The organism is Mesorhizobium hawassense (assembly GCF_003289945.1).
In the GTDB taxonomy this organism is placed as follows: domain Bacteria; phylum Pseudomonadota; class Alphaproteobacteria; order Rhizobiales; family Rhizobiaceae; genus Mesorhizobium; species Mesorhizobium hawassense.
Window position 1 is genome coordinate 230,687 of sequence record NZ_QMBP01000002.1, and the last position, 113,933, is coordinate 344,619.

The 113,933-nt window shown below is 64.3% G+C and carries 109 protein-coding genes and 2 tRNA genes (2 of these 111 running past the window's edge); 75 read left to right on the forward strand and 36 right to left on the reverse strand.

Going from position 1 to position 113,933, the window contains the following annotated elements:
* The 28 genes from flgB to DPM33_RS05430 form a co-directional block, all read left to right on the forward strand.
* Positions 1-237, forward strand: the 3' portion of a protein-coding gene (gene flgB / locus DPM33_RS05295; RefSeq protein ID WP_112096312.1) for a flagellar basal body rod protein FlgB. The gene continues 144 nt to the left of window position 1, outside the view; the window shows 237 of its 381 coding nt (coding positions 145-381); its start codon lies beyond the left edge, outside the window; it ends in the stop codon at positions 235-237.
* 2 nt (positions 238-239) lie between these two features.
* Positions 240-656 carry a flagellar basal body rod protein FlgC gene (gene flgC / locus DPM33_RS05300; RefSeq protein ID WP_112096314.1) on the forward strand — a complete coding sequence of 139 codons (417 nt, stop codon included), beginning with the start codon at positions 240-242 and terminating at the stop codon, positions 654-656.
* Positions 656-985: a flagellar hook-basal body complex protein FliE gene (gene fliE / locus DPM33_RS05305; protein ID WP_112096316.1), complete on the forward strand. Its 330-nt coding sequence runs from the start codon at positions 656-658 to the stop codon at positions 983-985. The genes flgC and fliE overlap by 1 nt, the downstream gene beginning before the upstream one ends.
* A 10-nt stretch (positions 986-995) precedes the next feature.
* A complete protein-coding gene (gene flgG, locus DPM33_RS05310; protein ID WP_112096318.1) occupies positions 996-1,784 on the forward strand; it encodes a flagellar basal-body rod protein FlgG in 789 nt (262 codons plus the stop codon).
* 6 nt (positions 1,785-1,790) lie between these two features.
* On the forward strand, positions 1,791-2,312 hold the full coding sequence (flgA, locus tag DPM33_RS05315; protein WP_112096321.1) for a flagellar basal body P-ring formation chaperone FlgA: 522 nt from the start codon (positions 1,791-1,793) through the stop codon (positions 2,310-2,312).
* A 149-nt stretch (positions 2,313-2,461) separates the two neighbouring features.
* Positions 2,462-3,550: a flagellar basal body P-ring protein FlgI gene (locus DPM33_RS05320; RefSeq protein ID WP_245442033.1), complete on the forward strand. Its 1,089-nt coding sequence runs from the start codon at positions 2,462-2,464 to the stop codon at positions 3,548-3,550.
* Between the two features lie 2 nt (positions 3,551-3,552).
* On the forward strand, positions 3,553-4,164 hold the full coding sequence (locus DPM33_RS05325; RefSeq protein WP_112096325.1) for a MotE family protein: 612 nt from the start codon (positions 3,553-3,555) through the stop codon (positions 4,162-4,164).
* Entirely contained in the window at positions 4,161-4,865 is a 705-nt protein-coding gene (gene flgH / locus DPM33_RS05330) for a flagellar basal body L-ring protein FlgH (protein WP_112096326.1), read from the forward strand. The genes DPM33_RS05325 and flgH overlap by 4 nt, the downstream gene beginning before the upstream one ends.
* Positions 4,866-4,883: 18 nt before the next feature.
* Entirely contained in the window at positions 4,884-5,378 is a 495-nt protein-coding gene (locus tag DPM33_RS05335; RefSeq protein ID WP_112096328.1) for a flagellar basal body-associated FliL family protein, read from the forward strand.
* Entirely contained in the window at positions 5,375-6,106 is a 732-nt protein-coding gene (gene fliP / locus DPM33_RS05340; protein ID WP_112096330.1) for a flagellar type III secretion system pore protein FliP, read from the forward strand. Before DPM33_RS05335 ends, fliP begins: the two co-directional genes overlap by 4 nt.
* Positions 6,107-6,325: 219 nt before the next feature.
* Complete coding sequence (locus DPM33_RS05345) at positions 6,326-7,321, forward strand: flagellin N-terminal helical domain-containing protein (RefSeq protein ID WP_112096332.1); 996 nt, start codon at positions 6,326-6,328, stop codon at positions 7,319-7,321.
* Between the two features lie 357 nt (positions 7,322-7,678).
* Positions 7,679-8,749, forward strand: coding sequence for a flagellin N-terminal helical domain-containing protein (locus tag DPM33_RS05350; protein ID WP_112096333.1), 1,071 nt, complete (start codon positions 7,679-7,681; stop codon positions 8,747-8,749).
* A 173-nt stretch (positions 8,750-8,922) separates the two neighbouring features.
* Positions 8,923-10,581 (forward strand): flagellar basal-body MS-ring/collar protein FliF, encoded by a 1,659-nt coding sequence (gene fliF, locus DPM33_RS05355; RefSeq protein ID WP_112096335.1) that lies wholly within the window; start codon positions 8,923-8,925, stop codon positions 10,579-10,581.
* Between the two features lie 3 nt (positions 10,582-10,584).
* Positions 10,585-11,208, forward strand: coding sequence for a hypothetical protein (locus tag DPM33_RS05360; protein WP_112096337.1), 624 nt, complete (start codon positions 10,585-10,587; stop codon positions 11,206-11,208).
* Positions 11,205-12,623, forward strand: coding sequence for a MotB family protein (locus DPM33_RS05365; RefSeq protein ID WP_112096339.1), 1,419 nt, complete (start codon positions 11,205-11,207; stop codon positions 12,621-12,623). Before DPM33_RS05360 ends, DPM33_RS05365 begins: the two co-directional genes overlap by 4 nt.
* Positions 12,620-14,083: a chemotaxis protein MotC gene (locus DPM33_RS05370; protein ID WP_112096341.1), complete on the forward strand. Its 1,464-nt coding sequence runs from the start codon at positions 12,620-12,622 to the stop codon at positions 14,081-14,083. Before DPM33_RS05365 ends, DPM33_RS05370 begins: the two co-directional genes overlap by 4 nt.
* The gene (gene fliK / locus DPM33_RS05375; protein ID WP_112096343.1) at positions 14,080-15,447 is read left to right on the forward strand and encodes a flagellar hook-length control protein FliK; all 1,368 of its coding nucleotides are present in this window, start codon (positions 14,080-14,082) and stop codon (positions 15,445-15,447) included. The genes DPM33_RS05370 and fliK overlap by 4 nt, the downstream gene beginning before the upstream one ends.
* A complete protein-coding gene (locus DPM33_RS05380) occupies positions 15,377-15,967 on the forward strand; it encodes a transglycosylase SLT domain-containing protein (RefSeq protein ID WP_245442011.1) in 591 nt (196 codons plus the stop codon). Before fliK ends, DPM33_RS05380 begins: the two co-directional genes overlap by 71 nt.
* Before the next feature lie 221 nt (positions 15,968-16,188).
* The gene (locus DPM33_RS05385) at positions 16,189-16,857 is read left to right on the forward strand and encodes a response regulator transcription factor (protein ID WP_112096345.1); all 669 of its coding nucleotides are present in this window, start codon (positions 16,189-16,191) and stop codon (positions 16,855-16,857) included.
* 91 nt (positions 16,858-16,948) lie between these two features.
* Entirely contained in the window at positions 16,949-18,202 is a 1,254-nt protein-coding gene (locus DPM33_RS05390) for a flagellar hook protein FlgE (protein WP_112096347.1), read from the forward strand.
* 29 nt (positions 18,203-18,231) lie between these two features.
* The gene (gene flgK, locus DPM33_RS05395) at positions 18,232-19,686 is read left to right on the forward strand and encodes a flagellar hook-associated protein FlgK (RefSeq protein WP_112096349.1); all 1,455 of its coding nucleotides are present in this window, start codon (positions 18,232-18,234) and stop codon (positions 19,684-19,686) included.
* Positions 19,687-19,689: 3 nt separating this feature from the next.
* The gene (locus DPM33_RS05400; RefSeq protein ID WP_112096351.1) at positions 19,690-20,739 is read left to right on the forward strand and encodes a flagellar hook-associated family protein; all 1,050 of its coding nucleotides are present in this window, start codon (positions 19,690-19,692) and stop codon (positions 20,737-20,739) included.
* A 31-nt stretch (positions 20,740-20,770) separates the two neighbouring features.
* Entirely contained in the window at positions 20,771-21,118 is a 348-nt protein-coding gene (gene flaF, locus DPM33_RS05405) for a flagellar biosynthesis regulator FlaF (protein ID WP_112096353.1), read from the forward strand.
* Positions 21,115-21,552: a flagellar biosynthesis repressor FlbT gene (gene flbT, locus DPM33_RS05410; RefSeq protein ID WP_112096354.1), complete on the forward strand. Its 438-nt coding sequence runs from the start codon at positions 21,115-21,117 to the stop codon at positions 21,550-21,552. Before flaF ends, flbT begins: the two co-directional genes overlap by 4 nt.
* Before the next feature lie 13 nt (positions 21,553-21,565).
* The gene (gene flgD, locus DPM33_RS05415; RefSeq protein WP_281004785.1) at positions 21,566-21,961 is read left to right on the forward strand and encodes a flagellar hook assembly protein FlgD; all 396 of its coding nucleotides are present in this window, start codon (positions 21,566-21,568) and stop codon (positions 21,959-21,961) included.
* A gap of 23 nt (positions 21,962-21,984) precedes the next feature.
* On the forward strand, positions 21,985-22,251 hold the full coding sequence (gene fliQ, locus DPM33_RS05420) for a flagellar biosynthesis protein FliQ (protein WP_040989996.1): 267 nt from the start codon (positions 21,985-21,987) through the stop codon (positions 22,249-22,251).
* 163 nt (positions 22,252-22,414) lie between these two features.
* Positions 22,415-24,280, forward strand: coding sequence for an asparagine synthase (glutamine-hydrolyzing) (asnB, locus tag DPM33_RS05425; protein ID WP_112096357.1), 1,866 nt, complete (start codon positions 22,415-22,417; stop codon positions 24,278-24,280).
* A gap of 150 nt (positions 24,281-24,430) precedes the next feature.
* Positions 24,431-26,074, forward strand: a complete 1,644-nt coding sequence (locus DPM33_RS05430; RefSeq protein WP_112096358.1) for an MFS transporter — start codon at positions 24,431-24,433, stop codon at positions 26,072-26,074.
* 5 nt (positions 26,075-26,079) lie between these two features.
* Here DPM33_RS05430 and DPM33_RS05435 read toward each other — a convergent pair whose 3' ends face one another.
* The 7 genes from DPM33_RS05435 to DPM33_RS05465 all read right to left on the reverse strand — a co-directional run bounded on the left by DPM33_RS05435 (position 26,080) and on the right by DPM33_RS05465 (position 32,397).
* The gene (locus DPM33_RS05435; RefSeq protein WP_112096360.1) at positions 26,080-26,448 is read right to left on the reverse strand and encodes a cupin domain-containing protein; all 369 of its coding nucleotides are present in this window, start codon (positions 26,446-26,448) and stop codon (positions 26,080-26,082) included.
* Positions 26,449-26,543: 95 nt separating this feature from the next.
* Positions 26,544-27,929, reverse strand: coding sequence for an NAD(P)/FAD-dependent oxidoreductase (locus DPM33_RS05440; RefSeq protein ID WP_112096361.1), 1,386 nt, complete (start codon positions 27,927-27,929; stop codon positions 26,544-26,546).
* A gap of 79 nt (positions 27,930-28,008) precedes the next feature.
* Complete coding sequence (locus DPM33_RS05445) at positions 28,009-28,272, reverse strand: TOBE domain-containing protein (RefSeq protein ID WP_245442012.1); 264 nt, start codon at positions 28,270-28,272, stop codon at positions 28,009-28,011.
* A gap of 82 nt (positions 28,273-28,354) precedes the next feature.
* The gene (locus DPM33_RS05450) at positions 28,355-29,029 is read right to left on the reverse strand and encodes a helix-turn-helix domain-containing protein (RefSeq protein WP_112096363.1); all 675 of its coding nucleotides are present in this window, start codon (positions 29,027-29,029) and stop codon (positions 28,355-28,357) included.
* Between the two features lie 119 nt (positions 29,030-29,148).
* Complete coding sequence (locus tag DPM33_RS05455; RefSeq protein WP_425373474.1) at positions 29,149-30,828, reverse strand: chloride channel protein; 1,680 nt, start codon at positions 30,826-30,828, stop codon at positions 29,149-29,151.
* Between the two features lie 316 nt (positions 30,829-31,144).
* Complete coding sequence (locus DPM33_RS05460) at positions 31,145-31,651, reverse strand: cupin domain-containing protein (RefSeq protein WP_112096367.1); 507 nt, start codon at positions 31,649-31,651, stop codon at positions 31,145-31,147.
* Positions 31,652-31,668: 17 nt separating this feature from the next.
* Complete coding sequence (locus tag DPM33_RS05465) at positions 31,669-32,397, reverse strand: NAD-dependent epimerase/dehydratase family protein (protein WP_112096369.1); 729 nt, start codon at positions 32,395-32,397, stop codon at positions 31,669-31,671.
* 62 nt (positions 32,398-32,459) lie between these two features.
* Here DPM33_RS05465 and DPM33_RS05470 point away from each other — a divergent pair, with 62 nt between their 5' ends.
* Positions 32,460-32,933, forward strand: a complete 474-nt coding sequence (locus tag DPM33_RS05470; RefSeq protein ID WP_112096370.1) for a MarR family winged helix-turn-helix transcriptional regulator — start codon at positions 32,460-32,462, stop codon at positions 32,931-32,933.
* A gap of 12 nt (positions 32,934-32,945) precedes the next feature.
* Here the strand turns inward: DPM33_RS05470 and DPM33_RS05475 are convergent, their stop codons facing one another.
* Positions 32,946-33,245 carry a putative quinol monooxygenase gene (locus tag DPM33_RS05475; RefSeq protein ID WP_112096372.1) on the reverse strand — a complete coding sequence of 100 codons (300 nt, stop codon included), beginning with the start codon at positions 33,243-33,245 and terminating at the stop codon, positions 32,946-32,948.
* A 122-nt stretch (positions 33,246-33,367) separates the two neighbouring features.
* On the opposite strand from DPM33_RS05475, the gene flhA reads away from it, so the two are divergent.
* The 7 genes from flhA (at position 33,368) to DPM33_RS05515 (ending at position 39,289) form a co-directional block, all read left to right on the forward strand.
* Positions 33,368-35,455, forward strand: a complete 2,088-nt coding sequence (gene flhA / locus DPM33_RS05480; RefSeq protein ID WP_112096374.1) for a flagellar biosynthesis protein FlhA — start codon at positions 33,368-33,370, stop codon at positions 35,453-35,455.
* 71 nt (positions 35,456-35,526) lie between these two features.
* Positions 35,527-36,210: a flagellar biosynthetic protein FliR gene (gene fliR, locus DPM33_RS05485; protein ID WP_281004786.1), complete on the forward strand. Its 684-nt coding sequence runs from the start codon at positions 35,527-35,529 to the stop codon at positions 36,208-36,210.
* A 5-nt stretch (positions 36,211-36,215) separates the two neighbouring features.
* Positions 36,216-36,605, forward strand: a complete 390-nt coding sequence (locus DPM33_RS05490; protein ID WP_112096377.1) for a hypothetical protein — start codon at positions 36,216-36,218, stop codon at positions 36,603-36,605.
* A 59-nt stretch (positions 36,606-36,664) separates the two neighbouring features.
* Positions 36,665-37,021: a hypothetical protein gene (locus DPM33_RS36115; RefSeq protein ID WP_167448964.1), complete on the forward strand. Its 357-nt coding sequence runs from the start codon at positions 36,665-36,667 to the stop codon at positions 37,019-37,021.
* Between the two features lie 517 nt (positions 37,022-37,538).
* Positions 37,539-38,198, forward strand: coding sequence for a L,D-transpeptidase (locus tag DPM33_RS05505; RefSeq protein WP_112096382.1), 660 nt, complete (start codon positions 37,539-37,541; stop codon positions 38,196-38,198).
* Positions 38,199-38,207: 9 nt separating this feature from the next.
* On the forward strand, positions 38,208-38,720 hold the full coding sequence (locus tag DPM33_RS05510) for an OmpA family protein (RefSeq protein WP_112096383.1): 513 nt from the start codon (positions 38,208-38,210) through the stop codon (positions 38,718-38,720).
* A gap of 251 nt (positions 38,721-38,971) precedes the next feature.
* Positions 38,972-39,289 (forward strand): GYD domain-containing protein, encoded by a 318-nt coding sequence (locus DPM33_RS05515; protein ID WP_112096385.1) that lies wholly within the window; start codon positions 38,972-38,974, stop codon positions 39,287-39,289.
* Between the two features lie 74 nt (positions 39,290-39,363).
* Here DPM33_RS05515 and DPM33_RS36120 read toward each other — a convergent pair whose 3' ends face one another.
* Complete coding sequence (locus DPM33_RS36120; protein WP_167448949.1) at positions 39,364-39,564, reverse strand: hypothetical protein; 201 nt, start codon at positions 39,562-39,564, stop codon at positions 39,364-39,366.
* 107 nt (positions 39,565-39,671) lie between these two features.
* Positions 39,672-41,489: a patatin-like phospholipase family protein gene (locus DPM33_RS05525; RefSeq protein ID WP_167448965.1), complete on the reverse strand. Its 1,818-nt coding sequence runs from the start codon at positions 41,487-41,489 to the stop codon at positions 39,672-39,674.
* A 449-nt stretch (positions 41,490-41,938) separates the two neighbouring features.
* Here DPM33_RS05525 and DPM33_RS36845 point away from each other — a divergent pair, with 449 nt between their 5' ends.
* The 4 genes from DPM33_RS36845 to DPM33_RS05545 all read left to right on the forward strand — a co-directional run bounded on the left by DPM33_RS36845 (position 41,939) and on the right by DPM33_RS05545 (position 43,977).
* On the forward strand, positions 41,939-42,508 hold the full coding sequence (locus tag DPM33_RS36845) for a rod-binding protein (RefSeq protein ID WP_245442013.1): 570 nt from the start codon (positions 41,939-41,941) through the stop codon (positions 42,506-42,508).
* Positions 42,509-42,516: 8 nt separating this feature from the next.
* Complete coding sequence (locus tag DPM33_RS05535; protein WP_112096388.1) at positions 42,517-42,936, forward strand: hypothetical protein; 420 nt, start codon at positions 42,517-42,519, stop codon at positions 42,934-42,936.
* Between the two features lie 31 nt (positions 42,937-42,967).
* A complete protein-coding gene (locus tag DPM33_RS05540) occupies positions 42,968-43,498 on the forward strand; it encodes a hypothetical protein (RefSeq protein WP_112096390.1) in 531 nt (176 codons plus the stop codon).
* Positions 43,499-43,692: 194 nt separating this feature from the next.
* On the forward strand, positions 43,693-43,977 hold the full coding sequence (locus DPM33_RS05545) for an SCP2 sterol-binding domain-containing protein (protein ID WP_112096391.1): 285 nt from the start codon (positions 43,693-43,695) through the stop codon (positions 43,975-43,977).
* A 64-nt stretch (positions 43,978-44,041) separates the two neighbouring features.
* Here DPM33_RS05545 and DPM33_RS05550 read toward each other — a convergent pair whose 3' ends face one another.
* Positions 44,042-44,635 carry a GNAT family N-acetyltransferase gene (locus DPM33_RS05550; RefSeq protein ID WP_112096726.1) on the reverse strand — a complete coding sequence of 198 codons (594 nt, stop codon included), beginning with the start codon at positions 44,633-44,635 and terminating at the stop codon, positions 44,042-44,044.
* 268 nt (positions 44,636-44,903) lie between these two features.
* Positions 44,904-46,037 carry an ornithine/lysine decarboxylase gene (odc2, locus tag DPM33_RS05555; protein ID WP_112096393.1) on the reverse strand — a complete coding sequence of 378 codons (1,134 nt, stop codon included), beginning with the start codon at positions 46,035-46,037 and terminating at the stop codon, positions 44,904-44,906.
* Positions 46,038-46,577: 540 nt separating this feature from the next.
* Between odc2 and DPM33_RS05560 the strand changes: the two genes are divergently transcribed.
* From DPM33_RS05560 to DPM33_RS05575, 4 genes are all read left to right on the forward strand, one after another.
* Positions 46,578-47,774 carry an amidase gene (locus tag DPM33_RS05560; protein WP_112096394.1) on the forward strand — a complete coding sequence of 399 codons (1,197 nt, stop codon included), beginning with the start codon at positions 46,578-46,580 and terminating at the stop codon, positions 47,772-47,774.
* A gap of 2 nt (positions 47,775-47,776) precedes the next feature.
* Positions 47,777-48,676 carry a LysR family transcriptional regulator gene (locus DPM33_RS05565; protein ID WP_112096396.1) on the forward strand — a complete coding sequence of 300 codons (900 nt, stop codon included), beginning with the start codon at positions 47,777-47,779 and terminating at the stop codon, positions 48,674-48,676.
* Between the two features lie 124 nt (positions 48,677-48,800).
* Positions 48,801-49,469 carry a DUF1007 family protein gene (locus tag DPM33_RS05570; protein WP_112096397.1) on the forward strand — a complete coding sequence of 223 codons (669 nt, stop codon included), beginning with the start codon at positions 48,801-48,803 and terminating at the stop codon, positions 49,467-49,469.
* A gap of 103 nt (positions 49,470-49,572) precedes the next feature.
* Positions 49,573-50,778 carry a nickel/cobalt transporter gene (locus DPM33_RS05575; RefSeq protein ID WP_245442014.1) on the forward strand — a complete coding sequence of 402 codons (1,206 nt, stop codon included), beginning with the start codon at positions 49,573-49,575 and terminating at the stop codon, positions 50,776-50,778.
* 15 nt (positions 50,779-50,793) lie between these two features.
* On the opposite strand, the gene denD is transcribed toward DPM33_RS05575, so the two are convergent.
* The 4 genes from denD to DPM33_RS05595 all read right to left on the reverse strand — a co-directional run bounded on the left by denD (position 50,794) and on the right by DPM33_RS05595 (position 53,817).
* Positions 50,794-51,768, reverse strand: a complete 975-nt coding sequence (gene denD / locus DPM33_RS05580; protein WP_112096399.1) for a D-erythronate dehydrogenase — start codon at positions 51,766-51,768, stop codon at positions 50,794-50,796.
* Between the two features lie 2 nt (positions 51,769-51,770).
* Positions 51,771-51,977, reverse strand: a complete 207-nt coding sequence (locus DPM33_RS05585; protein WP_112096401.1) for a hypothetical protein — start codon at positions 51,975-51,977, stop codon at positions 51,771-51,773.
* A gap of 51 nt (positions 51,978-52,028) precedes the next feature.
* Positions 52,029-53,030, reverse strand: coding sequence for a cation diffusion facilitator family transporter (locus tag DPM33_RS05590; RefSeq protein WP_112096403.1), 1,002 nt, complete (start codon positions 53,028-53,030; stop codon positions 52,029-52,031).
* 64 nt (positions 53,031-53,094) lie between these two features.
* Complete coding sequence (locus tag DPM33_RS05595; protein WP_245442015.1) at positions 53,095-53,817, reverse strand: GNAT family N-acetyltransferase; 723 nt, start codon at positions 53,815-53,817, stop codon at positions 53,095-53,097.
* 83 nt (positions 53,818-53,900) lie between these two features.
* On the opposite strand from DPM33_RS05595, the gene DPM33_RS05600 reads away from it, so the two are divergent.
* Complete coding sequence (locus DPM33_RS05600) at positions 53,901-55,085, forward strand: pyridoxal phosphate-dependent aminotransferase (RefSeq protein WP_112096406.1); 1,185 nt, start codon at positions 53,901-53,903, stop codon at positions 55,083-55,085.
* A gap of 9 nt (positions 55,086-55,094) precedes the next feature.
* Here the strand turns inward: DPM33_RS05600 and DPM33_RS05605 are convergent, their stop codons facing one another.
* Together DPM33_RS05605 and DPM33_RS05610 are read right to left on the reverse strand one after the other, a co-directional pair.
* The gene (locus DPM33_RS05605) at positions 55,095-55,856 is read right to left on the reverse strand and encodes an SDR family oxidoreductase (protein WP_112096408.1); all 762 of its coding nucleotides are present in this window, start codon (positions 55,854-55,856) and stop codon (positions 55,095-55,097) included.
* 241 nt (positions 55,857-56,097) lie between these two features.
* Entirely contained in the window at positions 56,098-56,829 is a 732-nt protein-coding gene (locus DPM33_RS05610) for a tellurite resistance TerB family protein (protein WP_112096410.1), read from the reverse strand.
* Positions 56,830-57,026: 197 nt separating this feature from the next.
* Here DPM33_RS05610 and DPM33_RS05615 point away from each other — a divergent pair, with 197 nt between their 5' ends.
* Positions 57,027-57,389: a YybH family protein gene (locus DPM33_RS05615; RefSeq protein WP_112096412.1), complete on the forward strand. Its 363-nt coding sequence runs from the start codon at positions 57,027-57,029 to the stop codon at positions 57,387-57,389.
* Here DPM33_RS05615 and trhO read toward each other — a convergent pair.
* Positions 57,386-58,312 (reverse strand): oxygen-dependent tRNA uridine(34) hydroxylase TrhO, encoded by a 927-nt coding sequence (gene trhO, locus DPM33_RS05620; protein WP_112096728.1) that lies wholly within the window; start codon positions 58,310-58,312, stop codon positions 57,386-57,388. The genes DPM33_RS05615 and trhO overlap by 4 nt on opposite strands.
* Positions 58,313-58,558: 246 nt before the next feature.
* Between trhO and DPM33_RS05625 the strand changes: the two genes are divergently transcribed.
* Positions 58,559-59,197, forward strand: a complete 639-nt coding sequence (locus tag DPM33_RS05625; protein WP_112096414.1) for a 2-dehydro-3-deoxy-phosphogluconate aldolase — start codon at positions 58,559-58,561, stop codon at positions 59,195-59,197.
* A gap of 12 nt (positions 59,198-59,209) precedes the next feature.
* Here DPM33_RS05625 and DPM33_RS05630 read toward each other — a convergent pair whose 3' ends face one another.
* Positions 59,210-59,959, reverse strand: coding sequence for an SDR family NAD(P)-dependent oxidoreductase (locus tag DPM33_RS05630; RefSeq protein ID WP_112096416.1), 750 nt, complete (start codon positions 59,957-59,959; stop codon positions 59,210-59,212).
* Between the two features lie 203 nt (positions 59,960-60,162).
* On the opposite strand from DPM33_RS05630, the gene DPM33_RS05635 reads away from it, so the two are divergent.
* Positions 60,163-61,026: an AraC family transcriptional regulator gene (locus DPM33_RS05635; protein WP_245442035.1), complete on the forward strand. Its 864-nt coding sequence runs from the start codon at positions 60,163-60,165 to the stop codon at positions 61,024-61,026.
* A 363-nt stretch (positions 61,027-61,389) separates the two neighbouring features.
* On the opposite strand, the gene DPM33_RS05645 is transcribed toward DPM33_RS05635, so the two are convergent.
* From DPM33_RS05645 to DPM33_RS05655, 3 genes are all read right to left on the reverse strand, one after another.
* Positions 61,390-61,463, reverse strand: a tRNA-Gln gene (locus DPM33_RS05645).
* Between the two features lie 89 nt (positions 61,464-61,552).
* On the reverse strand, positions 61,553-63,406 hold the full coding sequence (locus DPM33_RS05650) for a peptidoglycan L,D-endopeptidase MepK (protein ID WP_112096420.1): 1,854 nt from the start codon (positions 63,404-63,406) through the stop codon (positions 61,553-61,555).
* 379 nt (positions 63,407-63,785) lie between these two features.
* Positions 63,786-65,333 carry a sigma-54-dependent transcriptional regulator gene (locus DPM33_RS05655; RefSeq protein ID WP_112096422.1) on the reverse strand — a complete coding sequence of 516 codons (1,548 nt, stop codon included), beginning with the start codon at positions 65,331-65,333 and terminating at the stop codon, positions 63,786-63,788.
* 159 nt (positions 65,334-65,492) lie between these two features.
* On the opposite strand from DPM33_RS05655, the gene DPM33_RS05660 reads away from it, so the two are divergent.
* From DPM33_RS05660 to DPM33_RS05715, 12 genes are all read left to right on the forward strand, one after another.
* Positions 65,493-67,331 carry a M3 family oligoendopeptidase gene (locus tag DPM33_RS05660; RefSeq protein WP_167448966.1) on the forward strand — a complete coding sequence of 613 codons (1,839 nt, stop codon included), beginning with the start codon at positions 65,493-65,495 and terminating at the stop codon, positions 67,329-67,331.
* Positions 67,332-67,682: 351 nt separating this feature from the next.
* Positions 67,683-68,378, forward strand: a complete 696-nt coding sequence (locus DPM33_RS36125; protein WP_167448950.1) for a proton-conducting membrane transporter — start codon at positions 67,683-67,685, stop codon at positions 68,376-68,378.
* A 152-nt stretch (positions 68,379-68,530) separates the two neighbouring features.
* On the forward strand, positions 68,531-69,676 hold the full coding sequence (locus DPM33_RS05670) for an aminodeoxychorismate synthase component I (protein WP_112096424.1): 1,146 nt from the start codon (positions 68,531-68,533) through the stop codon (positions 69,674-69,676).
* Positions 69,625-70,287 (forward strand): aminotransferase class IV family protein, encoded by a 663-nt coding sequence (locus DPM33_RS05675; protein ID WP_112096730.1) that lies wholly within the window; start codon positions 69,625-69,627, stop codon positions 70,285-70,287. The genes DPM33_RS05670 and DPM33_RS05675 overlap by 52 nt, the downstream gene beginning before the upstream one ends.
* Before the next feature lie 39 nt (positions 70,288-70,326).
* Positions 70,327-71,256 carry a heme-dependent oxidative N-demethylase family protein gene (locus tag DPM33_RS05680; RefSeq protein WP_112096425.1) on the forward strand — a complete coding sequence of 310 codons (930 nt, stop codon included), beginning with the start codon at positions 70,327-70,329 and terminating at the stop codon, positions 71,254-71,256.
* A gap of 132 nt (positions 71,257-71,388) precedes the next feature.
* The gene (locus tag DPM33_RS05685) at positions 71,389-72,834 is read left to right on the forward strand and encodes a homospermidine synthase (RefSeq protein ID WP_112096426.1); all 1,446 of its coding nucleotides are present in this window, start codon (positions 71,389-71,391) and stop codon (positions 72,832-72,834) included.
* Between the two features lie 186 nt (positions 72,835-73,020).
* Complete coding sequence (locus tag DPM33_RS05690; RefSeq protein WP_112096427.1) at positions 73,021-73,395, forward strand: Omp10 family outer membrane lipoprotein; 375 nt, start codon at positions 73,021-73,023, stop codon at positions 73,393-73,395.
* Positions 73,396-73,586: 191 nt separating this feature from the next.
* Positions 73,587-75,644, forward strand: a complete 2,058-nt coding sequence (locus tag DPM33_RS05695) for a bifunctional metallophosphatase/5'-nucleotidase (RefSeq protein ID WP_112096428.1) — start codon at positions 73,587-73,589, stop codon at positions 75,642-75,644.
* A gap of 73 nt (positions 75,645-75,717) precedes the next feature.
* Positions 75,718-76,026, forward strand: a complete 309-nt coding sequence (locus tag DPM33_RS05700; RefSeq protein ID WP_146770208.1) for a hypothetical protein — start codon at positions 75,718-75,720, stop codon at positions 76,024-76,026.
* Between the two features lie 149 nt (positions 76,027-76,175).
* Entirely contained in the window at positions 76,176-77,240 is a 1,065-nt protein-coding gene (hemH, locus tag DPM33_RS05705; protein ID WP_112096430.1) for a ferrochelatase, read from the forward strand.
* A gap of 135 nt (positions 77,241-77,375) precedes the next feature.
* The gene (locus DPM33_RS05710) at positions 77,376-78,326 is read left to right on the forward strand and encodes an SPFH domain-containing protein (protein WP_112096431.1); all 951 of its coding nucleotides are present in this window, start codon (positions 77,376-77,378) and stop codon (positions 78,324-78,326) included.
* Between the two features lie 125 nt (positions 78,327-78,451).
* A complete protein-coding gene (locus DPM33_RS05715; protein WP_112096432.1) occupies positions 78,452-78,916 on the forward strand; it encodes an NfeD family protein in 465 nt (154 codons plus the stop codon).
* A 117-nt stretch (positions 78,917-79,033) separates the two neighbouring features.
* Here DPM33_RS05715 and DPM33_RS05720 read toward each other — a convergent pair whose 3' ends face one another.
* A complete protein-coding gene (locus DPM33_RS05720; RefSeq protein WP_112096731.1) occupies positions 79,034-80,035 on the reverse strand; it encodes a KpsF/GutQ family sugar-phosphate isomerase in 1,002 nt (333 codons plus the stop codon).
* Positions 80,036-80,195: 160 nt separating this feature from the next.
* Between DPM33_RS05720 and DPM33_RS05725 the strand changes: the two genes are divergently transcribed.
* A complete protein-coding gene (locus DPM33_RS05725) occupies positions 80,196-81,995 on the forward strand; it encodes an outer membrane beta-barrel protein (RefSeq protein WP_112096433.1) in 1,800 nt (599 codons plus the stop codon).
* Positions 81,996-82,013: 18 nt separating this feature from the next.
* Here the strand turns inward: DPM33_RS05725 and galU are convergent, their stop codons facing one another.
* Positions 82,014-82,919 (reverse strand): UTP--glucose-1-phosphate uridylyltransferase GalU, encoded by a 906-nt coding sequence (gene galU / locus DPM33_RS05730; protein ID WP_112096434.1) that lies wholly within the window; start codon positions 82,917-82,919, stop codon positions 82,014-82,016.
* 224 nt (positions 82,920-83,143) lie between these two features.
* Between galU and DPM33_RS05735 the strand changes: the two genes are divergently transcribed.
* Positions 83,144-84,364 carry a lytic murein transglycosylase gene (locus DPM33_RS05735; RefSeq protein WP_112096732.1) on the forward strand — a complete coding sequence of 407 codons (1,221 nt, stop codon included), beginning with the start codon at positions 83,144-83,146 and terminating at the stop codon, positions 84,362-84,364.
* Between the two features lie 113 nt (positions 84,365-84,477).
* Positions 84,478-85,698, forward strand: coding sequence for an SGNH/GDSL hydrolase family protein (locus DPM33_RS05740; RefSeq protein WP_112096435.1), 1,221 nt, complete (start codon positions 84,478-84,480; stop codon positions 85,696-85,698).
* Positions 85,699-85,852: 154 nt separating this feature from the next.
* Here DPM33_RS05740 and DPM33_RS05745 read toward each other — a convergent pair whose 3' ends face one another.
* Both DPM33_RS05745 and gltB read right to left on the reverse strand, forming a co-directional pair.
* Positions 85,853-87,307, reverse strand: a complete 1,455-nt coding sequence (locus DPM33_RS05745) for a glutamate synthase subunit beta (RefSeq protein WP_112096436.1) — start codon at positions 87,305-87,307, stop codon at positions 85,853-85,855.
* Positions 87,308-87,449: 142 nt separating this feature from the next.
* Entirely contained in the window at positions 87,450-92,186 is a 4,737-nt protein-coding gene (gene gltB / locus DPM33_RS05750) for a glutamate synthase large subunit (RefSeq protein WP_112096437.1), read from the reverse strand.
* A 493-nt stretch (positions 92,187-92,679) separates the two neighbouring features.
* Here gltB and DPM33_RS05755 point away from each other — a divergent pair, with 493 nt between their 5' ends.
* Positions 92,680-93,729, forward strand: coding sequence for a threonine aldolase family protein (locus DPM33_RS05755; RefSeq protein ID WP_112096733.1), 1,050 nt, complete (start codon positions 92,680-92,682; stop codon positions 93,727-93,729).
* A gap of 24 nt (positions 93,730-93,753) precedes the next feature.
* Positions 93,754-94,647 (forward strand): MBL fold metallo-hydrolase, encoded by an 894-nt coding sequence (locus tag DPM33_RS05760; protein WP_112096438.1) that lies wholly within the window; start codon positions 93,754-93,756, stop codon positions 94,645-94,647.
* Positions 94,648-94,659: 12 nt separating this feature from the next.
* Here the strand turns inward: DPM33_RS05760 and DPM33_RS05765 are convergent, their stop codons facing one another.
* Together DPM33_RS05765 and DPM33_RS05770 are read right to left on the reverse strand one after the other, a co-directional pair.
* Complete coding sequence (locus DPM33_RS05765) at positions 94,660-95,412, reverse strand: sulfite exporter TauE/SafE family protein (protein WP_112096439.1); 753 nt, start codon at positions 95,410-95,412, stop codon at positions 94,660-94,662.
* A gap of 135 nt (positions 95,413-95,547) precedes the next feature.
* Positions 95,548-96,015, reverse strand: a complete 468-nt coding sequence (locus DPM33_RS05770) for an Hsp20 family protein (RefSeq protein WP_112096440.1) — start codon at positions 96,013-96,015, stop codon at positions 95,548-95,550.
* A 454-nt stretch (positions 96,016-96,469) separates the two neighbouring features.
* Between DPM33_RS05770 and DPM33_RS05775 the strand changes: the two genes are divergently transcribed.
* Positions 96,470-97,423 (forward strand): alpha/beta fold hydrolase, encoded by a 954-nt coding sequence (locus DPM33_RS05775; protein ID WP_112096441.1) that lies wholly within the window; start codon positions 96,470-96,472, stop codon positions 97,421-97,423.
* A gap of 18 nt (positions 97,424-97,441) precedes the next feature.
* Here the strand turns inward: DPM33_RS05775 and hisN are convergent, their stop codons facing one another.
* Positions 97,442-98,215 (reverse strand): histidinol-phosphatase, encoded by a 774-nt coding sequence (hisN, locus tag DPM33_RS05780; RefSeq protein ID WP_112096442.1) that lies wholly within the window; start codon positions 98,213-98,215, stop codon positions 97,442-97,444.
* Here hisN and DPM33_RS35765 point away from each other — a divergent pair.
* Positions 98,177-98,380 (forward strand): hypothetical protein, encoded by a 204-nt coding sequence (locus tag DPM33_RS35765; protein ID WP_146770209.1) that lies wholly within the window; start codon positions 98,177-98,179, stop codon positions 98,378-98,380. The two genes, hisN and DPM33_RS35765, sit on opposite strands and share 39 nt — an antisense overlap.
* Before the next feature lie 195 nt (positions 98,381-98,575).
* Here the strand turns inward: DPM33_RS35765 and DPM33_RS05785 are convergent, their stop codons facing one another.
* On the reverse strand, positions 98,576-99,532 hold the full coding sequence (locus DPM33_RS05785; RefSeq protein WP_112096443.1) for an N-formylglutamate amidohydrolase: 957 nt from the start codon (positions 99,530-99,532) through the stop codon (positions 98,576-98,578).
* Positions 99,533-99,681: 149 nt separating this feature from the next.
* Here DPM33_RS05785 and cpdR point away from each other — a divergent pair, with 149 nt between their 5' ends.
* Together cpdR and DPM33_RS05795 are read left to right on the forward strand one after the other, a co-directional pair.
* Positions 99,682-100,044, forward strand: coding sequence for a cell cycle two-component system response regulator CpdR (cpdR, locus tag DPM33_RS05790; RefSeq protein WP_006199474.1), 363 nt, complete (start codon positions 99,682-99,684; stop codon positions 100,042-100,044).
* Positions 100,045-100,171: 127 nt separating this feature from the next.
* Positions 100,172-100,246 (forward strand) — tRNA-Val (locus DPM33_RS05795).
* Between the two features lie 62 nt (positions 100,247-100,308).
* Here the strand turns inward: DPM33_RS05795 and DPM33_RS05800 are convergent.
* Positions 100,309-100,602, reverse strand: coding sequence for a DUF1330 domain-containing protein (locus DPM33_RS05800; protein WP_112096444.1), 294 nt, complete (start codon positions 100,600-100,602; stop codon positions 100,309-100,311).
* A 281-nt stretch (positions 100,603-100,883) separates the two neighbouring features.
* On the opposite strand from DPM33_RS05800, the gene DPM33_RS05805 reads away from it, so the two are divergent.
* A complete protein-coding gene (locus DPM33_RS05805; RefSeq protein ID WP_112096445.1) occupies positions 100,884-103,157 on the forward strand; it encodes an alginate lyase family protein in 2,274 nt (757 codons plus the stop codon).
* Here the strand turns inward: DPM33_RS05805 and DPM33_RS05810 are convergent, their stop codons facing one another.
* From DPM33_RS05810 to DPM33_RS05825, 4 genes are all read right to left on the reverse strand, one after another.
* On the reverse strand, positions 103,158-104,618 hold the full coding sequence (locus DPM33_RS05810; protein WP_245442016.1) for a hypothetical protein: 1,461 nt from the start codon (positions 104,616-104,618) through the stop codon (positions 103,158-103,160). It abuts the gene before it with no gap.
* Positions 104,581-105,549, reverse strand: a complete 969-nt coding sequence (gene fcl, locus DPM33_RS05815) for a GDP-L-fucose synthase (RefSeq protein ID WP_112096446.1) — start codon at positions 105,547-105,549, stop codon at positions 104,581-104,583. Before fcl ends, DPM33_RS05810 begins: the two co-directional genes overlap by 38 nt.
* A gap of 112 nt (positions 105,550-105,661) precedes the next feature.
* Positions 105,662-106,750, reverse strand: a complete 1,089-nt coding sequence (gene gmd, locus DPM33_RS05820; RefSeq protein ID WP_112096447.1) for a GDP-mannose 4,6-dehydratase — start codon at positions 106,748-106,750, stop codon at positions 105,662-105,664.
* 81 nt (positions 106,751-106,831) lie between these two features.
* Positions 106,832-107,986, reverse strand: a complete 1,155-nt coding sequence (locus tag DPM33_RS05825) for a dihydrodipicolinate synthase family protein (RefSeq protein WP_112096448.1) — start codon at positions 107,984-107,986, stop codon at positions 106,832-106,834.
* A gap of 243 nt (positions 107,987-108,229) precedes the next feature.
* On the opposite strand from DPM33_RS05825, the gene DPM33_RS05830 reads away from it, so the two are divergent.
* The 5 genes in view from DPM33_RS05830 to DPM33_RS05850 are tightly spaced (at most 10 nt apart) and all read left to right on the forward strand, a layout consistent with a single transcriptional unit that may run on beyond the window.
* Positions 108,230-109,273: a LacI family DNA-binding transcriptional regulator gene (locus DPM33_RS05830; protein ID WP_112096449.1), complete on the forward strand. Its 1,044-nt coding sequence runs from the start codon at positions 108,230-108,232 to the stop codon at positions 109,271-109,273.
* Positions 109,270-110,286 carry a Gfo/Idh/MocA family protein gene (locus DPM33_RS05835; RefSeq protein ID WP_112096450.1) on the forward strand — a complete coding sequence of 339 codons (1,017 nt, stop codon included), beginning with the start codon at positions 109,270-109,272 and terminating at the stop codon, positions 110,284-110,286. The genes DPM33_RS05830 and DPM33_RS05835 overlap by 4 nt, the downstream gene beginning before the upstream one ends.
* Entirely contained in the window at positions 110,283-111,884 is a 1,602-nt protein-coding gene (locus DPM33_RS05840) for an acyl CoA:acetate/3-ketoacid CoA transferase (RefSeq protein ID WP_112096451.1), read from the forward strand. The genes DPM33_RS05835 and DPM33_RS05840 overlap by 4 nt, the downstream gene beginning before the upstream one ends.
* On the forward strand, positions 111,877-112,653 hold the full coding sequence (locus DPM33_RS05845; protein ID WP_112096452.1) for an enoyl-CoA hydratase/isomerase family protein: 777 nt from the start codon (positions 111,877-111,879) through the stop codon (positions 112,651-112,653). Before DPM33_RS05840 ends, DPM33_RS05845 begins: the two co-directional genes overlap by 8 nt.
* 10 nt (positions 112,654-112,663) lie before the next feature.
* On the forward strand, positions 112,664-113,933 hold the 5' portion of the coding sequence (locus tag DPM33_RS05850) for an aldehyde dehydrogenase family protein (RefSeq protein WP_112096453.1). It continues 242 nt past the right edge of the window; the window shows 1,270 of its 1,512 coding nt (coding positions 1-1,270); the start codon lies at positions 112,664-112,666; its stop codon lies beyond the right edge, outside the window.

A 113,933-nucleotide genomic window follows, 5' to 3' on the forward strand; every position in this document is an offset into this window, starting at 1 on the left:
GACCGGACCGCGGTGACGCTCGCCGCCACGCAGGCGGGCCATCTTGGCGCCAAAACGGCCAATGCCGGCTTCAACGTCAAGCCGGAGGATGCCAACGGCGCGATCATGCCGTCGAAGAACACGGTGGTCCTCGAGCAGGAGTTGATGAAGGCCGGCGAGGTCCGCCGCTCCTTCGAGCTCAACACGGCGATCGTCAAGGCCTTCCATTCGATGATGACGATGGTGGTGAAGAGCTGACCATGGATGCCCTCACTGCAGCCCTCAAAGTCGCGGCATCCGGCCTTGGCGCCCAGTCGGAGCGCCTGCGCGTGGTCTCGGAAAACCTCGCCAACGCCCAGTCGACGGGCAGCACACCCGGCTCCGATCCCTATCGTCGCAAGACCATCACCTTCCAGTCCGAGGTCGACCGCGCAACCGGCGGGTCGCTGGTGGAAGTCAGCGCCATCAATCGCGATCCATCGGACTTCCCGGTCGAATTCCAACCCGGCAACGAAGCCGCCGACGCCAAAGGGTACGTCAAGATGCCCAACGTCAACACGTTGGTCGAAATGGCCGACATGAGTGAGGCGAACCGCTCCTATGAAGCCAACCTGCAGGTCATCAAGCAGGCTCGCGATCTGATTTCCATGACCATCGACCTGATGAGGAACCAGTAATGATCGGCGGTATCGGGGCAATACAATTCAAGACGGCGGTTGACGGCGCCGAGTCGGCCTCACCCAACCTGCTGCAGGGCGGCATCGGAACGCAGGCCAGCGAAAGCGGCGGCAGCACCTTCGCCGAAGTCCTCGGCCAGGCCGCGACGAAAACCGTCAACACGCTGCAGGGCGCCGAGCAGATGTCGATGCAGGCGCTCAAGGGCGATGCCGATACGCGCCAGGTTGTCGATGCCGTGCTGAGCGCCCAGCAGGCGCTGCAGACCACCATCGCCATCCGCGACAAGGTCGTCTCGGCCTACCTCGAAATCAGTCGCATGAGTATCTAGGACCCGCGTCATGAAAGCACTTTCCATCGCCGCCACCGGCATGAATGCCCAGCAGACCAACCTGGAAGTCATCGCCAACAACATCGCCAACATCAACACCACCGGCTACAAGCGGGCGCGGGCCGAATTCTCCGACCTGCTCTACCAGGTCGACCGCACGCAGGGCGTGCCCAACCGCTCCAACACCTCGCTGGTGCCGGAAGGCGTCTCGATCGGTCTCGGCGTCAAGACGACGGCGGTGCGCAACGTCCACACGCAGGGCGAGCTGGCCAGCACCGGCAACAGCTTCGACCTGGCCCTGACCGGCAGGGGCTGGTTCCAGATCGAGGGCGCCGATGGCGGCACGCTCTACAGCCGCGCCGGTGCCTTCAACACCAATGCCTCCGGACAACTCGTGACGGTGGACGGCGCCAACGTCATCCCGGCCATCACCGTGCCGACCGACGCCATCGAGGTCATCGTCAACAAGACCGGCCAGGTCTTTGCCCGCCTGGACGGTCAGACCAACCTCCAGCTTCTCGGCCAGCTCCAGATCGCCAACTTCGCCAACGAGGCGGGCCTGGCGCCGCTCGGCGACAACCTCTTCCAGGAAACGGCCGCCTCGGGTCCGGCCAATGTCGGCGTCCCCGGGGACCCTGGTTTCGCCACGATCCAACAGGGTTACCTCGAATCCTCCAACGTCGATCCGGTCAAGGAAATCACCGAGCTGATCTCGGCGCAGCGCGCCTATGAAATGAACTCCAAGGTCATCCAGGCCGCCGACGACATGGCCTCGGTGGTCTCCAAGAACATCAGGTAACGGACGATGGCCGAGCCGATCTCCTCCGCACTCCGTCGCGCCGCGCTGGCCACCTTTCTGGTGGCCGCCGGCATGCCGGCTTTCGCGCAGGACACGACCGGCCAGTCGGCCACCCAGATCGCCGCCGGCCAGGCCGTCGGCGAGGCCGTGCTGATCCCCAACCGGGTCATCTATCCCGGCGAGACGATCGAGTCCGCCTCCCTCAAGCAGGTGACGCTCATCCCCGGCAAGCATAAGCCGGACGGCATGGCGACGCGTACCGAGGAGCTTCAGGGCAAGGTCGCCAAGCGCACGCTTCTGCCTGGACGCTACATACCGGTTACCGCTATCCGCGACGCCTGGCTGGTCGAGCAGGGCGCTTCCGTGCAAGTTTATTTCACCGCCGGCGCGCTGACCATTTCGGCGGCCGGCGTCACGCTGGAGCCTGGAGCCGCCGGCGACCAGATCAAGATTCGCAACACTGACAGCGGTAAGATCATCTCCGGCACGGTGATGGCCGACGGCACCATCAAGGTCGGCGCTTCGTGATGCGCGCTTTTGTCCTTCTGCTGAGTACGGCCATCGGCCTTCAGCCGGCATTGGCGGACGGGCTGACGCCCAAGGCCAAGCGCGAGCTGGCGCAGCGGAATGGCGGCGTCTATGACGATCCGCAATACGATCCCGCGACCACCCAGCGCATGTTTCGGGTCTCGACCGGGCCAAGCACGCTGCCGCCCGGCCAGGTCGCCGCGCGCATCAAGGACATCGCGCAGCTGCAGAGCGCCCGCGACAACCAGCTCGTCGGCTATGGCTTGGTCATCGGCCTTGCCGGAACAGGCGACAGCCTGCGCAACTCGCCCTTCACCGAACAGTCGATCCGCGCCATGCTGGAGAATCTCGGCATCGCCACCGAAGGCGGCAGCGCGCGCGCCAAGAACGTCGCCGCCGTCATCGTCACCGCCAACATGCCGCCCTTCGTCCAGTCGGGCAGCCGCATCGACATCGACGTCTCCTCGATGGGCGACGCCACCTCGCTCGCCGGCGGCACGCTGGTGATGACGCCGCTGAAGGCGGCCGATGGCGAGATCTATGCCGTCGGGCAAGGCTCGGTCATCGTCGGCGGCTTCACCGCCCAGGGTCAGGCCGAACAGTTGACTCAAGGCGTGCCGACCGCCGGCCGCGTGCCGAACGGCGCCATCGTCGAACGCTCGGTGCCGGCCGAATTCGACGACCAGGGCGTGTTGACCCTGCAATTGCGCAATCCCGATTTCTCGACCGCCATCCGCATTGCCGACGCCATCAACGACTACACATCGCAGCGCTTCGGCATGCGGGTCGCCGCCGAGCGCGATGCCCGCACCGTGCAGATCAGGCGGCCGAAGAACGTCTCGGCCGCGCGCTTCTATGCCGAGATCGAAAACCTCGTCGTCGAGTCGGATGCCCCTGCCCGCGTCGTCATCGACGAGCGCACCGGAACCATCGTCATCGGCAGCAATGTCAGGATCTCGCGCGTGGCGATCAGCCACGGCACGCTGACCGTGCGCATCACCGAAGCGCCGAAAGTAGTCCAACCTGAACCTTTCTCCAGGGGCCAGACCGCGGTCGAGCCATTCACCGCCATCGAGGCGAGCCGGCCCGACGCGCGCGTTGCCGTGCTCGACGGCCCCGATCTCGAAACGCTGGTCTCCGGCCTCAACCGCCTCGGCGTGAAGCCCGACGGCATCATCGCCATCCTGCAAGGCATCAAATCGGCCGGCGCCCTGCAGGCCGACCTGGTTCTCCAATAGGCATGCCGATGATCGCGCTCCTCTCCTCGAAGATGAACCGCCCTCTGACGATGATCGCCGCCGCGGCAGCGGCAGCGCTTCTTGGCAGCGCTTCGGTCGGCGCGGAGGAAGTTCGGCAGGTTCTGCCCGGCGGTCAGGCACCGGCTCAACCGGCTGACGTCACGCGCGAGAAGGAGCCGGTTCAACCGGCCGCGCTCGCGGCCGGGAAGGCGCCGGACGAAAGCGAGGTCCAGCGCTTCTGCTCTAACATCGCCGACGCCGCGCGCGATCGCCGCTATGCGCTTCAGGCCGAGGAATTGAAGCAGCTGCAGGCCGGCATCGACGAGCGCATGAAGGCGCTGGAGGCAAAAAAGGCCGAGTATGAGGAATGGCTGAAGCGCCGCGAAGTGTTCCTGGCGCGCGCCGAGGACGGCGTCGTCAAGATCTATGCCGGCATGAAACCGGACGCCGCCGCCGAACGGCTGGCGATGGTCAATGCCGAGCTCGCCGCGGCCATCCTGATGAAGCTCGATTCGCGCAAGGCCGGCGTGATCTTGAACGAAATGGACCAGAAGGCGGCGGCGACGCTCACCGGCATCATGGCCAGCGCGGCGCGAAGGGTTGATCCGTCATGAAGTTGAAGTTCTTCGTCCTCGTCGCTGTCGCGGCGCTATCCGGCTGCGGCACCAATTTCAAGGAGATCGGCAGGGAACCCGCCCTCTCGCCGGTCGGCTCCGGCATCGGCGAGGGCGCCTCCGGTCCCTACAGCTATCCCGAGCCACCGGCGTCGCGGCCGAAGAAATTCTCGTTGTGGGACGATCGCCAGAGCCGGCTCTTCACCGATCCCCGCGCCTTGCGCGCCGGCGACATCCTGACGGTCAACATCAAGCTCAACGACAAGGCCAATTTCAAGAACCAGAACGATCGCAGCCGCACCGCCGCGCGCAAGCTCGGCTATGACGTCAATCTTGGCTGGGAAAAGGCGAGCACTAGCGGCAAGGGCGACGCCGGCCTGAGTTCCAGCACTGAGACCAACGCCGATGGTGAGATCAAGCGCTCGGAAGACATCGAGCTCAACGTCGCCGCTGTCGTCACCGAGGTGCTGCCCAACGGCAATCTGATGATCAGGGGCTCGCAGGAGGTCCGAGTCAACTATGAGCTTCGGGTCCTCACCATCGCCGGCATGGTGCGCCCGTCCGACATCGGCGCGGAAAACACCATCCCCTACGAGCGTATCGCCGAGGCGCGCATCTCCTATGGCGGCCGCGGCCGTGTGAGCGAGGTCCAGCAGCCGGCCTATGGCCAGCAGGTGGTCGACCAGGTTCTTCCTTTCTAGGGCCGGGAGATCGCTGCCGTGGCCAATGTCGAGCAGGTCCAGCCCAAGAAGGGACCCTCCCTGGTGATCCAGCTCGCCATGCTGCTGGTCATGACGGGCGCGGCTGTCGGCATGGGCTGGGTCTCCGGCGGCTATCTCAAGCAGGGCGAAACGCCGGCACCGGTGCCCGCGGCGCCGGAAAACGCCGGCACGGCCGAGAAGCCCGCCGAAGGCGCCAAGCCGGCCACCGGGCCGACGCTGGTTCAGATCGCGCCGATCACCACCAATCTCGCCTCGCCGTCGGATGTCTGGATCCGGCTGGAGGCATCGCTGCTCTACGATGCCCCGCAGCCACTCGAGATGACCGAGCAGATTCACCAGGACCTGCTGGCTTTCCTGCGCACCATCAAGCTGCATCAGATCGAAGGCGCCAGCGGCTACCAGCATCTCAAGGCCGATCTCGAAGAGCGCGCTGCGCTGCGCAGCGGCGGCCATGTCAAACAGGTTCTCGTCAGGACGATGCTGCTCGAATGAGAAAGTTCCTCATAGCCACGGCGCTCATCGTCGTCACCACTTCCGTCGCCGCGGCCCAGCAGCTCGATCTCGGCGGCATCGGCAAGGCCGACGGCACCACCGTCGGCTATCTGATCCAGATGTTTGGCTTGCTCACCGTGCTTTCGGTGGCGCCGGGCCTGCTCATCATGGTGACGAGCTTCACCCGCTTCGTCATCGCCTTCTCGATCCTGCGCGCCGGCATCGGCCTGCAGTCGACGCCGGCAAATCTGATCCTGATCTCGCTGTCGCTGTTCATGACCTTCTATGTCATGGCGCCGACCTTCGATCAGGCCTGGAACACCGGCGTGAAGCCGCTGATGGACAACCAGATCACCCAGGCCGAGGCGTTCGAGAAGATTTCTGGCCCGTTCCGCGATTTCATGCTGCACAATGTGCGTGACAAGGATTTCGACCTCTTCGCCGACCTCGCCCGCGAGCGCGGCCAGGTCGTTGCAAAGGAGACCGTCGACCTGCGCATTCTGGTGCCGGCCTTCATGATCTCGGAAATCCGGCGCGGCTTCGAGATCGGCTTCCTCATCGTCCTGCCGTTCCTCGTCATCGACCTCATCGTCGCCACCGTTACCATGGCGATGGGCATGATGATGCTGCCGCCCACGGTGGTATCGCTGCCGTTCAAGATCCTGTTCTTCGTGCTGATCGACGGCTGGAACCTGCTGGTCGGCAGCCTGGTGCGGTCCTTTACTTGACGTAACGGCACCGGCGTTGATCAAACGCCCGATCGCACAGATCTACGCAATATATTTTCGATTAACCCTGCGATTTAGCTCTTTGGTAGGGACTGATCCGCATATTGCCCGCAGATGGCGGGTGATCGGGTTTCTGAGATCATTGGCATGATGCCGCACCGTCATACCGGACATGCCGGTATGTCAAAAAAATCCGTGTAAAAATAGGGTACGAGTACCATGGCCAGTATCATGACCAACGCCTCGGCGTTGACCGCTCTGCAGAGCTTGAACGCCACCCAGAAGAACCTCGACACCACCCAGGCCCGCATCTCGACGGGTTATCGCGTTTCCCAGGCTTCCGACAACGCCGCTTACTGGTCGATCGCCACCACCATGCGCTCCGACAACCAGGCAATGTCCACCGTTTCGGACGCCCTCGGCCTCGGCGCCTCGAAGGTCGACACCGCCTACACCGGCATGGACAGCGCGATCAAAACCATCAACCAGATCCAGCAGAAGCTGACCGCGTCCTACGGCCAGACGGATGCTTCGAAGGAAAAGACCCAGGTCGAAATCAAGGCTCTTCAGGACCAGTTGAAGGCCTATGCCGACGGCGCCACCTTCTCCGGCACCAACATGCTGTCGGTCAACAGCGGCGCCACCGCCACGAGCGCGGCCGACGTCAAGATCGTTTCGGCCTTCAACCGCGACGCCTCGGGCGCGGTTTCGATCTCGACGATCGATGTCAACGTCGACAGCATCAAGCTGTATGAAGCCGGCACCGCGGCAGGCGTGTCGAAGGGTATCCTGGACGCCAACCGTCTCGGCCTCGACGGCAGCGTCACGGCCACCGCCTCGGCCCCGACCCTGGGTGCTGCCGCTGCGGCCACCGACACCTACACGGTCTCCAGCCTGGCGATCTTCTCCGGCACCACCGCTGCCAGCGACACCCAGATCCAGCAGATGATGAACGTCGTCGATGCCGCGCTGAAGGGCATGACGACTGCAGCCACCAAGCTCGGCGCCGCCAAGAGCTCCATCGACCTGCAGAAGACCTTCACCTCGAGCCTGATGGACTCCATCGATCGCGGCGTCGGCCAGCTCGTCGATGCCGACATGAATAAGGAATCGACCCGCCTCCAGGCGCTGCAGGTTCAGCAGCAGCTCGGCGTCCAGGCGCTGTCGATCGCCAACGGCTCGTCGCAGTCGATCCTGTCGCTCTTCCGCGGCTGATCACGCTCGAGCGGTAACATCGAACAATCGGGCCGCGCCAAAAGCGCGGCCCGATTTGCGTTGAGCGGTTCGCTTTTTCCCGCAAATGGCAAAGGCCCCACACATTTGCCCTGAAGCAACTCCGGACGGAAAATCCGTTTCAAGGTTTCTTGGAACTGCTCTCCATCAAGGCTCGCGCAACTCTCGTTCCTTAACATCTCGAAAGCCTACTTTTAACAGGCCATTAACCATATCGGGCTAGGTATGGTTAACCAATGACTTAGGTTGTCGAATCGGCCCGACCGGCACGATCGCGACCGATGGCAGGTCGAGACCCCGGCCTGTGTGGCATGCCGGCTTTGAGAAGGAGCGAGTTTCTTGGCGAGCATCATGACGAACGCCGCGGCGTTGACTGCACTTCAAAGCCTCAACGCCACCAACAAATCGCTCGAGCAGACGCAGGCCCGGATCTCGACCGGCTATCGTGTCTCCCAGGCCTCCGACAACGCCGCCTACTGGTCGATCGCCACGACGATGCGCTCCGACAACCAGGCGCTCTCGACCGTGCAGGACGCGCTCGGTCTCGGCGCCTCGAAGGTCGACACCGCCTATACCGGCATGAACAACGTCCTTTCGACGGTCGGCCAGATCAAGACCAAGCTGCTGTCGGCCGTCGGCCAGTCGGATGCCAACAAGGCGAAGACGCAGACCGAAATCACCGCGCTGCAGGCGCAGATGAAATCTTTTGCCGATGCCGCCACCTTCTCCGGCTCGAACTTCCTTTCGGTCACGTCCACGCAGGTCGCGGCTCCTAACGACGGCGTCCAGCCCGACGCCAAGATCGTCTCCTCGTTCAACCGCTCGTCGTCCGGTGCCATCTCGCTCGGAACCATCGACATCAATGTCGAGAGCACCAAGCTGTTCGATTCCGGTCTTGCCACCGCCGTCAAGAACCAGGGCATTCTCGACCGTCAGACCTCGATCTATTCCACGGCCGCGGACCAGTCCGCCTACGATGCGGCCTATGCGACCGCAATCGCGGGCGGCTCCACCGACATCGCCGCCAACACCGCCGGCCAGGCCGCGGTGTCGGGCACGCCGGTCAAGATCGACAACGTCTCCGCCTTCAATCTCGACATCACGGCAGCGGGCGTGACCGACGACATCATCACGCAGATGGTCACCAAGATCGACCACGTCATGAGTCAGCTCACAGACTCCGCCACCATCCTCGGTTCGGCCAAGAGCAGCATCGACCTGCAGAAGACCTTCACGCAGAGCCTGATGGACTCCATCGACCGCGGCGTCGGCCAGCTCGTCGATGCCGACATGAACAAGGAATCGACCCGCCTCCAGGCCCTGCAGGTGCAGCAGCAGCTCGGCATCCAGTCGCTGTCGATTGCCAACAGCTCCTCGCAGTCGATCCTGCAGCTGTTCAAGAACGGCTAAGCCGCCCGATAACCTCGATCAACGAAAGAGGCCGCGCCTGAAGCACGGCCTTTTTCGTTATCCGGGAAGAAATCGCAGGATAGGCATTCTGCCGTTCTTCAGCGGCTATCATCCTCGCACAAGCTTCGCGGTCTAGTCTTCCGGCGGACAGTCATGCTGGGAGCGGTTGAATCGTGCCGGAACAGATCCAGAGCGTCATCGCGAATTTGAAAAGCTTCGGCGTGAGGCGTCTGGCGCTCATGGGCGGCATCGCGGCCCTGGTAATGGCCGTTATCGGCATTGGCTCCGTCTATCTCAACCGTCCGGCCTATGAAACGCTGTATGTTGGGCTCGATCGCTCCGACGTGAACCAGATCGGCCTGGTGCTGGCCGATGCCGGCATCGGCTTCGATGTCGGCTCGGACGGCACCTCCGTGCTGGTGCCGGCCGGCACCACCGCGCAGGCGCGCATGCTGCTTGCCGAGAAGGGCCTGCCGACCAGCGCCAATGCCGGCTACGAGCTGTTCGACAATGTCGGCTCGCTCGGCCTGACCTCCTTCATGCAGCAGATCACCCGCGTGCGCGCGCTCGAAGGCGAGATCGCGCGCACCATCCAGTCGATTTCCGGCGTCAAGGCTGCGCGCGTCCACATCGTCATGTCCGAGCGCGCCAATTTCCGCCGCGACGAGCAGCAACCTTCCGCCTCGGTGGTCATTCGCTATGCCGGCAACGACGCCGAGAAGAGCGCTATGTCGATCCGCCACCTCGTCGCCGCGGCCGTTCCCGGCCTCTCGGCCGACAAGGTCACCGTGCTCGATTCCAACGGCAACCTTTTGGCCGCCGGCGACGACCCGTCCAACACGAGCGCGGCCCGCACGCTCGGCGTCGAGCAGACGGTGGAGGCGCAGATCGGCGACAACATCCGCCGCGCCCTTACGCCCTATCTCGGTCCCGATAATTTCCGTGCCAGCGTCAAGGCCGACGTCAACACCGACAGCCGCCAGACCGAGGAGACGATCTTCGATCCGAACTCGCGCGTCGAGCGTTCGGTGCAGTCGGTGAAGACCAACGAGGCCAGCAACCAGAAGCAGGCCTCGACCCCGACGAGCGTCGAGCAGAACCTGCCCGAGACGCAGACCACCAGCACGGAGGGACCTCAATCCTCCTCGCAGAACGACCGCAAGGAAGAGATCACCAACTACGAGATCAACTCCAAGAAGATCGCCACCGTCTCCAACGGCTACACGGTCAACAAGATGTCGATCGCGGTCGTCGTCAACCAGGATCGGCTGAAGACCATCCTTGGTAAGGATGCTACCCCGGACCAGATCGCCAAGCGCGTCGCCGACATCCAGAAGATGGTGGCCTCGGCGACCGGCTTCGACGACAAGCGCGGCGATATCATCGACGTGTCGGCCGTCGAGTTCATCAACGGCCTCGACGGCGAGCCGGTCGATCAGCCTGGCATCCTCGCCTCGATCGGCACCTATACCGGCACCCTGATCAATGCCGGCGCCTTCATTGTCGTCGTGTTCCTGGTGGCCTTCTTCGGCCTCAAGCCGATGGCAGCCGCGCTGACGGCATCGGCGAAGCCCGCGGCCATCGCCGGCCCAAGCTTCGACGATGTGCAGCGCTCGCTGCCGACGCCCGATGCGCCGGTCGCCGCGATCACCGCCGAGACCCCGGCCGGCGCGCTTCCCGGCGCGCGCGCCGGCGCGACGCCGCTCGACGATCTGCGCCAGAAAATCCGCCCGGCGCCGCAGGAGCGGCTCGCCCGCATGGTCGATCTCAACGAAGAGCGCACCGCGCAGATCCTGCGCAAATGGGCCGCCGCCCCGGAAGCCGTGGGTTAGGCCATGGCCTCGGCACTCTTCGATCTCCTGCCCGATTTTGGTTCGCGGACCCCGCGCGCCAACCAGGCGCCGACGGCCCGCGACACCGAGCATATGCCGGCCGCGCCGGCGCCGCAGGCCGATATTGGCGCGCTGATCGCCGAGGCGGTGGCCGACGCGGAAGTAGCGCTCGAGGCGCGTCTTGCGCTCGCCCATCAGGCGGCGCTCGACGCCGAGCGCCAGGCCAACGACGACGCGGCCAAGGCATTTCTTGAAAGCTTCGGCGGCGATCTCGGCGCGGCCGTCGCCGCCCGGATCGACGCCATGGAGCAGCGCGTGGCCGAGCTTGCTGGCGCAACCGTTGCCCGCATCGTCGGCGGCCTGCTCAGCGACGACCTGCAGCAACGTTCGCTGCAAGCCCTTTCCAACGCCATCGACGCCGCGGTCGCCGACAGCGAGGCCGTGCGCATCGGCGTGCGGGGACCGCTGTCGCTGTTCGAGCCGCTGCAGGCCGCGCTCGGACCCCGCGCCGCCAATCTCGACTTCACCGAGGCGGCGGGCTTCGACCTGACCGTCACCATTGACGAAACGGTGTTCGAGACGCGTATCGCCGAGTGGTCGGCGTCCTTGTCGGAGGTCCTGTCATGAGCGCCGTCGACCATGCCGAACCGCGGCATGAGATCATCATCGTCAAGCGCAATCACGACGGCCATGACGAGGGCCATCATGGCGGCGTGTGGAAGATCGCCTTCGCCGACTTCATGACGGCGATGATGTGCTTCTTCCTCGTCATGTGGCTGATCAACGCCGCCAACGAGCAGACCAAGGCAGCCGTCGCCAGCTATTTCAACCCGGTCGAGCTGATCGATCGCAATTCCAGCCGCAAGGGCCTGGAAGATCTCGGCGACGGCCCGAGCAAGGTCGGACTGACCGCTGACAACCCGCAGGACGGCGCGACCAAGGCGGGCGACGACGGCAAGGGCGGCGCCGGCTCGTCCGACCGCCGGCAGACCAAGCAAGGAACGCAGGACGCCCAGCTCTCGGATGAAAAGCTGTTCGCCGACCCCTATGCGGTGCTGGCCGAGGTCGCCGCCGACACGGGCGTGTTGCAGAACGTCAGCGCCAAGGGTGAAGGCGGTGCCCAAACATCCGGTCCAGCGACCGGCGCCTCCGGCGGCGAATCCTATCGCGATCCGTTCGCGCCGGATTTTTGGTCGCAGCAAGTGGCGGCGCCTGGCGCCGAGGCCACCGCCGAACGCGCCAAGATCGAGGGCGATCCGGCCAAGCCCGGCGAGAAGGTCGCGACGGTCGCTGTACCGAAGGTGAAGGCCGTTCCGGCTGCGCCTCCGCTGGCGGCCGCGCCGCTCGAGCCGTTGGCAACTCCGGAAAAGGCCGACGCCAAGAGCGTGCAAAAGGCAGCGCAGGGCGAGACCGAGAAGCCGTCGAGCGAAGGCAGCAAAAGCGACAAGGAACTGAGCGGGAAAGCTCGAGCCGACAAGCGCGAGGCCGCGGCCGGCGACGCCAAGGCCGAAGCGCCGAAGGCGGAAATGACTGAGCAGGAGCAAGCCGCCGACAAGGAAAACAAGGCGCCGAGCAAAGCCGCCATGCAGGAAGCGGCGGATATCAAGAAGGAACTCGCCAAGGCATTCCTGCCGGGCGAGAAGCTCGCCGACGGCGTCTCGGTCGAGGCCACCGACAAGGGTGTCGTCATTTCGATCACCGACCAGCTCGATTTCGGCATGTTCGAGATCGGCTCGGCCATGCCGCGCCGCGAGCTCGTGCTGGCGATGGAGAAGATCGGCCACATCATCAACGAGAAGAAGGGAACCATCACCATCAGCGGCCACACCGATGCGCGGCCGTTCCGCAGCGACACCTATGATAATTGGCGGCTGTCCACGGCGCGCGCCCATTCGGCCTATTACATGCTGGTGCGCGGCGGCGTCGACGAAAGCCGCATCACCGAGGTCGCCGGCTTCGCCGACCGGCAACCCAAGATCGCTTCCGATCCGATGGCGGCCGCCAACCGCCGCATCGAAATCCTGATGACGGCCGGCGGATGAAGGGCAGAACCGTCATCGGCGGCGCAATAGCGCTACTGCTGCTCGCCGCGGGACCGACATCGTCGGCCTTGGCGCAGGACGCGCTGCAGCCCTATCAGCTGGTGCGTTCGCTGCAGCTGATCCAGGACCGCATTGCCGGCGGCGATCATGCCGCGCTGCCGATGCAGGCAAAGCTCCTCGAAATGATCGACGCCCGCATGCGCGAAGCGAATGCCGAGGATTTCAAGGAGCCGAAGAATTTCCGCGCCTTGCTCGTCTATGGCATGAGCGGTGGCAACCCGGTGACGGTCGCGGCGGCGGCTTCGCGCGCGGTAACCGACCCGCAAAACCTCGCCATCGCCAAGGGCATCGTCGCCTATCTGAACGGACGCCCGGCCGAGGCGATCGAAACGCTGAAGCCTATCGATCCGATGAGCGTGCCCGCCGACATCGGCGCCTTCCTGGCGCTGGTCAAGGGCTCGCTGGTTGCAAGCGATGATCCTGTCCAGGCGCTCACCCTGCTGGATGAGGCGCGCCTGCTCAGCCCGGGAACGCTGGTCGAGGAGGCCGCGCTTCGCCGCTCCGTCGGCATCGCGGCCGCGCAGGGCGACGCCGCCCGTTTCGCATTGGCCTCTACCCAATATGTCGCGTCCTATCTCTATTCGCCTTACGCCAGCCAGTTCGCCGACGCCTTCGTTTCCGGCATCATGACGCTCCACATAGCGATCAGCCAGGACAAGATCGCCGACATCACCGCGATGATGGATCCCGAGCGCGAGAAGGTGATCTACCTGCGCATCGCGCGCCGCGCCGCGATCGACGGGATGACGGAGCTTTCGGCATTCGCCTCGGCTAAGGCGGAGCTCGGCCGCGACGGCAACGGCAACCAGGACGACCCTCGCACCCAGCTCTACTCGAGCCTTTCCACCATGACGTCGGCCAGTGTCGACGCGGTGCGCGCCAAGCTCGGCAAGATCGATCGCGGCAAGCTTTCGCAAAGCGACCGCGACCTTCTCGACGCGGCCCAGGCTGTCGCGGGCGAGGTGGTGGCGCCGGTGAAGGCTGCAGCGAAGGCCGACGCTGCACCGGCAGCCGCGGCAAAAGCCGAGGAGGCGAAATCCGCGGCCGAGGCCTCGGCCGATGCGGCCAATGCGGACTTGCCTCCGGTGGAAGGAGCGATGCCCGACCAGCCAGCGGTCGCGGCGAGCGATCAGCCGGTCGCGGCAAGCAATCCGCCGGTCGCGGCAAGCGATCAGGCGAAGGATGCGCCACCCGCGGCCCCGCCGCCGCCTGTTCCGACGCCGGCGCAAACGACCGCTGAAACACCGGCCGCCGCTCCGGCACCGGCTGACGCCGCGCCCGTGGTGCAGGCATCCGCGCCGGCGGCGCCCAGTGCGCAAGACCCTATCGACGCGGCGGTGACCAGCACGCGCCGCCAGCTCGACCAGATCGACCAGTTACTCGGAGCAGCCCCGAAATGACCAGCGTCAACCAGACCTTGCCGGGCTTTGCTTCGACCCAGTCCCAGCCCCGGCAGCACGCCGCCGGCGGCAAGGACAAGGATCGGAATTTCGGCGAGATGGTGCGTGGGACGGAAAAGCCCGATCGGCCGCAGGACAAGCACGAGACCGGGCCGTTACCGGACGCCCATCTGGCAAGACGTTCGCCGGCCAACAACGGCAAGCAGGAGCCGGCCCAGGGCCCGCAAGGGAAAACCGGCTCGCAGAAAGCGGTCACGGGAAAGTCGGCGAAGACCGCCGCCCAAACCGATCAGGCGAAGCCGACGGCCGACAAGGATGCCACCGCGCAAGCCAATGATTCCGCGCCGCTGCAGGACCGCCTGCCTCTGCTGATGGCGCTGAGCGACATGAAGCATTTCGCGCAATCATCGAGCGCGGGCGGCGAGGGCTCGGTTGACGGTGAAGCGACCGTTGGCGAGCACGGATCGCTGGAATTGCAGCTGCGCATGGGCAAGCGCGCTACGGTCGACAATTCCGCCGAGCCGTTGTCGCGCTCCGCCCGTTCGACGGCGACGGAAGATTCCGGACCCGACTTCGGGCAGAAGCCGGTGAAGGCGGAAGTGGCTCTCGATACGATGGGCCGCCGCGATAGCAAAACCGTGCCGGTGCAGGTCGATGAGCCACAAGTCGGCAGCCCGGTGCCGCCACAAGGTTGGCGGCCAGCTTCGACCTCCAAGGCCTCGCAACAACCGCAGTCGGCTGCGCAGCAGACGGCCGCCAGGCAGGCACCTTCCGCCACACGCATGGACGTCGTCAGCCAGCAGAGCTTCCCGGCCCCGGCGCAAAATCCGATCGGCCAGACGGCATCGGCGCTGGTTGAGGCGCTCGCCTCCAACGATGGCGTTCAACAGGCCTTTGCTAGCGCCTCGGCAGGCTCCCAGGCGACCAATTCTGTTGCCGTTCCGACACATGTGCTCAAGATCGAGCTTCACCCTTCGGAGCTCGGATCGGTGACCGCCAGCCTGCGGCTCTCGGGCGAGCAACTTTTGATTGAGATGAAGCCCGAGACGCACGAGGCATATCGCCGTCTCACCACGGACAGCGATGCCATCGTCAAGTCCATGCGCAACCTCGGCTTCGACGTCGACAAGGTCACCATCCTGCAACCTTCGATAGCAGCGCCTGCGGTCAGCCGCGCCGACGCAAACAGCTCCATGCCGATGTCGACGGGTCGCGACCAGCCCTCGTTCCAGCCCGGCAACTCGGGCGGCAACGGCGCGGGCGGCGACCGGCAACCGGAAAGGAACAATGGCAATGGCGCACAGGATTTCGGCCGTGCTGCTTCGCCTGTTCGCGAGCGCGCTGGCGACGATATGTTTATCTAGCTTCGCTGCCGGCGCCGCCAGCGCCGCCGCCAATCCCTGCGAGCCGGAGATCCTGCGAGCCGCCGATCGCTACGGCGTGCCGGCAGGCATCCTCTACGCTGTCGGCCTGACCGAGACCGGGAAGAAGGGTAGCCTCCAGCCTAACGCCATGAATATAGAGGGAAAAGCGATCTTCCCGCGCAGCCGCGGCGAAGCGCTCGCCACATTCGAGAACGCGCGGCGCGAGGGCAAGACATTGATCGACCTCGGCTGCATGCAGATCAACCATCACTATCATGGCGATCATTTCCGCAGCGTCGACGACATGCTCGACCCGCACCAGAATGTCGACTACGCGGCGCGTTTCCTGGCCAGCCTGCACGCCCGGCATATGACCTGGTCGATGGCCGTCGCCCGCTATCATGCCGGCCCCGACAACGACCCGGCACAGAAGATCTATGTCTGCCGCGTCATCGCCAACATGGTCGCCACCGGTTTCGGCAAATGGACGCCGAACGCCAGCGCGTTCTGCAATCAATAGTTGAATTTCCTTCAACGCCGAACGGCCTTCGTCGGCCTATGAGCCGACGCCAATATTCGTCCGCCAAAACTGGGGGCAAATACACCTGCACAACCGCTTTTATTACGGCTCCCAAAAAACTCCCAAGAAAATAGCTACAAGAAATGATGGTTTTTCAGGATTCGCCGGGCCGGCTACCCCTTTACGCACGGGGCAAGTGGATTGATTCGGAGGGCGGGCCGATGATCGTGATCGTTGACGAGCGGGAGCTCGTAACAGAGGGCTACTCCTCACTTTTCGATCGCGAGGGCGTGGCCACGGCTGGCTTCGCGCCAGGTGAATTCGGCGAGTGGGTGAGTTCCGCGGCTGACACCGATCTCAGATCCGTCAGGGCCTTTCTCATCGGCGACTGCCGCGAGGGCGCGATATCGCCGCGCCAGATCCGCGACCGCACCGGCGCGCCGGTGATCGCGCTCAGCGAACACCACTCGCTCGAACATACGCTGCGGCTGTTCGAAAGTGGCGTCGACGACGTCGTCCGCAAACCTGTCCATATCCGCGAGATCCTTGCCCGCATCACCGCCATCCGCCGCCGCGGTTCCGAAGAGGCCGCCTACACCGAAGTCGGCTCGATGCGCATCTTCATGGACGGCCGCGATCCGGAGATCGACGGCGAACCGCTGCCGCTGCCGCGGCGCGAACGGCGCATCCTGGAATACCTGGCCAGCAACCGCGGCCGGCGCGTGACCAAGACGCAGGTCTTCAACGCCATCTACGGCATCTTCGACGACGAGGTCGAGGAGAACGTGGTGGAGAGCCACATCTCGAAGCTGCGCAAGAAGCTGCGTGAGAAGCTCGGCCGCGATCCGATCGATTCCAAGCGGTTTCTCGGCTACCGGCTGGTGTTTTGATGGCCGCCCAGGGCTCATCCCGCACCAGCCTCGCGCAAGACACGAGGCATAATTTTATGGCCTCCTACCCAGGCACTGCGGAGATCCATCGATGAGCCTCTACGGAATGATGCGGACCGGCGTTTCCGGTATGAACGCGCAGGCCAACCGCCTCTCCGCGGTGGCCGACAACATCGCCAACTCGGACACCACCGGCTACAAGCGCTCTTCGGCCGAGTTCTCGTCCCTGATCATGCCCAACACCGGAGGCGCCTATAATTCGGGCGGCGTGACGACGACGATCCGTTCCGCCGTCAGCACGCAAGGCGTCATGACCTACACCACCTCGGTGTCCGACCTTGCCGTCAACGGCGACGGCTTCTTCGTGGTGCAGGACGCCGGCGGCACACCCTATCTTACCCGCGCCGGTTCTTTCGTTGCGGATGCGCAAGGCCGCCTGGTCAATGCCGCGGGCTACCAGCTCATGGCCTACGACTACGCCAACGGCGATCCGGCGGCGACCGCCAACGGCTTCGAGGGCCTCGTACCGGTGCAGATTTCCGACCAGGAGATGACGGCGGCGCCGAGCACCGAAGGCACCTTCAGTGGCAACCTGCCCGCGGGCGCCACGCCGCCGGCCGGCCCGCTGCCTTCCTCCAACAGCGCGACTGCCGAATACACGTCGAAAACCTCGCTGGTTGCCTATGACAATCTCGGCAACAAGAAACTGCTCGACGTCTACTTCACCAACACCGGCGCCGGCACCTGGGAGGCCTCGGTCTTCGATCAGTCAAAGGCGACGGCAGGCACCTCTTTCCCTTATACGGGCGGTGCGCTGGGATCGGCCAACCTCACCTTCGACACCACGACCGGCAAGCTCACCGGCGCGACCACGGGCATCTCCTTCACCGTGCCGGGCGGCTCGGCCCTCAATCTCGATCTTTCCAAGCTGACCCAGCTCGGAACCGGCTTCACCGTCGCCGACGCCAAGGTCAACGGCAATGCGCCGAGCTCGATCCAGAAGGTCCAGATTGGTCAGGACGGCGTCATCTACGCGCAGTTCGAGGACGGCTCGACCAAGGCGCTGTACAAGATCCCGCTGGCCGACGTTCAGAGCCCAGACAACCTCACCGCCATGCCCGGCAACGTCTATGTGCAGAGCACCGATTCCGGCGCGGTCCATATCGGCTTCGCCAATGAGGGCAAGCTGGGCTCCATCGTCTCCGGAGCGCTTGAAAATTCCAACGTCGATATCGCCGAGGAACTGACCAACATGATTGCGGCGCAGCGCAGCTACACCGCCAATTCCAAGGTCTTCCAGACCGGTTCGGACCTGATGGACGTCCTCGTCAACCTGAAGAGATAACCGACGGGCGCCGCCCGTGAAAGATCAGCATGTCGCTTTCTTCCGCACTAAGCATTGCCCAGTCGGCGCTTCTGGCCACGTCCAAGCAAACCAGCGTCGTATCGCGCAATGTGGCCGATGCGTCGAACCCGGACTATACCCGCCGCATCGCCGTGGTCACCAGCACGGCGCCCGGCGCCAGAATGGTGGAAATCCAGCGGACCGCGAATGACCTTCTGTTCCGCCAGAACCTTTCGGCGCTGTCGGCTTCGAGCGGCCAGAGCACGCTTTACAACGGCATGGATCAACTCGATCTCTCGGTCAACGGGGTCGACAATGCGTCGTCCCCCTCGACGGCGATCGCCAATCTGCAGAAGGCCCTGCAGCTCTACGCCACCACGCCGTCGAACCAGAACCTCGGCACCAGCGTCGTCGACGCCGCCAAGCAGGTGGTCAATTCGCTGAACGGCGGCACCCAGGCGATCCAGGATTTCCGCACCCAGGCGGACAGCCAGATCGCCACCGCCGTCGACGATCTCAACTCGCTGCTCAGCCAGTTCCAGGACGCCAACAAGGCCGTCATATCGGGCACGCGTTCCGGCACCGACGTCTCCGACGCGCTCGACCAGCGTGACGCTCTCCTGAAGAAGATAGCCGAATATGTGCCGGTTTCGACCTTCACGCGCGGCGACAACGACATGGTCATCACCACCAAGGACGGCTCGACGCTGTTCGAGACCGTGCCGCGTTCGGTGACCTTCACCCCCTCGGCCGGCTATTCGGCCGGCACCCCCGGCAACACGATCTACATCGACAACGTGCCGGTCTCGGCGGGCACCAGCGACAACACCACCGCCGACGGCAAGCTGGCGGGCTTGTTGAAGCTGCGCGACGGCGTCGCCTCGACCATGCAGAGCCAGCTCGACGAAATCGCGCGCGGCCTTGTCGCGGCATTTGCCGAAACCTCCTCGTCGCAGCCCAATGCGACGGGCCTGTTCACGTGGTCCGGCGCGCCGGCGATTCCGGCTTCCGGCACCCTGGTCGACGGCCTCGCCGGTTCGATCAGCGTCAACGCCGCCTTCGACCCGAGCGCCGGCGGCAATCCCGCGCTGTTGCGTGACGGCGGCGCCAACGGCGCGGCCTATGTCGCCAACACCAGCGGCGGCGCATCCTATTCCGACCTGCTGATCGGTTACGGCAACAAGCTGGATCAGCCGATGGCCTTCGACACCTCCACGGGCATCGCCGTAAGCTCCGGCGTCTCCGACTACGCGGCCAATGCCATCGGCTGGTTCGAAGGCGTGCGCCAGCAGGCATCGACCAATGCCGACAACAAGCAGGCGCTGGCGGCGCGCACGGCGGAGGCGCTGTCCAACGACACCGGGGTCAACGTCGATCAGGAGATGTCCCTGCTCCTCGACCTCGAACACACCTACCAGGCCTCGGCGCATATGATGAAAACGGTCGGTGACATGCTGGACTCCCTGTTGGCTGCGGTAGGATAAGTCATGAGAGCGACGGGCGTTTCCTCGGCTGCCATTTCCAACGCGCTGCGTTATCAGCAGGCAAAGATGCAGGCCGATCTCGTCAAGGCGACGAAGGAGTCGCAGACCGGCACGGTCGCCGATGTCGGCCTGGCGCTTGGCAGCCGCACGACGCAGGCCGTCACCTTCCAGCGCGACCTCGACCGGCTGAACGGCATCGTCGATTCCAACGCGCTCGTCGCCGCGCGCCTGACATCGACCCAGGATTCGCTCGGCCAGATCGCGGACGCGGCGCAGAGCTTCCTGTCCGCGCTGACCAGCGGCGTGTCGGGCGACTCCTCGACCAGCGTCCTGCAAACCGCCGGCACCTCCGCGCTGCAGCAGATGACGGGTATCCTGAACACCAGCGTCAACGGCGAATATCTGTTTGCCGGCACCAACACCGACGTCAAGCCGATCGACGACTTCAACGCCGCCGGCTCGCCGGCCAAGGCGACGTTCGATGCCGCCTTTTCGAGCTACTTCGGCTTTACGCAGACCGACCCGGCGGCTGCCAACATCACCGCCGCGCAGATGGATAACTTCATCACCACGCAGGTCGAGCCGCAATTCCTGGGTTCCGGCTGGCAAGCCAACTGGTCGAGCGCCACCGACGATCAGATCACCAGCCGTATTTCGCTCAACGAGACCACGCAGACCTCGGTCAGCGCCAACGATCAAGGCATTCGCAAACTCGCCATGGCGGCCGCCATGGTCAGCAGCCTGGTCAACGGCACCGTCAGCGAGGCGGCGCAAAACGCGGTCGTCAGCCGCGCGCAGGCGCTGGTCGGCGAAGCCATCGGCGGCATTACCCAGGTGCGGGCCGAAACAGGCATTGCGCAGCAGCGCGTGTCGGATGCCAGCGACCGTATGAAGACCCAGGTCGACCTCTTCGAGAAGCATATCGTCGATCTCGAAGGCGTCGATCCCGCCGAAGCTGCGACCCGCGTCGCCGACCTGACGCAGCATATCGAGACGTCCTTTGCCTTGACTGCGCGCCTGCAGCAGCTCAGCCTGCTGAACTATCTGACCTGAACTCTCACACCGGAAAGCCAGAGCGCTGACGATGTATCAATTCTCCTACGCCGACATCCAGACCGACTCCGTCGCCGACGCCAAGGACCGGGAGCGGCAGTTGCTCACCCGCTCGATCGACATGCTGGCCGCGGCAGCCGCCGTCGGCACCGACTCGATGGAAGCGGTGGAGGCCCTGCACTTCACCAACCGCATCTGGACCACCTTCGTCGAGGATCTCGGCTCCAGCGATAACGCGCTGCCCAAGGAGCTGCGCGCCAACCTGATCTCGATCGGCCTGTGGCTGCTGCGCGAGACCGAAGACATCCGCCAGGGCCGCACCAACAATTTCGAAGGATTGATCGAGGTCTCCCAGATCATCCGAGACGGCCTCCAATGACCAACACGCTGAAGATCTCGCTGAAGCCCAACGAGAAGATCTACATCAACGGCGCGGTCATCCGCGTTGACCGCAAGGTCACCATCGAGCTGATGAACGACGTGCAGTTTCTGCTCGAAAGCCACGTCATCCAGGCCGATCAGGCCTCGACGCCGCTCAGGCAGCTTTATTTCATCGTGCAGATCATGCTGATCAACCCGGTGGGCGCTGCCGAGGCGCGCGACATGTTCCGCCGCTCGCTGCCGATGCTGATCGCAAGCTTCGACAACCAGGACATCTGCAAGGGCCTGAAACAGATCGACCGCATGGTCGGCGAGGACGAGATCTACGAGGCGCTGAAGGCGATTCGCGCGCTCTATCCTCTCGAGCGCAAGGCGCTCGAAGACGGTGACGACATTCCCGAAACGCCCCGCGCATTGGCCGTAGGAGAGTAAGATGGCCGTCGACATGACGACAACGATCCCGGTTGGCGCCAACCAGGCCAGCCAGCAGACCTCGAAAACGGCGGTGGACTACCAGTCGTTCCTGAAGCTTCTGATCGCCGAGATGAAGAACCAGGATCCGACCAAGCCGATGGATTCGACGCAATATGTCGCGCAGCTCGCCACCTTCTCCCAGGTCGAGCAGTCGGTCCAGACCAACACCAAGCTCGACCAGATCATGTCCTCGTCGGCGCTGTCGCAGGCCGATGCGATCATCGGCCGCAACATCACGTCGGCCGACGGCAAGACCAGCGGAACCGTGGCCTCGGTGACGCTGTCGAGCAGCGGGCTGATCGCGGTGCTGCAGGACGGCACCCAGGTTCCGGTCGGCGAAGGCGTGTCGATCAAGCCGGCCGCCTAAGCAGGTCTCACACAGGGGTAGTTATGAACGAGGCCGACGCCCTCGATATCGTCCAGTACGCGGTGTGGACGGTTCTCACCGCTTCCGCTCCGGTGGTGCTGGTGGCGATGGTGGTCGGCATCGGCATCGCGCTCATCCAGGCGCTGACCCAGATCCAGGAAATCACGCTGACCTTCGTACCGAAGATCGTCGCCATCATGCTTGTCGTGGCGCTGACCGGACCCTTCATCGGCAGCCAGATCTCGGCCTTCACCAACGTCATCTTCGAACGCATCGAGCACGGTTTCTGAGGCGAAGCGCCAAGCGAGCGCCGGGCCGCCTGTTCGCAAGCCGTAAGATCGCTTGCGGCGAGGTCTGTTGCCGCTAGATTGTAAGCGCGCCGGCAGCGGCCGGCGTCTTTGTCTCAGGCGATTTTCTGGAAGCGATGCATCGCGCAAAAACAGCCGGCAAGTCATGTGCGGAATAGCCGGCGTCTGGCGAAAGCGCGATCCGATCGGCAGCGGCGATCTTTCCGATGTCGCGCGCATGATGCAGGCATTGGCGCATCGCGGTCCCGACGATCACGGCAACTGGAACGACGCCCGCCTGGCGCTTGGTCACCGCCGCCTGACCATTATCGACCCATCGCCCGCCGCTGGCGAGCCGATGCTGGCCGCGTCCGGCGACGGTGTCCTGTGCTACAATGGCGAAGTCTATAATTTTCGCGCACTGCGCAGGACGCTGGAGGCGGAAGGGCTGACGTTCCGCACGGTGTCCGACACGGAAGTGGTGCTTCAGGCCCTGCACCACTGGGGTCCGCAAAAAGCGGTGCCGTCGTTCGACGGCATGTTCGCCTTCGCCTATTTCGATGTACGTGACGGCGCCTTGTGGCTTGGCAGGGACAGGCTGGGCATCAAGCCGATGTCGGTCGCCGAGACCGGCGAGCGCTTGCTGTTCGCTTCCGAGGACAAGGCGATCCTCGCCTGCCACGACTTTCCGCGCCGGATCGACACGCGCGAACTGACGCTGCGGCTGGCCTGGCAGAGCCGCGATTCCAGCTACAGCGTCTTCAACGGCATCGAGCGGCTGCCGCCGGCAGGCCTGTGGAAGATCACCGGGGATGGCATCGAGAAGCGACGCTTTTGGCATGTCCTCGATGTCCTGGAGAGCGCGCGCATCGCCGGCGACAACACCTCCGACGCCGGACACGCGGCGACGCTCCAGACGCTGCTGGAGGAAAGCGTCGAGCTGCATTGCATCGCCGATACCAGCCTTGCCACCGCCTGCAGCGGCGGCGTCGATTCCGGCTTGATCACCGCCCTTGCCAAACGCTTCAGGCCCGAGCTGCACGGCTATGTCGTCGACCCGAAGCTCGGCCGCAGCGAGGCGCAGGACGCCGAGCGCACAGGCCGCCATGTCGGCGTCAGCCTGCGCCGGGTGTCTCTGGACAGAGACCGGTTCTTCGAGCTCTGGCCGCGCGCGGTCTGGCATCTCGAAACCGACGGCTGGCATGCCAGCCACGCCGCGCTGCTGGCGCTTGCCGAACAATGCCGCGCCGACGGCGTCAAGGTGCTGCTCACCGGCGAGGGTTCAGACGAGCTGTTCGGCGGCTACAAATGGCAGGCGTCGACGATGCGGCTCTGGCGCCAATCCTGGCTTCAGCGCCTGTTCCGCTCGAAGGCCAGGCGCGACCGCAAATTCGCCGAACTGCGCCGCGCGCCGTTCCGCAACTCGATCGGTCGCGGCTCGCCGATGGACCGCAGCATGGCGCTCCGGGCCTTGTCGCCCGAGCTGAACTTCCTGCAGACGAAGCTGTTCGACAGGCTGGAAGGCGTCGCGCCGCCCGCCGACCGCGCTTTCCTTGCAAGTTGCTTCTACGACCTCTACTCCCACCTGCAGGACTTGCTGCACCGGCACGACCGGTTGAGCATGGCGGCATCCGTGGAGCTCAGGGTGCCGTTCCTCGAGAATCGGCTCATCGACTTCGCCCTTCATCTGCCGCGCAGGCAGAAATACCGCGACGGGACCGGCAAGTGGCTTCTCAAGAAGGTCGCCGAACGCCATCTGCCGCGTGAAAACATCCGCGCCGCAAAGATCGGCTTCGATATGGCGGACGCGTTCTCGGCCGGCACGCAGGGTCTGCTGCGCGGCGGTCTGCTGCGCGACGCGATGAAATGGTCTTCATCCGAATTGGAAGACCTTATCGACATGGCAAGGAGCCATGAAACCTCGCGGCTGCGCCTCGTCGGCATGGAACTGCTGCTCAGGCTCTACATGGGCAACGAAACCACAGGCGGCCTGACCGAGGCCCTGCACGCTGAGGTGGGAAGCGTGAAATAGCGAAAAGTTGGTCCAGACCGGCGAGATGCTTGGTTTAAAGCTTCGCCGACGCATTTTCGCCTTTGCCATCCTATTGTTGGGTCGCACTCTTTGGCGAGTCGCCGGCCCTTCCGGGCGCGGCGCGCATATGTAGCGGACAAGGGCGCAATCATGATCGACGACGAGCCGGAAAGCGAACGCGTTTCCGCGCTGGCGCCGTTCCGGCACGGCATCTTCCGCGCCGTCTGGGCGGCCAGCCTGGTGTCGAATTTCGGCGGCCTGATCCAGGGCGTCGGCGCCGCCTGGATGATGACCACGATCGCCACCTCTTCCTACCAGGTGGCGCTGGTCCAGGCCTCCACCACCTTGCCCATCATGCTGTTCGCGCTCGTAGCCGGCGCCATCGCCGACAGCTTCAACCGCCGCAAGGTGATGCTGGTGGCGCAGACCTTCATGCTGGTCGTCTCGGCGCTGCTGACCTTGTTCACCTGGTTCGGCTGGATGACGCCGTGGACGCTGCTTGCCTTCACCTTCCTGATCGACAGCGGCACGGCGCTGAACAGCCCGTCATGGCAGGCATCGGTCGGCGACATGGTGCCGCGCCCCAAGGTACCGGCGGCTGTGGCGCTCAACTCGCTGGGCTTCAACATCACCCGCAGCGTCGGCCCGGCCATCGGCGGCATCATCGTCGCCGCCGCGGGTGCTGCCGCGGCCTTCGCCGCCAACGCCATCAGCTATATCGGCCTGATCGTCGTGCTGTTCCGCTGGAAGCCGGCCCTGCCCGAGCAAACCTTGCCGCGCGAGTCGCTGGGCGCCGCGATGGGCGCCGGCCTGCGCTATGTCGCCATGTCGCCCAACATCGCCAAGGTGCTGGTGCGCGGCTCGGCCTTCGGCTTCAGCGCCGGCGCGGTGCTGGCGCTGCTGCCGCTTGTGGCGCGCGACGTCGTCAAGGGCGACGCGCTGACCTACGGCATCATGCTCGGCGCCTTCGGCATCGGCGCGGTCGGCGGCGCGCTTATCAGCGTGCGGCTGCGGCAGCTGTTGTCCAGCGAGGTAATGGTGCGCATGGCCTTCGCCGGCTTCGCGCTCTGCGCCCTCAACGCCGCCGTCAGCCACAATGCCTGGCAGACATCGGCGGGCTTGCTCATCGGCGGCGCCTGCTGGGTGATCGCGCTGTCGCATTTCAACGTCACGGTGCAGATGTCGACGCCGCGCTGGGTGGTCGGCCGCGTGCTGTCGATCTACCAGACAGCCACCTTCGGCGGCATCGCGCTGGGCAGCTGGATCTGGGGTGTCGTCGCCGACGCGCATGGCGCTGAAACCGCGCTGATCGCGGCCGCGGTCGCGATGCTTGCCGGCGGCGCCATCGGCTTCCTCCTGCCGCTGCCGCGCCAGACGGTGCTCAACCTCGATCCGCTCAACCGCTTCAAGGAGCCGATGCTGGCGCTTGATCTGAAGCCACGCAGCGGCCCGATCGCCATCATGATCGAGTACATCATCCGCGAGGACGACGTGCCGGAATTCCTCGCCACCATGGCCGAACGCGGCCGCATCCGCCGCCGCGACGGCGCCCGCAACTGGACGCTCGCGCGCGACCTTGAAAATCCCGGCATCTGGATCGAGCACTACCACACGCCGACCTGGGTCGAGTATATTCGCCACAACCGGCGAGCCACCCATGCCGACGCCGTGGTTGGCGAGCGCATCCGCGCGCTGCACAGCGGCGAGGACCCGCCCCGCGTGCGCCGCATGATCGAGCGCCCAACGACGGCCGGCACGTCCCTCGTGTCACCGAAGGGTCCTATCGATCACTGAGGCAGTCAGTTTCCCGACTGGATCATGTAGAGCTTGCGTGTCGTCTCGTGGATCAGCCACTCGCCCTTCCAGCCTTGCGGCAGGACGAGGAGATCGCCGGGCCCGAGCTCGCGCATCTCGCCGTCGGCGCGGCTGACCTCAACGCGGCCGGAGATGATGTGGCAGATCTCGGACGAGTCCGAGCGGTCGGCGGTGAAGCGACCGGGTGTGCATTCCCAAATGCCGATATCGACGGTCCCGTCCGGCGACTGGAAGAAGGAACGCACCGCCTCGACTTGATCGCCTTCGATCGAGGTCGGCTTCGGTGAGAAGGCGCCGATATCGGCCTTGGCGAGGTCACGGAAAGTCGAAAGATCGATCAAGATTGGCTCCATGATCAACGCAATTCCAGGAAAAGTGTGCTGCGGTTTTCCGTTTGGAACTGCGAAAAAACAAATAGCTGAAGCGGTCCAGCGAACGCTGGATCGCTTCAGTGGCCGGTAATGCTGTCCGCCAGGGCGGCAAGCTTCGAGGTATGCGTAAGTCCCGCGGCCTCGCGGTTATCGGCGATGCGGTAGAGCTGGTACATTGAGTGCACGCCCAGCCAGCGGAACGGCTCCGGTTCCCACCGCCTGACCTTGCGGTTGACCCATGGCAGCCGCGTCAGCTCGGTATTTTGTCCGAGCACCAGATCGGTCAGCGTCCGCCCCGATAGGTTGGAGCTCGACACGCCGAGCCCGACATAGCCGCCGGCCCAGCCGATGCGCGTCGCGGGATCGAGGCCGACCGTCGTGCACCAGTCGCGCGGCACGCCGAGCACCCCGCACCAGGCATGATCGATGCGGCACCCCGCCGTCTGCGGCAAAAGCGTGGTCAGGATCGTGTGCAGCTGGTCGATCGTCGCCTGCTGCGTCTGGCCGTTGACGTCGGTGCGCGAGCCATAGCGGTAAGGCACGCCGCGTCCGCCCATGGTGATGCGCCCCTCGCGCGTGCGCTGGGCATAGCAATAGGTATGCGCGGCATTGCCGAGCAGCTCGTATCCCTCCCAGCCGATCTTGCGCCAGAGTTCGTCCGATAGCGGCTCGGTGACGATCTGCGCGCTGTTCAGCGCCAGCCAGGTCCGTTCCTCTCCCGGAATGCCGGCGGTGAACCCTTCCGTCGCTCGGATGATGGTTTCGGCGCGCACCGTGCCGCGATCCGTCGTCACAACGCCCTTGGCAATCGCCGTCACCGTCGTCTTCTCGTAGATCGAAACGCCGAGGCGGCCGACCGCCGCGGCCAGCCCCTGCACCAGCTTGGCCGGTTGCACGCGCGCCTGGCCGTGGATGACGAAGCCGCCCATGACATTCTTGATGGCGATGCGCGCGCGGGTCGCGGCCTGGTCGAGCAGCTCGATACGCTCCGGATCGGCATCCCAGGAGCGGATCGTCTCGCATTCCTCGCGCACGCGTTCCAGCTGCGCCGGATTGGTGGCGACCGTCAGATTGGCGGTACGACGGATGTCGGCATCGATGCCCTCTTCCGTCGCCACCCGGATTACCTCGTCGACGCAGCCGGCCATCGCCTTCTGCATGGCGGTGACGCCTTGCCGCGTCGAGGTCTTCAGATATTTCTCCCGCGACCAGCCGAAGCCGCCCGACAGCCAGCCGCCATTGCGCCCCGAGGCGCCGAAGCCGGCGGACTCGCGTTCGAGCAGCACGATGCGCAGCGACGGCTTCGCCTTTTTCAGGTAATAGGCGGTCCACAGCCCGGTATAGCCGGCGCCGACGATCGCGACATCCGCCTCGATGTCGCCGGGCAGAGGCGGCCGCGGCGCGGGAATAGTGCCCAGATCCGCATACCAGAACGAGATGTCGCCGTTGCGCTTGACTTGCATGGGATGGTTTCCGCCAAAGCAATTCCAGGAAAGGTGTGAAACGGTTTTCCGTCCGGAATTGCGTTAAAACAAAGATGGGTCAGGTGAGCGTGGTGTCGGCCGTGCTGTCGTCGGGCAGGAGTTTTGCGTCGGCGCCGTCGAAGCAGAGCTCGACCTTGTCGCCGAGGCCGAAACTCTCGCCGGCAAGCGGCGAGCGCACGATCGCGGTCGAGGCATCGGCGAGCCTGACTTCGTATTTCGATCCCGAGCCGAGATAGATCGCCTCGGCGATCGTTCCCGACAGCCGGTTCGTGCCGATGGCATCCTGCCCCGGCCGACGGATGGGGCCGAGCTTGCGGACCACGTCGATGGCTCTGTCGATATCGGGCCAAGGCCCGCAGATTTCGACTTCACCATGATCGTAACTCTCCCATTGAGGCCCGCGTTTAGCCGGACGGCCTGGCCGCGAGCGGTTTCCAGGACTTGTACTGATCGAGCTCGGCGCGCACCGAAGTCGGCGGCGCGATGATCCACATCACTTCGGCCCGGCCGCTGCCGATGTTCTCCGTGCGATGCGGGGTTGATGTGGTGTATTCGACGCTGTCACCCTCTTCGAGGACGTGGCGCGCCTCGCCGAGCGAGACCTCGACGATGCCGCGGAGCACGACCTGCATCTCATGCGCATCGCCATGCGTGTATTGGTCGGAGCCGGTCGAGCCGCCGATCTCGAACTCGCCGACATAGACTTCCATGTCGCTCAATGGCGGCCGCGACAAGAGCATCTTGCGGCAGCCGTTGCTTGGCGGCAGGCTCGGCCGCTCGCTGCGCCGCAGAACCCCATGGCTTTGCGTCGTGCTTTCCTCGAACAGCATGGCGACGCTGACGCCGAGCGCGGAGGCGATCTGGTTGAGCGATGCGGTGCTGGCGCCGGTCAGGCCGCGCTCGAGCTGGCTGATGAAGCTGGCGCTGGTGCCGGTCGCCTCGGCGAGGTCGCGCAGGGAAAGCCTGCGCGAAAGCCGAAGGCTCTTGAGGCGCATCCCCAGCACCTCCTGGGCGGCCGTCGCGACCGAACCGTTCCTGTTCCCGGCTGAAGCCTGGCCCTTATCGGAAGCCCTGGGCATCTCGTTGTCCTCCACTGAACAGTTTGTACAGTGACACTGTACAAATATCAAGAGGCAAGATTCCGCGATCGGTCCGATCCCTCGCGGCCGCGAGACCAAGGTTCAGTTGAAATTGACGGCTACTCCTCGCCGGACAGGTCGCGTCGCGCCTTGTCGAGCTCCTCGGCGTAGCGGCGCATCAGATGGCTCTCGGTGAGCAGGCCGAGAACGATGCGCTCGTCGAAATCCTCGACTACCGCCAGTTCTTCGGCTCCGGTGCGCTGGAAGGTTTCAGCGGCGGTCTGGACATTCATCGAGGGCACCAGCACCGCGTCCTTGAACTGGGCGAGCGCGCTGACCGGCGTGGCGCCGTCGGAAAGATCGCTGTGCAGCTCCGGCACCAACAGCATGCCGACATATTGGTCGGCCTGCTCGACGGCGATGACACGCTGCCCGGAGCCGAGGGGGACCTCCTTGCGGAATTCGTCCAAAGAGGTCGAGGCGGGAATGGTGCGGACATCCTTGCGCATCATCGAACCGACGGTGAGGCTGCGCATCCAGCCGACGTCATGGGCGCTGCGGATCGTTTCGCCGCGCAGGTGGAAGCGCCAGGTCGAGAAGGAGTAACCGAAGGTCTCGCGCACCAGGATCGCCGACATGATCGAAGCCGCCAGCACCACGCCGGTCAGCGTCAGGTCGCGCGTCGATTCCAGCGCCAGGAACGTCATGGTCAGCGGGCCGCCGACGACGCCGACGGCAAGCGAGGTCATGCCGACGACGGCGGCGACCGCCGGGTCGATGCCGACCGAAGGCGCGGTGATAGCCATGACGCCGGCAAAGACCTTGCCGAGCAGGGCCCCCAGGAACAGCGAGGCGAAGAACAGGCCGCCGCGGAAGCCGGAGCCGAGCGAGATGGCGGAAGCCGCCAGCTTCATCACGAAGACGCTCGCCACCACCGGCAGCGTGTAATTCATCGCGAACTCGCGGTGCAGCGCGCCATGGCCGCTGGAGAGAACCTGCGGCGTGACCAGCCCGAGCAGGCCGACGAAGATGCCGCCGATGAAGGGCCTGACCGACGCATCGATCGACAGCCGCACGAAAAGGCGCTCGACGATGCTCACCAAATGCATGATCGCGATCGATGCTGCTCCGCCAAGCAGTCCCAGCAGCAGGAACGGCACATATTCGCTGGCGGTCAAATTCGGCAAGCCGGAGAGTTCCAGCGGGAACGGCACCCCGCCGAACACTTCGGCCGTCAGCGAAGCGGCGATCGCCGCCGCCATCACCGGCGCCACATTGGCGACCGAGTAGATGCCGATGACCAGCTCGAAACCGTAGAAGGCGCCGGTCAGCGGCGCGTCGAAGGCGGCCGCGATGGCGCCGGCCGCACCGCAGCCGACCAGGATGCGGACGTCGTTGCGGCGCAGCCGGAAGGCGCGGGCAAGCCGGGAAGCGACGCCGGAGCCGATCTGCGTATAGCCGGCTTCCAATCCGACCGAGGCGCCGAAGCCGCTGGAAATCATCGTCTGCGCCACGATGATGAAGGTGTCGGTGAGCGACATGCGCCCGCCATAGAGCGCGTTGGCCTCGATTGGGTCGACCGGTGTTCGGAACTTGCGCTTTCTGAGCCAGATCACCGAAAGCCCGAGCAGCAGGCCGCCGATCGCCGGGAACATCGCCTGCACCGGATCGGCGAGCGAGAACATCGCCGAAAGCCGGCCGCCCGGCTGCACGTCGAACAGCAGATAGTGCATGCCTTGCACCATCGCGCTCATGCCGGTGACCAGCGCGCCGGCGATCACGCCGACCATGCCCGCCATCAGCACGATCGCGATGCCGCGCGCCTCGAGCACGGGGATCGAGCTGATCAGCACCGCGCGAAGCCGGCGGGCGTAGACTTGTGGGTCGTTTCTGGCAGGCAACGGAGCGGCTCGCCGGTATGCGAAAGATAAGGAACTGCCGTGCCTGATACGCGCGACGGCTTTGCGTGGCAATCGCAATGCCGACCGCATGTGGCGCCATTTTGGCGTTGAGCGAAATAGCGTTAATGCATGTCGCCCAGAAGTGTGCAGCGGTTATGGGACAACGACATGCATTGCTTCGGGGAAGACTGCCGCCGCGACCAAGACGATAGACTTAGTCGGGTAGTAGAATGGTCAGCGGACCGCAGTCGTCCTCCGCCACGAAGATCGCCAGCAGCTCGGCCGGCGCGGTGACGCTGGCGTTCTCGGCAAAGGCGTGGATGGCGCCCGGCGCTTCGAACCAGGTCTGGCCCTCGGTATAGGCAACGGCCGGCCCGCCTTCCATTTGCGAACGCAGCGCTCCCTTGATGACGAAAGCCGTGACCGAGCCGGGATGACGGTGCCGCGGCGTATAGGCATTGGGCGGGAACTCGACCAGCGCCGTGGTGATCGAATGCCCCGGCACGTTCGGCAGCTTTTCGCAGGAGAGCGGCTTGACCACGGTGGTCGGGCGCGCCGCCGCCCCTTCCCCCGCATCAGCCGCCATCACATGGACATGCGCGTCCATTCCACCGGGAGCGTTGATCGCCCTGTTGTGGTGCATGGCCATGCCAAGCAGCCCCGCAGCGATCGCGGCGATGCCGAATAGCGCGAGGCCTCGCGAAGAAACGTCTTCGATCATGATGGCAACTCCCTCGCTCACTCAGCCAGCCGGAAGCCGGCGTGCCAGTCGAGCTCGCTGACGGCCTTGTCGGTCGTGACGTGGCCGTTCGGCTCCGCGACGTTGAAGGTGCCTTGCGATCCGCGCTCGACGGCAAGCAGCGCCGCATAGGCGGCGGCATCGACATGAACGGCGGGATCGGCGGCGGTCTCCGCCCCGGTGACCGGCCCGTAGAGATGGCCGTAGCGCAGCACGATGCCGGTCATCGGCGCGGCGCCGAGCACATGCTTCTCGAGCGCGATGACGCCGCCGACGCTGACGGCCCGGCCGCCCTCGGCGCCGCTGTCCAGCGGATCGGTCTCGGAATGCGGCTCTGATCCCGGCGCGTACGCCCAGGCGATGCTTTGCGCGATCAGCCGCTTCGCCCCGGCCGCTTTCGCCGCCTCGACGACGTTGCGGGTTCCCTCATCGCGGATACGAGCGTTTCGCGCGATCGCCTCGGCCATCCGCGACGGGTCGAGCCCGGCCGGCAGGTCGGTAAGCTGGTGGATGACGATCTCCGGCCTGGCCGCCGCGACCGCCGCGCGCAACCTGGTCGCATCGAACACATCGACAACCACCGGATCGGCGCCAAGCGCGCGGAGATCCTCTGCCTTTGCCGCCTGGCGCGTCGTCGCGGTCACCTGATGGCCAGCCGCCACCAGTTGCGGCAGCAATCGGCGGCCGATCGCGCCCGAGCCGCCCGCAAGAAAAATACGATGGCCCATCGTCTTTCGGTCCTTGTTGCGATAATATCAGAGTACGAACAACATATAAGAGCTCTGATGTTATGCGCAAGGGGAATCCGTCCATTCCGTCCGCGGGCGAAGGCAAGCGCGGCGAGGAAGGCTATCTGGGCTATCTGCTCCGCCAGGCCGCCGGCGCCTACCGCCTGAAGGTGGAGCGGGCGCTGGATGAGTTCGGCGTGACGCAGGCGCAGTTCGCGGCCCTGATCATGATCTCGGCCTATCCCGGCATCTCAAACGCCGATCTCGCCCGGCTGGCGGTGCTGACGCCGCAGACGGTGAGCGTGATCGTCGGCAATCTGGAGAAGGCCGGCTCCCTCGTGCGCCGGCCGCATGCCGTCCACGGCCGCATCCAGCATCTCGATCTCTCGGACAATGGCCGCGCTTTGCTGAAGAAATGCCGGGAACGCGTTTATAGGCTCGAAGGCGAGCTGACCGCCGGCCTTTCCGCCGAGGAGGAGCGCGCGGTACGACTTTGGCTGGTCGCCGTCGCGACCGCCGATGCGGCGCAGGCCTGAAGCCGGCCGTTTTCAGGTCCGCGCGCCGCCATCCGTCTCGTAAAGCGTCAGCTTGCGGTCGCCAATGCCGAGCTCCGCCCAGCTCGCGCGCCATTCGGCGATATGCGCCGACTTGAAATGCGCTTCGAGCGCGGCGCGGTCGCTCCAGGCTTCCGAAACATGGATGAGCCCGGCATCCAGAATATCCTGCGCGTAGGAATAGCCGAGGCAGCCCGGCTCGGCGCGGCTCGATAGGATCATCCTGCGCATCGCCGGCTTTGCCTGTTCGAGCCTGTCGGCCGGAAGCCGGACCGTACCAATGATCAGCAGCATGCGACTTTCCTCGCGTTAGGCTTGGATGAGGTCCCGTAGCCACTCTCCCACTTTCGCGCAAGCTTGGAGGGTTACGGTCAAGGGCCTGCCCTGTGCGTGGCGGTTGTTGATTTGGGGACGACATGGCGATCAGCGAAACACTCCCGTCCGGCATGGCGGCGAAAAACGGCCGCGACGTCTTCTTCGCGCTCGGCATCGTCGTCATCCTGGCAGTGCTGTTCCTGCCGATCCCGGCCTTCCTGATCGATATCGGCCTCGCTTTCTCGATCGCACTTTCGGTGCTGATCCTGATGGTGGCGCTGTGGATCCAGCGGCCGCTGGATTTCTCGTCCTTCCCGACCGTGCTGCTCATCGCCACGATGCTGAGGCTCTCGCTCAACATCGCCACGACGCGCATGATCCTGTCGCACGGCAATGAAGGCACGCACGCCGCCGGCTATGTCATCTCTGGCTTCTCGAAGCTGGTGATGTCGAGCGACTTCGTCATCGGCCTCATCGTCTTCATGATCCTGATCGTGGTGAACTTCATCGTCATCACCAAGGGCGCCACCCGTATCGCCGAGGTCGGCGCGCGCTTTACCCTCGATGCCATCCCCGGCAAGCAGATGTCGATCGACGCCGACCTCTCCGCCGGCATGATCGACGAGAAGACGGCGCAATTGCGCCGCCGCGAGCTGGAGGAGGAATCCTCCTTCTTCGGTTCGATGGACGGCGCCTCGAAGTTCGTGCGCGGTGACGCCATCGCCGGCCTGATCATCACCGCCATCAACATCGTCGGCGGCATCGCCATCGGCTATCTGCGCCACGGCATGGGCCTTGGCCAGGCGGCCGACGTCTTCATCAAGCTGTCGGTCGGCGACGGCCTCGTCACCCAGATCCCGGCCCTCATCGTTTCGCTCGCCGCCGGCATGCTCGTCTCCAAGGGCGGCACGCGCGGCTCGGCCAACCAGGCGGTGTTCGGCCAGCTCGGCGCGCACCCGCGCGCGCTCTATGTCGCGGCCTCGCTGTTGGTTATCCTCGGCCTGATGCCCGGCCTGCCGCTGTTCCCCTTCTTCGCGCTGGCCGGCGGCATGGCCGGCCTCGGCTACATCATCCCGCTGCGCCAAAGCCGCGAGCGCGCCGCCGCCGAAGCCCTGAGGACGCAGGAGAAGGCGAACAAGGTCGAGGAGGAGAAGAACTCGGTCAAGGCCTCGCTGGTCACCGCCGAGATCGAGCTCCTGATCGGCAAGCAGCTTTCGACCAGGCTGATGGTGGCGCATCAGGAACTGGTGTTCCGCATGTCGAAGATGCGCAAGAAATTCGCCCAGCAATACGGCTTCGTGGTGCCGGAAGTACGCGTCGCCGACGACTTCGCCATTCCGCCGAAGAGCTATCAGATCAAGGTGCACGGCACGGTGGTCGCCGAATACCAGATGCGCGTCGGCGAGATCATGGTGCTGCTCGGCACGCGCGGCGTACCGGAAATCCCCGGCGAGGAGATCCGCGAGCCGGCCTTCGGCATGCGCGCCTATTCGGTGCTCGAAACCTTCGCCGAGGATCTGAAGCGCGAGAACTTCACCTTCGCCGACAACATGTCGGTGCTGCTCACCCATCTTTCCGAGGTGATCCGCAACAACCTGCCGCAGCTTCTGTCCTACAAGGACATGAAGGCGCTGCTGGAGCGGCTCGACCCGGAATACCGCAAGCTCGCCGACGAGATCTGCACCTCGCACATCTCCTATCCCGGCCTGCAGGCGGTGCTGAAGCTGCTGCTGGCCGAGCGCGTCTCGATCCGCAACCTGCATCTGATCATCGAGGCCATCGCCGAGATCGCGCCGCATGTGCGCCGCACCGAGCAGATCGTCGAGCATGTGCGCATCCGCATGGCGCAACAGATCTGCGGCGACCTCTCCGAAGGCGGCATGCTCAAGGTGCTGCGCCTCGGCAACCGCTGGGACCTCGCCTTCCACCAGAGCCTCAAGCGCGACGCCAAGGGCGAGGTGCGCGAGTTCGACATCGACCCGCGCCAGCTCGAGGAATTCGGCCAGGACGCCACCAAGGCCATCCGTAGGCATCTCGAGGCCGGCGAACGCTTCGTGCTCGTCACCGCGCCCGACGCGCGTCCCTATGTGCGCATGATCATCGAGCGGCTGTTCACCACGCTGCCGGTGCTGAGCCATGTCGAGATCGCCAAGGGCGTCGAGATCAAGGTGCTCGGAACCATCTCGTGAACGCGCTCTCGCTCTCGCAAGGCGTCGTCATCGCCGCCTTCCTCGCCTTCTGCCGCATCGGCGCCTGCTTCATGCTGATGCCAGGCCTGTCCAGCGCCCGCGTGCCGCTGCAGGTCCGCCTGTTCGTGTCGGTCGCCGCCACCGGCGGGCTGCTCGCCTTCCTGTGGGACCGCATCTATCCGTTCGTCGATCCGCGCCCGCAGATCCTGGCGCCGATGATCGTCTCCGAACTCCTGGTCGGCGGCCTGATCGGCGCCATGACCAGGCTCTATATGGAAGCGCTGCGCTTCATGGGCTCGGCCATCGCCACGCTGATCGGCTATGGCGGCTCGGGCGGACCGGCGATCGAGGAGCCGGAGCCGCAGGCGGCCCTTGCCGCCATCATCTCGTTTTCGGCGCTGCTTCTGCTCTTCGTCTTCGACTTCGACCACGAGATCATCAAGGCGCTCGTCGCCTCCTACCAGGTCGCCCCGGTCAACGTGTTCTTCAATCCGCAGGCAGCCCTCGTCGACGTCACCGACACGGTGTCGGATGCTTTCTTTCTAGTCATCCGCCTGGGCAGCCCGTTCGTCGCCTATGCCATCCTGGTCAATCTGACGATCGGCTTCGTCAACAAGCTGACGCCACAGATCCCGGTCTATTTCATCTCGCTGCCCTTCGTCATCGCCGGTGGCATGATCATCTTCTATTTTGCTGTCGGCACCCTGCTGTCGCTCTTCGTCGACGGTTTCGTCGACCTGACGCTGGCGAGGTAGGCGCCATGACCACGCGAAAAGACCGCCTGAAGAAGCTGGTCAAGGTGCAGGAGCAGTTGAAGGCGCTGCACGAGACGCGCCATGCCGGCTTCCTCGCCGCCGCCGTCAAGGCGGAAGCAGAGGCCAGGGAACTGATCGAGAGTTTCGACACCGAGAATTCGCTGGCCGGCCTCTTTCCCGCGCTCTACCACCGCCGCATCACCGACGCGCTCGGCCGGCAGCAACAGAACCTCGAAAATGCCCGCCAGGAAGCCTCGCTGATCGCCACCGCCACGGCGCGCGCCAACATGGTCGAGCGCGCCTATAAGGATGTGCGCCGCCGCGACGAGCGCGAGCGCTCCGACCGCGAGCGGCTCGATCTGATTACGCAGAAGCGACACGACGATTCTAACTAGCGACTCGGCACAAAACTCAGATCGAGAGTGCTGCCCTCGGGCACATCTGATAGATCAACATGACGCAGCACGAACACTTCGAATTCGTGGGCGACATCATCGATCCGCCGGAGCGCGTACTCTTTCTCAGCGACCGTCGAGGCTTTGGAGCCATCCGGCCTAACGATGATAGCGTTGAGTTTTTCGCCCATCCGGAAGTCGGTCTGCAGGTCACCGACGACTACAACGCCTCGCCCGGAAATCTGAAATCTCTCGATGATCTTCATCCGACACTTCAGCCCCCAGCCGCTGGCAAGAACGATCTCCCATTCCGTGGCACGGCAAAACCGCCAGGCGAAAGCGCCTTGAATGACCGCGCCGTGGAGCCCGCAGAAAGAGCGGCGATGCCTTGGTGCAAGATGAACGCGACGATATAGGTGGCCCCGAACACGACGAGAGCCATCCAAGCCAGTGGAAGAGTTTGCAGCCAGCCACTCATAGTACAGCGCGCCCTATCCTGAGAATTCGTCGGCAGGCGTTTGTAGGGCCGTAGTTCCACTCGTGGCAATGCCACTGTGTTCCATCGAGTCAACAATCTCTGCGCACTGCTGCCCGAGCCGGTCTAAAGACCTGTTTTGTTAATCGCATCGCAGTGGGTGGTTGCAACGGGAGGATTCCCAATTGGCCGCCGATCGATCCTACGCGGGGAGGATGACATCACAGGGCTGACGCCACCGTCCCTTACCTTCGGTTCTGATACGGCCGGTAGCGCAAGTTGATCGAATCCTCCCATGCTGCCTATGCACTGTTGCTGCCCGCTTACCCTTAGTCCTCGTTGGAGCGACTTCCGTCCGAATAGCCGGCTGACCGCTCACCCCCACGCAGTATTTTCCACTTTGAGGCGAAATAATTCTCAACTATGGTCCACAAGGCTTGAGGCATGGGGGATTGCCGATGGGTTTATCACGCAGGGGTGTCGTGCTCGGCGGCCTGGCGCTGGTCGCCGTCGGTGCAACCGGCAATATTGTTCAAGCCGCGACGGCAAAATCCTTTTTCGCCGGTACCGCCATCGACAACAATTTCGTCTATCGCAAGACCAACTTCGCCAAGATCGACAAGAGATGGCATCGCCAGATCGTCAAGTATTTCAGCAGCGAGCCGGTCGGCACCGTCGTGGTCGATACCCGCCACCATTTCCTCTACCTCATCATGGAAAACAAGACCGCCATCCGCTACGGCGTCGGCGTCGGCAAGGAAGGCTTCAAATGGTACGGCCGCGCGACGATCGACCGCCGCGCGCTGTGGCCGCAATGGGTTCCGCCCCCAGAAATGCGTAAGCGCAGGCCGGACCTACCTGACATGATCGCAGGCGGCGCGTCCAACAATCCGCTCGGGCCACGCGCGCTCTATCTGTACCGCGACGGCGCCGACATCGGCTACCGCCTGCATGGCACGCTGGAGCCATGGAGCATCGGCACCGACGCTTCCAGCGGCTGCATCCGCATGTTCCCGGAAGACATCATCGACCTTTACCAGCGGTGCCCGATCGGCACCGCGGTGGAGGTCCTGCCGCACATCGCCGACCAGGCCCCCGCTTCCACCTCTGTCGAATGATGGCACATCATGAACCGCATGATTGAAAACACGCGCCGGCTGCTCGCCGCCGGGCTGTTGGTGCTGACCGCATCCTGCTCGACCAGCAACACGCTGGCCCCTTCCACGCCCGACGTCACCAACGCCGAGATTGCCGGCTTCCAGAACGTGCAGCCGGGCAGCGAGGAGGATTTTATCCTCAATGTCGGCCGCCGCACCTATTTCACGCAAGGTTCGGCCGCGCTCGATTCCGTCGCCAAGACCACCCTCGACACCCAGATCGCCTGGTTAGCAAAGTATCCGCGATGGCTGCTCAAGCTGCAGGGTTTCGCCGACGATCCCGGCGCAAGTGAAACGGCGCTGTCACAGCGGCGCGCCGATGCAGTGATGGACTACCTCGCCGCCGGCGGCATAGACCGCAACCGCATGTGGGCCAAGGGCTACGGCAAGGACAGGCTCGTCCGCGACTGCCCCAACGCCGCCTGCAGGTCGCAGAACCGCCGCGTTGTGTCTAATTTGCGCGACGAGAGGGACGAGTCTTAGGGGGCTGCTGTTTTTCTCGTCAGCCGCGGCGATCCGCGTTTTCAAAATATCCTGGACCGCCACAAGAAGGCCCAGCCCGCATAACAAAGGCACGGGGTAGCCGAGTTTCCAGAGAACCGACGGCGCTCACCACGGCACGGAAGGGGTTGATGGTCAAAGGAGCAGCCAGCCACCTTGCAGACAACCCTATTCCACGATCCAATTACAAGCTGTTGCCTACCCCCTGTCACCTTTGAAAGAGAGGAGCCGCGATGCCGAAATATCTCGTCCAGGGTTCTTACACGGAACAGGGTCTCAAGGGCTTGCTGAAGGAGGGCGGTTCGAAACGGCGAATGATGGTCGAAAAACTCGCCGAGGAGATCGGCGGCAAACTCGAAGTGTTCTATTACGCCTTTGGTGGCGATGACTTCGTTATTATTCTCGATCTGCCGAGCAACATTGACATGGCTGCGACCGCCATTGTCGCTCAGGCCAGCGGCATGGTGAAGTCCCGGGTCACGGTGCTCATGGATCCGAAGGATGTGGACCAAGCCGTTCAAAGGAATGTCGACTTCCGCCCACCGTTGTAGGCTTGGGGCGCGGAGGACCGCGTTCGGCCCCAAAGACGACGGGGTAGCTTTGCGCCTCAACGCGTTCATAGAGTTCATTTTTGCGGTAGCCAGAAGCAGACATAGCCGACGACCGTTCTGGAGGCCACGGTTGCGCCAGTTGCCGACGTGCGGCGCTTGGCGCGCGACTTGGATATCCAGATCGGCATCGTCTGCGAGCAGGTTTCCCATCCATCGCAGCTACCGGAGGTGCTGGAGGCCGCGGTCGGGCGGCGCGGTGTGGCGGTGGTCGTCATCCGTGGCGACGTTGCGCTTCAGGATTACGAGGCGCCTTTTTCGGCGTCCGCCGCTCTCTCAATTCGACAGCCGGTCGTCGTTCAACCCGATGCGCTCGCCGACCTGCTCAACCGAGCACTGCCCGGAGCCCTGAGTCGTTCTGGCGGAGACGTTCCTCGATCCATTGCGCCGTGCGGTCGTAGGCGTCCGAAAACAACTCGGAATGCCGACTCCAATCCATGAAGGTGCTCGAAACCTGCGGACAGACCAAGACATCCTCGTCGCCGACGGTAACGTCTTGCGGCCCGTGTGCCAGCATACTCGCGGCAATAACCTGAAGCATGCTCGGAACCTGCGGCAGGCGGGTACGGCTGAAAGGGTTCAGCAGGGCGACCGCCAGTTCCGATCTTCCGGGGATGCGGTCATAGTCGATGTGGTATTTTTGCGGCCCACTGGACCCAAAGCTCACGATGACATTGGGGCCGGTCTTGAGTTCCCTCATCTGTTCCAGCGGCAAATTGTTCATGATGGCGCCGTCCACCAGCATATCGCCGTCAGCCGTAAAGAACGGCGGCAGGACACCCGGGAGCGAGCCGGATGCCCGAACGGCTTGCCAGAGTTTTCCACGACGGTGGACATGGGGCTGACGGCTGCTCAGGTTGGTCGAAAGCGCAAAGAACGGAAGCCAAAGATCTTCGATCAGAACGTCGCCGTATTCCTCCCGAAGGGCTCGATCGAAAGCTTTGTGATCTAGCAGCGCGAAACGCGGCAAGGTGGGGCGCCGAAACGCGCGACTCTTGACAAATACGTTGTGCGTGCCGCGGTCGATCTGCTCCGCGTCCAACCCTCTTGCGAAGCCGGCCATCATCGCCGCTCCGGAACTCGTCCCGCCGAGATAGTCGAAGCGCCCGCCCGCCTCGACGAAGGCCTTGTAAACGCCCACATGGGCGCTGCCCAGGGACCCACCCCCCGCCGCCACGAAGCCACGTGCCTTGCAGGAAATAAATCGGACCAGGCGCTGGATATCAGACGCGTCCTCCAGCGCAACATGATGATGCTGGCCGACATGGGGACGCTCATCGAGCCACGCAGAGGTGCCGGAGACCGCAGCCGAGCGATTGTCGTGAATTAAGACAAGCCGGCCGGTCGATGGTGGATGGACCGATAGCGCCAATTCCTCGGACGTGTTCAAGCGAGGCGAGGAGGACGCGTTCGCTAGGAGCAGGACGGTATCGGCCTGGCGAATGCAGACGCGTGTCCACTCATTAGGTTCTTCATCCGCGACGTAGACAACGAATTCGGCTTGCGCCTCCAGTTCGTTCAACCAGTTAAGGACCGCCTGGTCGTCGATCGGACGACCTGCGAACTTCGCGTGGACGTCGAGTCGGGTAACGAACTGAGCGCGCGTGACCGCGCCGAACTCTTGCTGTAGGTGCCCGATGAAAACCGGTGAGATGCGACTTCCGCCGGCTGCAATGATGGCAAGCGTTCGGATTTTGGCAGGTTTCTGGAGACGTGACAAAATCGGAGATTGCGTGGCGAACCGGCGCGCCAGGGATATTGTGACCGCCTCTCTCAGGTTCGGCAGAGCCTCGGCCGCCTTCTCGAAATGATTACGACTGATTTCAAGGACGATCGAATCGCGCGCTGCAAGGACAGTGGCCGTACGGGGCAGCCCTGCAAAGAAACCAATTTCGCCGACTAGTTCGCCCTGTGCTATCTCGGCGACCGAGCCAATCGGATCTCCTTTGTGCACCGTAAAGCGACCGGACAGCACGACGAAGAACATGTCCGATGGATCGCCTTCGCGAACCAGGACCTCACCGCGCCTCAGGACCCGACGGTCGGATTCGGCAGCCAAAGCCTCAAGCGCCAGCAACGACGCCCGATCGAACATCAATGTCGCCGACAATAATCTCGCGGCGAGAGAATCGACGGAGGACATTTGAGCCATCCTGCGGACGCAGTCGTTCCGGTAATTGTATCCCGTACCGCTCGTGTTTGCAGCATCGCAACGCGCGATTCGAGCCGAACCGCAACGTTGCCGGCTGGAGCCGTCTGTGGATCAAAATTCTGATGTGCCGACCTTATGCGAAGCATTGGTTCAGTGCGGCGTCTGCGAGACGTTCGATCCGCGGCAACTGGTGGGATTCGCCAGGCCATCTCGAAGGCGCGTCGTCGCTGCGGACGCTTCTGATTATCCGAGGCCCGAGGCTGCCGGTCCGCTCTCGGCGCCAAAGGCGACACCAGAACATCTGCTTGGGAAACGCCACTCGTGGCGCGAAGCTGACAACCGATCCAAACATCCGCATTCGGCCTCCCTTTTCCCGCAAGCCTGCCACAAGCTTGTTCAGTCATTGTGCGGATAACAAAACCGGCAAAGGGCGGACTTTCTTGGCCATTTCCCCACCCAGCGACATCGTCATGGACGTCGCCCGCGCAGCGGAGCCGGCCGATGTCGAGGCCGCCCGCGCGGCGCTCCTGCGGCGCGCGGGTGGTGCGCCTAGCGCTTTCTCGGTCGATCCATCCGCCACGGTCGATGCCGGCTCCGTGCTCTCGCGCGCCACTGCCGATAAGGCGGAAGCCGCCAATCCGGCCAAGAAGTTCCAGCGCTTCGAGGCGATGGTGCTGACGACCTTCATCCAGAACATGATGCCCAAGGACACCGAGGGCGTCTACGGCAAGGGCCTGGCCGGCGACATGTGGAAATCGCAGCTCGCCGAAAAGGTGGCCGACGTCATGGCCGCGCATGGCGGCATCGGCATCGCCAGATCGATGCTGGCCGACCACTATCTCGACGGCAAGCACAAGGTGCCGGTCGGCCCCGTTGCCGGCGGGCCTCAGAAGACCGAGATCGACCAGCAGACCAGGCTCTCAACCTCGATGCTCGAGGAGTTCGAGCGCAAGGCCGCTCAGTCGATGACCGGCGACGAAACGACCATAAAAACGGACATCAAGATCTAGGGACCTACATGGCCGACGACACGGACCTTTCCAACCTTCCCGCGCGGACCAACGTAGTGGAAGCGCTCGCCGCCGCACGACCCGGCAACCTCGCCGCCATCATCGGCCGCATCGAGGAAGTCGTGGAGGAGGAGACCGCCGGTATACGCGGCGGAACAGCCTATGACCTGAAATCCTCGAACGCGCGCAAGAGCCGCTATCTCTACGAGCTGAACCGGGCGCTCAAGGGCGCCAACGAGATCGAATTCCTCGAGCAGCATCGCGAAGGCCTGCTCAGGTTGCGCCAGAAGCTGGCGAAGAACGAGGCGGCGATCCTTGCGCATCTCAACGCCGTCAACGAGGTCGCCACGCTTCTGAGGAACGCCATCCAGCGCGCCGATACCGACGGCACCTATTCGGCCTGCGAGTTCGGAATGGCCAGGGCCTGATGAAGATGATCACGGCGCGAGGTCAGACCCGGTGATAAAATTCATCGCCGCCGCGCTGTGGATTTGCGCCGTGACGCTCGGCGCCGTCTTCTATTCCTTCCAGGCGGCCAGCCAGCGCGGCGCGGCCGAGCCGCCGAAGCCGATGCTGGGCGGCCTCGACTACGTCAAGACCGACATGATCTCGGTGCCGCTCTTGCGCGACGGCAGGATCGACGGTTATTTCCTCACCAAGCTCGTCTATACGGTGGAGCCGGCGGAGATAAAGAAGCTGTCGATCCCGGCGCAAGCGCTGATGACCGATCAGGTCTACTCCTATCTCTATTCCAATCCGCAGATCGACTTCACCAAGAAGGAATCGATCGATCTCGACGCCTTTCGCAGGTCGATCCGCGACACCATCAACACCCGTATCGGCGTCGAGCTGGTGCACGAGGTGCTGATCGACCAGGTCAACTTCCTCTCCAAGGACGATATCCGCGACAACGCGCTCCGCCGCCGCAGGGGTGCCGGCGAAACCGCGGCGGCGATGACCAAGGCGTTCAAGGCCGCGCCGGAGCACTGATTGTCCGGCAAGGCTCGGCACGGATGCCTGAACCCAGCCTGCCCGTGATGCGACTTGACGCATGGTGACCGCGTTGACGTAAACGTCAACTCGAAGCTATATGCGCCGGTGACACGCGACCGCGCGCTGCGTGGCGCGTCGCCCAGCGGCCAACAAGCCGATGCGCGTCAACGCAACCAATGAGGAGAACCGCCATGGGCGTTCAGGAGATTGCCGACAAGATCAAGTCGCGCGTGGCAAGCGCGGGCTTCGAGCATTCGGTCAAGTTCGACACCGGCAGCGACGGCGTCATCGTCATCGACGGCGCGACCGTCTCGACCACCGACGCGCCGGCCGACTGCACGATCAAGCTCTCGCTCGACGATCTGGATTCGCTGATTGCCGGCGACCTCAATCCGACCATGGCCTTCATGGCCGGCAAGCTCAAGGTCGAAGGCGACATGACGGTCGCCATGGCGCTCAGCCAATTGCTCGGCTGATCCTTCGCAAAAACACAACGCCGCCCGACGGGCGGCGTTGTCTTTTTTGTTGAGCCGACAGCCGTCACGCGACGAAGCCCAGCGCCTGTCCCTTGATCTTGCGGCCGGCGGCCTTGATCGTGCCTTTGGCGCCGTCCAGCGCGCCGTCCTTCAGCTCCAGCGCCAGAAGCCGGTGCCGCTCATAGGGACCAGGCATGGCAAGCGTTCCGGTGCGGTCGGCCGAAAAGCCGAACCGGCCGTAATAGGGCGCATCGCCGACGAGCAGGACCGCGCAGTGACCGAGCCGAGCGGCTTCGGCAACCGCATGCCGCATCAGCGCCGAGCCGATGCCGCCGCTCTTCAGTCCCGGCTCGACGGCGAGCGGGCCGAGCAGGAGCGCCGGACCGCCCTCACCCAGCCTCACATCCCAAAGCCGCACCGTGCCGACGACTGCGCCCGACGCGTCGCGGACGACGAAGGCCAGACCTTCCGAAGGCCGGCGGCCGCGCCGCAGCTTTTCGGACGACTTCTTCCTGCGGTTCGGACCCATGGCCCGGTCGAGCAGCTTTTCGCGCGCCACGGTGTCGCCGGCGCCTTCGCCAACGATGACGAAGGCCGGCGCCTGGGCGGCCCCCTCGTCCGGCGCGCCGCGTGAGCCAGCCTGTGCCCGATGGGCCAGGGAGGGCGCGAAAGCATTTTCAGGCGAAGTGGAAACCGGTTCGCTGTAAGAAAATGCGCCAAGGAACGCCGCAGTCGGGCTCTTCTCCCCCGCGGAGAAAAGCTCAGCCGACGGTCCGGACGAGGGGGCAATTTCGGTGGCCGCAATGGCCGATTTGATCAGGTATTCCATATCCGCGATCCTTCACGAGCGGAGATCTGTTCCACAAGCGAGCCGGGCGGATGACGGCACCCACCCGGGTTGATCTGAGCGGTTTCTTGCGAACTGCTCAGATCACGTAGGATCGGAGAGGCTCGAAGCCGTTGAAAGCGACCGCCGAATAGGTGGTCGTGTAGGCTCCGGTGCCTTCGATCAGCACCTCGTCGCCGATGGTCAGCGACAAAGGCAGCGGATAAGGCGTCTTTTCGTACATCACGTCGGCCGAATCGCAGGTCGGACCGGCAAGCACGCAAGGCGCGGTTTCCGAGCCGTCATGGCGCGTGACGATCGGATAGCGGATCGCCTCGTCCATGGTCTCGGCGAGGCCGCCGAACTTGCCGATGTCGAGGAACACCCAGCGCACATTGTCGTTGTCGGCCTTCTTCGAGATCAGCACGACTTCGGACTTGATGACGCCGGCATTGCCGACCATGCCGCGGCCCGGCTCGATGATCGTCTCGGGCAGCGCGTTGCCGAAATGCTTGCGAAGCGCCGAGAAGATCGCCTGGCCATAGGCCTGGGCCACCGGCACGTCCTTCAGGTAACGGGTCGGGAAACCGCCGCCCATGTTGACCATCTTCAAGACGATGCCTTCGTCGGCGAGCGTCGCGAACACCTTCTTGGCATCGCCCAGCGCGCGGTCCCAGGCCGTGAGATCGGTCTGCTGCGAGCCGACATGGAACGACACGCCATAGGCCTCGAGGCCGAGGCCCTTGGCATGGCGCAGCACGTCGACGGCCATCGCCGGCACGCAGCCGAACTTACGCGACAGCGGCCACTCGGCGCCTTCGCCGTCGGTGAGCACGCGGCAGAACACGCGCGCGCCGGGAGCGACGCGGGCGATCTTCTCGACTTCCTCGACGCAGTCGACCGCGAACAGGCGGATACCGAGCTGGTAGGCGCGTGCGATGTCACGCTCCTTCTTGATGGTGTTGCCGAAGGAAATGCGATCGGCCGGCGCGCCGGCATCCATCGCCATCTCGACCTCGGCAACCGATGCGGTGTCGAAGGACGAGCCCATCGCAGCAAGCAGGCGCAGGATTTCCGGCGCCGGGTTTGCTTTCACCGCATAGTAGATCTTGGAATCGGGCAACGCCTTCTCGAAGGCGCGGAAATTGTCGCGCACGACATCGAGGTCGACGACGAGGCAGGGGCCGTTCGGACGTCGGGTGGCGAGGAAGTCAAGGATGCGCTGGGTGGCCATCGGGGTCTCTCCATAACGCCTTTCGGCGCGCAATAAGGCTGCGGGACGCGGGCTGTCGGCCTCGCGAACACGCGGTGGACAAAGGCGGGACGGAAAATCCATGGAACCAGCCGGTGGAGACCCCGGAACCATGAATCGCCGTCTCGCGGCGGTGAACCTTGGCCTTGCCCGGCCTCGGTTCGCTTTGTCTGCCTTGGCTTGGATGGGAGACCCGTCCGCACTGCCGGCAATGAAGGTGTGCCTCTTTAGTAACCCCGGTCTTTGGACAACCGGAAGAGAACCAGAAAGGCCCGCACCGTCGTTGCTTCAAGGTGTCCTCGATCTTGTGGTTGGCCACTGACCGACTGGAGTGGTTGGCTCCAGTTACCTTACCGATGGCCCTCACCATTCGAGGATCGGCGGACACCCACAGGCACGTGCGACTTTGGGCAAGCGCGATATAGGAGCGAAGGGTTTCACAATCAATAAAAATCGTAAGCTCAGGTTGTAAAATTTCTGGCATCGAACAATGTTTGTCGGACCGTATCCGGAAATCGAACGATGCCAGGAACTCAAGGGCCGCTCAACGCCTTCCTCGATCTGCGCCAAATGCCTGTGGCCAATGCGCAATTAGGCCCGCTCGCCGGCCTGCGCCTGGCCGTCAAGGATATCTATGACGTCGCCGGCTATCGCACCGGCTGCGGCAACCCGCAAAGGTTCGAGGAGGCGCATGCCGCCTCGCGCACGGCGGAAGCGGTGCAGACGATCCTCGATGCCGGCGCGCGATTCGTCGGCAAGACCCAGACCGACGAGTTGGCCTTCTCGCTCTTCGGCCAGAACGCGCACTACCCGTACCCGGTCAATCCCGCCGCGCCCGAGCGCGTCACCGGCGGCTCCTCCTCTGGCTCGGCGGCCGCCGTCGCCGGCGGCCTGGCGAACATCGCCACCGGCTCCGACACCGGCGGTTCGATCCGCGCGCCGGCGAGCTTCTGCGGCCTGATCGGGCTGCGCACCACGCATGGCCGTATCCCGCTCGACGGCGCGATGAAACTGGCTTCGAGCTTCGACACCTTCGGCTGGTTCGCCGACGACATCGAGACCTACGAGGCGGTCGGCAAGCTTTTGCTCGGCCGCCATCCGCACCAGCACCCGCTCAGCCGGCCGCTGTCGATCCGCTGGCTGGACGCTTTCGTCATGGGTCCGGCGGAAGCCACGCAATATGCGCGCATGAAGGCGCTGGCCGCTTCGGTCATCGGCCAGCCGGCGGAGACCGAATACACCTTCGCCTCGTTCCCGGACGAGCTCTACTGGTGCTTTCGCCGCTTGCAGGCCTTCGAGGCCTGGCGCGAGCACGGTGCCTGGATCTCGGCCGGCGGGCGTCTCAGCCCGGGCGTCGACGAGCGTTTCGGTTTCGGCCGCACCATCGATGCCAAGACCGCCGCAACCGAAGCCGCGCGCCGCCTGGCGTTCCGGGCCGAGCTCGGGGCGTTGCTCGGCAACAACGGCTTCCTGATGCTGCCCACGGTTCCCGGCGCGGCGCCGCTCGCCGCCGGCACGCCGGAGCAGTTCCAGGCCTACCGCGAAAGAGCGTTGCATCTCTTATGCCTCTCCGGCCTCTCGGGCTTTCCGCAGATCACCTTGCCAATCGGCTCCGTCGACGGCGCTCCCTTCGGCCTGTCGCTGCTGGGGCCTTCCGGCAGCGACGTTGCCCTGATACGGCTCGGCCGCAAGATTCTCGACGCGGCACGAAAGGTCTGACCATGGACACATTGACCCGCATGCGCGCCTTCATCGACGTGGTCGAGGCCGAGGGCTTTTCGGCCGCGGCGCGCAAGATCGGCCGGTCCAAGGCGCTGCTGTCGAAATATGTGCGCGAACTGGAGGACGAGCTCGGCGCGCTGCTTTTGAACCGCACGACGCGACAGTTCTCGCTGACTGAAGCCGGCCACACCTATTATCAGCGGGCGTCTGAAATCGTGCGCGAGGTCGACAACCTCGCCGAGGCCGTGCGCCAGTCCTCCGGCGACGTTCGCGGCCGGATCAAGCTGTCGGCCGCCCGCACCTTCGCCGACGCGCCGATCGGCCAGTCGCTGATCGACTTCACCAGGCAGCACCCCGACATCGTGCTCGACATCCATCTCGACGACCGCTTCGTCGACTTGGTCGAGGAAGGTTTCGACCTTGCCGTGCGCATCTCGCGGCTGGAGAACTCCTCGCTGATCGCCAGGCGGCTGGCGCCGTTCTCGGTCAGGCTTTGCGCATCGCCCGATCTGATCGCCAAGCATGGCGCGCCGACGCGGCCGCAGGATCTCGCGAACATGCCCTGCATCGTCGACACCAACGGCCGTTCGCTGGCCAACTGGCGCTTCAAGGGCGAGGGCGAGGACTCGATGAGCGTCGCCGTTTCAGGTCCGATCGAGGTCAACAGCCCGATCGTGGCAAGAGCCGCCGCGCTCTCGGGTCTTGGCTTTGCCATGTTGCCGGATTTCATCGCCGCGCCCGACGTCGCGTCGGGCAAGCTGGTCACCGCGCTCGACGATCGCATCCTGTCGGGCACCGGCATCTTCGCCGTCTACCCACACCGCCGCTACCTGCCGGCCAAGGTGCGTGTCTTCGTCGACTTCCTGGTGCAGTGGTTCAAGACGCGCGACACCGTCTGAGCATGTCGCGCGGACCTTATGCAACGGCATGCATCAAAACCAAACTGAGGCGCGTGTCCCAATTTCGCCTGCTTTCTGTCAACCCTCGGGCTCGCTCCCGAAGTCAATGGAATCGCGGCCCGGAATGCATCTGAAACGGCAAGCAACCATGCTGGCCTCGGCCCTTGCGGCCACATTGGCCTCGGTCGAGCAGGCCGAAGTGCACCCGCATGTCTTCGCCGAGGCCCGCCTCGACGTCATCCTCAGCCAGGATCACCAAAGTGTGACGGCGCTGCGCCACCTTTGGCGCTTCGACGACCTGTTTTCGAGTACAGTGATGATGGAGTTCGACAAGAACTCCGATCTGAAACTTGACGACAAAGAGCTCAAGGAAGTGGCCGACACCGTCCATTCCTCGCTGGCCGAGTTCAACTATTTCCAGCTCGTCACCCAGGACGGCAAGGACGTGCCCATGGTGCCGCCGCCGCATCTGATGGCGAACTTCGACAACGACCAGCTGATCATCCTGTTCGAGTCGCAGCCCAAGACGCCGATCAAGCTGACCGGCAAGATCGACATCGGCGTCTACGATCCGACCTTTTATACGGCGATCGACTTCACCGACGACGCCAACCTCACCGTCGAGGGCCTACCCTCGACCTGCACCAGGAAGGTCATCCGTCCCGATCCGGACGAGGCGATCAAGGAAAACCAGAAGACCCTGACGGACGCGTTCTTCAACGATCCGACAGGCACAGACATGAGCAAGATCTTCGCCACCAAGCTCGAGTTGACCTGCTCTCCGGAAGGATGATTTGGTGATGAAACCGTCGCTGCGCGCAAGCAGGTTCCGCAAGAGTGTCCCGCGGTTTTGCGATCGGAACCTGCGACGAACAAGGGAATCCAGGCGGATATTCGTGGGGCGTCCCGCGAATATCCGCCTGGCGCTCGGCCTGTTGGCCGCCACCCTGGTGATCACCCATCTGCCTGTCGTCGCGCACGCGCAAAGCTCGCTCGGCATCGGCACCAATGACGGCATGGCGCCGACCACCACAGGCCCGTTCGCCCATATCCTGATGTGGATCAATCTGCGCCAGCAGGAGTTCTACCATTCGCTGGCCGCCGCGATGAAGGCGATGCGCCAGGACGGCAGCAAGCTCTGGCTCCTGATCGCGCTGTCTTTCGCCTATGGCATCTTCCACGCGGCCGGCCCCGGCCACGGCAAGGCGGTGATCTCGTCGTACATGGTCGCCAATGAAGTGGCGCTCAGGCGCGGCATCATGCTCTCCTTCGTCTCGGCGCTGCTGCAGGGCCTGACGGCGGTGGTCGTCATGATGCTTGCCTATTTCGTGCTGCGCGGCACCGCCATCTCGATGACCGACGCGGCCTGGTTCCTGGAAATCTCGAGCTACGTGCTGGTGACGTTGTTCGGCGCCTGGCTTTTGTGGCGCAAGCTCGGACCGTCGATCCTGCGCCTGTTCGGCAGGGCGCCAGCCTACAGCCTCTCGGCCGCCCATGCCGGCCATTCGCATGGCGGGCACGCTCACGCGCACTCGCATGCCCACGCGCGTTCCCATGCCGGCCATTCCCACGCTCATGAGCACGCCGCGCATTCCCATGCCCTGCACGTGCACGAAGATCACGACCATTCGCACGCACGCGGCCATGGCGCGCATGGCCACCATCATCACGCCGCGCACGACCACGGTCATGCCCCCCACGACCATGGCCCCGGCGAAGTCTGCGAGACCTGCGGCCATTCGCATGCGCCGGACCCGGCGATGCTATCGGGCGATCGCTTCGACTGGCGCACCGCCTGGTCGGCGGTCGCCGCCGTCGGCATCCGCCCCTGCTCCGGCGCGCTGATCGTGCTGAGCTTCGCGCTGCTCAACGGGCTGTGGCTGGGCGGACTGCTGTCGGTGCTGGCCATGTCGATCGGCACCGCGATCACCGTCTCGGCGCTGGCGACGATCGCCGTGCTTGCCAAGGACCTGGCGGTCTATTTCGCCGGCGACGGCCGCATCGGCAACCGCATCCATTCCATCGTCGAGATCGGCGGCGCCGCCTTCATCTTCCTGGTTGGACTGCTGCTGCTGTCGGCCAGCCTGTCAGGCGGCATCTGAGGCCAACCAAACCTGTCAGGAAATTTTCCCGCCGAGCTCATCCTCGATATGCGCGCGGATGATTTCGTCAAAGCTGCTTTCAGCGGCAAAACCGAGTTCCCTCGCCCGCCGCGCCTCGAAGCGCGTCGGCCAGCCCTTGACGATCGCCCAGATCGTCTCGTCGGGTTGCTCGCGGATGCGCTTCGCGACCGCGGCGCCGGCAATGCGTTCCAGCGCCTCGATCTGCTCGCCGACGGTGACGGCAACGCCAGGCATTGTAAGGTTGCGGCGCGGGCCGACCTTGTCGCCGTCGATTTCCGCCGCATGAACGAGAAAATTGACCGCCGAGCGCGGGCTGGCATGCGTGTGCAGCACCGAGCGCGGCACCGGCAGGATCGCCTCCCGGCCGCTGAGCGGCTCGCGGATGATGCCGGAAAAGAAGCCCGACGCCGCCTTGTTGGGCTTGCCGGGGCGAACGCAGATCGTCGGCAGCCGGATGCCGATGCCGTCGAAGAAGCCGCGCCGTGAGTAGTCGGCGAGGAGCGCTTCGCTCATCTGCTTCTGCGTGCCGTAGGAGGTCAGCGGCGTCGGATGGAATTCGTCCGGGATGACGTCCGGAAACGGCGCGCCGAACACGGCGATCGACGAGGTGAAGACGAGGCGCGGCGCAAACGCCGCCAGCCGCACGGCATCGAAAAGCGCGCGCGTGCCATCGAGATTGACCCGGTAGCCGAGATCGAAATTGGCCTCCGCCTCGCCCGAGACGATGCCGGCCAGATGGAAGATCACGTCCGGGCGGAAAGCCACCAGGGCAGCGGTGGCGCCGGGTTCGGAGAGATCGCCGGTGTGGATCGAGACATCGACGCCCACGAGCGCCGGCCCCTGCGGCGCCACGATATCGTGCAGGTCGAGCGCCGTGATTTTGCGCCCGCGCAGGGCGCCATCCTTGGCCAGCCGCGCGATAAGCTTACGGCCGACCATGCCGGCCGCGCCCGTGATCAGTATTCTCATCTTCAGAGACCTTTCTTGCGTTGGCTGCGTCCGCGCAGCCACAGGACGACGAACAATCCGAGCACGAAGATCACGGCGATGATCGCCGCCAGCACCGTCGAGACCTTGCCAACGGCCAGCATGATGGCCGGCAGAAAATAGGCGGCGAGACCGAACACGAGCAGTATCACGGCCGCGGCGATGGCCGCGTTGCGGGTATCACGATCCATCAGCGGGCATTCCTCGCTTCGAGGCTGTTCGGCTTCGTCATCACGGCGCGGTCAGTGATAGTGCCGGCGGTCGGCAGGCGCGTCATGCATGTGGTCGTGATCGTGATGATGGTCGTGCTCGTCATGGCTGTCGGCGCACTGGCCGAACTCGGGCTCGACCGTGGCATGATCGATGCCGTGCTTGACCGCAAGCCGCTTCTTGATGGCGCTGACCGCCGCATGGGCGTCGACGCCATCATTCAGGCAGGCATGCAGCGTCGCCATGTTGGAGGTGCCGTCGAGCGACCAGACATGCATATGGTGCACCTCGCGCACGCCTTTGACCGCGCCTTCCAGGTCCTTGGCGATCAGGTCGCGGTCGAGGCTTGCCGGCACGCCTTCGAGCAGCACATGGGCGGCCTCGCGCATCAGCGACCATGCCGTCGACAGGATGAGCAGCGACACCAGCACCGACAGGATCGGATCGATCGGCGTCCAGCCCGTGGCGATGATGATGATCGCGGCGACGATTGCCGCGGCGGAGCCCAGCAGGTCGCCCAGCACATGCAGGATGGCGCCGCGCATGTTGAGGCTCTCGCGGTCGCCGCCATGCAGCACGAAGAAGGAAGCGATGTTGACCAGCAGGCCCGCCACCGCCACCACCAGCATCGGCCCGCCCAGCACCGGCGCGGGGTTCATCAACCGCCCCCAGGCCTCGTAGACGATCCAGAGCGCGATGACGAAAATGGCGATGCCGTTGGTGTAGGCGACCAGCGTCTTCACCCGCGCGAACCCATAGGTGAGGCGGCCGGTGGCCGGGCGCCCGGCGAGATGGAAGGCATACCAGGCAAGGCCGAGCGCGATGGCGTCGGCAAGCATGTGCCCGGCATCGGCGACCAGCGCCAGCGATCCGGTCAGCCAGCCGCCCAGCGCCTCGGCGACCATGAAGCCGGCGGTCAGGCAGGTCGCGATCAGCACTCGCTTCTTGTCGGTCGAGCCATGCACATGGCCGGGACCATGGCTGTGGCTATGACCGGCCGAGCCGTGATCGTGCGAACCATGATCATGCGCCATCGCCAAACTCCTGTCTGCCGATCATGATCCCGAAAACCGGCTTGCCGGTTCTCACGATCATGATCTACGCGCCGAACTCGGCGCGGAAATCCTCAAGTCGCCGCTTCTGACCGCCTTCGCCATCGAAATTCGCCGGATCGAGCCAGGCCTCATAGGCTTTTCGGAGCGCCGGCCACTCCTTGTCGATGACCGAATACCACGCCGTATCGCGGTTTTCACCCTTGACCACGAAATGCTGGCGGAAGATGCCCTCGAACTTGAAGCCGAACCGCTCGGCGGCGCGCTTCGACGGCTCGTTGCGGTTGTTGCACTTCCATTCGTAGCGGCGATAGCCGAGCTCGTCGAAGACGTATTTCATGAACAGGAACTGCGCTTCGGTCGCCCCCGGCTTGCGCGAGATCAACGGTCCCCAATAGATGTTGCCGATCTCGATGACGCCGTTATTGGTATCGATGCGCATCAGCGTCTGTCGTCCGGCGACCTTGCCGCTTGCCTTGTCGATGACGGTGAAGAACAGCGGGTCCTCGAGCGCCTCGGCCTTGTCGAGCCATGGCTGGAAGTCGGCGCGGCTTTTCGGCGGATAGTCCGGCAGCCAGGCGAAGCGCCCATCGATGTCGGCGACGGACGAGGTTTCGTAGAGGCCATCGCCGTGCTTTGCCGCGCTGAACGGCTCGAGGCGCACATAGCGGCCTTCGAACGCCTTGCGGTCTGGGCGCGGGCGCGGCCGCCATTCCTTGAGATTTTCCGATACCCCAATTTTTTCCGGCACCCCTGAATTTTCTGACACGGGGAACTCCAATCCGTTTGACATTTCCTGGCGGACGCTCACAAAAACGCTCGCTCACAGAAAGAACCACAGGGACGGGAAAAATGCTCCACACGATCGCGGCCTTCGACCGTCTCGGCGAGGAAAATGCCTTTGCGGTGCTGGCCAGGGCCACCGCGCTTGCCCATCAGGGTCGCGATATCGTCAATCTCGGCATCGGCCAGCCCGATTTCAGGACGCCGCAGCACATCGTCGAGGCGGCGATCAAGGCGCTCCGCGATGGCCATCATGGCTACACGCCGGCCAATGGGCTTTTGGCCACCCGCGAGGCGGTGGTGCGCCGCACGCTGACCACCACTGGCGTCGAGGTGTCGCCCGAAAACGTCATGATCCTGCCCGGCGGCAAGCCGACGATGTTTGCCGCGATCCTGATGTTCGGCGAGGCAGGCACCGAGATCCTTTATCCCGATCCCGGCTTTCCGATCTATCGCTCGATGATCGAGTTCACCGGCGCAACGCCTATCCCGGTGCCGATCCGAGAAGAGAACGGCTTTGCCTTCTCGGCCGACGAGACGCTGGCGCTGATCACGCCGAAGACGAGGCTGCTGATCCTCAACTCGCCTGCCAATCCGACCGGCGGCGTCACGCCGCGCGCGGAGATCGAGAAGCTGGTCAAGGGGCTGGAGCAGCATCCGCAGGTCGCGATCATGTCCGACGAGATCTACGACGTCATGACCTATGACGGCGAGACTCACTATTCGCTGCTGAACTTCCCAGAGATCCGCGACCGGCTGATCGTGCTCAACGGCTGGTCGAAGACCTGGGCAATGACCGGCTGGCGCATGGGCTGGTCGATCTGGCCGAACGGCGACAAGGGCGCCCATCTCTACGACAAGGTGCGCAAGCTGGCGGTGAACTGCTGGTCCTGCGTCAACGCGCCGAGCCAGTATGCCGGCATCGCGGCGATCGACGGCCCGCAAGACGATGTCGACAAGATGATGCGGGCCTTCGACAACCGCCGCAAGATCGTGGTCGAAGGGCTGAACGCGCTCCCAGGCATTTCCTGCATCACGCCGAAGGGCGCCTTCTACGCCTTCCCCAACGTGTCGAAGACCGGCTGGAAGGCGAAAAAGCTTGCCTCGGCGCTGTTGGAGGATGCCGGCGTCGCGCTCATCGGCGGCCCCGATTTCGGCGTGCTCGGCGAAGGCTATATCCGGCTTTCCTACGCCAATTCCGAGGAGAACATTTTACGCGCGCTGGAGCGGATCGAGGCGTTCCTGAAGAAGTAGCCCGGCGACTCACCCGCGCCCCACGAAAGGCATCTTCGTCGCCATCACGGTCATGAACAGCACGTTGGCGTCGAGCGGCAGGCTCGCCATGTGCAGCACCGCGTCGGCGACGCGCTGCACGTCCATCACCGCTTCGGCGGCGATCGAGCCATTGGCCTGCGGCACGCCCACCGTCATCGGCTGCGCCATCTCGGTCAGCGCGTTGCCGATGTCGATCTGACCGCAGGCGATGTCGAAGGGCCGGCCGTCGAGCGCCAGCGTCTTGGTGAGTCCGGTGATCGCGTGCTTGGTAGCCGTGTAGGGCACAGAGCCCGGCCGCGGCGCATAGGCCGATACCGAGCCGTTGTTGATGATGCGGCCGCCCATCGGCTTTTGCCGGCGCATGGCGCCGAAGGCGGCGCGGGCGCACAGGAACGATCCGGTGAGATTGACGCCGACGACATCGTTCCAGACCTCGACCGGTATCTCGTCGATCGGCGTCGACTTGTAACCCATGCCGGCATTGTTGAAGAGCAGGTCGACGCGGCCGAACGCCTCGAGCACGGTCTCGAACATGTCGTCGACCTCGGCGGCCTTGCTGATGTCGCAGGCGACGGCCAGCGCCTTGGCCTGCGTCTTCCCCGCCTCGGCGATCGCCTCTTCCAGGACTGTCTTGCGGCGGCCGCAGAACACGGTGTTCCAGCCGGCCTGGAGCAGCGCCGTGGCGACGCTCTTGCCGATGCCGGTGCCGGCGCCGGTAACGATGGCGGTCTTCTCTGCTATGGCTGTCATCGCTGTCCTTCCGGTCATGGATGGAAAGACGTGGCATCGCAAATGCCGGAGATCATGGCAAGCAACTGTTGGCAATAAAGCGCGGGCCAACAAAAAGGGCGGCCATTGGCGACCGCCCCGATCTGAACCGCGCTTGGGAGGAGGATAAGCCGGTCCGACTGATTAGAATGATGCGCTTGCTGAGTTAACGAGAGATTAACGACCGGCAAGGGCTCGCCCGATGGCGTTTACCAAGGCCGAGTCACCAAGGCGAACTGGGCGCGCTCCCGGCCGGCACTTTTGCCGCCGAAACCGTCGCCTCGACATGATCGACCAGCGCGTCCGGCAGGCCGAGCCGACCGGCCAGCAGGTCGAGATAGCCGCGCTCGGCGCGCGTGTCGGGATCGATGGTAAGCCGCGAGGCGGTGTAGAGCTCGAGCTTCTGCGCGTCGGTCTTGGCGCCGGCAACCAGCGTGTCGAGATCGAGCGGACTTTCAAGCTCGGCCATCAGGAATTTCTCCGCCTCCGCGCCGATGCCGGCGAGCTTCAGCTTGTCGGCGATCTTCTTGCGTTCCTCGTCGTCGACATGGCCGTCGGCCTTCGCCGCCGAGATCATCGCCCTGACCAGCGTCAGCGTGAACTCGGCCTCGCCTTGCGGCGCCTGCGAGGGATGGAAGGCGGTGTCCGCCGGCGGCGGCAGCAATTCAGGCTCGCTGGCAGGCGGCGCCTGGGCCGGTTCCTTTCCGGCCTTGTAATTCTGATAGGCCTTGTAGGCGAGGCCACCAATGGCAGCCAGACCGCCGAGCTTGACCGCGGCGCCCGTGACCTGCCGTCCGGTGCCTGTGCCGAGCAGCACGGCAGCCAGCGCGCCGGCGGCGAGCGGATTGTCCTTCGCCATCTGCACCGCCTGCCCCGCCTTGTCGCGGACAGTCGAGCCGGTCCCAGGGATTTGCGAGCCGAGAAGGTCGTCGAGCAGCTTCTTGGGGTCGAGCATCAATGCCTCCAGAATTGGCCCGGCCGAACGCGCCCGGGCAGGGTTTCGGACCGGCAAGAGGTAGGCTCCGCGCCCTGACATTACAATGACGGTGGACATTTCGCCCACCCGACGAAGGCAGCGAACGGCTTCCTCCATGTGTCGAAACGGCGGAACGCTTCGGCTAGGATCGTGCGATTTCTGAAGGGAGCTATTGGATGGCGAATGCAGAAAACCGCGAGCCGGCACGCGATCCGCAGGATCTCGAGCGCTTACTGATCGACCGGCAATGGGCCGGCGACATCGAGGGCATGCTGGCGCTGTTCGAGCCCGACGCCGTCGTCGACAGCGGCGATGACGAACCGGTTCGCGGCCGGCACGCCATCCGCGCGCTGTTCGAACAGGGTATCGCCGCGGGACGAAAGTTCCAGCGTGGCGAGCAGCGCCCTGCCCTCGTCAACGGCGACCTAGCGCTGACGTCGACGAGGCTTCCCGACGGCAGCATAACCAGCGAGGTCGCCCGTCGTCAGAGCGACGGAACATGGCTGTGGGCGATCGACCGCTACTCGGTTGCTTTCTAACTGCCTAAGTGGCGCTTGCCGCCGCGCGCCTGCGCCAGTTCCACCTGGCGATGGCGTTCGGCATAGCGCTCGCGATCCTCGTCGGAGCGCGTTTCAAAACAATGCGGGCATGAGACGCCGGCAGTGAATTTCGGCGACAGCCGGTCCTCGACGGTCAGCGGGTGCCGGCACGCGCGGCAGAGCTCGGCTTCGCCCTCGGCCAGACCATGCGAGACGGACACCCGCTCGTCGAACACGAAACATTCGCCTTGCCACAGGCTGTCCTCGACCGGCACGTCCTCCAGATATTTCAGGATGCCGCCCTTGAGATGGAAGACGTTGTTGAGGCCGAGCGACTTCACATAGGCCGTCGCCTTCTCGCAGCGAATGCCGCCCGTGCAGAACATCGCCACCTTGCGGCCTTCGAGGTCCTCACGATGCTGTTCGACCCACGCCGGGAACTCACGGAAGCTGGTGGTCTTGGGATCGACCGCACCTTTGAAAGTGCCGAGTGAGACTTCATAGGCGTTGCGCGTGTCGATGACGACGGTGTTGGCATCCGAGATCAGTGCGTTCCAGTCGGCCGGCGCGACATAGGTGCCGGCGCTGGTCGCCGGATCGATGTCCTCGACGCCCATGGTGACGATCTCGCGCTTCAACCGCACCTTCATGCGGTGGAACGGCATCTCGGCGGCGCCGCTGTATTTGACTTCCAGCCCGGCAAGGCCTTCGATGGCCTGGAGATGATCGATCAGCCCGGCGATCGCTTCCTCGCTGCCGGCAACGGTGCCGTTGATGCCTTCATGCGCCAGTAGCAGCGTGCCCTTGATGCCGCGCCCGCAGCAGAAGGCGGCGAGCGGCGCGCGCAGGGCCTCGTATCCGTCGAGCCGCGCGAACTTGTAGAGCGCGGCGACACTGACGGGATTTTGTGTCGTCGTTGTCATGGCCATGCCATAGAGCAATTCCAGGAAAAGTGCGAAGCGGTTTTCCGCCCGGAATTGCGTAAGGCAAAAAGAGAGAGCGGTTTGCCGTTTCCATGAAACGGTGAACTGCTCTCGACCGTGCTGAAAGCCGTTTCAAGGCAGAGTGAGCCAGTGGCCGGCGCGCGGCATCACGACACGTCTGTGTTCGTAGACTTGGCGTATCCCTTCTGCTAATCGGTTTAAAACGATCGAAATGGAGACCTACCCATGACCAGCAAGACCGAAAAGCTCCTGTCGCTTCTCAACGGTCAGCCGGTTATCCCGGTGCTCAAGATCGCCAATGTCGCGGATGCCGTGCCGCTCGCCCGCGCTTTGTCGCGTGGCGGCTTGCGGGCCATCGAGATCACGCTGCGCACCGCCGATGCGCTGAAGGCGATCCGCCGCGTGGCCGCCGAGGTCGAGGAAGCGATCGTCGGCGCCGGCACCATTCTCGATGCCAGGCAGTTCGACGAAGCAGCCCGCGCCGGCTCGAAGTTCATCGTCAGTCCCGGCATCACCAGCCAGCTTCTCGACGCAGCCAAGGACAGCCCGGTGCCGCTGCTGCCCGGCGCCATCACACCCGGCGAGATCATGACTGCCCGCGAGGCCGGCCTGCGCTTCCTGAAATTCTTCCCGGCCGAGCAGTCCGGCGGCATTGCGTCGCTGAAGGCCTTCGCCTCGCCGCTCGCCGACGTGAAATTCTGCCCGACCGGCGGCATTACCGCCAAGAACGCCGCCGACTATTTGAGCCTGCCCAATGTCATCTGCGTCGGCGGCTCCTGGGTGGCCCCGGACGATCTCATCAAGGCCGGCAAGTGGGACGAGATCGAAGCGCTGGCGCGTGAGGCGAGCAAGCTCGCCAAATAGCTTGAGCTGATTTCACCAGGGCAGCGGGCCGTTCTCATCGAAGTAGCCGCCCGTGGGCCAGCCGGCCTCCAGCGTCGCCAACCGCACGATGATTCCGGCCGCCTGCTGCACCGTGCGGCCGCCTCTATGCGCGTTGAGGTCCGTCGCGGTGTAGCCGGGAGCGGCCGCGTTGACCATGATGCCGCGCGGCGCGAGTTCCCGGGCGAAGGCCAGCGTTATGGCGTTGAGCGCCGTCTTCGAGCTGCCATAGCCCATCACGTTGGGCGACTGGCTGTTGCCGGACGCCCGGGCCAGCGATCCGAGATAGCTGCTTACCATGACGATGCGGGCGGCGGGCGATGCCAGCAGCAGCGGTAGGAACGCTTGGGTGACCCGCACCGGCCCGAAGACGTTGACGTCATAAGTGGCTTTCATATCCGCGACATCTTCCCGGCTCGGCGGTCGCTCATAGCGGCCGTCCGGGCCAAGCGCGTCGACATAGCCGGGAGCGATGCCGGCATTGTTGACCAGCGCATCCAGGCCGGGCGCCCGTGCTGCCACCGCTTTGGCCGCGGCCGCAACGCTGTCGTCGCTGGCGACGTCGAGCTCGAGCCACTCGACGTCGAGTCCTTCGCCGCGCAGGGCTTGCGCCGCGGCCTCGCCGCGCTCGGCGTCGCGAGCTCCAAGCCAGACTTTGAAGCCTACCGCCGCCAGCCGCCGGGCGGTCTCGAGGCCGACACCCTTATTGGCGCCGGTTACCAGCGCGTTCTTCTGCGTCGTCATTTCCAGGTCTCCTGTTTGGTGCCCCAGAGATGACGTGAGCCGGCCCGCTTTGCGCGCCCGAAGCTCTCATGCTCTTGCCTAATCCTCTCAGGTGCGCGCACTTGCGCGTCACCAGGTGCGCGCTTCGGCGCCCATTGGTTGCGCGGCCTGCAGGGATCGCTCATGTTGAAACGATGAATGAAATCCTGCAGGAATTGATTGCGATGGTCGGCCGCCATGCGCGCGGACGGCGGACGAAGACGGCCATTCCGCGCGTTACGATCGGCCGCAGCGAGATTCCGACGCCGCCGCTGCCCGAGCTTTGCCAGCCGACCACGCTGTTCGTCCTGCAGGGAACCAAAACGGTGTTGATCGGCGACCGCACGCTTGCCTATGGCGGCGGCAGCTACTTCGTCTATGCGGTCGAGACGCCCGCCACCAGCCAGTTGATCGAGGCGAGCATCGCACGGCCTTACACGGCCATCGCCTTCGCGATCGATACCGAGCTGATCGCCGGTTTGCTTATCGACCATGGAGCGGCGTTCAATGGCGACAGCTTCGTGACCAGCCGGGTCGATGATGAGTTGCTCGACGCCTGGCGCCGTATGTTGCGGCTACTCGACAAGCCGGCCGAGATTCCGGTTCTCGCGCCCCTGCTCGAGCGCGAGATCGCGTTCCGCTTGTTGCAAGGCCCACAAGGCGAGAAGCTGCGTCAGCTGGCGCGCGCCGACGGGCGTCTGTCGCAGATCCGGCGCGCCACCGCCTGGATCCGCGCGCATTACAATGAGCCGATCGACGTCACCCAACTGGCCGAGCTGTCGCATATGAGCAACGCCGCCTTTCATCGCCACTTCAAGGCGGCGACGGCCATGAGCCCGATCCAATATCAAAAGCAGCTTCGTCTATTGGAGGCGCGCCATCTGCTGATCGCGAAGCCGGGCAACGCCGCGCAGGTTGCTTTCACTGTCGGTTATGAAAGCGCGTCGCAGTTCAGCCGCGAATATGCGCGCCAGTTCGGTCTGCCGCCCGCGCGTGATGCCGCGCGGCTTCTGGCAAAGGGCGAAGCGCTCACATTGGAAATCGACTGAGCATGAAAAACCCGGCCGGCTGGCGCCGACCGGGTGCTTATACGCCTGAAAACGCGATTACTTGCAGACCCTGACCTTCTCGGTCACCTTGTGATGATTGCGCCAATGCGTGACCCAAGGCGGTCTTGCAGTGGTGGTCGACGTGCATGTGGTGGTGGCGATGGTTGTCAACGATGACGGTTTGCGCCTGCGTCGGTGCAATGGCCGCGAAAACCGTTGCCAGTGCGATAGCGGACGCCAATAGAACTTTCCTCATGAATATCCCCAGTTTGGAACGAACGCCGCCTAACCCGCCAAAGGTGTAAGCCGTTCCTTCTTCACGAGAAAGTTTAGCCAGCGTGATCCCCGGATCGTGCCCGCTTCTGGTTCCCGCTCATGGATTCGAACCACGATTCACGCCTTCAAAGGGCGCTGTCCTACCATTAGACGAAGCGGGAAGGCCGAGCGTTCAGATAGGCCGTCGAGGAAGAAAAACAAAAAAGCCCGCGTTGTCGTCCAGCGCGGCTTTGGCTGTCCGACAGGATCGCTATTTCGTCTGGAAACGGGCGACCGACAGGAACTTGACCGCGTTGCCGCTGAAGCGGCTGGCATCTTGCATCTCGCCATCCGGTTGGAAGCCGGCCGTGTACACCTCGCTCGGCGCCGTATGCACGATGTTGTAGGCATAGCGCGGTGCCGTCGTCGGGTCGGAAACCGAGGCAATGTTCACGCCGCTGCCCAGCGCCCAGCGCGCGGCCTGCGGCGGCGCAGCCACAACCATCGCCTTGGGTCCCGGCTTCAGATCGTGGGCTGAAGCTCTGGACTCCTTGGGCGTCGTCTTCACGCCGCCGCCGATCGCCTGTGCGGGATCGCTGCCTGCCGGGAGAGCGGCGATGGCCTGGCGCGGCGAGGCCGCGTCGACGCCCGCCGGGTCGTTGAAGGCCGAGCGCGGTTCCGGTTGCGTCAGCGACGCAAGCTGGTATTCGGCGCCGGCGCCACCGGCCTCTACGGTGGCATTGGCCTGTTCGAGAACGGCCTTGACCTCATCCTGCTTGCCGGGCTGCGGTCTCGCCGTCGGCAGCACCGAGAAAGCGTCGGTCGCGCTCTTGTCCTGCTGAGCCGTGTCCGCCAGCGCCAGAAGCACATTTTGATCCTTCGACGCCAGTTCGGCCGGCGTCGAACGGTCAGGACGCCAGGTCGGCAGAGGGATGTTGTTGACAGCCACCTGCGCCGGATCGGTGCTCGCGGCGTCTGCAGCGCTGGCCGTGCCGAACGGAACCTTGTCCGGCGCGGACGCCTGAGCCGTCGCAACCGCCTGCTCCGTCGTCGCCGAGGCATCGGCCATGGCGAACGGCACGTTCTGCGGCGCCTGCTGGCCGACATCGACCTTCGGCCGCGGCGCAAAATCGGGCAGCGGGACCTCCTTGGGCGGCAGCGCGGCGATGATCGTCTCCGGCGAATCCTGCTGCGGTTCCGAATCGTCGGCGCTGTCATCCGCGATCTGCGGGATGCTGGCGCGCTTGGCATCCTTCGGCGAAACGATCGCGATGCCCGGCAGGTTGCTGCTGCGGGCCGTGGCGGCGCTGGCGACCTGGACCTGCTTCACGGTCTTCTGTTGCGGCGCCGGCGCACTCTCGTCGGCATCGTCGTCCGCCTCGTCGGCGCCGCCGCCGAACCAGGAGAACAGGCCGCCGGACCGCTTGGTCGAGCCGCCGGCGCTGGCCAGTTCGATATTCGGCGTGCCGGAGCCCTTACGAGCCTGGTAAGCGGCCATCGCCTGCTCATAGCCAGGCAGCGGCCGGCCGTCGCTCGGCACATGCAGCGTCTTGCCATTGGGGAACAGGCTGACCAGTTCCTGACGGCTGATGCCCGGCCAGTGGCGCACATTGCCGACATCCATATGCACGAAGGGCGAACCGGAGGTCGGATAATAGCCGACGCCGCCGCCCTGCATCTTGAGGCCGATGTTGCGCAGCTTCTTCAGCGGCACGCCGGGAATGTAGAAGTCCATCGCCTTGCCGAGCATATGCTGGCTTTTCTCGGCGACACCCCGGCTGCGCGAGCGCAACAGCGCGTTGGTCGACGGCGAACGATAGCCGCAGACGACCTGGATGTAGTCCGTTGCGCCGGCTTCACGATAGGCTTCCCAAACCAGATCGAGCAGCCGCGGGTCCATCTTCGTCGGCTCGTTGCGGCGCCAGTCGCGCAGGATGATGTTGATCTTGCGCAGGCCTTCCGGATCGTAGCGGCCGTTACGCTTATAGACGATCTCGGCCTTCTCGTGCGTGTGCAGGTGATAGAGCTTGAGCGTACGAACTTCCGCCCTGGCGCCCGACGACGCCGCGGACAGGAACCCGACAGCCAAAATCACGAACGTCAGCCACCTCGGCCAGACGCTCATGTGAAAATGCCGCCCGTTTTTGTGTCGTTCGACTTTGTTCAAACCAAATGGCCTTGCAGGCTGCCGTTTGTCCCCGGATTTGACCAAACGGATGTGTCGCTTTCACATCCGAATATCGATCCTAATGGTTAATCATCGTTTATTGAAGCCGAAATGCGGTAACACCGTGGCGATATCCCGTCAAAAATGATGCACGGCATTTCGTGGTAAACCGCTGGTTTAGATCAAGAATCCGGCTTCGGCCAGAACACGATCTGTTACCGTTAGCGTTAATGCGTGATCCGCGGCAAGCCCAACCGCTGAAAACCTTGGATTTTCACGTCAATAGCGACAATTTGACTCGGATTTTAGGCGGACGGGGTGGTTCGAGACTTGCCTGTCAGGATGCCAGCCGGTCGACGCGGCCAGCTTCAGGATCAATGCCATATTCCTTCAACTTGCGGTAGAGAGTCGAGCGGCCGATACCCAACCGGCGCGCGACTTCGCTCATTTGGCCGTTATAATGGTCGATCGCAAGCTTGATCATTTCGAGCTCGACGTCCGCCAGCGCCCGCACATTACCGCGCTCGTCGAGCGCCAGAAGCGTGCCGAACCGCGGCTGCAGCCTGGCTGGCGCCGCGCCGTCGGAAAGGGCAGGCCTTGTTGCATCGGCAACCGTCTCGTCCGTCCGCGGGAATGCGTCTGCAATCGTTTCGGCGATGGCGGATTCCGGTTCGACTTCGAGATCTATGGTTCCTTCCACCTGCGCCCGGATCTGCGGGAATTCCTCTTCGGTGAGCACATCGCCTTCGGCAAGCACCGACGCCCTGAACACCGCATTTTCCAGTTGCCGTATGTTGCCCGGCCAGTCATAGGCCTGCAGCATGGCAAGCGCCTTGGCCGAAATTCCGTTGAGGCGGCGGCGCGGATCGGCCGGCGCGACCTTTTCCATGAAATGCCGGACCAAGTGGGGAATGTCATCGCGGCGGTCGCGCAGCGGCGGCACGAAGATCGGGTAGACGTTCAGCCGGTAGAACAGGTCCTCGCGGAACTTGCCGTCCTTGACCTGCTGCAAAAGGTTCCGATGCGTGGCCGAGATCAACCTTATGTCGACCTTGACGGTCGAGCGGCCGCCGACAGGATCGACCTCGCCTTCCTGCACGGCGCGCAACAGCTTGACCTGAACGTCGAGCGGCAGATCGCCGATCTCGTCGAGGAACAGCGTGCCGGAATTCGCCTCGACGAATTTGCCGGTGTGCTTGTCGGTAGCGCCGGTGAAGGAACCTTTCTCGTGGCCGAACAGGATCGATTCGACGAGATTGTCGGGTATCGCGCCGCAATTGACGGTGACGAACGGCTTCGAGCGGCGGTCGCCGCTGCCCTGGATGGCGCGCGCCACCAGTTCCTTGCCGACGCCGGACTCGCCCTCGATCAGGATCGGGATGTTGGAGGCGGCCGCCTTCTGGCCGAGGCGTATCACCCGGTCCATCGCCGGGCTGCGCGTGATCATGTCCTTGAAGGTGAGATGGCCACCGCCGCGTCGCCGCGACGCGCGCTTCATCTCGTCCTCGACGGCCTCGACCTTGAGCGCGTTGGAGATCGCGGTCTGCAGCCTGTCGGGCGACGCCGGCTTGACGACGAAGTCGAAGGCGCCGTGCCGCATCGCCGAGACGACGGTTTCGATGCCGCCTTGAGCCGTCTGGACGATGACGGGAATGTTGATGGCGCGTTCGCGCATCGCCTTCAGCACGCCGATCCCGTCGAGACCGGGCATGACGAGGTCGAGAATGACGACGGAAACCTCTCGGGCGTTCGGCCCGTCGAGCACGTCGAGGCCGGCATTGCCGCTGTCGGTGACGATCGCGGTATGGCCGAACTTGGTCACCGCGGCCTCGACCAGCCTGCGTTGCACCGGATCGTCATCGACTATGAGTATGGAACCTGTCATGACTGCTTGAGTTGTCCGCCCGAGAAAATCCCCATGGATCATCTTGGCACAGGGTTCTAAATAAGGTTTCAAAAAACCCGGTGAACGAATTCCTTAGGATTTGACCGGCTTCTCCTTTCCCTTTGATTCTGGCTCCTGGTTCAAAAAAAGGTATCGTTGATGCGCATGATGTTTGGTCAGCGGCTTGCCGCGACGTCGTCCGGACTGGGCGCGGCGGAGCTTGGCGACCTGCCGGAGTGGAATCTCGCCGATCTCTATTCCGGCATGGAAGCGCCGGAACTGAAGCGCGACATCGCCAAGGCGGCGAGCGACGCCATCGCCTTCGAAACCCGCTGGAAAGGTACCCTCGCCACGGAAGCCGGGCGCGGCGCCGCCGGCCGGCTGGGCGAAGCGCTGAAAACCTATGAGGCGCTCGAGGAACTGATCGGCCGCATCGTCTCCTATGCCGGCCTCGTCTATGCCGGCAACACCGCAGATCCGCAACGCGCCAAGCTCTATGGCGACGTCCAGGAAAAGATGACGGATGCCAGCGCCCATCTCCTGTTCTTCGCGCTCGAACTCAACCTGATCGACGATGCGGCGATCGAGAGCGCTTTGGCCGCCGACAAGGCCTTTGGCCACTACCGGCCCTGGGTGCTCGATCTCAGGAAGGACAAGCCCTACCAGCTCGAGGACCGCGTCGAGCAATTGTTCCACGAAAAGTCGGTCACCGGGCGCGGCGCCTGGAACCGTCTGTTCGACGAGACGATGACCGACCTGCGCTTCGACATCGACGGCGAGGAGCTGACGCTGGAGCCGGCGCTGAACCGCTTGCAGGACGCCAATGGCGAGGTGCGCCGCCGTGCCTCCGAGGCGCTGGCTTCGACCTTCCGCAAGAACCTGCGCACCTTCACCCTCATCACCAACACGCTTGCCAAGGACAAGGAAATCTCCGACCGCTGGCGCGGTTTCCAGGATATCGCCGACTCGCGCCACCTCGCCAACCGTGTCGAACGCGATGTGGTCGACGCGCTGGCGGCTGCCGTGCGTGAGGCCTATCCGCGGCTGTCGCACCGCTATTACGCGATGAAGGCGCGCTGGCTCGGTATGGAGGTGATGAACCACTGGGACCGCAACGCGCCGCTGCCGGAGACGCCGCAGACGGTGATCCGCTGGGACGACGCCAGGGACACGGTGCTCTCCGCCTATCAGCGCTTCTCGCCGGACATGGCCGAAATCGCGCGCGGCTTTTTCGATCGCAGATGGATCGATGCGCCGGTACGGCCGGGCAAGTCGCCGGGCGCCTTCGCCCATCCGACGGTGCCGTCGGCGCATCCTTACGTGCTGCTCAACTACATGGGCAAGCCGCGCGATGTGATGACGCTGGCGCATGAACTTGGCCATGGCGTCCACCAGGTGCTGGCTGCCGGCCAAGGCGCGCTGATGGCCTCGACGCCACTGACTTTGGCCGAAACAGCGTCGGTCTTCGGCGAGATGCTGACCTTCCGCTCGCTTCTCGAGCAGACCGGCGACAAACGCGAGCGCAAAGCCATGCTGGCCCAGAAGGTCGAGGACATGATCAACACGGTCGTGCGCCAGATCGCCTTTTACGAATTCGAGCGCAAGGTGCATGCCGAGCGCAAGAATGGCGAGCTGACCTCGGATAGGCTCGGTGAATTCTGGCTGGAGGTCCAGGCCGAGAGCCTGGGGCCGGCGATCAAGCTGCGCGAGGGCTACGAGGTCTTCTGGACCTACATCCCGCACTTCATCCACTCGCCTTTCTACGTCTATGCCTATGCCTTCGGCGACTGCCTTGTGAACTCGCTCTACGCCGTCTACCAGAATGCCGAGCGCGGCTTCCAGGAGAAGTATTTCGAGATGCTGCGCGCCGGCGGCACGAAACATCACTCCGAGCTTCTGGCGCCCTTCGGTCTCGACGCCACCGATCCTTCTTTCTGGCAGATCGGCCTCGGCGTGATCGGTTCGCTGATCGATGAATTGGAAGCGCTGGACAAGTGAACAGCAACGAAGCCTGCATCGGCAGCTATAGTTTAGCAAAGACGCATATTAGCCGAACTCTATTCTTGCCTAAATAGCTGTTCTTGAATAACTCTCCGGCGCATTTTCAACTGGCTTTCGACAGGCCATATGATAGCGTCCGGCCTCAAGCTCAGCCGGACGCATTGCGCAGGCCAGAGATGCCTGCCGCTCCGCTACGGCGAAAGCGATGATGGCCGTCGGTCCGGACAAGACCGAAACGCCGATGGCTCGATTGAAGCCGGCGGTTCCACTGAGCACGGAACCTTTGACGATCCTTGGCGGCAAGCGCGCCCTCCCAGCCGCGGCCGACGGATCGGACTGGAGAGGGAAATGAGCACTTTCTTCTACATGCTCCTGGCGTTCGTTGTGGGTATCCTGGTTGGCTGGTTCATCTGGGGCCGCCTGCGCGGCGAGCTCGACAGTCTGCGTGGCGATCTTGATCGCACCCGAAGCGAGCGCGACAGGCTGCGCGCCGACAGCGACCGGCTGGAGGGCGAGCTCGATGCCTGCGGCCGTGCTCGCGCCGACCTCGAAAGCCGGCTGCGTAACGCGCCTGCCGCCAAGGCCGGCGCCGACAAGGTCGCCACGCCGGCGCCGGCGGCTCTGGCATCGACCTCGGCGGCCGCGACATCGGCAGCGGCGAAGCCCGCTGCCGCAAAGAAGCCGGCGGCCACCAAAACTGCGGCAGCGAAGCCCGCGGCCAAGGCAGCCGCGCCGAAGAAGGCCGCGGCTTCCGCCAAGAAAGCTGCCACGCCGAAAGCCGCAGCCACCAAAGCCGACAATCTGCGTCGCCTCATCGGCATCGGTCCGGTCAACGAAAGGCTGCTCAAGGGCCAGGGCGTCACCACCTACACCCAGATCGCCGCCTGGACCGACGCCGATGTCAAACGCATCGAGGAGGTGCTCAATTTCGACGGCCGCATCGCGCGCGAGAAATGGATCGAGCAGGCGAAACTGCTGGCCGCCGGCGACGAGGCTGAGTTCGCCAGGCAGTTTCCGACAGCCGGTACCGCAAGCAACACCTGAATATCGGTCTGATTGGGTACAAGGCGGCGCCCGCACGGGCGCCGTCTTTGTTTTGGGCCAGCCGCCTTTGCGCCGCTCGACGCCGTTCCCTCGATTGCGCGGCCCCTGGCCCCCATATAGACCGTCGACTGAATTGTCCGCTTCCGAGGCTCATGCCCCTGCCCGCAGCCATATTCCGCAATGACGAGAGCGCGAGTCAGTTGGTGTTCGACCGACCGCACGAGATCATTCTCGCGCGCACTGCGGAGGAGTTCATGCCGGCGCTCGAGCGAGCCCAGGCTGCTTCCGACGCCGGCAAATGGCTGGCGGGCTATCTCTCCTACGAAGCCGGCTACCTGCTCGAGCCGAAGCTGGTCCCGCTGCTGCCCGAAGGCCGCCGCGCGCCGCTGGTCTGTCTCGGCGTCTTCGACGCGCCCGTCGAACAGGCGGTGTCGCAAAATACCGGGTCGGCTAGCAACGGCCCGATCTTCGACGCAAGGGCAACGTGGTCCGCCGAGGACTATGCCGCCCGTTTCGCGCGCCTTCACAATCACATCCGCAAGGGTGATTGCTACCAGGGCAACCTTACCTTCCCGATCCATGCGCAATGGTCCGGCGATCCACTTGCCGCCTTCGACGCGCTGACCGAGCGCCAGCCGGTCAAATATGGCGCGCTGATCTCGCTTGGCGATCCGGTCGTCCTGTCGCGCTCGCCCGAACTGTTCTTCGAGATCGACGCTGACGGCATGATCGAGACGCACCCGATGAAGGGCACGGCGCCGCGCGGCGTGACCAAGGCCGAGGATACCCGGCTTAAAGCCTTCCTGCGCAACGACGAGAAGAACCAGGCCGAGAACCGGATGATCGTCGACTTGCTGCGCAACGACATCTCGCTGATCAGCGAGGTCGGCACGCTGGAAGTGCCGGAATTGTTCCGCATCGAGACCTACCCGACGGTGCACCAGATGGTAAGCCGCGTGCGGGCGAAGCTGCTGCCCGATGTCGGCATCCGCCAGGTCTTCGCCGCTCTCTTTCCCTGCGGCTCGATCACCGGCGCGCCGAAAATCCGCGCCATGGAAATCCTGCACGAGCTGGAAGACGCGCCGCGCGACGTCTATTGCGGCGCCATCGGCTGGATCGCGCCGGGCGGCAGGATGCGTTTTTCGGTGGCGATCCGCACCATCTCGCTCTTTGCCGACGGCGAGGCCGTCTACAATGTCGGCGGCGGCGTCGTCTTCGATTCCACCGCCGAGGAGGAGTATCGGGAGTGTCTGTTGAAAGCGCGCTTCGCGACGGGAACGGTGCCGGCTTCGAGCTGATCGAGACCATACGCTGGGAACCGGGCTCCGGCTTCCTGCGCTTCGAGCGCCACCTCGCCAGGCTTTATGCGTCCGCCGCCGAGCTCGGCTTCGCCTGCGATCCCGAACGGATCGGCGAAGTGCTGTCGGACACCGTCAGCGGGCATGGAACCGCCTTGCGCGTGCGCCTTGCCTTGCAGCGCAATGGCGAAGCGATGGCTGCCGCTCAAGCCTATGAACCGCTACCCGTGGACAAGGTCTGGCGGCTGCAGCTGGCGCGGATCCGTCTCGAGTCCACCAACACGATGCTGCGCCACAAGACCAGCCTGCGTCAGGTCTACACGCATGCCCGCGCGGAATATCTCGCTACGCGCGCCGACGAAGTGCTGTTGGCCAACGAGCGCGGCGAGCTCTGCGAGGGCACCATTACCAACCTCTTCGCCGATTTCGGCAACGGTCCTCTCGCCACGCCCCGCCTCGACTGCGGCCTTTTGCCTGGAATATTGCGCGGCGAGCTTCTGGACGAAGGCCGCGCCGTGGAAGCGATCTACAGCTTCGACGACTTGAAGGCCGCGAAGGCGATCTTTGTCGGCAACTCGCTGCGCGGTCTGATCCCGGCGCGGCTTGGCTGACCGGGCTGGAGACATAAACTGGATAACAATCAAACAGGCATCCGCCATCCGACCCATACACCCTATGACGGGTCCTCGAAGCTCTTTAGCATCGGGCTGAAGCCGCTCGATTTCGACCGCTGGATCGAGGCCGACGAGTTCCTGCTGCCGCATCTCGCCGAAAAGCAACGGCTCTACACCGAAATCCCGGAAAAGGTGTTTGTCGAGGAAGACGGCACCCATGACGCTCAGCGCGAAGTGCTCGACCTGCTCGTCGCCCATCTCGAAGCCGCGCATCCCGTAACCCACCGCCGCAACGGAGCCGATGTCGAGCCGGTCGGTTTCGAGGGTATAACCGATAGACTGCCTCCTGCCTTGCGCGGGGCGCCGCTGGCAAAGGCCTCGTTGCTCGTTCAGGAAGACCTGATCCTGATGCGTCGCGACGAGCGCGGCTGGCGGCTCGCCGCCGGCTCCCTCTGCTTCCCTTCATCCTGGTCGCTGCAGGAGAAATTCGGCAAGCCGCTGCAGGAAATCCACGAACCCGTGCCCGGCTTCGGACCCGGCACGCGGCCGGCCGAGCTCATCAACCGCATGTTCGACGGCCTGCAGGGCCAGGCGGTCGAGCGCTTCAACTGGTCGATCCAGGCCAACGATGCGCTCTATCATCCGCTTTCCAATGTCGAGCGCATCGACCGCGCCACCAACCGCCCGAGCCGCTTCCCTGACGGCGACGTCAACGCCCATGCCTTCATCCGCGTCGAACGCCAGACGCTGCGCAAGTTGCCAGTGTCGCGCGACATCCTCTTCACCATCCGCATCCACCTCGATCCGCTCAAGGTGCTTGATGCGCATCCGGACCGGGCGACATTGGCGGCCTCCTTCGCGGAGCAGCTCCTGGCCCTCGACCAGCAACAGCTCGACTACAAGGGCCTGACCGCCGACCGCGACCGGCTGGTTGCATTCCTCGGCCGCATGGCCGGATCGGCTTAACCACACGCCCCGAACGGCCTAGCCGGCGGTTGGCGCTTTTCGCTGGTTTATGACAATGATCTGTGGTGTAGCGCTTGGCCGTCGGGCCAAAGGCGCCCGGTTTTGTGCGTGTTTGAAGGAGTATGCGAAAAAATGGCGAATGAAAACTGGCCCGTTTACGGTGAAATCACCGGTCCTGTCGTGATGATCGGCTTCGGGTCGATCGGACGGGGAACGCTGCCGCTGATCGAGCGCCATTTCAAGTTCGACAAGTCGCGGATGACGGTTGTCGATCCGCTCGACACCGACCGCAAGCTGCTCGACGAGCGCGGCATCGCCTTCGTCCAGGAAGCGGTGACCGAGAAGAATTACAAGAAGCTGCTCACGCCGCTTCTGACCAATGGTGGCGGCCAGGGCTTTTGCGTCAACCTGTCGGTCGACACCGGCTCGGTGGACCTGATGAAATTGTGCCGCAAGCTCGGCGTGCTCTACATCGACACCGTCGTCGAGCCGTGGCTCGGCTTCTATTTCGACGCCACCGCCGACAATGCCAGCCGCACCAACTATGCGCTGCGCGAGGCGATGATCAAGGAAAAGCACGACAAGCCGGGCGGGCCGACGGCGGTTTCCACCTGCGGCGCCAATCCCGGCATGGTCTCGTGGTTCGTCAAGAAGGCGCTGGTCAACCTCGCCACCGACCTCGGTCTCGAGTTTTCGGAGCCGGCGCAGGAAGATCGCGAGGCCTGGGCCAAGCTGATGAAGAAGGCCGGCGTCAAGGGCATCCATATCGCCGAGCGCGACACCCAGCGCACCAAGAAGCCTAAGCCGATGGACGTGTTCTGGAACACCTGGTCGGTCGAGGGCTTCATCTCGGAAGGCCTGCAGCCGGCCGAACTCGGCTGGGGCACGCATGAGAACTGGATGCCGAAGAACGGCAAGAAGCACAAGCACGGCTCCAAGGCGGCGATCTATCTGGAACAGCCGGGTGCCAACACGCGCGTGCGCTCGTGGTGCCCGACGCCGGGTCCGCAATACGGCCTGCTGGTGACGCATAACGAGGCGATTTCAATCGCCGATTTCTTCAGCGTGCGCTCGAAGAAGGGCAAGCTTCAATACCGCCCGACCTGCCACTACGCCTACCACCCCTGCAACGACGCCTTGCTGTCGCTGGACGAGATGTTCGGCGCCGCCGGCAAGCCGCAGCCGGTCCACCACGTGCTCGACGAGAACGAGCTGGTCGACGGCGTCGACGAGCTAGGGGTGCTCCTCTATGGCCACGACAAGAACGCCTATTGGTATGGCTCGCAGCTGTCGCTGGCCGAGGCGCGCAAGCTTGCCCCCTACCAGAACGCCACCGGCCTGCAGGTCACCTCGGCAGTGCTCGCCGGCATGGTCTGGGCGCTGGAGAATCCGGCGGCCGGCATCGTCGAAGCCGACGAGATGGATTATCGGCGCTGCCTCGAAGTGCAGTCGCCCTATCTGGGGCCGGTCAGGGGCTACTATACCGACTGGACGCCGCTCGATAACCGCCCTGGCCTCTTCCCGGAGGACCTGGACAAGGACGACCCGTGGCAGTTCCGCAACATTCTGGTGCGATAGCAGCCGGACCTGCCAAAGCAATTCCAGGAAAAGTGTGAAACGGTTTTCCGTCCGGAATTGCGTAAAAACAATGAGGCAGAGCGGTTCGCCGTTTCCGAGAAACGGCGAACCGCTCTGCCTCACCGCCTTGCAATCGCCCGGAAATCGGGCGATTGAAGGGAGCGGACTGAGGAGAGGATTTTCAAAATGACCATTGCGCGCAAACTGCTTTCGGCAGGCGCCGCGGCAAGCCTGTTGGCTGCGGCCGCCTGCACCACCACCGGACCTTCGGAACCACCGGCCGCTGCCGCGCCCAAGGGGGTGGAAGGTTCCTGGGTCGACGCCACGGGCCAAGCCGTCTCGACATTCAATGGCGGAAAGTACACGACGGTCGCTGCTCAAACCGGGGAGAAATTCGCGGAGGGAACCTACACGATGACCGGCGCCACATCGCTCGAGATTACAGGCACATCGTTGATCCGCCAGACGCCGATCCATACGAACTGCCTGCTGATATCCCTCAGCCAGCTCAACTGCACGGACGCGACCGGGAAGAACTTCGTGTTCACTCGACGCTCCTGAGCTCCAACGATCGGGCAAGGAAAATGGACGGCGGCGCGAGCCGCCGTCCATTTTTGTGCCGGCAAACATCTCCCTGATTTGTGCTTGCATCGGCCGGAACCCGATGTGAACATGACCCGAAGCTGACTGTTATTTTTCAGTCAAGCGAGGGCATTAAGCACCGTGAGAGTCAGCTTATCCGGGAGACGAAGATGAACAAGATTGCCGCGATCCTAGCCCTGTCCGCCTCGACGCTCGGCCTGTCGGCTGGCGTGTCTTTTGCCGACTACACGCTGAACATCCTGCATTTCAACGATTGGCACAGCCGCATCGAAGGCAACAACAAATACGAGTCGACCTGTTCGGCCGACGAGGAGACCAAGGGCGAATGCATCGGCGGCGCTGGCCGGCTGATCACCGCGATTGCTGAGGAGCGCAAGAAGCTCGAAGGGCAGAACGTGCTGCTGCTCAACGCCGGCGATAGCTTCCAGGGATCGCTGTTCTACACCACCTACAAGGGCGCCGTGGAAGAGGAGTTCCTCAACCAGATCAAGCCCGACGCGGTAACGCTCGGCAACCACGAATTCGACGACGGCGAGACCGCGCTTGTGCCTTACCTCGACAAGGCGAAGTTCCCGATCGTCAGCGCCAATGTCGTGCCCAACGACAAGTCCGGCGCCGCCGGCAAGCTCAAGTCGTCGATCGTCGTCGAGGTCGGCGGTCAGAAGATCGGCATCATCGGCGCCGTCACCAACGACACGCCGGAGCTCGCCTCCCCCGGCCCCAACATCGCCATCACGGACGACGTCAAGTCGATCACGGCGGAGGTCGAAAAGCTCAAGGCGCAAGGCGTCAACAAGATCATCGCGGTCACCCATATCGGCTACAGGCGCGAGCGCGACGTGATCGCCAAGATCCCCGGTATCGACGTGGTGATCGGCGGCCACAGCCACACGCTGCTGTCGAACACCGATCCGAAAGCCGAGGGCCCGTATCCGACGATGGTCGACAACCCCGACGGCTCCAAGGTGCCGGTGGTGCAGGCCGCGTCCTATTCGAAATATCTCGGCGAATTCAAGGTCGTGTTCGACGACAACGGCGTCGTCAAGGAAGCCAGCGGCGCGCCGATCTATCTCGACAAGTCGATCACGCCCGATCCCGCCGTGCTCGCCCGCATCAAGGAACTCGGCGCGCCGATCGAGGCGCTGAAGAACAAGGAGGTGGCCGAAACCACCAAGGCGATCGACGGCAGCCGGGAGAATTGCCGTGCGCGCGAATGCGAGATGGGCAATCTCGTCTCCGACGCCATCCTCGACCGCACCAAGGGCCAAGGTGTCGAGATCGCCATCTCGAACGGCGGCGGCCTGCGCGCCTCGATCGACCAGGGCACGGTGACCATGGGCGAGGTGCTGACCGTGCTGCCGTTCCAGAACACGCTGGCGACCTTCAAGATCTCGGGCAAGGACCTGGTCGCGGGCCTCGAAGGCGGCCTCAGCCAGATCGAGGACGGCGCCGGCCGCTTCCCGCAGGTTGCCGGCCTCAAATACTCCTTCGACAAATCGGTCGCGGCCAATGCCGGCCGTGTCAAATCGGTCGAGGTGATGGAGAACGGCGCCTGGGCGCCGATCAATCCGGACAAGCAGTATCTCGTCGCCACCAACAACTATGTCCGCCAGGGCGGCGACGGCTACAAGGTCTTCGCCGACAAGGCCAGCGACGCCTATGACTACGGCCCTGGCCTGGAGCAGGTGGTGGCCGACTATCTTGGCGCGCATCGGCCCTATACGCCGAAGCTCGACGGCCGCATCACCGAAATTGCGGCGACGACGGCGGCGGCGGAACCCGCCAAGCCCGCTGCGACCGCGCCGGCACCCGCAGCAGAACCAGCAAAGCCGGTCGAGGCTGCACCGGCGACCGGTGAATCTGCGATGCCGGCCTTGCCTTCCGGTTCCAGCGATATTGCCGGTACGCCGCCAGCCGTTCCGGCCGAGACCGCGCCTGCGGCGCCCGCAGCGGAACCGGCCAAGCCCGCCGAGGCCGCCCCGGCAACGCCTACCCCTGCCCCGGCCGCCGAACCGGCCAAGCCGGCGGAAGCGAAGCCCGCCGAGACCAGCCATACCGTCGCCGCCGGCGATACCTATTGGGACCTGGCCAAGCAAGCCTATGGCGACGCCACCAAGTGGAAGCTCATCTCCGAGGCCAACAAAGACTACAAGCCGCGTCGCCTGCCGCTCGGCGCGACGCTAACCATTCCGCCGGCCGCGAAGTAATCGACCATTGGGAACATTATCGCACCCGCCCCGGCAACCGGGCGGGTGCTTAGTACGCGCCAGGTGAGTGGACTTGGATACGCTCGTCATAGAAGTGAAGCCCCAGTATGGCCATGGATGGTTCATCGCCGGCGAGCACCGTTTTGAAGTACCTGCCCCTTTCTCGGTGAAGGTTGAGACCTCACAGCTTGAAAGCTCGCAGCCCAGGGTCTGGACCGGGATCGTGCTAACCGAGGGGCATGAATTTGAAGGGTGCCGATTGACCCTGACCCCACGTCATGTGGAGTGGTCGGGTATCGTCAACATTTTGATTGAAGCGGACCGGCTCACGAGCGGCTTTGGGGAGATAGTCAGTCTTCCGCCGCAAGACGTTTCAATCTGATCCGAATGCCAGTAGCCTATCGAGGCCTATATTCCTGTCGCAATCTTGGTTTGCCAACCAGACAATAGCCGCGTGGTAAGGTGCGGCCAGACGCGGCATTGAAAACCGGCAGGGCATCGCTAGTTTCGCGGCGCTACCGGAGACCGTTCATGACGCTTGCCAGCCCCACCGATGCCGAAGCCGCCAAGGCCGTGGGTCCGCTGTCCGTCGACGCCGCGCCTGTCCGGCCGGGCAGGATCGGCATCATGCTGGTCAATCTCGGCACGCCCGACGGCACCGACTTCAAGCCGATGTGGCGGTATCTCAGGGAATTCCTCTCCGATCCACGCGTCATCGAGCTCAACAAGGCGATCTGGTACCCGATCCTCTACGGGCTGGTGCTGACCACCCGGCCGAAGAAATCGGGCGCCAACTATGCCAGGATCTGGAACCGGGAGAAGAACGAGTCGCCGCTGCGCACCTTCACCCGCGCTCAAGGTCAGAAGCTGGCCGCAGCGCTCACCGACCTGCCTAACGTGACGGTCGACTGGGCAATGCGCTACGGCAATCCCTCGACGGCAAGCGTCGCTCAAAAACTGGTCGACCAGGGCTGCGAGCGCATCCTCACCTTTCCGCTCTATCCGCAATATTCGGCGACAACGACGGCGACGGCCAACGACCAGTTGTTCCGCGCGCTGATGAAGATCAGGCACACGCCGGCGATCCGCAGCGTGCCGCCCTACTATGACGAACCGGTCTATATCGAGGCACTGGCACGTTCGATCGAGAAGCACCTGGCGACGCTCGATTTCGAGCCGGAAGTGGTGATCACCTCCTACCACGGCATCCCGAAACCCTATTCCGACAAGGGCGACCCCTACCGGGCGCACTGCCTGGAGACGACGCGGCTGCTCCGGGCAAGGCTCGGTTGGAATGAGAACAAGCTCATCGCCACCTTCCAGTCGCGTTTCGGCGCGCAGGAATGGCTGCAGCCCTACACCGACGTCACCGTCGAGAAGCTGGCCAAGGACGGCGTTAAATCGATCGCCATCGTCAATCCCGGCTTTTCCGTAGACTGCATCGAGACGCTGGACGAGATCGGCCGCGAAGCGGCCGAGACCTTCCATCACGCCGGCGGCCGGAACTTCGCCCACATCCCTTGTCTCAACGACAGCGCCGAGGGCATGACGGTGGTCGAGGCGTTGGTGCGGCGCGAGCTTTCCGGCTGGGTGTGACCGGCTTCACCGACGGGCTTGAAAGCGGTGCGCAAAACCCGCCGCTAACCAATATTAGCGATCACCTGATTGTAACGTTTCGGAAACACACTTAAGTGATTCCGTGAGGTCGCCGCCTTTTGAGGGAGAAACGAAATGGGCTTTAGCGGTTTCAGTATCTCGATCATTGTCCTTGTCTTCTTTGTCGTCATCCTGCTTTTCAAAGGCATCAGGACGGTGCCGCAAGGTTACAATTACACGGTGGAGCGCTTCGGCCGTTACACCAAGACGCTGGCCCCTGGCCTCAACATCATCAACCCCATTTTCGAGCGCGTCGGCGCCAAGATGAACATGATGGAGCAGGTGCTCGATGTCCCGACGCAGGAGATCATCACCCGCGACAACGCCATCGTCGGCGTCGACGGTGTCGCCTTCTACCAGGTTCTGAACGCACCGCAGGCGGCCTACCAGGTCTCCGGCCTGCAGAACGCTATTCTCAACCTGACCATGACCAACATCCGTACCGTCATGGGTTCGATGGACCTCGACGAATTGCTGTCCAACCGCGATGCGATCAACGAACGGCTGCTGCGCGTCGTCGACGAGGCTGCGCACCCGTGGGGCATCAAGATCACCCGCGTCGAGATCAAGGACATCAATCCACCGGCCAACCTGGTGGAATCGATGGGCCGCCAGATGATGGCCGAGCGCGACAAGCGCGCCCAGATCCTGGCCGCCGAAGGCATGAAGCAGTCGCAGATCCTCGAGGCCGAGGGCCGCAGGGAGGCAGCCTTCCGCGACGCCGAGGCGCGCGAACGCTCGGCCGAGGCAGAAGCCAAGGCGACGCAGGTCGTTTCGGAGGCCATCGCCAAGGGCGACGTGCAGGCGATCAACTACTTCGTCGCGCAGAAATACACCGAGGCGTTGGCCAGGATCGGCTCCTCCAGCAACAACAAGATCGTGCTGATGCCGTTCGAAGCCTCCTCGCTGATCGGCTCGCTCGGCGGCATCGGCGAGATCGCCCGCGAAGTGTTCAAGGGCGACAGCCCTTCCGGCACGCAGCGGCAGGGCTCGCGCCCGCCGGTCGTGCGGCAATCCGACAGCTGAGGTGACGGCCGCAATTCCAGGAAAAGTGTGACGCGGTTTTCCGTTCGGAATTGCGGCAAACAGAGAAAATAGGACGGTTCCTCGTTTCCGTGAAACGAGGAACTGCTCCGGGTGGGAGAACATCAATGATCGACCGCATCGTTTCGGAACTCGGCCCGTGGAACTGGATGGTTCTCGGTATCGTGCTCCTGGTGATGGAAGTCGTGGCGCCTGGTGTGTTCATGCTGTGGATAGGCATCGCCGCGCTGATCATCGGCGCGGTGTCGCTGGCGATCTGGGACGCCGCCTTCTGGACCTGGCAGGTCCAGGTCCTTGCTTTCCTTCTGCTTGCCGTGGTCTCGGCCTTTGTCGGCAGGCAGATCGCCGTCGGCAGGCAGGGCAGCATCGACCAGCCGCTGCTCAATCGCCGCGGCGCGCAGATGGTCGGCCGCACGGCAACGCTGGCCGAGCCGATCAAGAACGGCCGCGGTCGTATCCGGCTCGGCGACACGCTGTGGCGCGTCTCCGGTCCCGACCTGCCGGTTGGCGCTCAGGTGCGTGTGACGGGCGCCGCGGATACCGATCTGGAGCTGACGGTCGAGGCGATCTAAGCAAGTCCAGGAGAAGTGTGAGCGGTTAGGCTCGGCGACCTCGCCGTAGCCTCCCGTCCGCAACTAACCCGGGACGGATTGAGATTTCAGGCCGATTCGGCCTGAAATCATCCGGCTTCAGGCTGCGCCAATGCGCAGCAGGTCGTGGAAATGAACCACGCCAACCGGCATTTTGTTTTTGATCACCACAAGCGCGCCGATATTGTGCTCGTTGAGCATCGCGATCGCCGTGCCCGCAAGCGTCTGCGGATCGATCGTCTTGGGCGTGCGGGTCATGACCTCGTCGACGCTGACGTCGGCCAGATTGCGATGCAGATTGCGCGCGACGTCGCCGTCGGTGACGATCCCGACCAGTTTGCCGCTGGCATCGACGATGCAGACGCAACCGACTTTCTTCTGCGACAGCGTCATCACCGCTTCCGGCATCTTGGTGCCGACCAGGGCCAGCGGAATCTGGTCGCCGGTCCGCATGATCTCCGAGACCAGGGTCAGATTGGCGCCAAGCTGCCCGCCCGGGTGCAAGGTTCGGAAGTGATCGGGCGTGAAACCGCGCGCCTCGAGCAGCGCGATCGCCAGCGCATCGCCCATGACGAGTTGCAGAAGCGTCGACGTCGTCGGCGCCAGCCCGTGCGGACAGGCCTCAGGCACGATCGGCAACAGCAAAACCACATCCGCCGCCCGAGCCAGCGCCGAGGTCTCGCCCGAAGTGATGGCGATCAGCGGGATGGAGAAGCGCCTCGAATAGGCGACGATGCCCATCAGTTCCTTGGTCTCGCCCGACCACGACATGGCGATGATGGCGTCGTCGCGGGCGATCATCCCGAGATCGCCGTGATTGGCCTCCGCAGAATGGACGAAGAAGGCGGGCGTGCCGGTCGAGGCAAGCGTTGCGGCAATCTTGGAGCCGATATGGCCGCTCTTGCCGACGCCGGTGACGATGACGCGGCCTTCGATATGGGAGATCAGGTCGATGGCGCGTGCGAACGGCTCGGCCAGTCCGTTCGCGAGCGCGGCGCCAAGCGCCGCCACGCCGGCCTGCTCCGTCGCCACCGTTCTCAGCGCCGATTCGATCGCGGCCTGCCTGTCCGGCTGCTTTCTTTCTGGGGACCCCGCATGCATGGCAGAAGCCATTAGCGCCATGTCGTCCGCCTGTCCAACGGAATTGCCGTTCGCGCTCGTTTGTGGGCAGCACAGCTAGTCGGTCTCAACCCTCCGTTAACCATCCGCATTTACGGTTCGGTAAGTATGGCGCAACCGCGCCGCGCAAGCAGTGGTGACGATGTCCGGGGGCCAGCCTGAAACGAAAATAGGTCGAAAGGGCATTGCCGTCGCGGCACTGCTGCTGACGGCTAGCGCCCTTGCAATGCTGCGCCCGGTGCCGGCATTTTCCCAGGAGACCGAGCTGCGTGGCGAGGTTTCCGAATCGGCCATACTCGCCGACCAGCAGCGCAAGGCCAGGCAACTGCGGGCGCAGGGATCGCAGGATCAGAACGCGCCCGCGGCCGCCCAGGATACGGCGCCGACGACCTATCAGCCGGCAAGCCCCGGCGCCGTTCCGGATGACGACCAGGCGACGGCGGACAGTATCTTCGACCAGCCGCAGGCGACCGACGCCTCCCCGGCCGACACGACGGCGCCGGTAAAGCCGCGCCGCCCTTCGACGGCGAAGCAGCGCGAGCAGGACACCAAGGCCGGCACTCGGGGCACGAGAGCCGGCACCAAGACCGCCGACAAGAAGAAGGCCAAGAAGAAACCCGGCGCGGCGACGGACAGCACGACCACCGCCGCGACCGCCGCGACGGGCAGCCAGACCGATGGCGCCGCCACCGACGAGGTGGATGCCAATCGCCGCGCCCTCACCATCGACAGCGTCGACAAGCAGAAGCTCGACCCAGGCCAGGAGCGCACCGGATCGATCGATGGGCAGAAGGTGAAGCCCGAGGACGATCCGTTCGCCGCCCCCGGCGTCAAGATCGGCACCTTTCTCTTCCGGCCGACGCTCGAGCAGGGCTTCACCGCGACGTCCAATGCCGATGCCAGCAGCACCGGCAAGTCGGCCGTTCTCGCCGAAACCGCGCTGCGTTTCACCGCCACCTCCGACTGGCGCGAGAATTCGGCTCTGATCACCGGCTACGGCCAGTTCCGCAACACCGTCTCAGGCGAGAAGATCAACGACGCGCAGGGTCGCATCGAGGGCCAGCTCAATGTCGATCTCGACAACGAGCTGCGCGCCATCGCCAAGCTGGGCTACGAGGCGGCACCCGAATCGGCTTCCTCGCCGGATGCGATCGCCGGCGTCACCTCGCAGCCGCTGCGCCAGACCGTGGACGGCAGCCTCGGTCTCGAAAAGAGCGTCGGCAAGATGCGTTACGCGCTGACCGGCGCGGTCTCGCACGACTTCTACGGCGATGCCGAGCTCTCGGACGGAACCAGCATATCGCAGAAGGATCGCGACAACACGCTCTACACGGCAACGCTGCGCACCGGCTATCAGGTGTCGCCGGCGCTGACGCCGTTCACGGAAGTCGAACTCGGCCGCAGGGTCTATGACCAGCGTCTCGATACCGACGATTTCGCGCGTTCCTCGAAGCGGCTCGGCGCCCGCGCCGGCCTCGAGCTCGATATGGGTGAGAAGCTGTCCGGCGAATTCTCCGTCGGCTGGTTGCGCGAGGCGCTTGACGACAGCCGCCTCCCGGCAATCGCCGGGCCGTCCATCAATGCCGACCTCAAATGGTCGCCCGAGCGCGGCACCACAATCGGGCTAACCGGAAAGACCAACGTCGAGACGACCACTACGGCGGATCAGAGCGGCGACATCCTCTACTCCGGTCGTCTGACCGGCGAGCGCCAAATCCGCGCCAATCTGACGGCGAACACGGCGCTCGGCCTCGACTGGCGCGACTACACCGGCTCCGACGGCCACGACATGATTCTGAGCGCCGAAGCCGGCCTGACCTGGTGGCTGAACCGTTATGCCGGCCTTACCACCAGGGTCAGGACCGAGAAGCTGACCAGCAATCTGCCTGGCCGCGACTACACCGCCAACACCATCTATCTCGGATTGAAGGTTCAGCGCTGAAGGTTCAGCGCTGACAGATTAGGAAGCCGCGCCCCGCCGCTCCACTGGCCGCACCTCATCGAGCAGCGTGCGGATGACGCTGGCCATGCTCCCGTTCATGTCGCTGCGCCAGAGCGCAAAGGCGACATTGGCCTCGACGAAACCTTCCGGCGAGCCGCAGTCGAAGGTGCGCCCCTTGTAGTGATAGCCGTAGAAAGGCTGCTTTTTCTCCAGCTTCAGCATCGCGTCGGTCAGCTGGATCTCGTTGCCGGCGCCGCGTTCCTGGCTTTCCAGTATGCCGAAGATTTCCGGCTGCAGGATGTAGCGGCCGTTGATGAAGAGGTTGGAGGGTGCCGTGCCCAGCTTCGGCTTCTCCACCATGCCGGTGATGCGGAAGCCGTGATGGGTGTCCTCCCCGCGGCCGACGATACCGTATTTATGCGCCTCGGCGGGGTCGCATTCCTGCACGGCGATAATGTTGTTGCCGGTCTCGGCGTAGAGCTCGACCATATCCTTCATGCAGCTCTTTTCCGACTGCATGATCATATCCGGCAAAAGCAGCGCGAAGGGCTCGTCGCCGACCAGCTCGCGGGCGCACCAGACGGCGTGACCGAGACCCATCGGCACCTGCTGGCGCGTGAAGCTCGTCTGTCCCGGCGCCGGCTGCAGACGCTGCAGCCGGGCAAGCTGGTCGTCCTTGCCGCGCTGGGCGAGCGTGTCATAGAGCTCGAACTGGACGTCGAAATGATCCTCGATGACCGCCTTGTTGCGCCCTGTCACGAAGATGAAATGCTCGATGCCGGCGTCGCGCGCCTCGTCGACCACATACTGGATGACCGGCCGATCGACGACGGTCAGCATCTCCTTCGGAATGGCCTTGGTGGCCGGAAGGAACCGTGTGCCGAGGCCGGCGACCGGGAAAACTGCCTTACGAACTCGCTTCATGCTGCGCCACCCTTGCGTTTCGGCCAATTATCCGCGCGGCGGCGCGCTCCGCAATCCCCTCGAACATTTTCGCGCCGGAATGTTGGACTAACTAACCGCTAAGTTGAACGTGAGAGCTAAAAGCCTCGGCGCCTCTTTTCGTTCCCGGCGGCACCTATGGTAAACTAAATACTAACCCGGTTCGGCGTTGAATGATTCTTCCTGATTTGACGAAGGAGGAAATGATGTCGGTTCGAAACTCGGCCAGGCGCCTGACGGCCCTCGCGACGGCTGCCGGCCTCACCCTGGCCCTGCTGATGCCCGCCGGCCCCGCTTTTGCCGATGCCGGGTTTCGCCAGTGGGTCGCGGGCTTCCGCGCCACCGCGGTCGCCGGCGGCGTTTCCGGCGCCGTCTACGACCAGGCCATGCGAGGCATCGAGCCCGACCCGGTCGTGCTGGAAAAGGCCAGCACCCAGCCGGAATTCACCGCACCCGCCTGGGATTATTTCGACAACCGCGTCCATGACCAGTCCGTGGCCAACGGCAGGGCGATGGCGAAGAAATGGAAGCCTTGGCTCGACCGCATCGAGGCGCGGTTCGGTGTCGACCGCAACATCCTTCTGGCCATCTGGTCGATGGAATCGAACTATGGCGAGATCCTCAAGCGCGACGACATCATGCGCAATGTCATCCGCTCGCTGTCGACGCTCGCCTATGGCGACGCGAAGCGTTCCAAATATGCTCGCACCCAGCTGATCGCGGCGCTGAAGATCCTGCAGACCGGTGACATCGACGAGAGCCATCTGATGGGCTCATGGGCCGGCGCGATGGGCCAGACGCAGTTCATCCCGACCAGCTATCAGCGCTACGCCGTCGACATGGACGGCAACGGCAAGCGCGACATCTGGAATTCGATCCCCGACGCGCTGTCGACCTCCGCCAACCTTCTGAAGAAGAACGGCTGGCAGGCCGGCAAGACCTGGGGCTACGAGGTCACCATACCGGCCGGCAAACTGCCTGGCGGAGCAAAGACGATCGCTCAGTGGCAGGCGCTCGGCGTCGTCAGGGCAAGGGGCAAGCCGTTCAAGAACCTGACCGACAAGGCGACGCTGAAGGTGCCGGACGGCAGGGGCGGCCCGGCCTTCCTGATGATCAGGAACTTCTCGGTCATCAAGGCCTACAACAACGCCGACAAATACGCTCTGGCCGTCGGCCTCCTGGCTGACGAGATCGCGGGCGGCACCGGCCTGGTGCAGGACTGGCAGCGGCCTTTCACCAAGCTCAGCTTCGAGGAGCGCCAGGAACTGCAGAAGCGGCTTTCCGAGCACGGCTATTATGAAGGCAAGTTCGACGGCAAGATCGGCGATGGCTCGAAAGCCGCCATCATGGCCTATCAGGCCAAGGTCGGCTTGACCCAGGATGGCTATCCGAGCATGGAAGTGCTCAAATGGCTCCGCAAGCAGTAGAGCCGGCCATAGCGGCAAGCATCCTTTCAAACACGGCAAGGATGCCGTAGCGCTTCGGCTTGCGCATGACTTTGCGTGTCCGCCCGGTCATGCGCCAAGGGATGGAGAGGTGTTTGGTTTCGGTTGCGCGTATCAGGCAGGGCATTCGCCGGGCGCCGATCCTGATTCTCGCCCTTGCCGTGCTTGTCGTCACCGCCGCCGGCGCCTTCCACGCCCCGGCCTTCGCGCAGGAGCAAAGCCGCGGCTGGTCGTTGCGTGACCTTTTGTTCCCGCGCCGCAGCGAACGTATCGAGCCGCCGTTGGACGTCGAGAAACCGCGGCCGAAACCGAAGAAGAAACCCAAGCCGCGTCCGCCGGCGGAGCCGGAAACGCCGATCGTCGAAAAGACGAACGATGCCCGCGTCGTTCTGGTGGTCGGCGATTTTCTGGCTGCCGGGCTGGCCGAGGGCCTGGACACCGCTTTTGCCGACAATGCCGCCGTCAGGATCGTCGCGCGCGCCAACGGCTCGTCCGGCTTCGTGCGCGACGACGTCTACAACTGGCCGGTCGAGATCAAGTCGCTGATCGAGACCGAGAAGCCAGCCGCCGTGGTCGTCATGCTGGGCTCCAACGACCGGCAGCAGATGAAGGTCGGCGACGTGCGCGAGCAGCCGCGCTCGGAGAACTGGACCAAGGAATATGAGCGCCGTACCGATGCGCTCGGCAAGGCCCTGCAGGACTCCAAGGTGCCGTTCCTGTGGGTCGGCATGCCGGCTTTCCGCGTGCCGAAGATGAACTCCGACATGCTTGCCTTCAACGACATCTATCACTCGGTCGCGCAAAGCCATGACGGCGAGTTCGTCGACGTCTGGGACGGCTTCGTCGACGAGAACGGCGCTTTCGTCACCTCCGGCCCGGACATCAACGGCCAGCCGGTGCGCCTGCGCTCCGACGACGGCATCAACGTCACCAAGGCCGGCAAGCGCAAGCTAGCTTTCTATACGGAAAAGCCGCTGGCCAAGATTCTTGGACTGGCCGCGCCCGGCAGCGTCACCACCGTCTCGGCGCCGACCGGCGAGCCGGTCGAAGCGTCGAAGCCGGCCGCCGCACCCGTCATCGTCGACCGCACAGCGCCGATGCTGCTCGGCGATCCGTCGCTCGACGGCGGAACGGAGCTGCTTGGCGCAGCCCAGCCCGCGAAAGCCGATCCGAATCTACCCGGCGAAAAGCTGATCGTCGAAGGCAAGGCGCCGGCAGCTTCACCCGGCCGCGCGGATGATTTCTCCCGACCGCCGAAATCACAGCCGGCGAACGTCGCCGCTCAGCCCGATACGGCGACCGGCATCAATCAGTAGCTCATCGGCTCGGAGACCGTTTCAGAAATTCGCTCCTGCGAGTCAGATGGTGGTGTTTTCGAGAACCGGAGCGGAGCGTACGTTGACGTACGTGAGCACCGGAAGCGCACAAAAGGCCATCAGCTGACCGTAGGAGTAGAATTTCTAAACGGTCTCAGCGCGGCAGCACCGTCGATCCCATCAACGCCTCGTCGATCGAGCGCGCCGCCTGGCGGCCCTCGCGGATCGCCCACACCACCAGCGACTGGCCGCGGCGCACGTCACCCGCCGCATAGAGCTTGTCGACGCTCGTCCGGTAGTCGCGGTCGTTCGCCTCGACATTGTTCGAACGGCGGCTGTCGGTGACGACCATGATCTTGCCGTCGAGCTCCTTCATCAGGCTGCCGCTCGCCGGCCCGGCAAAGCCGATGGCGATGAAGGCGAGATCGGCGCGAATGACGAACTCGGTGCCGGCGATCGGCCTGCGCTTGTCGTCGACCTCGCAGCAGCGCACGCCGGTCAGCTGGCCTTCCTCGCCGATGAATTCGAGCGTCGCCACCTGGAACTCGCGCTCCGCGCCCTCGGCCTGCGAGGAGGACGTGCGCATCTTGGTCGCCCAATAGGGCCATACCGCGAGCTTGTCTTCCTTCTCCGGTGGCTGCGGACGGATGTCGAGCTGCGTCACCCGCACCGCGCCCTGGCGGAACGCGGTGCCGATGCAGTCCGACGCGGTGTCGCCGCCGCCGACCACGACGACATGCTGGCCGCCGGCGATGATCGGGTGCGAAGGCCAAGCCACCGACTGGATCGGCTCGCCACCGACGCGGCGGTTCTGCTGCACCAGATAGGGCATGGCATCGTAGACACCGCTGAGATCGGCGCCCGGAATACCGGCCGGGCGCGGCGTTTCCGAGCCGCCGCAATAGAGCACGGCGTCGAATTCCTCGATGAGATCGGCGATCCTCATGTCGACGCCGACATTGACGCCGCAATGGAAGGTGACGCCCTCGCCCTGCATCTGTTCGATGCGCCGGTCGATATAGTGCTTCTCGATCTTGAAGTCCGGAATGCCGTAGCGCATCAGCCCGCCGGGGCGGCTCTCGCGTTCATAGACATGCACGTCGTGGCCGGCGCGGCCGAGCTGCTGCGCCGCCGCCATGCCGGCCGGGCCGGAACCGATGACGGCGACCCGCTTGCCGGTCTTCTTCTCCGGCGGATAGGGCCGGATATGGCCGGTCTCATAGGCCTTGTCGGCGATCGCCTGCTCGACCGTCTTGATGGCGACCGGAATGTCCTCGAGGTTCAGCGTGCAGGCTTCCTCGCACGGCGCGGGGCAGATGCGGCCGGTGAACTCCGGGAAATTGTTGGTCGAATGCAGGTTGCGGATCGCATTGTCCCAGTCGCCATTGTAGACGAGGTCGTTCCAGTCCGGGATCTGGTTGTGGATCGGACAACCCGTCGGCCCGTGGCAGAACGGAATGCCGCAATCCATGCAGCGCGCTGCCTGTTTTTCGACCTCCTTGTCCGACATCGGCAGCGTGAATTCGCGGAAATGCCGGATGCGGTCGGAAGCCGGCTGGTACTTATGCACCTGCCGGTCGATTTCGAGAAAGCCTGTTACCTTGCCCATAGTCCAGTCCCTGCTGTCCGAAGGCACGCTCTTGTCGGCGCACCCGTTAACCCCATAAGGCCCCCATGGCAACCGAAGTCCGGGGGCAGGATTGTTGGTGAGGATGCCGGCCGGAAAGTCATCTTCCCGGCCGTGCCCGAAACTATTCCGCCGCCACGCTCATGCGCATGCGTTCCATCTCGATCAGCGCGCGGCGATATTCCACCGGCATGATTTTTCGGAATTTCGGCCTGAAATTCTGCCAGTCGTCGAGGATCTCGCGGCCGCGCACCGAGCCGGTGAAATGCACGTGGTTCGAGATCAGCTGGTAGAGCCGCTCCTCGTCATGGCTGGTCATGTCGCCCGACACGTCGACGCGACCCTTATGGTCGAGGTCGCCACCGTGATGGAGCAGCTTCTCCATCAGATCGTCCTCTTCCGGGACCGGCTCCAGCTCGACCATCGCCATGTTGCAGCGCTCGGCGAAATCGCCCTTCTCGTCCAGCACATAGGCGACGCCGCCCGACATGCCGGCCGCGAAGTTGCGCCCGGTCTTGCCGAGCACCACGACGATGCCGCCGGTCATGTACTCGCAGCCATGGTCGCCGACGCCTTCGACGACGGCCGCCACGCCCGAATTGCGCACCGCGAAGCGCTCACCGGCGACGCCGGCGAAATAGGCTTCGCCCTCGGTCGCGCCGTAAAGCACTGTGTTGCCGACGATGATCGAGTCAGCCGCGACGATCTTGGCCTCTTCCGGCGGTCGGATGACGATGCGGCCGCCCGACAGGCCCTTGCCGACATAGTCGTTGCCGGCGCCGACCAGCTCGAACGACACGCCGCGCGCCAGGAAAGCAGCGAATGACTGCCCGGCGGTGCCAGTGAGCTTCACCTGGATGGTGTCTTCCCGAAGGCCCTTGTGCTTGAAGCGCTTGGCGACCTCGCCCGACAGCATCGCGCCCGCCGAGCGATCGACGTTGCGGATGTCGACCTCGATCCTGACCGGCTGCTTGCTTTCAAGCGCCGGCTTGGCCAACTCGATCAGCTTGCGGTCGAGGACGTCGTCGATCGGATGCTTCTGCCGCTCGGTCCAGTGCAGCGCCTCATGCGGCGCGTCCGGCTTGAAGAACATCTTCGAGAAGTCGAGCCCACGCGCCTTCCAATGCTGGATGACGTCGCGCTTCTCCAGCAGATCGGTGTCGCCGATGATCTGGTCGATATGCGTGTAGCCCATTTCGGCCAGCAGCGCCCGCACCTCTTCCGCCACGTAGAAGAAGAAGTTGATGACGTGCTCGGGCGTACCCTTGAAGCGCTTGCGCAGCACCGGGTCCTGCGTCGCGACGCCGACGGGACAAGTGTTCAGATGGCACTTGCGCATCATGATGCAGCCGGCCGCGATCAGCGGCGCGGTCGAGAAGCCGAACTCGTCGGCGCCGAGCAGCGCGCCGATGATGACGTCGCGCCCGGTGCGCAACCCACCGTCGACCTGCAGCGCCACGCGTGAGCGCAACCCGTTGAGCACCAGCGTCTGATGCGTTTCGGCCAAGCCCATTTCCCACGGGCTGCCGGCATGCTTGAGCGAGGTCAGCGGCGAGGCGCCGGTGCCGCCGTCATAGCCGGAGATGGTGATGTGGTCGGCGCGCGCCTTGGCGACGCCCGCCGCGACCGTGCCGACGCCGACTTCCGACACCAGCTTGACCGACACGTCGGCCGCCGGATTGACGTTCTTCAGATCGTAGATCAGCTGCGCCAGATCCTCGATCGAATAGATGTCGTGATGCGGCGGCGGCGAGATCAGGCCGACGCCGGGCGTCGAGTGCCGGACCTTGGCGATGGTCGCATCGACCTTGTGACCGGGCAGCTGGCCGCCCTCGCCGGGCTTGGCGCCCTGCGCGACCTTGATCTGCATGACGTCGGAATTGACCAGGTACTCCGCCGTCACGCCGAACCGTCCCGAAGCGACCTGCTTGATCGCCGAGCGCTCCGGGTTCTTGCCGCCGCCGGGCAGCGGCAGATAGCGGTCGGCCTCTTCGCCGCCCTCGCCGGTGTTCGACTTGCCGCCGATCTGGTTCATGGCGCGCGCCAGCGTGGTGTGCGCTTCCCTGGAGATCGAGCCGAACGACATCGCGCCGGTCGAGAAGCGCTTGACGATCTCGGCCGCTGGCATGACGTCGTCGATCGCGACCTTCTTGCGCCCGCTCTCGTCCGCCAGCTTGATCTTGAAAAGGCCGCGGATGGTTTGCGCCCGCGCGGTCGCGCTGTCGATCTGCGCCGAGTAGTCCTTGAACGTATCCCACGAGCCTTGCCGCACGGCGTGCTGCAGGCTGGCGACCGCGTCGGGCGACCACATATGCGCCTCGCCGCGCATGCGGTACATATATTCGCCGCCCACCTCGAGGTTGTTGCGCAGCACCGGATCGCTGCCGAAGGCATCGCCATGGCGGCTGAGCGTCTCGGTGGCGATCTCGTCCAGGCCGACGCCCTCGATCAGCGTCGCGGTGCCGGTGAAATACTTCTCGACGAAATCCGACTTCAGCCCGATGGCGTCGAAGATCTGCGCGCCGCAATAGGACTGGTAGGTCGAGATGCCCATCTTGGACATCACCTTGAGGATACCCTTGCCGATCGACTTGATGTAGCGCGAGACCACCTCGTACTCGTCGACCTCTTCCGGCAGCTCGCCGCGCTTGTGCATGTCGAGCAGCGTGTCGAAGGCGAGATAGGGATTGATCGCCTCGGCGCCGTAGCCGGCCAGACAACAGAAGTGATGCACTTCGCGCGGCTCGCCGGTCTCCACCACGAGGCCGACCGAGGTGCGCAGGCCCTTGCGGATCAGGTGATGATGCACGGCCGCTGTCGCCAGCAGCGAAGGAATGGCGATGCGGTCCGGACCGACCTGGCGGTCGGACAGGATGATGATGTTGTAGCCGCCGGCGACCGCCGCCTCGGCGCGCTCGCAGAGCCGGTCGATGGCGCCCTGCATGCCGGCAGCGCCCTCGTTCGAGCCGTAGGTGATGTCGATCGTCTTGGTGTCGAAACGGTCCTCGGTGTGGCCGATGGAGCGGATCTTCTCGAGGTCGCCATTGGTCAGGATCGGCTGACGCACTTCGAGCCGCTTGCGGCGCGACGTGCCGACCAGGTCGAAGATATTCGGCCGCGGCCCAATGAACGACACCAGGCTCATCACCAGCTCCTCGCGGATCGGGTCGATCGGCGGGTTGGTGACCTGGGCGAAGTTCTGCTTGAAATAGGTGTAGAGCAGCTTCGACTTGTCCGACATCGCCGAGATCGGCGTGTCGGTGCCCATCGAGCCGACGGCTTCCTGGCCGGTGGTGGCCATCGGCGCCATGAGAAGCTTGGTGTCTTCCTGCGTGTAGCCGAACGACTGCTGGCGATCGAGCAGGCTGACGTCCTTGCGCAGCGCGCGCGGCTCGACCGGCTTGAGGTCTTCGAGAATGAGCTGCGTGTTGGCGAGCCAGGTCTTGTAGGGATGCCTGGTCGCGATCTCCGACTTGATCTCTTCGTCGGAGACGATGCGGCCCTTGGCGAGATCGATGAGCAGCATGCGGCCGGGCTGCAGCCGCCACTTCTGCACGATCTTGTCCTCCGGCACCGGCAGCACGCCGGCCTCCGAAGCCATGATGACCCGGTCGTCGTCGGTGACGATGTAGCGCGCCGGGCGCAGGCCGTTGCGGTCGAGCGTGGCGCCGATCTGACGGCCGTCGGTGAACACCACCGCGGCCGGACCGTCCCACGGCTCCATCAGCGCCGCATGGTATTCGTAGAAAGCCTTGCGGTCGCAATCCATGAGCTTGTTGCCGGCCCAGGCTTCCGGGATCAGCATCATCATGGCGTGGCTGAGCGAATAGCCGCCCTGGAACAGGAACTCGAGCGCGTTGTCGAAGCACGCCGTGTCCGACTGGCCCTCATAGGAGATCGGCCACAGCTTCGAGATGTTGTTGCCGAACAGTTCGGAATCGACCGAAGCCTGACGCGCCGCCATCCAGTTGTTGTTGCCGCGCACCGTGTTGATCTCGCCATTATGCGCGACCATGCGGTAGGGATGCGCGAGCTTCCACGACGGGAAGGTGTTGGTCGAGAAACGCTGATGGACGAGGATCAGCGCGGTCTCGAAACGTGGGTCCTTGAGGTCCTTGTAATAGGCCCCGACCTGGTAAGCCAGGAACATACCCTTGTAGACGATGGTGCGCGCCGACAGCGACACGCAATAGGAGCCGATATCGCGGTTGTTGTTCTCGGCATAGATGCGCCCCGAGATCACCTTGCGCAGCAGATAGAGTCGCGCCTCGTATTCCTCGTCGTCGGTGATGTCGGGCGTACGGCCGATGAACACCTGCCGGTGGAACGGCTCGGACGCGACGATGTCGGGTGCCTTCGACAACGACGAATTGTCGACCGGCACGTCGCGGAAGCCGAGGAGCGGCAGGCCTTCCGACTGCGCCGATTCGGCGATGATCTCCTCGATATGGGCGCGCAGGGCAGCATCCTGCGGCATGAACCAGTGGCCGACGCCGTATTGGCCGGACGGCGGCAACTCGACGCCCTTGGCCGCCATTTCCTCGCGGAAGAAGCCGTCAGGGATCTGCACCAGCACGCCGGCGCCATCGCCGACCAGGGGGTCGGCGCCGACGGCGCCGCGATGGGTGAGGTTTTCCAGCATCGCCAGACCGTCCTCGACGATCCGGTGCGACTTTGCGCCCTTCATGTTGGCGATGAAGCCGACGCCGCAGGCGTCATGCTCGTTGCGCGGATCGTAGAGGCCCTGCGCGGCGATGCCGCCGGCAGTTCGGAGGTCTTTGGCCAGGACGATATTTTTAACGGCTGTCGCTTTCGTCTGCGCGGCCTGGCCGTTGATCGCAGATGGCGTCAGTTCCGTCATCGTCCTGTCCTCCGTTCTCCACCTTGGCCCTGACTGTCTGAGGGCGCTGGTTTGCCTTGGGAAGCGAGAATGCTTCCCCTTTGATCCTGCTGCACGTCTCGCGAAATCCATCGAACCATACGGCTATACGCCCGGTTCGCATCCGGTATCGTACAGGCCAGAGCCGGGCCGTCTACCCGCCGCTCGCGACAATGGCCGGAATGGCATCGATGATACGCCAGTCCAGCCTGTTTTGTGCGACAAAATAAGACAGCACTACTGTCCTAAATTTTTTATGGCAGAAATCCGGCACCCACACAAGACCGATTCACAAAAATCTTGACGGCGCCGCGACACAAAATTTCGTGACAGGCGCCGCAAACGTAAGCTTTGGTCCAGGCGCCTTGCGGCGACGGGGCTGGCTTCACCGCTTTGCCAATCATTGGCCCTTGCGCTCCGGTCGCCGAAGCGATCAAGTCGCGCCGCTTTTGCCAATCACGATATGGACCTCTCGATGTTTTTTGCATCCGACAACTGGGCGGGCGTTCACCCCGATATTTCGGCCAACCTGTCGCGCCATGCCGCGGGCACCGCTGTCGCTTACGGCGACGGCGATCTGGACCGCGCCGTCTATCGCCGCTTCAACGATATCTTCGAGCGCGAGGTGCAGGTCTTCTTCGTCGCGACCGGCACGGCGGCCAACGCGCTTTCCATGGCTTGGGTGAACCGTATCGGCGGCATCGCTCTTTGCCATTCCGAGGCGCATATGCATGTCGACGAGTTCGGCGCAATGAGCTTCTACACCGGCGGCGCGCGCACCGCGCCGGTGCGGGGACCGCTGGGGCGCATCAACCCGGAGGCGCTCGACCGGGCCATAAAGCGCTATTCGCAGGATCTCGCCCCTGCCGGCCAGCCGATGGCGGTGACCGTCACCCAGGCGACCGAGGTCGGCACGGTCTACAGCGTCGACGACGTCAAGGCGATCGCCGAGGTCAGCCGCCGCCACAAGCTGCCGCTGCACATGGACGGCGCGCGCTTTGCCAATGCGATCGCGGCGACGGGCGCCAGCCCGGCCGAAATGACCTGGAAGAGCGGCGTCGACCTGATCTCCTTCGGCGCCACCAAGAACGGTTGCTGGATGGCCGACGCGGTGGTGATCCTCAATCCCGATGTCGGCAAGGAATTGCGCCTGCTGCGCCAGCGCGCCGGACAGACCTTCTCCAAGGCCCGTTTCATTTCGGCCCAATTCGAGGCCTATCTCACCGACGATCTGTGGCTGCGGATGGCCGGGCACGCCAATGCGATGGCCGCGCATCTGGCCGAGACGATCGAGGACGCGCCGGCCGGCAGGCTCGCCTGGCTGCCGCAGGCCAACGAAGTGTTCGCCATTCTCGGTCGCGCCACGGCGGAAAAGCTGCAGGCGGCCGGCGCCAAATTCTACGAATGGGGCGTGCCGCAGGGTTTCGACGGGCATCTGGGCGACAATGAAGCGATCTACCGTTTCGTCGCCAGCTTCGCGACCACGACGCAAGAGATCGATCGCCTTGGTCAGATGCTCGCCTGAGTTTTGCAAGTAGAGGGCAACCGGATGACCAGGCCATCTCTCGGCTCAACCATGCGGCTGGTTCGTCCGGCGCACAACGTGCTGGGCTTCTACGACGGCCGCGTCGATGGCGTTCGCATCTGGTCGGACGAGCCGAATTGGCTCGACGACGGCGCTTACACGCTCGGCATCTGCACCTATGCGATCGTCGATGGATCGCAGGCGCTCGTCTACGACACGCATGTATCCCTGCCTCATGCCCGCTTCATCCGGCGAACCCTCGAGGCGATGGGCGCAACCTCGATACGCGTCGTGCTCAGCCACTGGCATGACGACCATATCGCCGGCAACGAAGTGTTCCAGGATTGCGAGATCATCGCCAACCGCCTCACCGCCTCGGCACTCGAACGCGCCCGGGCCGACATCGAGAGCGGCAATCCGCCGATCAAGCCGCTGGTGCTGCCCAACAGGACGTTCGAGAACAGCTTAAGCCTGACGGTCGGGGCCATCCCGGTCGAACTGCGCCAGGTCGAAATACACAGCCATGACGGCACTGTGCTGGTCATGCCCGATGCTGGCCTCCTATTCGCCGGTGACACGCTGGAGGATTCGGTCACCTATGTCTCTGAGCCGGAGCGTCTGGCGGAACATCTGATCGACCTCGAGCGCATGTCCGGTTGGCAGTTCGATCGGATCCTGCCCAACCACGGTTCCTTCGAGGCGATCGAAGCCGGCGGCTACGACAAGAGCTTCATCGCGGCGACCGATGCCTATGTCCGAAAGCTGCTTGCCTGCCGGCAAGACTCCAACTTGGCGAAGCAGGATTTGAAAACCTTCGGCGCCGATATGTTTGCGACAACGGCGGTTGAGTATTTTGCGCCCTACGAGGCCGTTCACCGCCAAAATGTCGAGGCCGTTCTTGCGGCAAATGGCCAATAGGCTGCGGTGCAGCTAGGCGAGCAAAGGCCGCAGCAAGAGCTCGACACCGAGCAGGATCAGAAAAATCAGAAACCAGCGACGGAAGGTCGCCGGACTGATCTTCTGGCGCAGCACCTGTCCCAGCCACATGCCGAGCAAGGCCGGCAGCACGGCAAGCGACGACATCGCCAGATGTCCAGCCTCGAAGGCACCATGCGAGGCAAGGCCCAGCGCCAGCGCGATCGTCGACACCGTGAAGGAAAGCCCGAGCGACTGGATGAGGTCGTCGCGGCTCAAGGCCAGCGCCTGGATGTAGGGCACGGCCGGCACCACGAACACGCCGGTGCAGCCGGTGACCAGGCCGGTGAGGAAGCCCACGACCGGCGACGACCAGCGCTCGGCGCGCGCCGGAACGGTCGGCTGCCGTGCCAAAAGGCTGTAGGCGGCATAGACGATCAACGCCGCGCCGAGGCCCGCCGTCGTCCATTTGACATTGTCGCTGGCGAGCAAACGGGCGCCGATGATCGTTCCCACCAGAATGCCGGCCATCATCAGCCACAGCCGGCGCAGGATCGCCGAGAAGCTAGGACCGGCGAAAAGCTGCCAGACATTGGTGACGAAGGACGGCACGATGAGCAGCGATGCCGCCATCACTGGCGGCATGATGGTGCCCAGCAATCCCATGGCCAGCGTCGGCAGGCCCATGCCGGTCACGCCCTTGACGATACCGGCGAGCAGGAAAGTGGTTGCGATCGTGGCTGTCAGCACCAGGGAGAAATCGGACATGGCCCTTCATGGCCCGCCGGTGCCTGCTTCAAAAGGGCCAGAAAGGCCCCTTGCCGATGGCACAATAAAAAAGCGGCGCCTTTCAGCGCCGCTTTCGTCTCGGGAGGGAGACTTGGGTCTTGGATGGAGCGCGGGTTACGCGGCGGCCTTGGCTTCGATCTGCTTGGCCTTGTCCGAAGACGAGGTGATCGCGATCTTGCGCGGCTTCAGCTCCTCCGGAATGTTGCGCTTGAGGTCGACGAAGAGCAGGCCGTTCTTCAGCGTGGCGCCTTCCACTTCGACATGGTCGGCAAGCTGGAAGCGGCGCTCGAAGGACCTCGCGGCGATGCCGCGGTAGAGCAGCTCGGAACCTTCGCCGTTGTTCTCTTCCTTACGTTCGCCCTTGACGGTCAGCACGTTGCGGTGGGCTTCGATCGAAATCTCGTCTTCCGAGAAGCCGGCAACGGCCATCGAGATGCGATAGGCATTCTCGCCGGTGCGCTCGATGTTGTAGGGCGGGTAGGTCTGAGCGGTCTCGGGCTGGCCGAGCGAGTCGAGCATGGTGAACAGCCGGTCGAAGCCGACGGTCGAGCGATAAAGCGGGGAAAAATCAACGTGACGCATAGAGTGTTCTCCTGTTGAGCAACATGGTTTGCGTATGACCCGGTGCGAAACCCTCGAAAGGCGTTTCGGAGGGGCCAGCGGCCCCGACAATCGGCGGCCGCAACCTTCATTTGGGAAGCCCAAAAACCCATTTCAAGGCTTTCGTCGCGGCCGCAATGCGGCCACGTTGATGAACGGTGGATGAATTCGGGCTTCGGCATTCGTTCAGCCAGCCGGCTTTAGGCTTTGGCCAACATGCAGACAAGCGGCGCCTCTTTTTCCGCGCCGCGTCGAGGCCGAACCGGGTGCAACGTCCCTTCCTCCCGGATCGACAGAGGCCGGAAGCGCGCCGCAGGCACTTCCGGCCTCCCCTTTGTGGGTTGCCACGTAAATCCCCGCAGCGCTTTGCTTTTGCCGCCTGCCCGTCTATCACCATGCCTACGCCTGCGGGTCACGATAACCGACGATGCGCTGAATGACGGATCTTTTCCATCACACCGAGGACAATCCCGCGCCGCAGAATGCCGCGGGCGGCTTCTTCACGACGCGTGACCGCAAGAAGATCCGCTACGGCGTGTTTACCGCCGTTACCCGTCCGCTGCAGGGCACGGTGGTTCTGCTGACCGGCCGCAACGAATGCATCGAGAAATATTTCGAGACCATCCGTAACCTCGCCGACCGCGGCTTCGGCGTCGCCATCCTCGACTGGCGCGGCCAGGGCGATTCCAGCCGCCTGCTGAAGAACCGCCAGCGCGGCTACGTTCGCAGCTTCCGCGACTATACGCGCGACCTCGAGCAATTCTTCGAGGAGATCGTGCTGCCCGACTGCCGCGGCCCCTACTACATTCTCGCCCACTCGACCGGAGCCGTGATCGCGCTGCTTGCCTCGCCGTCGATGGTCAACCGTGTGCGGCGCATGGTGCTGCTGACGCCCTTCCTCGCCGTGCCAGACCTGCCGGTGTCGATCAGCACGGTCCGGCGCGTTTGCGCGCTCTTCTGTGCGCTGGGTCTCGGCCGACTCTATGCCGCGCTAGGCCCGCGGCCGAAATCGCCGCCGCCTTTCGAGGTGAACAAGGTGACGTCGGACCCAGAACGCTACCGGCGCAATGTCGGGATCTATGAGGCCTGGCCGCAGCTCGCGCTTGGCGGCCCGACCATCCGCTGGCTGAAGGCGGCCGCCGCGGCCGCGGAAGCCGTCAGCGATCCCGACTTCATGGCAAGGGTTCAGGTGCCGATGCTGATCGTCGCCGCCGGCGCCGACCGGGTGGTCTCGACCAAGGCGGTGGAGGCCTATGCCAGGAAGCTGCGCGTCGGCTCGCTGTTGATGATCGACGGCGCCGAACACGAGATCCTGCAGGAGAGGGACATCTACCGCGAGCAGCTTCTCGCCGCCTTCGATGCCTTCATCCCAGGCACCGGCGACGCCTGATCGTCGCAGCCGCGCGGATCACCCGTGCAGCGCCGCCATCGCCGCCGCATGCAGCTCGGGGGTCGTCGCCGCCAGTATGTCGCCGCCCTTCTCCGCCGGCCCGCCGTCGAATGTGGTGATGACGCCGCCGGCCTTCTCGATGATCGGGATCAGCGCGACGATGTCGTAGGGCTTCAGCCCAGGATCGGCGACGATGTCGACGCTGCCCGCCGCCAGCATGGCGAAGGCGTAGCAGTCGGTGCCGTAGCGGGCGAGCTGGACCTTCGTCTCGAACTGATCGTAGCGTTTGCGCGCCTCGCCCTTGAACAAAGCCGGCGTGGTGGTGAACAGCGTCGCCTGGGAAAGCTCCGTCGTCCTGCGGGTCGCGAGCTTGCGCGGGCCGCCCGGTCCTTCGTAGTGCGAACCGGACGCGTTGGCATAAAACAGCTCGCCGGTGAAAGGTTGCGACATCATGCCGGCGACCGCCTCGCCATCGACGGTCAGCCCGACCAGCGTTCCCCAGACCGGGATGCCGGAAATGAAGGCGCGGGTGCCGTCGATCGGATCGATCACCCAGACATGCCGGCTGGAGATGTTTTCGCTGCCATGCTCTTCGCCGAGGATGCCGTGCTCGGGATATTCGGCGGAAATCAGCGCCCGGATCACGCGCTCGGCCTCGCGATCGGCCTCGGTGACCGGATCGAAGCTTCCCGCCTCCTTGTTGGTGACCGACGCCTGGCTGCGGAAGCGCGGCAAGGTCTCCGCGGCGGCGGCATGCGCGATGCGCCGCATGAAATCGATGCTGATATCCAAGTCGCTCTCCCCAATGCGGCGGCCCTTGCCGGCCGCTTTTTCTCGCAGGACAGGCGCGCTGAAAACCCTTCAGGCGCCCGTTTTCTGTTGCCCGAATGTCACATTCGAACCGCCGAAGCGGAATTTCCACATCATATTGAATTAAAAAAGCCCGATGTCGATTGACATTTGTGCGCCGCACAATAATTTCGTCATCGGACAGGTTTTCCTGTCCATGCCCTCCTTGGGCGTTTCCTCCCTAGACTTCGACCGTGTCGTGAAAACGATGCGGTCTTTTTTTCGAGCAATTCCAGGAAAAGCGTGAGACGGTTTTCCGTCCGGAATTGCGTTTACAAAGAACTCGGCGCGCCGACCGCGCCGTCATTCGGCCGCGAGCGGCAAATCGACGAAATGATGGTCTGGCATCGACATCAGATCTGCCGCGAAGCGGGTCAGGTCGTTAGCCAAGGCGTCGAAGCCGGCCGATTTCCGGAACGTCCGCTCGTCCATGTAAAGCCCGCGATTGACCTCGACCTGCAGCGCATGCAGATGCCGCGCCGGGCGACCGTAATGCTCGGTGATGAACCCGCCGGCATAGGGCTTGTTGTGGGCCACCGAATAGCCCATCCCGACAAGCAGGCTGATCGCCATTTCGGTGAGCGCCGGCGAGGCCGAAATGCCGAAGCGATCGCCGATGATGAAGTCGGGCCGCGCGCCATTGTCGCCGACGCGGATGCTGGCCGGCATCGAGTGGCAGTCGATCAGCACGGCATAGCCGAACCTGGCATGCGTCCTGGTCAGGAGCCGCTTCAGTGTCTCATGGTAAGGCTTATACACCGCTTCGATACGCCCCACGGCCTCGGAGAGCGGCAGGCGGCCAGGATAGATGTCGAGCCCTTCGCCGACCAGTTTCGGCACCGTGCCCAGCCCGCCGGCGACGCGCGCCGAGCGGATGTTGCAGAAGGACGGCACCGGTTCCGCGAACATGCGCGGATCGAGTTCCCAGGGCTCGCGGTTGACGTCGAGATAGGCGCGCGGAAAATTGGCCGCCAGCAGCGGCGCGCCGAGCGGCACGGCGCCGCCGAAGAGTTCCTCGACATAGCAATCCTCCGACCGGCGGATGGCGTTTCGGTCGAGCCGCGCCATCGCCAGGAAGCGCTCCGGATAGTGGCGGCCGCTATGCGGTGAATTGAAGAGGAAGGGAACGCGCTGTTCGGCGCCCGATCGGATTTCGAAGGGTGGAACGACCGAAAAATCCTCGGCTGCCGTCTTCAATTTGCACGAACCAGGAAACAGCACTGCGTCATGACGTAAAACTTGCCATCTTGCGTGCCGCATGTCCAGCATTTCAGGCGCGAAACCGCAGCATGAACCGAATGTGGGATGCCCTTCATTCACTTGATGTTTACCGACGCATCCTCATATACAGGATGGTTAACGGCCTTGCCCGGCGGCAGGCTTGGGGCGGGTGATTCGGACGGGACATGATGGCACGCATTCTGCTGGCGGAAGACGATGACGATATGCGCCGCTTCCTCGTCAAGGCGCTGGAGCGCGCCGGCTACCAGGTAAGCGATTTCGACAATGGCGCCAGTGCCTACGAGCGGCTGCGCGAGGAGCCTTTCTCGCTGCTCCTGACCGACATCGTCATGCCGGAAATGGACGGCATCGAGCTTGCCCGCCGCGCCACCGAGATCGATCCGGACCTCAAGGTGATGTTCATCACCGGTTTCGCCGCCGTGGCGCTCAACCCGGATTCCAAGGCGCCTAAGGACGCCAAGGTGCTGTCCAAGCCCTTCCACCTGCGCGATCTCGTCAACGAGGTCGAGAAGATGCTGCAGGCGGCCTGAGCCGCCTTCGACCTGCGTCGGGGCTTGCGTCGGCAAGCGCTTCGCCGATGCGACAAACGGAAGCCGTCTTTCCACATTCCCGCTATTGACGTGCCGGATCAAAAGTGGTGTATGCGCGGCTTCGGATGGGCGTGTAGCTCAGCGGGAGAGCACTGCATTGACATTGCAGGGGTCACAAGTTCAATCCTTGTCACGCCCACCATCCTTTCAATAACTCAGCAACCCGGTCTGACGCGGAATCTTCGGCAACACTGCCGATAGCCCCTACCCGAGATCCCCTTCGAACATCACGAGCACCCGATTCGACGCCTTGAGCGCAAGGCGCTTGGCTTCCTCGTAGGCTGGGTCGGCATAGCAGGCCTTGGCGATCTCGAGGGACGGAAACTCCACCAGGATCATGCGGCCGGCGTCGCGCGCCTCAACCAGCAGCGGCGGCTGCTTTGTCGCGTTGGTCCTTGCCTGGTATTTTTCGCCGATCGGCTTCCAGAGGCGGCCGTACTCGGCCTGCGCCTCCTGATCCGAAATCTCGGTTCCGACGATGAGCCAGTATCCCTTCACGCTGAAGCGCTCCTGTTGATTGCGGGCCTACACCATGAACTCGCCGCCGTTGATGTGCAACAAATGCCCGGTTAGGAACTGGCATGATCGCGTGAACCAAAGCCGAGGCTCGGCCGGGGCGCAAGCCGCTGTGGTCCGGGACCAATGGAACGGTGACACGGCCGGGATAACAGGCTACGCATGACCAAATTCGGGGATCGTCCAATTAGGAAAAAGATCCAGTTCTTCGGTCAGCCAGCCATTGCAAGCGGACCGCCATTTCCAGCCGCCGGCCTCGGCCCATGAGCGCTGGCCGCAAAAAGCGTCCGGTCTGGCTGCGCGTCTATCGTGAGCTCAAGCGGGCGGGCCAATATGCCGGCGCGCCGCTTGCCACCCTGGCCCGGATACGCGAACGGGCGGAAAACAAAGCCGCTCGCAATCGTCTGGTGCGACAACGCGTCGATGCCGCGCGCAAGGCCTACGAAGTGGCGCAATCCGAGCCGATGAAGGACAGCTTCATGCTCGTCCGCATCATCGGCAACGATCTGGAACCGCGCCACAGGAAAGGCCAGTCATACGACAATGTTCGGTTCATCCTGGACAACGAGCCGGCCTTCCTGGACTGCGAGAAAGTCTGGATCGTCAACCGCGTGGTCGACCCCGGCGAGGAAGCGCGCATCGTCGACCTGCTGCAAAGCCGTGGCCAAAGTTTTCATACGATCCCGTTCGAGCTCGGCGCCTATCGGCAAGTTCCCTGGAACACCGAAGGGCTGGCTGCGAACCAATCGAGGTTTACCAACGCCGACAACCGGCCGGGCGGTCGGAATGCTTCGCGTTACGAAACGCATCTGCGGCGGCACAAGAACCTCTATGCGATGAACAACAATGGCGCGCGCAACGCGGCGCTGGAATTTACCCGCGGGCGTGCCAAATGGCTGATGCCCTGGGACGGCAATTGCTATCTGACACAGACCGCCTTCCAGCAGATCCGGGCGGCGATCGAGCGGCATCCCTATTTCCGCTACGTCATCGTGCCGATGGCGCGCATCGTCGACAACGCGCTGCTCCTCGACGGGACATTCAGGCCGGAAACGAACGAAGAGCCGCAGATCATTTTCCGCGGCGATACGACCGAGCTGTTCGATGAAACATACGGCTACGGGCGCCGGCCGAAGATCGAAATGCTGTGGCGGCTCGGTGTCCCCGGACCATGGGACCGGTTCCGCGACGACGCATGGGATTTCCCGCGCCCTCGCCTTGCGGATGATGCCGGGCTTTTCCGGACTGCGGGCTGGGTTGCGCGCCTGGATTCAGGGCGTGCGCATCTGGAAATCGGCCGTGCCGGTTTCCGCGCCCGGCTGGGCAAGCGCGACGAGGCGATCGTCGGCATGCTCGACCGCTGCGACGCGAGCGCGATCGCCCAGAAACTCGATCCGGCGCGCCTGACCTATTACGACGAGGATCGGCTCGCCGCCGCGCGCCAGGGACAAGACCCGCGGGTCCAGCAGGAATTGCGCGCCTGCGCCGAGCAGGCGCTGCTGCGCGGTCCGTTCAGCGTCATGGACAAGAGCGGCCGTGCCCCGAGCGGCGATCCGCACGACTATTTCCACCCGGCTCCTTATTGGTGGCCGGATCCGCGCAAACCGGATGGCCTTCCTTTCATCCGGCGCGACGGCGAGCACGCTGCCGGCACCGCGTTATACGGCGAGGGCAGCGAGGCCTACGACCGAACACGCCTGCAACGGGTTCTCGACGACACCACCGTGCTTGCCCTGGCCGCGACCGTGCTTGGCGAGACACGCTACGCCAGCCATGCCGCGCTGCTTGTTCGGACATGGTTCGTGGACCCCGCGACCAGAATGAACCCGAACATGCGCTATGCGCAGGTGCGACAGGGGCGCGACGACAATGAAGGCCCGGGATACGGCATCCTCGAACTCGCGGATCTCTACTTCTTTCTCGACGCCGTCAGGTTGATCGGGCGAAGCGGAGTGCTGGACGAGCGGGACAGCCGGGCCTTCAGGGCCTGGCTCCGCTCCTATTGCGAGTGGCTGGAGACCGCGCCGGCCGCGATTTTCGAGTTCTACCGGCTCAACAACCACGGCGTTTTCTTCGACCTGCAGCGGGCGGCCATCGCGGCGTTCCTGGGTGACGGAGCGGCGCTCGCCAAGGCGGGGCTCTACGCCCGTGAAAGGATCGCCGACCAGATCGCCGCCGACGGACGCCTGCCTGAGGAACTGTCCCGCACCCGCCCGAGGCATTACGCCCTGTTTGCCCTGCAAGGCTGGACGGCACTGGCGCGAGTTCTCTCGTCAGTCGGCGACGATCTCTGGGCGTATCGGGCGAAGGATGGACAGGGGCTGGTCGAGGCTCTGCGCTGGGCGGCGGCACATGCCGATACGCTGGCCACGATCTCCGGCGAAACATTCGATGGGGAGCGCATCCAGCCCTTGCTGGACGATCTTGCGCGGCATACCGACGAAACCGTACCGGCGGTCGAACGACCGGGAGCAGCGAAACCGGTTTTCCACCCGGACTGCGCGATCCCGCCATTCTGGATCTGGCGGCGGGCCTGACTATCTCCCCCCGAGACCACGCAGCCAGGCGATGCGCCATCGTGCCTTGGCGATCAGGCCCGACTTCGGTCTCTTGCCTTGCAGAATGCGCTGCCTGACCTTCCTGACGATCGGATCGGCTGGAGCAGCATCGACGGCCCGACGCGCCATCGCCAGCGCCCTCTGCCGATCCGCCGTCGTTTGCTGGAGTATCCAGGCCGAACATGCCGCAGCATAGGGACAGCCTGCTTCGCCTGCGGCATGAAAGAACTCGAAATCCGCCGCGAACGGATATCTGCGGAACATCATCTCGCCGAGCAGTTGCATGATCGCCAGCGGGATTTTCGGTCGTTCCCGAAACTGCCGGCTCATTACGGATTTCAGCACGGCCTCGCCCGGAGCATGGTCGCGCTCGCGAAAACGGATCGACGCGATCTTCAGGGCATAGGCGTCGTTTTCCGGATCGAGCGCGTAGGCCTTTTCCAGGATCCCGCGCGCCTCGCCGGCCGGGACCTTGCCCTCCATCGCCAGGAACGCCGACTGGTAGCCGAAGGCCGCCTCGCGCGGATGATAATCCGCCTGGCGAGCGCCCAGTTCATCGAGGATGATCCCAGCGGCCCGCGGCGCGTCGAACAAGGCAGTTGTCCGCATGAGCGCCGCATCACCCATCAGCGATGCGATCTCGGCGAAGACGCTGCTTCCGGAATAGATTTGCCGGCAGCGCGCCGCCAGCGCCATCTCGAAGAACGACTTCAGCGTCTCGTCCGTAAACGTGTCGGCGCCGAGATCGCTGGTCAGCATCGCCCCGGTTTCTGACTTGAGATAGTCGAGTGTCGGACGGTGCTGTCCGATCAGCAGCGTCTTGAGGCCTCGCGAGGAAAGCTCCGAAACGATCGCTCGCACGAGCGTGGAAGGGATGACCTTGTCGGCGAAGACCAGGCTGGCGCGATGCTTGCCGTGCACGATGTCGCCGCTGCGCAGATGCAGTGCTGCCATCGGTCCAGATATTCGGCTCCGATCGGCGTCGGCAATCGCCTCCTTCACGGGCGCCGCATAGTCGAAGGCGCGCAACGTCTCCGCCCGCCTCGCCAGCTGTGGCGCCTCGCTTTGCAGGACGTCGATGTCGTCGCAAATCCACCCGCGCAGCTTCTTCTCTTTCGCCAGTTCGCCAAGGTCGCGTCCGGCGAGGGTAGCCAGGTCGAGCGTGCCGAAGTCGGACGCCTTGATGCTTTCGCCCAGCCAGTGCCTCTCGATGAAATCGGCTGAAAAAATCCTGTCGGCGACTTCGACGATATGGAATGCTTTGTCGGCCGCGCCCTTACGGTTCCAGGTGAAGCCGAAACGGTAGCCGAAGGTGTCGGCCAGCGCCTTGGCGTTCGCCATCGCCAGAAGGCGGCCGCCCAGCCCGTCGGTCCTGGTGGCCGCGATCAGCGTCGAGGCTGGATCAGACGGCGCCAAGACGGATATCGCCCTTCTCGACATGCTCGAGAAACCACGTATAGGTCTGCTCCAATCCATCGGGCAGCGCGTATTTCGGACGCCAGCCGGTTGCAAACAGCCGCGACACATCCATCAGCTTGCGCGGCGTTCCGTCCGGCTTCGTGGCATCGAAGGCGATCTCCGCGCTCAGGCCGACAACCGAGACGATGGTTCGGGCAAGCTCGGCGATCGTGACGTCCTCGCCGCTCCCGACATTGACGTGGCTGTCGCCGGAATAGGTCTTCAAAAGCCACACAAAAGCGTCGGCTGCGTCGTCGACATGCATGAACTCCCGCATCGGCTTGCCCGAGCCCCACACTTGCAGGTTTTTTTGACCGGCGCGCTTGGCCTCATGCGCCTTGCGCATCAGCGCCGGCACGACATGGCTGCTGTCGAGGTCGAAATTGTCGCCCTGACCGTAGAGATTGGTCGGCATGGCCGAGATGTAGTTGACGCCATGTTGCCGCCGGTAGGCCTGGCAGAGTTTCAATCCGGCGATCTTGGCGACGGCATACCATTCGTTGGTGGGTTCGAGCGGGCCGGTGAGCAGCGCGTCTTCCGGGATCGGCTGCGGCGCAAGTTTCGGATAGATGCAGGACGAGCCGAGGAACAGGAGTTTCTGCACCTCGCTGCGGAAGGCGGCCTCGATGACGTTGGTCTGCACGACGAGGTTCTCGTATAGAAAATCCACCGGAAAACTGTCATTGGCGAGGATACCGCCGACCTTGGCGGCCGCCATGACCACTGCGTCCGGCCGCCGGTCTTCCATCCAGCGGCGCACGCCGGCTTGGTCGAGAAGGTCCAGTTCGCTGCGCGCGACGGCCAGGATCTCGCAATCTTCACTTGCCAGACGGCGCACCAGCGCCGAGCCGACCATGCCGCGATGGCCGGCGACGAAGATCCGCTTTCCCTTGAGATCGAAGCTCTTGTCCATGGCGCGGGTCCGTAGAGCAATTCCAGAAAAGTGTATAACGGTTTTTCGTCCGGAATTGCGTAAAAACAAATACTTAGAGCAGTTCGACGTTTCCGTGAAACGATGGACTGCTCTATGTTGAACGACCTTTGCGCCACGCGACGCCGGCGGCGCGCGCAAGATCGGCCCGAACCATTTCCGCCACCAGGTCCCTGAAGCCGACCGTATGCGACCAGCCCAAGACATTTCTTGCCTTGGTGGCGTCGCCAATCAGCGTGCCCACTTCGGTCGGCCGGAAGTAGCGCGGATCGACCCGCACCAGCACGGCACCTGTCGCCGCATCGACGCCAATCTCGTCCGCGCCCTGGCCTTGCCAGCGAATGGTTCGCCCTGCCTCGGCGAAGGCGAGTTCCACGAATTCGCGTACCGAATGGGACTCGCCGGTCGCAAGCACGAAATCATCCGGCTCGCCGTGCTGCAGGATGCGCCACATACCCTCGACATAGTCGCGCGCATGGCCCCAGTCGCGATTGGCGTCGATGTTGCCGAGATAGAGCGTGTCCTGCAGGCCGTGATGGATCGCGGCGACGGCGCGCGTGATCTTTCGGGTGACGAAGGTTTCGCCGCGCGTCGGGCTTTCATGGTTGAACAGGATGCCGTTGGCGGCGAACATGCCGTAAGCCTGACGGTAGTTGACCGTGATCCAGTAGGCATAAAGCTTGGCCGCGGCGTAAGGCGAGCGCGGCCGGAACGGCGTGCTCTCGTTCTGCGGAGTCACGGCCACCTCGCCATAAAGCTCCGAGGTCGAAGCCTGGTAGAAGCGCACCGATTTCTCCAGGCCGAGAATGCGGATCGCTTCCAGAAGCCTCAGCGTCCCGAGCGCATCGGCACTGGCCGTGTATTCCGGCGTTTCGAAGCTCACCTGGACATGGCTTTGCGCGCCGAGATTGTAGATTTCGCTGGGCTGCGTCTCCTGCACGAGGCGGATCAGATTGGTCGCGTCGGTCAGATCGCCATGATGCAGGAAGAAGCGCGCACCGCTCTCATCCGGATCGACATAGATGTCGTCGACGCGCTCGGTGTTGAAGGAAGACGACCGGCGTTTGATGCCGTGGACGACATAGCCTTTGCCGAGCAGCAGTTCGGCCAGATAGGCCCCGTCCTGCCCGGTCACCCCGGTGATAAGGGCGACTTTGTCTGCCCGGGCGAGTTTCTCCGCCATTGCCGTCTTCGTCCACGCCTGTTTTCGGCAAGCGAATACGATTTGCCGGCGGAACGCAAATCCCCCGCGCGGGGGATCGGCTCAGACACCTGCCATCGCCAACAGAGTCTTCATCCTGGCAGCGGCAAGATCGGGGTCCGCCAGCAGGCCGGCATGGTCGGAGAGGCGGAAGACATCGGCATAGTGGCATATACCGCGCGCCGACTGCATGCCACCCACCATGGTGAAATGGTCCTGATGTCCGTTCAGCCAGGCCATGAAGACGATGCCGGCCTTGTAGTACTCCGTCGGCGCCTCGAAGATCTTGCGCGACAGCGGCACGGTCGGCGCCATCAGCGCGTCATAGCCGGCACGATCGCCTTCGGCGAGCTTTGCCAGCGCCGCGTTGGCCACCGGCGCGATGGCGTCGAAGATGCCGAGCAGCGCGTGCGAATGTTTTTTGCCGTCGCCGGCGATCAGCTCCGGATAATTGAAATCATCGCCCGTGAACATCACCACGCCCTCGGGCAGCCGGTCGCGCAGCAGCACCTCCTTGTCGGCATCGAGCAGCGATATTTTTATGCCCTCGACCTTGTCGGCATGGCGCACGATGATGGCCACGACGGTATCCAGCGCCGCGTCGAAATCGTTGCTGCCCCAATAGCCCTTGAGCGCCGGATCGAACATGTCGCCCAGCCAGTGCAGGATGACCTTGCCCGACGCCTGGGAGAGCATCCGGTCATAGACGTGGGCATAGTCCTCCGGCCCCTTTGCCACCGCCGCTAGCGCGCGGCTCGCCATCATGATGGCCTTGCCGCCTTCGCCTTCGATGAAGGCGAACTGGTCCTCATAGGCGCGGATGACGTCGTCCAGCGTTTTGGCCGCCGCCGGCGCCAGGTGATCGGTCCCCGCTCCCGAGGCGAGATCGGCGCCTGGCGCCGTTTTAGCCTCCGCGATCGAGCGGCGGATCAATTCCTTGGCGCTCGCCCAGTCGAACCCCATGCCGCGCTGGGACGTGTCCATGGCCTCGGCGATGCGGAAGCCAAGCCGCCACAGATGGTGGCGGAACGCCATGGTCCTGTCCCAGTCGACCGCGGGCCGCGACCAGGGATTGGTCATCGCGATCGGGTCGGCAACGACATGGGCGGCGGCATAGACGATGCGCGAAAAACGCGCGCCATCGATCGGCGCGACCGGTTTACCGACGAGCCGGTAGCTGACCCGGTCGCCATTTTCCGCAGGCAAGGTGATGTCCATCGAACTCTCCCGTTCCGGCTCTAATAAATGGAACGTTCCAATAAATCAAGAAGCTTTATGGCTCAGAGAGTCCGAGCCCGCCAGTTGCAATGCCGCGATCCAGAAACCCTTGCATTGCCAGCAATTTTTGAACCACGCCAATCAATTTTTCAAATCTCTCGGGAATCGCGATTGACTCTGATTTGGAACAGTGATTAGAACGTTCCAATAAATTCGCTCAAAAACGTGGAGGACGGCACGAGGATGGCCAGCCGGGCCAAGGCGACGATCCTGGACATTGCCCGCGAGGCCGGCGTGTCCAAATCGACGGTATCGCTCGTGCTGCAGGGCAGCGGGCTGATCCGGCCTGAAACCGCGGTCAAGGTGCGCAAGGCGATCGAGGATGTCGGCTATGTCTACAACCGCGGCGCCGCCAATCTGCGCAAGGCCCATTCCAACGTCATCGGCATGGTCATCAACGACCTCACCAACCCCTTTTTCGCCGAGCTTGCCGTCGGCATGGAGCGCGTCTTTCAGGCGGCCGGCGTCGTCCCCTTCATCGCCAACACGGCGGAGAACCCGGTGCGCCAGGAAGAAGTGCTGAAGTCGATGATGGAGCAAGGCGTTGCCGGCCTGATCGTCTCGCCGGCGCGCGGCACGACGCCCGGCGCTTTCCGGCGCATCGAAGCGGCGGGCGTGCCCGTGGTCTTCGCCATGCGCAGGCTGCCCGAGAGTCGCATCCCGGCGATCGCGCCCGACAATCATCGCGGCGCCGTGCTGGCCACCGAGCATCTGATCCGCAAGGGCCATCGCCGCCTCGCCTTCTTCGGCGGCTCATCCGACCTCGTTGTCTATCGAGAGCGCCTGGGCGGTTTCCTCGAAGCCTGTGAAACGCTCGGCATCCCGGCGGCTGACCGCACGATCGTCGAAGGCGAGACCAGCCGCAAGGGCGGCATGGCCTGCCTGGAGACGGCGCTTGCCTTGGCAGAGCCGCCGACGGCTGCCCTTTGCTTCAACGACGCGGTCGCCTTCGGCGTCATGCTGGCGCTGCGCCGCCGCAACCTGGAAGCAGGAGTGGACTTTGCCGTCGTCGGCTTCGACGATGTCGCCGAGGCCGAGCACTACAGTCCGGCGCTGACCAGCGTTGCCGTCGACACGGCGGGCCTCGGCGAGCGCGCCGCGCACGTCATGCTGAAGATGATCCAGTCGCGCACCACGCGCGCCGAGGACCATATCGGCGCCGTCAGCCTCGTCGTGCGGGAAAGCAGCGGCCCGGATCGCAATAATCAAGTGGGAGACGCGGCATGAGCGTGCGGTGGGGACTGATCGGCGCCAGCACGATCGCCAGACAATTCATGATCGATGCCATCCGCGCCCAGGCCGATGGCGAGGTCGTCGCCGTTATGAGCTCGAATTCCGAGCGCGCGAGGGCCTATGCCGGCGAGAACGGCATTCCGGTCGCCGTCTCGACCCTCGATGCGCTGCTCAGCACAGACATCGACGCCGTCTACATCTCGACCACCAACGAACTGCATCTCGAACAGGGCCTGGCGGCGATCAAGGCCGGCAAGCACGTGATGTGCGAGAAGCCGCTGGCGCTGACCAGCGCCGATGCCAAGCAGATGGTTTCGGCTGCCAGGAAAGCCGGAATCGTCTTCGGCACCAATCATCATCTTCGCAATGCCGGCTCGCACCGGGCGATGCGCGAGGCGATTGCCGCCGGCCGCATCGGCAAGCCGATCGCCGCGCGCGTCTTCCACTCGGTCTTCCTGCCGGAAAACCTGCAGGGCTGGCGCATCACCAGGCCTGAGGCCGGCGGCGGCGTGGTGCTCGACATCACCGTGCATGACGCCGACACGCTACGTTTCGTGCTCGGCGACGATCCGGTCGAGATTTCGGCCTTCACGCAATCAGCCGGCATGGCCGGCGGTGGCCTGGAGGACGGCGCCATGTGCATCTGGCGCTTCAAGTCAGGCATCATCGCCCAGTCGCACGAGGGCTTCACGACGAAATTCGCCGGCACCGGTTTCGAGGTGCACGGCTCGGAAGGCTCGCTGTTCGCCACCAATGTGATGACGCAGAAGCCAGTCGGCTCCGTGCTGCTGCGCAACGCGAAAGGCGAGGAAGAATTGAGCTTCGACCGCGAGGATCTCTACACCCGCTCGCTGCGCCAGTTCCACGCCGCGATCCGCGGCGAAGGCCAGCCCTCCGCCACCGGCGAGGACGGCATCTGGTCGTTGGCCTCGGCTGAAGCCGCGCTGCAATCGTCGAAGACCGGCAAGGCCGTCACGATCGACCCGCAACTCGGGAGCCTCGCGTGAGCAAGCTCGTCTCGGCGGCTCACGCCGCCAGCCTGATAAAGGACGGCATGGTCGTCTCGGTGTCGTCGTCGAGCGGCCTCGGCTGCCCGGACGCCGTGCTTGCCGCGATCGGCGAGCGCTTCGATGCGGAAGGCCATCCAAAGAATATCACCACGCTGCACCCGATCGCCGCCGGCGACATGTATGGCATCAAGGGCATCGACCATCTAGCCAAGCCCGGCCTGTTGACGCGCACGCTCTGCGGTTCCTATCCGTCCGGCCCCTCCTCCGCCGAACCGCCGCAGATCTGGAAGATGATCGGCGACAATTCGGTCGCGGCTTACAACGTGCCTTCCGGCATCCTGTTCGACATGCATCGCGAGGCCGCCGCCAAGCGTCCGGGCGTGCTGACCAAGGTCGGGCTCGATACCTTCGCCGATCCGCGCCACCAGGGCTGCGCGATGAACGCGGCGGCCAGCGAGCCGATCGTTTCGGTGCAGCAGTTCGACGGCGAGGAATGGCTCTATTTCCGCGCCATCGTGCCCAACATCTCGATCATCCGCGCCACGACGGCGGATGAGCGCGGCAACCTCACCTATGAGCATGAGGGCGCCTATCTCGGCGGCCTGGAGCAGGCGCTCGCCGCCCGCAACAATGGCGGCATCGTCATCGCGCAGGTCAAGCGCGTCGTCGAGAACGACACGCTGAAGCCGCATGACGTGCGCGTGCCGGGGGTTCTGGTCGACCACATCGTGGTGGCGCCCGACCAGTTGCAGACGACGCTGACGCCCTATGACCCGGCGATCTCCGGCGAGATCTTCCGGCCGCTCTCGACCTTTCGTACGCCCGAGATGAACATCCAGAAGGTGATCGCGCGCCGCGTCGCCATGGAGTTGCGCGACGGCATGGCCGTCAACATCGGCTTCGGCATCTCGGCCAACGTGCCGCGCATCCTCCTCGAGGAAGGCCAGCACGGCAAGGTCACCTGGGTGATCGAGCAGGGCGCGGTCGGTGGCGTGCCGTTGCTCGACTTCAAGTTCGGCTGCGCCTCGAACGCCGAGGCGATCATGCCCTCGCCGCATCAGTTCATCTACTTCCAGGCCGGCGGCTTCGACGCCTCGCTGCTGTCCTTCCTGCAGATCGATCGGCACGGCTCGGTCAACGTCTCGAAGCTCTCGGCACGGCCGCACGTCACCGCCGGCGCCGGCGGGTTCGTCGACATCACGTCGCGGGCGAAGAAGATCGTCTTCTCCGGCTTCTTCAATGCCGGCGCCAAGCTTTCGCTCGCCGACGGCGCCATCCGCATCGACCAGGAAGGCAAGGTCAAGAAGGTGGTCGGCGAGGTCGAGCACATCTCCTTCTCGGGAAAACGCGCCGTCGCGCAGGGGCAGGACATCACCTATGTCACCGAGCGCTGCGTGATGAAACTGACGCCGGACGGGTTGATGGTGACGGAACTCGCGCCCGGCATCGATCTCGAGCGCGACGTGCTGGCGCAGGCGGAGATTCCGCTCGCCATCGCCAACGACCTCAAGGTGACGCCAGCCTCGCTTTACCAGGACCGGCCGATCGGCCTGTCGCTCAACGGCGGCGCCTCGCTTGGAGGCGCACATGGCTGAGCGTTTCGTCAACTTCGAAAAGGACGGCGCGATCGGCGTCGTCACGCTGCGCCGCCCGGAAAAATTCAACGCGCTCGACATCCCGATGCTGCGCGCGCTGGAAGCAGCGCTTGACGACGCGGAGCTGGCCGAGAGCGTGCGTGTCGTGCTGATCCGCGGTGAAGGCAAGGGTTTTTGCGCCGGCGGCGACGTCGAGGCCTGGGGAGCGATGAGTGCCGCCGATTTCCAGGTGCAATGGGTCCGCTACGGCCATCGCGTCTTCGACCGGCTGGCGCGGCTCAGGCAACCGACCATAGCGGTGCTGTCCGGCCATGCGTTGGGCGGTGGCCTGGAACTGGCAGCGGCTTGCGACTTCCGCGTCGCCGAAACGCAGATAAAACTCGGTTTCCCAGAAACCTCGATCGGCGTCGTGCCCGGCTGGTCCGGCACGCAGCGCGCCGTGCGCCGATTCGGCGCGCAGATCGTGCGCCGCATGGCAATCGGCGGCGAGATTTTCCTGGCCGTCGACGCTTTCGCGCACGGCATCGTCGACCGGCTGGTCGAGACCGGCAAGGCGTTCGATGAGGCCAAGACCTGGGCGGAAAAAATCGCCGAACGCGGCCCGCTGGCAACCGAGGCTGCCAAGCTGATGATCGGCGTTGCCGAGGGCGAGGAAGACGCCGCCGCCACGGAAGCACTGGCCAGCGGCTTCATTGCGATGAGCGCCGACCTGAAAGCCGGTGTCGGTGCTTTCAAGGCCAAGCAGAAACCGGCCTTTTCGAGATCCTAGAGAAGAAACGATGAACGCACCGCTCACCATCTCCATGCCGACCGAGGACTCCCAGGCGCCCAAGGCCTACAAGCTGCTGATCGGCGGCAAGCATGTCGACGCCCGCGAAGGCCGCACAATCGAGCGCGCCAGCCCCGGCCATGGCTTCGTCGTCTCGCGCTATGCCCAGGCGGGTGCGGCCGAAGTGGAGGCCGCCGTGCAGGCCGCGCACAAGGCGTTCGAGGTCGGCCCGTGGCCGCGCATGAAGGCATCCGAGCGCGCCGCGGTGCTGCTCAAGGCCGCCGACCTGATCGAGAGCCGGCTGGAACAGATCGCCCGTCTCGACGCTCTGGAATCCGGCAAGCCGATCGCCCAGGCGCGCGGCGAGATCGGCGGCGCCGTCGACATCTGGCGCTATGCCGCCTCGCTCGCCCGCACGCTGCATGGCGAGAGCTACGCCAATCTCGGCGATTCCATGCTGGGCGTGGTGCTGCGCGAGCCGATCGGCGTCGTCTCGCTGATCACGCCCTGGAACTTCCCCTTCCTGATCATCAGCCAGAAGCTGCCCTTCGCGCTCGCCGCCGGCTGCACGGCCGTGGTGAAGCCGAGCGAGATGACCTCGGCCTCGACCTTCGTGCTCGGCGACATCCTGCTCGAGGCCGGCCTTCCGGCCGGCGTCGTCAACATCCTCGCCGGCTTCGGCGCCGATGTCGGCGCGCCGATGGTCAGCCATCCGCTGGTCGAGATGGTCTCCTTCACCGGTTCGACCCGCGTCGGCAAGATGACCATGGCCGCCGCTTCGGATTCGCTGAAGAAGGTGTCGATGGAGCTTGGCGGCAAGAACGGCCAGATCGTCTTCCCGGACGCCGACCTCGACGCGGCGGCGGATGCCGCTGTGTTCGGCGGCTTCTTCAACGCCGGCGAGTGCTGCAATGCTGGCAGCCGCCTGATCGTGCACGAGGCGATCGCCGACGATTTCCTGGCCGCGGTCAAGGCGCTGGCCGACAAGGTCCGCGTCGGCGATCCGCTCGACGACCGCACCAAGGTCGGCGCCATGATCTCCGCCGACCATACGGCAAAGGTAGCCGGCTATGTTGCTGCGGCGAAAGCCGACGGCGGCGACGTTTTCGCCGGCGGCGCCCAGCTTGCCTCCAATGCCGGCCAATATCTCGATCCGACCATCATCCGCAACGTTACAGAGGATATGGCGATCGCGCGTGAGGAAGTATTCGGCCCGGTGCTGTCCGTGCTCACTTTTGAAACGATTGAAAAGGCATTGCACATTGCCAACAACACGCCCT

Bases quoted from the DNA above. Each gene is read 5' to 3' on its own strand.
- flgC (WP_112096314.1), top strand. From the start codon at position 240: ATGGATGCCCTCACTGCAGCCCTCAAAGTCGCGGCATCCGGCCTTGGC.
- fliE (WP_112096316.1), top strand. From the start codon at position 656: ATGATCGGCGGTATCGGGGCAATACAATTCAAGACGGCGGTTGACGGC.
- flgG (WP_112096318.1), top strand. From the start codon at position 996: ATGAAAGCACTTTCCATCGCCGCCACCGGCATGAATGCCCAGCAGACC.
- flgA (WP_112096321.1), top strand. From the start codon at position 1,791: ATGGCCGAGCCGATCTCCTCCGCACTCCGTCGCGCCGCGCTGGCCACC.
- DPM33_RS05320 (WP_245442033.1), top strand. From the start codon at position 2,462: ATGTTTCGGGTCTCGACCGGGCCAAGCACGCTGCCGCCCGGCCAGGTC.
- DPM33_RS05325 (WP_112096325.1), top strand. From the start codon at position 3,553: ATGCCGATGATCGCGCTCCTCTCCTCGAAGATGAACCGCCCTCTGACG.
- flgH (WP_112096326.1), top strand. From the start codon at position 4,161: ATGAAGTTGAAGTTCTTCGTCCTCGTCGCTGTCGCGGCGCTATCCGGC.
- fliP (WP_112096330.1), top strand. From the start codon at position 5,375: ATGAGAAAGTTCCTCATAGCCACGGCGCTCATCGTCGTCACCACTTCC.
- DPM33_RS05345 (WP_112096332.1), top strand. From the start codon at position 6,326: ATGGCCAGTATCATGACCAACGCCTCGGCGTTGACCGCTCTGCAGAGC.
- DPM33_RS05360 (WP_112096337.1), top strand. From the start codon at position 10,585: ATGGCCTCGGCACTCTTCGATCTCCTGCCCGATTTTGGTTCGCGGACC.
- DPM33_RS05365 (WP_112096339.1), top strand. From the start codon at position 11,205: ATGAGCGCCGTCGACCATGCCGAACCGCGGCATGAGATCATCATCGTC.
- DPM33_RS05370 (WP_112096341.1), top strand. From the start codon at position 12,620: ATGAAGGGCAGAACCGTCATCGGCGGCGCAATAGCGCTACTGCTGCTC.
- fliK (WP_112096343.1), top strand. From the start codon at position 14,080: ATGACCAGCGTCAACCAGACCTTGCCGGGCTTTGCTTCGACCCAGTCC.
- DPM33_RS05380 (WP_245442011.1), top strand. From the start codon at position 15,377: ATGGCGCACAGGATTTCGGCCGTGCTGCTTCGCCTGTTCGCGAGCGCG.
- DPM33_RS05385 (WP_112096345.1), top strand. From the start codon at position 16,189: ATGATCGTGATCGTTGACGAGCGGGAGCTCGTAACAGAGGGCTACTCC.
- DPM33_RS05390 (WP_112096347.1), top strand. From the start codon at position 16,949: ATGAGCCTCTACGGAATGATGCGGACCGGCGTTTCCGGTATGAACGCG.
- flgK (WP_112096349.1), top strand. From the start codon at position 18,232: ATGTCGCTTTCTTCCGCACTAAGCATTGCCCAGTCGGCGCTTCTGGCC.
- DPM33_RS05400 (WP_112096351.1), top strand. From the start codon at position 19,690: ATGAGAGCGACGGGCGTTTCCTCGGCTGCCATTTCCAACGCGCTGCGT.
- flaF (WP_112096353.1), top strand. From the start codon at position 20,771: ATGTATCAATTCTCCTACGCCGACATCCAGACCGACTCCGTCGCCGAC.
- flbT (WP_112096354.1), top strand. From the start codon at position 21,115: ATGACCAACACGCTGAAGATCTCGCTGAAGCCCAACGAGAAGATCTAC.
- flgD (WP_281004785.1), top strand. From the start codon at position 21,566: ATGACGACAACGATCCCGGTTGGCGCCAACCAGGCCAGCCAGCAGACC.
- fliQ (WP_040989996.1), top strand. From the start codon at position 21,985: ATGAACGAGGCCGACGCCCTCGATATCGTCCAGTACGCGGTGTGGACG.
- asnB (WP_112096357.1), top strand. From the start codon at position 22,415: ATGTGCGGAATAGCCGGCGTCTGGCGAAAGCGCGATCCGATCGGCAGC.
- DPM33_RS05430 (WP_112096358.1), top strand. From the start codon at position 24,431: ATGATCGACGACGAGCCGGAAAGCGAACGCGTTTCCGCGCTGGCGCCG.
- DPM33_RS05435 (WP_112096360.1), bottom strand. From the start codon at position 26,448: ATGGAGCCAATCTTGATCGATCTTTCGACTTTCCGTGACCTCGCCAAG.
- DPM33_RS05440 (WP_112096361.1), bottom strand. From the start codon at position 27,929: ATGCAAGTCAAGCGCAACGGCGACATCTCGTTCTGGTATGCGGATCTG.
- DPM33_RS05450 (WP_112096363.1), bottom strand. From the start codon at position 29,029: ATGCCCAGGGCTTCCGATAAGGGCCAGGCTTCAGCCGGGAACAGGAAC.
- DPM33_RS05455 (WP_425373474.1), bottom strand. From the start codon at position 30,828: ATGGCGGGCATGGTCGGCGTGATCGCCGGCGCGCTGGTCACCGGCATG.
- DPM33_RS05460 (WP_112096367.1), bottom strand. From the start codon at position 31,651: ATGATCGAAGACGTTTCTTCGCGAGGCCTCGCGCTATTCGGCATCGCC.
- DPM33_RS05465 (WP_112096369.1), bottom strand. From the start codon at position 32,397: ATGGGCCATCGTATTTTTCTTGCGGGCGGCTCGGGCGCGATCGGCCGC.
- DPM33_RS05470 (WP_112096370.1), top strand. From the start codon at position 32,460: ATGCGCAAGGGGAATCCGTCCATTCCGTCCGCGGGCGAAGGCAAGCGC.
- DPM33_RS05475 (WP_112096372.1), bottom strand. From the start codon at position 33,245: ATGCTGCTGATCATTGGTACGGTCCGGCTTCCGGCCGACAGGCTCGAA.
- flhA (WP_112096374.1), top strand. From the start codon at position 33,368: ATGGCGATCAGCGAAACACTCCCGTCCGGCATGGCGGCGAAAAACGGC.
- fliR (WP_281004786.1), top strand. From the start codon at position 35,527: ATGCTGATGCCAGGCCTGTCCAGCGCCCGCGTGCCGCTGCAGGTCCGC.
- DPM33_RS05490 (WP_112096377.1), top strand. From the start codon at position 36,216: ATGACCACGCGAAAAGACCGCCTGAAGAAGCTGGTCAAGGTGCAGGAG.
- DPM33_RS36115 (WP_167448964.1), top strand. From the start codon at position 36,665: ATGACGCAGCACGAACACTTCGAATTCGTGGGCGACATCATCGATCCG.
- DPM33_RS05505 (WP_112096382.1), top strand. From the start codon at position 37,539: ATGGGTTTATCACGCAGGGGTGTCGTGCTCGGCGGCCTGGCGCTGGTC.
- DPM33_RS05510 (WP_112096383.1), top strand. From the start codon at position 38,208: ATGAACCGCATGATTGAAAACACGCGCCGGCTGCTCGCCGCCGGGCTG.
- DPM33_RS05515 (WP_112096385.1), top strand. From the start codon at position 38,972: ATGCCGAAATATCTCGTCCAGGGTTCTTACACGGAACAGGGTCTCAAG.
- DPM33_RS36120 (WP_167448949.1), bottom strand. From the start codon at position 39,564: ATGACGACCACCGCCACACCGCGCCGCCCGACCGCGGCCTCCAGCACC.
- DPM33_RS05525 (WP_167448965.1), bottom strand. From the start codon at position 41,489: ATGTCCTCCGTCGATTCTCTCGCCGCGAGATTATTGTCGGCGACATTG.
- DPM33_RS05535 (WP_112096388.1), top strand. From the start codon at position 42,517: ATGGCCGACGACACGGACCTTTCCAACCTTCCCGCGCGGACCAACGTA.
- DPM33_RS05545 (WP_112096391.1), top strand. From the start codon at position 43,693: ATGGGCGTTCAGGAGATTGCCGACAAGATCAAGTCGCGCGTGGCAAGC.
- odc2 (WP_112096393.1), bottom strand. From the start codon at position 46,037: ATGGCCACCCAGCGCATCCTTGACTTCCTCGCCACCCGACGTCCGAAC.
- DPM33_RS05560 (WP_112096394.1), top strand. From the start codon at position 46,578: ATGCCAGGAACTCAAGGGCCGCTCAACGCCTTCCTCGATCTGCGCCAA.
- DPM33_RS05565 (WP_112096396.1), top strand. From the start codon at position 47,777: ATGGACACATTGACCCGCATGCGCGCCTTCATCGACGTGGTCGAGGCC.
- DPM33_RS05570 (WP_112096397.1), top strand. From the start codon at position 48,801: ATGCATCTGAAACGGCAAGCAACCATGCTGGCCTCGGCCCTTGCGGCC.
- denD (WP_112096399.1), bottom strand. From the start codon at position 51,768: ATGAGAATACTGATCACGGGCGCGGCCGGCATGGTCGGCCGTAAGCTT.
- DPM33_RS05585 (WP_112096401.1), bottom strand. From the start codon at position 51,977: ATGGATCGTGATACCCGCAACGCGGCCATCGCCGCGGCCGTGATACTG.
- DPM33_RS05590 (WP_112096403.1), bottom strand. From the start codon at position 53,030: ATGGCGCATGATCATGGTTCGCACGATCACGGCTCGGCCGGTCATAGC.
- DPM33_RS05600 (WP_112096406.1), top strand. From the start codon at position 53,901: ATGCTCCACACGATCGCGGCCTTCGACCGTCTCGGCGAGGAAAATGCC.
- DPM33_RS05605 (WP_112096408.1), bottom strand. From the start codon at position 55,856: ATGACAGCCATAGCAGAGAAGACCGCCATCGTTACCGGCGCCGGCACC.
- DPM33_RS05610 (WP_112096410.1), bottom strand. From the start codon at position 56,829: ATGCTCGACCCCAAGAAGCTGCTCGACGACCTTCTCGGCTCGCAAATC.
- DPM33_RS05615 (WP_112096412.1), top strand. From the start codon at position 57,027: ATGGCGAATGCAGAAAACCGCGAGCCGGCACGCGATCCGCAGGATCTC.
- trhO (WP_112096728.1), bottom strand. From the start codon at position 58,312: ATGACAACGACGACACAAAATCCCGTCAGTGTCGCCGCGCTCTACAAG.
- DPM33_RS05625 (WP_112096414.1), top strand. From the start codon at position 58,559: ATGACCAGCAAGACCGAAAAGCTCCTGTCGCTTCTCAACGGTCAGCCG.
- DPM33_RS05630 (WP_112096416.1), bottom strand. From the start codon at position 59,959: ATGACGACGCAGAAGAACGCGCTGGTAACCGGCGCCAATAAGGGTGTC.
- DPM33_RS05635 (WP_245442035.1), top strand. From the start codon at position 60,163: ATGGTCGGCCGCCATGCGCGCGGACGGCGGACGAAGACGGCCATTCCG.
- DPM33_RS05650 (WP_112096420.1), bottom strand. From the start codon at position 63,406: ATGAGCGTCTGGCCGAGGTGGCTGACGTTCGTGATTTTGGCTGTCGGG.
- DPM33_RS05655 (WP_112096422.1), bottom strand. From the start codon at position 65,333: ATGACAGGTTCCATACTCATAGTCGATGACGATCCGGTGCAACGCAGG.
- DPM33_RS05660 (WP_167448966.1), top strand. From the start codon at position 65,493: ATGCGCATGATGTTTGGTCAGCGGCTTGCCGCGACGTCGTCCGGACTG.
- DPM33_RS36125 (WP_167448950.1), top strand. From the start codon at position 67,683: ATGAGCACTTTCTTCTACATGCTCCTGGCGTTCGTTGTGGGTATCCTG.
- DPM33_RS05670 (WP_112096424.1), top strand. From the start codon at position 68,531: ATGCCCCTGCCCGCAGCCATATTCCGCAATGACGAGAGCGCGAGTCAG.
- DPM33_RS05685 (WP_112096426.1), top strand. From the start codon at position 71,389: ATGGCGAATGAAAACTGGCCCGTTTACGGTGAAATCACCGGTCCTGTC.
- DPM33_RS05690 (WP_112096427.1), top strand. From the start codon at position 73,021: ATGACCATTGCGCGCAAACTGCTTTCGGCAGGCGCCGCGGCAAGCCTG.
- DPM33_RS05695 (WP_112096428.1), top strand. From the start codon at position 73,587: ATGAACAAGATTGCCGCGATCCTAGCCCTGTCCGCCTCGACGCTCGGC.
- hemH (WP_112096430.1), top strand. From the start codon at position 76,176: ATGACGCTTGCCAGCCCCACCGATGCCGAAGCCGCCAAGGCCGTGGGT.
- DPM33_RS05710 (WP_112096431.1), top strand. From the start codon at position 77,376: ATGGGCTTTAGCGGTTTCAGTATCTCGATCATTGTCCTTGTCTTCTTT.
- DPM33_RS05715 (WP_112096432.1), top strand. From the start codon at position 78,452: ATGATCGACCGCATCGTTTCGGAACTCGGCCCGTGGAACTGGATGGTT.
- DPM33_RS05720 (WP_112096731.1), bottom strand. From the start codon at position 80,035: ATGCATGCGGGGTCCCCAGAAAGAAAGCAGCCGGACAGGCAGGCCGCG.
- DPM33_RS05725 (WP_112096433.1), top strand. From the start codon at position 80,196: ATGTCCGGGGGCCAGCCTGAAACGAAAATAGGTCGAAAGGGCATTGCC.
- galU (WP_112096434.1), bottom strand. From the start codon at position 82,919: ATGAAGCGAGTTCGTAAGGCAGTTTTCCCGGTCGCCGGCCTCGGCACA.
- DPM33_RS05735 (WP_112096732.1), top strand. From the start codon at position 83,144: ATGTCGGTTCGAAACTCGGCCAGGCGCCTGACGGCCCTCGCGACGGCT.
- DPM33_RS05745 (WP_112096436.1), bottom strand. From the start codon at position 87,307: ATGGGCAAGGTAACAGGCTTTCTCGAAATCGACCGGCAGGTGCATAAG.
- gltB (WP_112096437.1), bottom strand. From the start codon at position 92,186: ATGACGGAACTGACGCCATCTGCGATCAACGGCCAGGCCGCGCAGACG.
- DPM33_RS05755 (WP_112096733.1), top strand. From the start codon at position 92,680: ATGTTTTTTGCATCCGACAACTGGGCGGGCGTTCACCCCGATATTTCG.
- DPM33_RS05760 (WP_112096438.1), top strand. From the start codon at position 93,754: ATGACCAGGCCATCTCTCGGCTCAACCATGCGGCTGGTTCGTCCGGCG.
- DPM33_RS05765 (WP_112096439.1), bottom strand. From the start codon at position 95,412: ATGTCCGATTTCTCCCTGGTGCTGACAGCCACGATCGCAACCACTTTC.
- DPM33_RS05770 (WP_112096440.1), bottom strand. From the start codon at position 96,015: ATGCGTCACGTTGATTTTTCCCCGCTTTATCGCTCGACCGTCGGCTTC.
- DPM33_RS05775 (WP_112096441.1), top strand. From the start codon at position 96,470: ATGACGGATCTTTTCCATCACACCGAGGACAATCCCGCGCCGCAGAAT.
- DPM33_RS35765 (WP_146770209.1), top strand. From the start codon at position 98,177: ATGCGCGATGCGCCGCATGAAATCGATGCTGATATCCAAGTCGCTCTC.
- DPM33_RS05785 (WP_112096443.1), bottom strand. From the start codon at position 99,532: ATGCGGCACGCAAGATGGCAAGTTTTACGTCATGACGCAGTGCTGTTT.
- cpdR (WP_006199474.1), top strand. From the start codon at position 99,682: ATGGCACGCATTCTGCTGGCGGAAGACGATGACGATATGCGCCGCTTC.
- DPM33_RS05805 (WP_112096445.1), top strand. From the start codon at position 100,884: ATGAGCGCTGGCCGCAAAAAGCGTCCGGTCTGGCTGCGCGTCTATCGT.
- DPM33_RS05810 (WP_245442016.1), bottom strand. From the start codon at position 104,618: ATGTCGAGAAGGGCGATATCCGTCTTGGCGCCGTCTGATCCAGCCTCG.
- fcl (WP_112096446.1), bottom strand. From the start codon at position 105,549: ATGGACAAGAGCTTCGATCTCAAGGGAAAGCGGATCTTCGTCGCCGGC.
- gmd (WP_112096447.1), bottom strand. From the start codon at position 106,750: ATGGCGGAGAAACTCGCCCGGGCAGACAAAGTCGCCCTTATCACCGGG.
- DPM33_RS05825 (WP_112096448.1), bottom strand. From the start codon at position 107,986: ATGGACATCACCTTGCCTGCGGAAAATGGCGACCGGGTCAGCTACCGG.
- DPM33_RS05830 (WP_112096449.1), top strand. From the start codon at position 108,230: ATGGCCAGCCGGGCCAAGGCGACGATCCTGGACATTGCCCGCGAGGCC.
- DPM33_RS05835 (WP_112096450.1), top strand. From the start codon at position 109,270: ATGAGCGTGCGGTGGGGACTGATCGGCGCCAGCACGATCGCCAGACAA.
- DPM33_RS05845 (WP_112096452.1), top strand. From the start codon at position 111,877: ATGGCTGAGCGTTTCGTCAACTTCGAAAAGGACGGCGCGATCGGCGTC.